Raw genomic sequence first — 115,343 nt, forward strand, 5'->3', positions numbered from 1 at the left:
TGACCTGATTCTATTTCTCCAACAACTTGAAGCTTAAAAGAAATTGAATAATCTTTTTGGGTACGCTTTACATACCCAGTGTTTTCTGATGGTTTCATTACACTAATGTTTTAGTGTATCGCTATTTCAGGACGGGACAATGTGTAAATAAAAAAAACCGTTGCAAATGCAACGGTTTTTTTTGTGTTAAAAAGAATTTCAAATTAATTATTAACTTGAATTTTCTTACTAAATGTTCTAAAGTTAGATTTAAACGTTAGTATGTATAATCCGTTAGAAAGATTAGAAACATCTACTTTAGTTTTACCTAATGTAGAATTATCAAAACTACCTTTTAATACATGTCTTCCGTTAAGGTCAATCATATTATAATTCATAACCTCTGCATCTAATAACAGTAATTCAACGTTTAAGTTATTTACAGCTGGATTAGGATATAATTTAATATCAACATTATTATCTGTGCTTGGTATTGCCTTGTATGTATCTACAGCCGCAACTTCTATAACATTGTCAACTTCTGGCTCATCATTAGAACTTGTCACCTGCGTTTTAATAGGCTGTGAAGATTTTTGGTCTGGTCCTCCCGGAATTACTTCCACAGCAACACCAACTTCCTCTAAAGAAGCACATATATTATTTGCTGCAATAGTGTTTTCTACATCTGTAGCAGTTGTTTGTCCTAATTGAATAGAATTTAAATCTAAAGTTTCATCATCAAACACTAACACATGCACTCTAAATATCCCTAACGAAGTAAAATCGAAAGAAGATCCTGTAGTAGTCCATTCTAAAATTTCTAATTCACCAGTTACATTGGCTTCAGATATTAAGTAAGCAATTTCGTATCCTGTTGGAATTGTTGAATCACCATTTAAAGTTATGTTAACAACAACAGGATCAACACCGTTATAAATTAATATCTGCTGATCTAAAGTTATAGAGCCTGAGGCAGCCAAACAAGGATCTACAGTGTCTGTTAACGTAAACGTAATTGTTTCTTGATCGCATAACGTATTATTACAATAGTTACCAGTATATAAAGAAGTTTTAACTTCAAAAGTGCCTGTGCCTAAATACCATGCTCCGTTTCCTGCAGGGAAAGTATATGGTATATAGTTTTCTATAATAGAATATTCTTCGTTAGTATCTAAATTTTCAACTTCAAATCTTACACTTTCAGATTGTCCATTAACAATTGCATCTATATAAAAGTTAGATGGAAGTGAGTTAATATCATAAGACCCACCATCTACAATAGTTGTTGGAGTATCTGATCCGTTAGAAAATTGCAATTCTGCGATATCGCCACAGTTTTGTTCGTAAATTGTAAAGGTGTAACAAATGTGATCACATTTTGTACCTGCACAATTATCGTATTTAAAGATTTCAGAATAAAACTGGAAAGTTCCTGTTCCTAAGTTCCACGCTGCGTTTCCGCTTGGGTAAGTATATGGTAATACATTTTCACCATTAGTATATACTTGCCCTGTGTTTAAGTTTTTTACTTTATTATATGCACTTTCTGTCATTCCAGAGACTAAAACATCTACATAGAAATTATATGGTAAAGTGGCAAGGTCATAACTACCACCATTAGTAATATTAACAGTGTTGGTTCCGTTAGAAAATGCAAGTCCGTCTATTTGACCACATGGAGGAGTATTTGTTAATGTAAAAGTTATATATTCTGTATCACAAGAATAACTTGCACAACTATTATATTTATATACTTTAGACTTAACTTGATAGGTTCCTGGACCATAATTCCAAGCACCATTACCTCCTGGAAATGTATAAGGCAAATAATTTTCTGTAATAGTAACATATTGACCTGTATTAACATTTTTAACCCTTATACTTGCGCTTTGAGTGTAACCACTAACAAGTACATTTACAAAGAAATTATTAGGTAAATCACCAATTGTGTATGTACCATTGTTGGTAATTGGTGTTGATGAATTTCCATTAGAAAATTCAAAGCCAGTAATATGTCCACAATAAGTATCTTCTGAAGATTCTGTTTCAATAGCAAAACCCTGCAACGAAAAGCATAATGCAAAGAGTATTAATAAGTTTCTCAACCTTAAGGCTTGAGGGGTTTGAATAGGTAGTTCTTTTTTCATGATTAATTAGTTTTTAATTAGTAATAACACCGAAAATTAAAAAAAACATTTGACTAGACTATAATATTTTAGCCGTATGACATGAATATCCTTTAAATGGTAAAAAAAACAAAATTCGCACTAGTGGTAAGAAAATTCTTTAAATTAATTAGACGCTTTTTTATACTAATAACACACTTAAATTAATCGGCTAATGTTTGCGTAAGAATTGGTTAATGCTTCCTCAGATTCCTTTTGGTTTAACCAAGCAACTTTGGTTATACCTTCAGCTTCTTGAGGATGTAATTTACCACTAAAATTAGTGGTCATTTTAAACCAATATGTAACTTTAATTTTTAACTTTTCGTTTCTTTTAAACAGGTGGTATGTAGTTTCCAAAGGCTCTACGATCTTTAATCCAAAAACCCCTGTCTCCTCTTCTACCTCTCTAAGAGCTGTCTCTTCAATAGACTCCTTTTTTTCTGCTTTACCTTTTGGTAAATCCCATTTATTATTACGGTAGATAAACAATATCTCTTCAACATTATTATACACCTTTCCTCCACCGGCTATAACATTGGGGAGTTTTTTTAGAAACTTTTTAAGCATTGTTTTTTCGTTGTGATGTATGAGCCTAACTGAATTGTATTTTTTTTTCTTCAATACACCAATAACCTGTTCTACATCTACATCTTTTAAAAGAAAATTTTTAAAGTCGGTTTCCTTTTCAACCTTGGTAGTTAAAATTATGGGTTTATCGTTTACAAAAATGTAATGCATATTAAAATAGGTATGGTAAAATAGTTAGCTGTGGTAAAAATATCATTTTTTATTTTAGATTTAATCACAAAAAATAATTTTAGATTAATAACAAAGCCTCTAAATTAAATTATTGTTTATTTTTGCAACTATGATTTTCGACAAACACATAGCCAGACAAACCGCCAAAGTATTACTTCAAATTAATGCTATTAAATTAAGTCCTAAAGAACCTTTTACATGGGCTTCTGGATGGAAATCTCCAATATATTGCGACAATCGTATTATACTCTCCTTTCCTCCAATTCGTAATTATATAAGAGAGGAAATGGCTAAGCATATAGAGCAACATTATGGAAAAATAGACGCCATTGCTGGTGTTGCCACTGGAGCCATTGGTATAGGCATGCTTGTGGCAGAATATATGGGGTTACCTTTTATTTATGTAAGACCCGAAGCTAAAGGACATGGTCGCCAAAACCAAATTGAAGGCTTTATAGAAAGCGGTCAAAATGTAGTTGTGGTGGAAGATCTTATAAGTACGGGAAAAAGCAGTTTAAATGCTGTTAAAGCATTAAAAGAAGCTAACGTAAATGTAAAGGGTATGGTTGCCATTTTTACCTATGGATTTGATATTGCAAAAGATAATTTTGAGAACCAGAATATACATTTGCAAACATTAAGTAATTACGAAAATCTACTTACTGAAGCTGCCGAAACAAACTACATTACTCAAGATCAATTAGAGACTTTATCTGCCTGGAACAAAAATCCGAGCCATTGGAACGCTTCTTGATACCAAACACCTTGTCGGTACGTTATGCGCCAACATTAACCTATTTAATAAATAATACAATTCTATAGATGAATTTAGAATCACAAAAAGTAGTACTTAATAAATCAGCTGAAGAAACTTTCAGTTTTTTAAGTGATGTTAAAAATTTTGAAAAATTAATGCCTGAAAACATTAGCAAATTTGAAATTCTTGACAACGATAAATTTCTATTTGCTTTAAAAGGCATGCCGGAAATTATATTAAAAAAGAAAGAAACCATACCAAACAGTAAAGTAGTTTTGGGAGCAGCAGGAGGCAAAATCGACTTTGCTTTAATTGCAAATATTGTGGAATTAGATAGTAAAAACACCGAAGTACAACTCCAATTTGATGGCGAATTTAATGCAATGATGGCAATGATGATAAAAGGTCCTATAAGCAAATTTATAGACACGCTTACTACAAACATGAAAACTGCGGTTTAATAAAGTAAAGTAATTTCGTTTAAAGAGAATTCTTCAAGAATGTTATCTTCTAATAAGACTAACAAATTACCATTTGTAGTAATTCCTCTAATAAAACCAGAAAACAAAAGACCTTCAGCATTTTTAAATGTTGAAGGTTTGTTTTTTCTAAAGAGTTTAGATTCATAATCGGCTTTTAAAGCTTCAAATGCACCAACTTCCATACGACTAAAATAAAATTTTAGATGTTTTAAAAAGGGTTGGAGAATACTGTCTAAATCAAAGGTTTTTCCGCAGATAAGCTTTAAGGAGCTGGCACTGTTTAGTAAACCGAATTCTGTTTGGTTTACATTTAGCCCTACTCCAATAATTGAAGAATTTAGTTTATTACGTTTCGTGACGTTTTCAATTAAAATACCGCCAAGCTTCTTGTCTGCTGACAAAATGTCGTTAGGCCACTTTACCTTTAATTGAGGTAAATTAAAAGACGTAAGAGTCTTATGTAGCGCCAAGGCTGTAACTATACTTAGATAAAACTGATTAGAAAACGTGAGCCCATTTAATCGCTTAAACACACTAAAAGTGAGGTTTTCGCCAGCATTAGATTGCCAAAGTTTACCCATTTGTCCTCGCCCTTGTGTTTGTTCTTTAGTAACAACAACAGTATAATCCTCAAGCGTATCTGCACTACTAATTTCTTTAAGAAAAGTATTTGTAGAATCGATGGCATCAAGTTTGATTATACGCATATAAATTGGTTATCTTCGTGCTTAAATTTTAAAAAATATCTTTATAGAAATTTTATGAGTATAAAGAACCAAAAAATAATAACTTTGCACAAATTAAATCTCATTAATGGTTAAAAAACAAGCAAATCCAGATGATCTAATAGCTACAATTATTAGTGGTATAGAAGATGTAAAAGGAGAAGAAATAAATATTCTGGACTTAAGAGACATTGAAAACACAGTTTGCGATTATTTTATTATCTGCGAAGGAAAATCAAGCACTCAAGTTAATGCTATTGTTGGAGCAGTACAGAAAAAAGTAAGTAAAGAACTAAAAGATAAGCCTTGGCATATTGAAGGAGAAGATAATGCAGAATGGGTTTTAATGGATTATGTAAACGTTGTTGTGCATGTGTTCCAAAAGCATATTCGCGAATATTACGATATCGAAAGTCTTTGGGGAGATGCTAAAACAACAATTATTGAATCTAAATTTTAAAAAAATTACATGGCAGAAAATAAAAAACCCGAAGCTCCAAAGAAACCAAAATTTAATCCCTACTGGATTTCTGGCGCGCTTTTAATTGCGTTAATCGCTTTTCAAGTTTTTGGCAGCAGTGGCGGCAACGACGATAAAAAAATAACACCTATTGAATTTTTTCAAATTCTTGAAGATGGAGAAGTAAACAGGTTCGATGTTATAAAAAATACGGGATATGTTAAAGTATACCTTACCGATGAAGCCAAAGAATTAGACAAGCACAAAAAATCTAAAAACACAGGCTTAAACTTTGGTACTGGCAAAATGCCAAATTATATTTTCCAGTATGGAGACTTAAGTAATTTTGAAGATAGATATACCCAAATTATTGCCGATAATAATTTAAGTACTACATATGATAATGATCGTGAAGAAAGTTTCTTTGGAGATTTATTACTTAGTCTGTTACCATTTGTGTTATTAATTGGTGTTTGGATATTTATTATGCGTCGTATGTCTGGTGGTGCTGGTGGAGGTGCTGGAGGACAGATTTTTAACATAGGAAAATCTAAAGCCAAACTATTCGACGAGAATACAAAGGTAAAAACATCATTTAAAGATGTTGCAGGTTTAGAAGGCGCAAAAGAAGAGGTGCAAGAAATTGTAGATTTTCTTAAAAACCCAGAAAAATACACCTCTTTAGGAGGTAAAATTCCAAAAGGAGCATTATTAGTTGGTCCTCCAGGTACAGGTAAAACATTACTCGCAAAAGCTGTTGCTGGCGAAGCTAAGGTGCCTTTTTTCTCCTTATCTGGATCAGATTTTGTAGAAATGTTTGTTGGTGTTGGAGCATCACGTGTTAGAGATTTATTTAAACAAGCCAAAGAGAAATCTCCTGCAATTATTTTTATTGACGAAATTGATGCCATTGGTAGAGCAAGAGGTAAAAATGCTATGTCTGGTAGTAACGATGAACGTGAGAATACGCTTAACCAGCTTCTAACCGAAATGGATGGTTTTGGCACTAATACCAACGTTATTGTTATAGCAGCAACTAACAGAGCAGACATATTAGATAAAGCCCTAATGCGTGCTGGTCGTTTTGATAGACAAATTTTTGTAGACCTGCCTAATTTAACAGAGCGTCGTGCTATTTTCGAAGTCCATTTAAGACCTCTAAAAAAAGCAGATAACTTAGATATTGAGTTTTTGGCAAAACAAACTCCAGGATTCTCTGGAGCAGATATTGCAAACATGTGTAATGAAGCCGCATTAATAGCCGCAAGAAAAGGGAAGAAAGCCGTTGAGAAACAGGATTTCTTAGATGCTGTAGATCGTATTATTGGCGGTTTAGAAAAAAGAAGTAACCTTTTCTCTGTCGAAGAAAAGAAAACCATTGCCTATCATGAAGCAGGACACGCAACAGTGAGTTGGTTCCTGGAACATGCAGATCCTTTGGTAAAAGTAACTATTGTACCTCGTGGACGATCGCTGGGAGCAGCCTGGTATTTACCTCAAGAAGCTTACATTACACGTACCAACAAATTTTTAGACGAAATTTGTGTAACTATGGGTGGACGTGCTGCCGAGAAGATAATTTTTAACGAAATTTCTACTGGAGCCTTAAGCGACTTAGAAAACGTAACTAAAAAGGCCAAGGCTATGGTTATGATTTATGGTTTAAATGAACGAGTTGGAAACATCACTTATTACGATCCCGCAGGTGAGAATGGCTTTGTAAAACCTTACAGTGAAAAAACTGCTGAAATGATTGATAATGAAATTAAAAACATTATCGAAACACAGTTTGAACGTGCCAAGGAAATTTTAGAATCTAAACGCGATGTGTTAGATATTTTAGCAAACAGACTTATTGAACGTGAAGTGATTTTTAAAGATGATCTTGAAGAGATCTTAGGAAAGCGCCCTTTTGATAATCATAAAGATGCTGATGAAGAAGAATAGGTAATTGCAATTACTAAAAAAATCTAAAAATCTCGAATTAACGCTATAGTTAGTTCGAGATTTTTTATATTTGAGAAATGCCTTATAGATTTCGGTTAATAGCTACACATGAATGAGCATCTTTAGAAACATTTTTCGTTCTAAATCCGACAAAGAGAAAAAGGAAATTAGCAACGATGACAGAGGTAAATACATGCCTCAAATAAAACTACCAATAGACGAAAGTTTTACTATAAACTTTAAAGCCAATGGTGGTAAGTTTTTGTATTGTGAAAATTTAGATGAAGTTTTTGAAAACATCAATAATATTTTAGAAGAAAATAATTGGAAAGACGAATCGGGATATTTTTACGATAAAAATTTGAAAGATAAATTTAAAACTTTAGATTTAAAACAAAGCAATTTAAAAGAGTCCACTTATTTTTTTACTACCTGCGAAAATTTAATAGCAGATGATGGTTCTTTACTTATTTCATCGCATCAAATAGCAGAGAAAAAGCTAAATGAGTTTCCTAATAATTTTATAGTATTTGCAACCACCAGTCAAATAGTTAAAAATATCGGTGAAGGATTACGCCAGATTAAACATAAAAATGCCCAAAAAATCCCAACGAACATAACCACCATAAAACACTTTAAAGACCTTGATGAAAAAGACTTTTTAACCTATGGTAGTGCTTCAAAAAACTTATATTTGCTGCTCTTAGAAGATTTATAATTAATGAAAGAAACAACTACTAGAGCGCTTTCTGGTTTACTTTACGTAACACTGCTTGTAGCATCGTTATTAAATCAACATGCATTAATTATTCTTTTTTATCTTTTTGGAATGGTTTGTATTGCAGAATTTAAAAAGCTCATTAACTTAAAAAGTTTTGCCCCATATATTGTATTTACTATTCTCTATTTTATTTTTGGTTATTGGCAGTTAGTGATGAAATCTTCAGTTGGGTTAGACGAGGCCACTCAAATCCTACAAGTCATCACTATTTTCGTACAATTGCTCTTAATAAAAGATTTATTCTCAGAGAAAGTTATTCCTCTTTTTAGTACGAAACGCTATATACTAACTACCTTTTATATATCAAGTTCCTTTGTTTTTCTAATTCTTATTGCAAGTCATGACGGAGAATTTGCTCCTAAAGTATTATTAGGCTCATTTATTATGGTTTGGGTTAACGATTCGTTTGCTTATCTGGTTGGTAAGAACTTTGGTAAACAAAAATTATTTTCAAGTATTTCGCCAAAGAAAACAGTGGAAGGTTTTCTTGGTGGCTTATTATTTTCATGTATTGCAAGTTACTTTATTGCTACTTATACAGAAACTTTAACTTTTAATAATTGGCTAATTTTAGCCGTTATTATTAGTGTAATTGGTACCATTGGCGATTTAATTGAATCTAAATTTAAGCGTCAGGCTAATGTTAAGGATAGTGGCGTGATTATGCCAGGTCATGGCGGTTTGTTAGACCGTTTGGATAGTATTATCTTTGCAGCTCCATTTATATATTTATTTTTAAGAATTTTACACTATGTTTCATAAAGAAGGTCATAAAATTATTGTTATAACGTTTATCGTTATCATTGCATCTTTTATTGTAGTGGATCGGTTTGTAGATTTTACATGGCTTAGGTATTTATTATTTGCAATTTTTGCTATTGTTTTATATTTAATTCTTCAGTTTTTTAGAAATCCTAAACGTAATTTATTTAGTAATGAGCATGCTGTGGTTTCCCCTGTAGATGGAAAAGTAGTGGTAATTGAAGAAGTTTTTGAACCTGAGTTTTTTAAAGAAAAACGCTTACAGGTTAGTGTCTTTATGTCTCCATTAAATGTGCATGTTACACGCTACCCTATTGCAGGAAAAATTGTTTACAGTAAATATCATCCTGGGAAATACTTAGTAGCTTGGCATCCTAAAGCAAGTGAGGAGAATGAACGCACAACAGTGGTTGTCGATAGTAAGAGTTACGGCAAAGTGTTGTATAGACAAATAGCTGGTGCATTAGCTAAACGTATTGTTAACTATGCTAAAGAAGGTGAAGATGTTTCCCAAGGTAGCGACTCTGGATTTATTAAATTTGGGTCGAGAGTAGATTTATATTTACCTTTAGATAGTAATATTAAAGTAAACTTAAACGATAAAGTAAGAGGTGGTGAAAGTATTATTGCCGAAATGTAAAATGACTTCTGAAGAAATAGATATTGCATTTAATGAAGCTGTAGAACGTATTAACGCTCATACAGAACCTTTTCCTGCTGATTTTTTATTACGCCTTTATGCGTATTACAAAAAAGCAACCAATAACTACGAGAGACCAAGTAGCCGCACTCCTATAATAAATGCCTTTAAAACGAATGCGCTGTTCCAAATTCAAGGTATCACAGAAGATGAAGCCAAAGAAACGTATATAGAGCTGGTTAAAAATTACTTCTTGTATAGAAAGTAATTCGTTAGTAAATTAAAATCTTTTTAGTTAAATTATTCAATTACAAAATCTAACACATCACCAGTTGCACCATTTGGAAAACTAATGCCCAACAACGCAGAAATTGTTGGTGCAATATCTGTTATTTTGGTTTTAGTAAGGGTGCTTCCTTTTTTAATACCCTTACCATAGAATAACAAGGGTACGTGCGTATCGAAATTTGAACCAGAACCATGTGTGGAACCTGTTTTACTATATGAAATAACAGCAGGATCTTTGACAATCAATACTTCTCCAGAATGCTTTTGGCTGTAACCTTTTTGTAACAAGGCCTCAATTCCAGTATTAAAATAGGATGATTGAATGGTATTAGCTGCGTAGGCTTTATCAATATGCTCGTAATTGATAATCTCATTAACAATTGCATTTTCAACATCAACAATATTAAGATTTAATTCATGTAAACGTTCCCGGTTTAAAAAAAGCTGATCGTTACTAATATTTTCAATAATATTAGATGCAGTAAATTCTTTTAATAAGAATGTATCTAAGCGTTTTCTAAAATCGTCGATATTAAAATAACCAGCTGGTATTTTTGCACTTTGCAAATATGCTGGTACTTCTACTGCTCCATGATCTGATGTTAAAAATACGGTGTATTCCCCAATGCCAACTTTAGCATCCAGAGCGTTGAATAATCGTTCTAAATCTTTATCTAATCTTATGTAGGTATCTTCAATTTCTTTAGAGTTTACTCCAAAATTATGTCCAACATAATCTGTACTCGAAAAACTAACCGTTAAAACATCTGTAATATTATCTTTTCCTAATGCTTCAGCATCTATGGCTGCAATAGCAAAATCGGCAACTATACTATTTCCATAAGGTGTTGCTTTTAAAATATCGAAACCAAAATTTTCATCTTTAAGTTTTGCTAAATCGTAAGGGAAAGTTGCTGTTTCTTTACCTTTAAAACCAGTTTCAAAAGTGTTTAAATCGGTGCCACTTTCAGTATAGGTAGCAATATCGTAAAGTGTATTCCACTCTTTTAAATAGCTTTCTGCCGTATTAGAATTATTGAATGCGTTTACCCAATCTGGCAGACTATTCATATAATAATTTGTAGTGATAAAATTGCCTTCATCTCGTCCTCTAAACCAATATGCCGCATTTGCACTGTGTCCTGCTGGTAAAATTGCGCCACGATCTTTTACAGAAATACCAATTGTTTTTCCTTTCATTTGGGTAAACAATCTATTTTCATCTCCAAAAGTGGTGGTTTTCATTCTATGTGGCGACATCCGTTCGGCCTCTGCATTACTTCCAACGGCCAAAGTGCTTGTATCACCAGCACAATATACTTGTTCTTTACTAAATTTATCGTACCAGTAATTTGCTATAATGCCATGTGTTTTTGGTGTTGTTCCTGTAAAAATTGAGGCATGGCCCGGACCAGTATAGGTTGGCACATAATTGTAATGATTATTTTTACAATTAAACCCATCATTTATTAGTCTTTTAAAACCATCATCACCATACTTATTGTAAAAACGTGTGAGATAATCGTAACGCATTTGGTCTACAACTATACCAACAACCAACTTTGGGTTAGCGCTTAAAGCCACCTCTTTAGTATTTAAAACTGACGAAGACTCATCATGCTGCGCTTTACAATTGAAAAGGAATAACATTAAAAATATACTTGATAGCAATCTCATTTTTTCTTATTTATATTTTCTTTTCAAAAATAATCTTTTTTAAACATCTTAATTTAAAATTATCGTTAAATACGTTGGAGATTTTATACTTTAGCTATTTAAATAATTGTATGCAGTATCTACATAATATTGGCACTTACTTTTTAATGATTATAGAGATGTTTCGTAAGCCTACGAAATGGTCTGTAATGCGGCATCTTATCTTAAAAGACATAGACGACCTAATAATTGGATCTTTAGGTATTGTCTGCTTTATTGGTTTCTTTGTTGGTGGTGTTGTAACGATTCAAACTGCTTTAAATATTGACAACCCATTAATTCCTAAAACTTTAGTTGGTTATGCCACAAGACAGTCTATAATACTGGAATTCGCACCAACCTTTATGTCTATAATTATGGCAGGTAAAGTAGGTTCATTTATAACCTCAAGCATTGGTACCATGCGTGTAACGGAACAAATTGATGCCTTAGAGGTAATGGGAATAAACTCGATTAACTATTTAGTATTTCCTAAATTAGTTGCTATGGCATTTTATCCTTTTGTAATTTCTATTGCAATGTTTTTAGGTATTATTGGTGGTTTAATAGCATGTATTTATGGTGGTTATTCTTCTGTAGACGATTTTATCACGGGAATGCAACAGGATTTTAATCCTTTCCACATGACTTATGCCTTTATTAAAACCTTTCTATTCGCATTCGTTTTAGCAACAGTTCCGTCGTTTCATGGCTACTACATGAAAGGTGGCGCACTGGAAGTTGGTGAGGCAAGTACAACCTCGTTTGTATGGACTAGTGTTATTATTATTCTTATAAACTATTTAGCAACCCAATTATTATTAAGCTAATGATAGAAGTTAAAAATTTACATAAGTCTTTTGGAGATGCACATATATTAAAGGGCATTAGCACCACTTTTGATAAAGGAAAAACCAACTTAATAATTGGACAAAGTGGTTCTGGTAAAACTGTTTTTTTAAAATGTTTATTAGGTTTGTTTAATTATGAAGAAGGCAGCATAGAATATGACGGTGAAATTTTTGCTAATTTAAGTGAAGATAAAAAGCGAGATATGCGCGCTAAAATAGGCATGGTTTTTCAAGGCAGTGCCTTATTCGATTCTCTAACTATTGAGGAAAACGTAATGTTTCCGTTACGTATGTTTACCAAGCTAAAAAGAGACGAAATGCGAGATCGTGCAGACCTTGTATTAAAACGGGTAAATCTGGCTGATGCACATAAAAAAATGCCGAGTGAAGCGTCTGGAGGTATGCAAAAACGTGTAGCAATTGCTCGAGCCATTGTTAACAATCCTAAATATCTATTTTGCGATGAACCTAACTCTGGTTTAGACCCTAAAACAGCCATAGTAATCGATAATTTAATTCAAGAAATTACCGAAGAGTACAATATTACTACAGTAATTAACTCTCACGATATGAACTCGGTAATGGAAATAGGCGAAAAAATTGTTTTTCTAAAAGATGGTTTAAAAGCGTGGGAAGGTAGTAAAGAGACTATTTTTAGAACAGATAACGAAGTAGTAACAGACTTTGTTTACTCTTCTAACTTATTCAAAAAAGTACGCGATACTATGTTAAAAGAGAACGGTTAATTTCTCTCTATATAAACGCTATCTACTTTTGTTTCGGTTTTTAACCAAGTGCTTAATTCTTGTTCTTTTTCTATAACTTCATCGTTACTTAAGCTCTTACTCCACTTTACACGTGCTACTGGCATGGTATCTATTCTTATAAAATCTTTCGATTCCAACATTTCAGCATAGCTAAAAAACTCTAAATCTTTAAACATAATCTTTGCATCTTTAGCCAGAGTTACAAAAGACACCGCACCTTTTATGTTTTTCTTTTTTTCTAATTCTAAATTAAGAGTATTAATGTTATTCTGAAGATCTTCTATTTCTAACTGAAGGCCTGTAATAATATTATCACGTCTATCTAAATCCTGATAAGCACGATCTAAAGATTCTGAAATTTTATCTATACTTCGCGATTTATTAGCATTAATAATTAATTCAAAATCCTTTATGTTTCCGTAATTGGTTCCTCTTTTTAATTCATTTTGAAGATCGGAAATTGTAGCATCTGCTATTTCTCCATTAAAAAACAAACTTATTTTTTTAGTTTCCACATCAAACTCTTCACGTTGAAGCCATAGGTTATCGTTAGCAATAATTTCGTTTTTAATAAAATTATCGTAATCCATTTCGTATTTACTTTGCTGTAAAACATCTACGAAGGTGTAAAATGCCGGAATCATAACTACTATAGCAATTAAAGACGCAAATCTTGCAATACGTTTACGCTTTGCCGAATTGGCATATTTAAGCATAGGAAAACGTAATATTTTTAAAACTAAAAATGTTGCTAAGGCTATAAAAATAGTATTTATGGTAAATAAATACATTGCACCTCTAAAATACACCCAATTTCCTTTTGCTAAACCATAGCCTGCAGTACATAAAGGCGGCATTAAGGCTGTTGCAATGGCGACACCAAAAATAACTGAAGCTATTGTTCCCTTTTTTGTACGGGCTATTATCAGTGCAAGACCACCAAAAAAAGCAATTAATACATCTCGAATATCCGGACTTACACGCCCTAAAAGTTCAGAAGTATCTTCGCTTAACGGAAAGAAATAGAAAAACAAAAATGCCGCTAATAAACTTAAAATAATCATTGTTGCCAAGTTTATTAACGAGCGCTTTAATGTATCTATATCGTTTATAGCAATAGCTAAACCTATGCCTAAAATTGGCCCCATTAATGGAGAAATTAACATGGCTCCAATAACAACTGCTGGAGAATTGGCATTTAAACCTACCGACGCCACAAAAATCGAGCAGATTAAAATCCATGCTGTTGCTCCTTTAAACGGAATATCGGCTTTAATGGCTTCAATAGTAGCATCACGATCTGTATCGTGCCTAAAATCTAACAAATCGTGAAAAAACTGCTTGACACTATCAAAAAAATTGATTGCCTCTTTTTTTACCGTTTCCTTAGACTGTTGTACAGCTTCGTCCTTCTTTGCAGCTTCCTCTTTTGCAGATTCTTCAGTGAAATTAAATTTATTTTCGTCACTCATAATCTATCCTAAATCATCTCCAAACCGATTTTTTACTTTTTGGAGTACTTGTTTAATGTCTTGTTCTTTTGTTTTTGGAAAGATAAGTAAAACTTCATCTTTATCCACAATAATATAATCCTGTAAACCATCTACCACGACAACTTTGTCTTTTTTGGTTCGTATCATATTACCAGAGGCGTCTTCGGTAAGTGTTCGCGCATTTACAACCGCGTTGTTATTGCTGTCTTTATCTAATTTATCGTATAGGCTTCCCCATGTACCAAGGTCGTTCCAATCAAAAGTGGCTGGAAGCACAAAAACATTTTTAGATTTTTCCATAAGGGCATAATCCACCGAAATATTTTCGGCTTTGCCATAATTTTCCTTAATAAAATTATCCTCTTCAGTGGTGTTGTAAGCGTCTATTCCGTTTACAAATAATTTAAATAACTCTGGCTGATTGTTCTTAAATGCTGCAATTACACTTTTTACACTCCACATAAAGATACCTGCATTCCATAAAAAATTACCTTGAGCAATAAAGATTTTGGCAGTGTCATAATCTGGTTTTTCACGAAATTGCTTAACCGCTTTTATAGAATTTGTTGTTGATTTATCGTATTCAATATACCCATAACCTGTATTTGGAAAAGTTGGCTGTATACCTAAAGTCATTAAAGCATCATTAGTTTCGCAAAAATTAAAGGCTTGTTTTACATTCTCTGTAAAAGCGGTTTCATCTTCTATCCAGTGATCGCTGGGAGCAACAATCATCACAGCATTGGGATTTTCTTTTTCTATTTTTAAAGCAGCATATAAAATACAAGGTGCGGTATTTCGCATTTCTGGTTCTAAAACGACTTGACGTTTAGTTACCTCTGGCAATTGCTCGAAAACCAAATCGCTGTAGCTCTCGTTGGTTAATATGAAAATATTTTCTTTCGGTATAACATTAGCCAAACGGTTAAATGTTTTCTGTATCAACGTATCTCCTGTTCCTAACATATCGTGAAATTGCTTAGGGAAGTCTTGCGTACTTACGGGCCAGAACCTAGATCCAACTCCACCTGCCATCAGTATGGCATAATAGTTTTTATTTTTCATTTCTTTCATTAATCGAGTATTACTATTTCAGCATTAGGATTAAACAAATATACTTTACCTGTGGCAATCTCAACACACTCATAACGTTTTACTCGTTTTTTTCCTTTTTTAAATACTTTTTTGTTTCTGAATTTAAAAGCTGTTCCTAAAGGCACTTCAAAAATATAGGTTTTGTTAGCATTTTCATCAAACTGCTTTAAAGCTCGTGCTAAATTAACATCTGTATCGCTACTCGCTTTTGGATTCTTAAAATGTTTTGCCAATAATGGCAGTAACTCCATTGGAAACACCTCTGGGTTTAAAAACGGCAGCATTAAATGCTGGAAGGTACGTTTCCACTCTAAACCATGTGGCTTGATAGCTTTACCATAAGAGTTGTAAGCTTCGAAATGCGCAATTTCGTGAATTAATGTAATTAGAAACTGGTATTTATTGAGGCTGTTATTAATGGTTATTTGGTGTTTTCCGTTAGGTAATTTCCTATAATCACCGTGTCTGGTTTTACGCTCTTTTTTTATTAAGACCGTAAGATTATCGTGCTCTAAAAGCTGAAGTACTTTAGGCAAAGACAAATTTGGAATATAGTTTTGAAGCATGTTTTGCATTACAGCAAAAATAAGAAAAGAGATTCGACTAAGTAGAATTTTTAATACACTTCATTTTACAATTTTATATTGCACGAATTTAAAATCTAATTAGAATAAAGATTCTTAATCTCGATCGATTTCAATTTCTTTAAATTCAAGAAAGCAGAGGTTCTTGACATTACCACATTTTTGCGCTAACTTCGTAAGAGATCTATTCAATTAAAATTTAAACCAACATAACATGTATAAAGAGACCTTTAAAAAAATTATGACAATTATAATTCTTTGTATGACTCTAATTGCGTGCAAAGATGCAACAAAACAACCTAATAAGGCAGAAACTACAGAAACCATCTATGCAAGTGACATCACGCCTTTTTTTGAACATTGGAATTTAATTTTAGGAGATGGTTCCAACGCCGGAATAGCAAAAAATTTTGAACATAAGGATTTCTTTTACACTGCCAATGATAGTCAAGATAATTGGGTGGTTTACAAAGCACCTAATGCAGGTGATACGCACGGCACATCGAATAATACAAGAACAGAATTGGCACAAACCAAAAAATGGTATCCTGAAACGGCTAACGACAAATTAACTGCCACACTTAAAGTTATGAACGTTTCTACTACTGGAGATGCACGCGTAGCAGCTTCGTATGCTGTGGTTGTAGGGCAAATTCACAGTGCAGATGGTCATGAAAATGAGCCGCTAAAAATATTCTATAAGAAATTTCCAGGCCATGCTAAAGGCTCTGTTTTTTGGCATTATGAAATAAATACTGCTGGTGATGATAATTCTGGACGATGGGATTACTCTACAGCGGTTTGGGGCAACGACTTTTCAGTGGTTGGTACAGATGAAAACACTTACCCAGAAGAACCTAAAGACGGTATTGCTATAGGCGAAGAGTTTAGTTATGAAATTGAAGTTAAGGATGGTATGATGTATTTAAAATTTACGAGTGATGGTCATGAAACGAAATCATTTACTAAAAACTTGGTACAATCTGAATATATAACAACCGCAGATATACCTGAGCAAACTAAAAAATTGTTTGTACCTATTGGTCAAGACGGAGTCGAGCGTAAAAATGCATATGCAGACGAAGGTCTTTTTTTTAAGCTAGGTTCTTACAACCAAACCAATGGCAAATCTCCAGACGTAAATAAAAACTGGTGTTCTGGAGCAGAAACTCATGGTGGTGACATTAAGAAACAATACGCAGATGGAAATTACGCTGAAGTTTGGTTTAAAAATGGCACTATCTCTGTTAGTGAAACCGCTGTTTCCAATAAAGGGTATTTTAATAAAAATGATTAAATTAAAACTACATTCTTTCTGGTACTCTAATTCCTAATAGACTAAACGCATTTTTAATAGTATGAGCAACGACTTTAGAGAGTTGTATTCTAAATGTTTTATCGGTTTCACTATCTGCTCCAAGGATAGAAACATTTTGGTAAAACGAATTAAACTCCTTTACCAGCTCGTAAGTATAATTCGCTATTAATGCAGGACTATAGTTTAATGCCGCATTTTCTATTACTTCTGGAAACAGCTGTAATTGTTTTAATACTGCTTTTTCTTTATCATGCAATTTGTAAGACGTTGCTATAGTATTTAAATTTTGAACCTTATCATTTACATTAGCTTTACGTAAAATAGATTGTATTCTCGCATAAGTGTATTGTATAAAAGGACCAGTATTTCCTTGAAAATCTATAGACTCTTTAGGGTCGAATAGAATTCTTTTTTTAGGATCTACTTTTAAAATATAATATTTTAAAGCACCCAATCCTATAGTTTTATAGAGTTCTGCTTTTTCTTCATCACTATAGCCATCCAATTTTCCTAAATCTTCAGAAATTTCCTGAGCAGTACTTGCCATGTCTTTAATTAAATCATCTGCATCCACAACGGTTCCTTCTCTACTTTTCATTTTTCCGCTTGGTAAATCGACCATACCATAACTTAAATGATAAAGATTTTTTGCCCAATCGAAGCCTAATTTTTTAAGGATTAAAAACAACACCTGGAAATGGTATTCCTGCTCATTACCAACAGTATACACCATACCATCAACATTAGGAAAATCTTTGGCACGTTGTATGGCTGTACCAATATCCTGTGTCATATAAACTGCTGTTCCATCACTACGTAGAACAATTTTTTCGTCTAAGCCATCTTCTGTTAAATCGCACCATACAGAGCCATCTTCTTTTTTAAAAAACACACCTTTATTTAACCCTTCATCTACAAATTCCTTTCCTAATAAATAGGTTTGGCTTTCGTAATAAAGCTTATCGAAATCCACACCAAGATCATTATAAGTCACATCGAAGCCATTATAAACCCATTGATTCATTTTCTCCCAAAGATCAACAACCTCGCTGTCACCCGCTTCCCATTTTTGAAGCATTTGTTGTGCTTCAATTAAAATAGGTGCTTGTTTTTTGGCATCTTCTTCTGTATAACCTTTTGCCTTTAATGCTTCAATTTCCTTTTTATATTCCTGATCAAATTTTACATAATAGTTACCAACTAATTTATCGCCTTTTAAGCCTGTAGATTCTGGAGTTTCTCCTTTTCCAAAACGTTGCCAAGCCAACATACTTTTACAAATATGAATGCCTCGATCGTTAATAATTTGTGTTTTGTACACTTTTTTGCCAGATGCTTTTATAATTTCGGCAACACTATAACCTAAGAGGTTATTTCTTATGTGTCCTAAATGCAAAGGTTTATTAGTATTTGGCGAAGAATATTCTACCATTACAGCTTTGTCTTCTGGTTTTGGCTTTGTTAAACCGAAGGTTGATTCATCTTTTATATCATTAAAAAAACCGATGTAATAATAATCAATAATCTCGATATTTAAAAAGCCCTTTACTACGTTATAAGCTTTTACTTCTTTAACATTTTCCATTAAAAATTCACCTATTGCCTCTCCTATTTGCACAGGATTTCCTTTTACAACGCGCAGCATTGGAAACACTACTACTGTAATATCTCCAGCAAACTCCTTACGGGTTGCTTGAAACTCTACAGTTTCTAAATTGGTGCTATAGATTGTACTTACGGCTTGTTTTACTGCATTGGTAAGTGTGGCTTGAAGACTCATTTATACTTGTAATTTTAGACCGACAAAGATAGTATTTATTGACTGATATTGATTTATATTCTATTTAATTATCTTTTATTTAAATAGTATTTTACCATTTTAATGTTTTAAAAAGCGCAATGTTATTTCTTTTTTTTGAAATTGTATTTCACCGAAAAATGATAACAAAAACCGAATAATATTGCATTGTTTTTCTTATTTATCGGTATATTGCACTGTTGAATTTTTTGTATTTTCACTTCAACTAATTTATTGACTTTAAAACCCGAAAATTAGCATAAGAGTTGGTTTTTTTCAATTTTTGATAAAGCTATTATCCAACTTAAATTAATCCCTAACTTACACATGTCTATACTAACTAACATTCGCTTTTACACTTTTATTAAAACCATTAGTTAATTTTTGTTGCTTAGTTATAAGTATTTATGAAAAGACTAATTGTTCTTATATGCCTATTATTTTCTCTTGCCTCATTTGCACAATCTGAAGAGCTGGAGAGCCTTCGTATTGAACTAACTTTTCAAAAACCAGATACTTCTAAAATTGTTACTTCGGTTAAAATTATAAAATTATTATATCACACCAATGATTACGATAATGCCTTAAAGTACATTAAAGGTGCCGAAAAACTTTCTGAAGAGTTAAATTACAGCAAAGGACTTGCAAATATTAGCTATTACAAAGCTTTAATTTATAATAAAAAAGACGATTATATTAATGCTTCTATTGAATTAAAGAAAGCAAAACAGTTATTCGAAACATTAAAAGATACCCTTGCAATTGCTAAAGCAAATAACCAATTAGGTATAATTGAGATAGAACGTGGTAATTATAAAGCTGGTTTAAAATATGCTCATGAAGGGATTAACACCTTAAAAAAAAGACAACAACATGAAGATTTAGGTATTGCATACGCCAGTTTGGCGAAAGCCTACCAGACAGTTGGCTCAACAGATAAAGCAATTGACTATAACTTAAAAAGCCTCGAAACTTATAGCATAACTAACAATGTAGAAGGATTAGTAGCTGGTTATATAGATGTGGCTAAGTTATATTTTAATAAAAAAGACTATAAAAAAGCTATTCGCTACTACGAGAATGCTATAAATCATTTAGAAGCCGATAATGAAGTACTAAAAGCGGTTATTTTTCCAAACTTAGGAGGCGCTTATATAAAGACTGAAGATTATAAAGTTGCTGCAGATTATTTAGTTGAAGGCATAAAACTTAACAGGAAATTAAATAATGAAGAGGGCATAATAAAATCGCTTAATAACCTTGGCGAATTAAATGTACTACGAAAACGCTATAAAACAGCAGAATCGCAATTATTAGAAGCTGGAAATTTAGGACGACAAAGCGACAACAAGCTTGAACTTTTAAAAAGTTATAGGCTAATGAAAACCATTGACTCGACTAAAGGAAAGTTTGAAAGTGCTTTTGCCTGGCAAAGAGAATACTTTAAAATTAAAACAAGTATTGAGGCAGAGCAGAACAATTCCAGCTTACAATCTTTTGAAGAAGATACAATAAGCGAAGCCATAGCTGAACCTGTTAATGCTTTCGAGAACAATCTGCCTACCATTAATGATCTTGAAAATAAGAAAAAACTAGACCGATTAAAACTTATTTTCTATGCCGTTTTGGCTGCCTTTGCTGTGGTATTAGTCTTTTTTGTGCTCTTTTATCTAAAACGCAACAGTCGCTTAAAATACACCAGAGAACTTGAAACAAAAAACCAAAAAATAGAATTACAAAACGAAGCGATTTTAGAACAAAGTAAGCATTTACAAAGTGTAAATGAAGTCAAGGACAAGCTTTTTTCTATTGTTTCCCACGATTTAAAAGACTCGCTTACCTCTACAAAAGGATTTATAGATTTATTAAAAGAAGGGCAACTATCTCAAGAAGAATTTCATAATTTATTACCAGAATTAAGTGAAAATGCCAATAACGCATCACTATTATTATTTAATTTATTGAATTGGTCTAAATCGCAAATGCAATCTTTAAAACCTAAACCATCGTTGTTTGATATTCAAGAAGTGTTTTACGAAAAATTAAAATTAGTAGAACAAAAAATTCAAAACAAAGGTATTACCCTTAAAGATAACACCTTGCGTGATTTTGTTTATGCAGACAGAAGTATGGTAGAAATAATACTTCAAAATCTTTTAGCAAATGCCGTCAAATTTTGTAAAAAAGGCGACACCATAACTATATCTAACACCATAAGTAATGGTAGTGCTATAATTAGTGTGGCAGATTCTGGCGTTGGCATAACGGTGGAGAATCAGCATAAGCTCTTTGGCAATAATACATTTACTACTATTGGTACCGAAAATGAAAAGGGAACTGGTTTAGGCTTAACTATTTGCAGAGAACTAGTAGAATTAAATAAGGGTAAAATTTGGGTAGATAGCGAAATAAATAAAGGTAGCACCTTTTTTGTGGAACTACCTAAAACCAGAGTGGAAGACCCTATAAATACATGAACTACACCTTTGGTAGAAACACCTCAGCCATCATACAGCGAGCGCTTCCGCCTCCACAAGTCTCGATAGTTTCAAGAGAACTTGACAAGATGTCGCAATGCTTTTCTATAAGTTTTATTTGAGCTGACGATAAAGAATCGTGAGCAGCTTTACTCATTACCAAATATAATTTATCTTCTTTACCTCTTACTTGCAGCATATTTCCAGCAAAACGATGCATTTGTGCTTCTGTGATTCTAATTATTTCTTTGTTATCATCCGTTAGATTCTTTATAACATTTTTACGTTCTCTTTTGTCATCTATACTGTCCAAACATATAACAGCAAATGTTTCTGCTAAACACATCATTACATTAGTATGATAAATTGGTAAACGCTTTCCGTCTACTGTTTGGTTTGCCGTAAATACAATAGGTGTGTATTCAAAATCTTCACAAAACTCAATAAACAATGTTTCATCTGCCCTTGCAGACAATGCGCAATAAGCTTTATCATTAACACGATCTAACACCAGACTCCCTGTACCTTCCAAAAAGACGCCTTCGTCTTCAGCAGCCGTATAATCTATAATGTTATTAATTTTAAAACCCTCGCTTTCTAAACGAATAAAAACCTCATCCCTGCGTTCTTTACGTCTGTTTTCGGCAAACATAGGGTACAAACCTACATTGCCATTTTCATGAAAACTCACCCAGTTATTAGGGAATATAGAGTCTGGAGTATCCAATAATTTATCGTCTTCTTCTACTATTACATTAATACCTACAGCTGTCAATTTTTCTACATAAGCATCAAATTCCTGTTGTGCTTTTGCATTAATTTCAGCATTTTTTAAATCTAAATCTTCCTGAAAATAATTATTAACTGCAGTTTGCTCGTTCATTCTAAAATGAACTGGACGAATCATTAAAATAGTATTAGTAGTTTGTTGCATATTACGAGTTTTGCGCAAAAGTACTTTAAATTTTAGATAACTCGTTAGATTATTTTACTTCCATTTAATATTACAACCTAAACTTGGTTTTTGCGTTTCAAGAGGTGCTTCATTTTTTAAAACCGCTTCAATAGCTGCTCTTATGTCCTTTCCAGTAACTTTTATTTTATTTCCAGGTCTTGAATCGTCTAACTGTCCATGGTATGTGGCTTTTAAATTAGCATCGAATACATAAAAATCTGGCGTACAAGCAGCATCGTAAGCTTTTGCTACGTCTTGAGTTTCATCGTACAAATAAGGAAAAGGATATTTTAAGTTTGTTGCAACCTGTTTCATTAATTCTGGTCTGTCCTGCGGATATTTTTCTACATCATTACTGCTAATAGCAATAAATCCAATGCCTTTTTCTTTGTATTGATTTGCAATATTTACAAGTTCCTTATTTACGTGTACTACAAAAGGACAATGATTACATATAAACATGATAACAGTACCCTTATCGCCTTTTAATTGATGTAAATTCATAGTTTTATTAGTAACTACATCTTGTAAAGAAAATTCTGGAGCAAGTGTTCCGTTTTCGAATGTATTAGATTCTGTTCGTGCCATATTTTTAAGTTTTAAGTTGCATTTAAAATTAATAGAAAAGTAAATAACTCGCAATTAATAGTATAGAATAATTAAGCAGTAATTGAGTAAGTAATTATTTACAAAAAATTAAATCAACAGCTTTTTATCGATATTTTTGGTAATTTATTTGACTAATTAAAAAATTATTGCTTTATTCGTATCGATTAATAGCAACCCTTAACATATTCCCTTAAATGAAGTATCCCTTAATACTCTTGTTTACCCTTTTCTCATTTTCAATTTTTGCTCAAAATAACGACAAAGCTTTATTAAAAGTAACACGTTATAAACTTCACCCAACTGAATTAAACATTCAAAACGATGTTGATGCAGAAAAAGTGAATTTGAAAATTTACTATTTAAAAGAAGGTAACATTACAGAAGATTATCGTTTTTTTAAACCTAAGAAAAATGAAATTCTTTTTTTCTACGGTATCGACAGTGAGTCTAAAACCACACAAATGTTTTTTAAATTACACGATAATTTAAAGAAAGCCTATAAAAAGAAAAACTTTGAGAAATTTATTAAGTTAATTGAAGTTTTAGAATACAATGTATTCCCTACAGAAGTAGACTTTTCTGGAATGGAAGCCTATGCTGCTTTAGAACGTATTTAGTAATTTTTATTTAGTTACTACTTCTGCGTACAAATCGAAATCGGCAGCTTCGGTAATTGTTACAGTAGCAAATTCTCCTGTTTTTAAGTAAGTTTTAGTAGCATCAATTAATACTTCATTATCGACGTCTGGAGAATCAAATTCGGTACGTCCTACAAAGTATTCGCCTTCTTTTCTATCGATAACCACTTTAAATTGCTCGCCAATTTTTTCTTGATTTAGTTCCCAAGAAATTTGAGACTGGATTTCCATAATCTCATTGGCACGTTCTTGCTTCACCTCTTCTGGTACATCGTCTACCAAATTAAAAGCATGCGTGTTCTCTTCATGAGAGTAAGTAAAACACCCTAAGCGCTCAAATCGCATTTCGCGAACCCATTCTCTTAATTCTTCAAAATTTTCCTGTGTCTCTCCAGGATAACCTACAATTAAGGTTGTACGAATGGTCATGCTTGGCACAGTCTTTCTAAATTCTTTTAGAAGTTTAGTAGTCTTTTCTTTGGTTGTGCCACGACGCATACTTTTTAAAATATCGTCGCTAATATGTTGTAATGGTATATCTAAGTAATTACAAATTTTAGGTTCACGATTCATGACATCCAGTACGTCCATAGGAAATCCTGTTGGAAAGGCGTAATGTAAGCGAATCCACTCAATACCTTCTACTTTTACTAAATTCTCAAGTAACTCTGCCAAGTTTCTTTTTTTGTATAAGTCTAATCCGTAATACGTTAAATCTTGTGCTATTAAAACCAATTCTTTGACTCCGTTTGCAGCTAATTTTTCTGCTTCGGTAACTAAATCTTCAATTGGTGTGCTCTTATGTTTGCCTCGCATTAGAGGAATTGCACAAAAACTACATGGTCTGTCGCAGCCTTCGGCAATTTTTAAATATGCGTAATTTTTTGGTGTGGTTGTTAAGCGTTCGCCTATTAGCTCATGTTTGTAATCTGCTCCTAATGCTTTTAGTAAACCTGGCAGCTCAGTGGTGCCAAAATATTGATCGACGTTTGGAATTTCTTTTTGTAAATCTGGTTTGTAGCGTTCAGACAGGCAGCCTGTTACAAATACTTTATCAACATTACCTTCTTCTTTTTTCTGCATGTATTCCAAAATGGTATTCACACTCTCTTCCTTGGCGTTATTAATAAAACCACAGGTATTAATCACTACAATATTACCTTCCTCTTCATGCACAACATCTTTGCCACTGGCTTTTAGTTGTCCCATTAACACTTCGCTGTCGTAAACATTTTTACTACAACCTAAGGTTATAACATTGATTTTGTTCTTTTTAAGTGACTTAGTACGCATATCTCAATTTTGGACTGCAAAGATACATAATGATTTGAGATTTACGTTTAATAGTATGCGATTAAACTTTTGACTAATTTTTAGGTCTTACAATAAACCGAAAGCCAATGAAAACTTTTATACCATTTACATTTATCTTTTTAATATTCTCTGTCTTAGGTTGTAGTGTTGCCGATAACAATACTCAAAACGAAGCCGTATTCAATGAAGACAACTACTTCCCACCATTAAATAGTGATGTTTGGGAAACAAAATCATTAACTAATTTGAATTGGAATGAAGCTGAGCTACAACCTTTAATCGACTTTTTAGAAGAGAAAAACTCTAAAAGCTTTTTGGTGCTACACAAAGGAAAAATTGTTTTAGAACACTACTTTAATAATCATGATGCATCTACCAATTGGTATTGGGCAAGTGCAGGAAAAACATTAACTACCGCTGTTTCTGGTATTGCTCAAGACGAAGGATTGATAGATATAAATGCTAAAGTTTCTACTTATTTAGGAACTGGCTGGACGAGCGCCTCTCCAGATAAAGAGAACTTAATAACCTGTAAAAATTTACTATCGATGACCTCTGGTCTAAATGACACCCTTGGAGACTCGGTTGCACCAGAAAATCTACAATATCTTGCAAATGCCGGAACACGTTGGGCATACCATAATGTCTATGTAAAGATGCAAGATGTTATTGCAGATGCAAGTAGCCAAAGCTGGACAGATTATTTTAATGTAAAGCTTAAAAATAAAATTGGAATGAATGGCACCTGGATACCTATTGGTGATTTAAGTGTATATTGGAGTAACACCAGAAGTATGGGGCGTTTTGGTTTAATGATTGCTTCGCATGGAAAATGGGAAGATTCTCAAATAGTATCTGAACAATTTTTAAATGAAGCTATAAACACCTCTCAAAATATAAATGAAGCTTACGGTTATTTGTGGTGGCTTAATGGAAAATCTTCATATCATTTGCCGCAAACTCAAATTAAATTTTCTGGCAAATTAATAACAAACGCGCCAAATGACATGTATTGTGCGTTAGGAAAAAATGATCAAAAAATTTACATTGTCCCAAGTAGAGATTTGGTAATTATTAGAATGGGAGAAGCTGCGAGTGAAGACAATTTTGGGCTTTCTACTTTCGATAATGACCTATGGGAGAAAATTAATTTACTAATTAATTAATCGCGTTTGTTGAACGGCACAATTATACCTGTTTCAAGATATTTTTTTAAGCCTTTTAGCAATAAAGCCCAACAGTAAGAGGTATTTCTAAAATGATGATTATTAACTTGCCAATTACTGTGAGTAAATTCCACCAAAGTACCATGTTCATGGTCTTTTAATTCAAAACCGAAAGTTGTCGGATTCCAATCCTCATTGGCGTTTGTTATTTTTAAATAGAAGGATTCGTTTGGATTAACTTGCGAAACTTTGCAATACCAATCGTATTTATCTGTAAAATTAAGATTGTATTCTGCCTCTAATTCTGGTTTCCCTGAAGATTTTAGCGTCCACCAGTTGTTAAGATATTTTGGCTGTGTAATAGCACTGAAAACTTTTTCTTTTGAGGTTTTTATAACTAAATCGTGGTAGATTGTGTAACTCATTTATCTAAGATACTAAATATAGTTTAAAAAGATTGCCACGTCATGCTTCCTCGCAATGACAAATTTTACTTAAAGAAGCTATCTACAAACTCATATTTATTAAAAACCTGCAAGTCTTCAATACCTTCGCCAACTCCAATATATTTAACTGGTATTTGAAACTGGTCGCTAATTCCAATAACCACACCTCCTTTTGCTGTGCCATCCAGTTTTGTTACAGCAAGTGAAGTTACTTCGGTTGCTGCTGTAAATTGTTTTGCCTGCTCGAATGCGTTTTGTCCTGTTGAGCCATCTAAAACTAATAAGACATCGTGTGGCGCATCGCCAATTACTTTTTGCATAACACGCTTCACTTTGGTTAACTCGTTCATTAAGTTTATTTTATTATGCAAACGTCCTGCGGTATCAATTATAATAACATCGGCATTTTGTGTCACTCCAGATTCTAATGCATCGAACGCCACACTCGCCGGATCACTTCCCATATCCTGGCGTACCATTGGCACATCTACTCTGTCTGCCCAAACTTGTAGTTGGTCTATTGCTGCTGCTCTAAACGTATCTGCAGCACCTAAAACTACTTTTAAGCCTTGCTTTTTAAATTGATAGGCTAATTTACCTATGGTCGTTGTTTTACCAACACCATTAACGCCAACAACCATAAGTACATAGGGCGTTTTTGTGCCGTTGGCCTGAGGCTCTAATTTTGGTATGGTATATTCTGTATCTTCACCAGAATTAGTTTCGCTTAATAAGCCTGCAATTTCTTCACGAAGTATTTTATTAAGCTCATCGGTTCCTAAATATTTATCTTTAGCTACGCGTGCTTCTATACGGTCTATAACTTTTAAAGTTGTATTTACACCAACGTCGCTGGATACTAATACTTCTTCAAGGTTATCTAAAACATCGTCATCTACTTTAGATTTTCCTGCAACGGCTTTACTTAATTTACCTAAAAAACTGGTGCTTGTTTTTTCCAGACCTTTATCTAAAGTTTCCTTTTTTTCTGAGGAGAATATTTTTTTAAAAAAACTCATTTTTGTTGTTTGTTGTTTTTTGTTTGGTTGCAAAGCTGAAGCCTTACGAAAATTATGCGTTAGGGATTGAACGGTTTGTTTGAGCTCCTCGCAGAGAGCGAGTAGTGAAAGCCCGACCTTTATGGTAACGCCCTAATGCTTATTTTACTATAACAATTGTTGCTCCTTTTTTTAAGAAACTGCTACATTGTCATTACTATGAAATGTAAATATAAAACAAAAGCCGCTTTCTAAATGAAAGCAGCTTTAAAATATTATATAAGTAGTCGTCTTATTTCTTGTTTAAGAAATCGTCTACTAATTCTGGTGCCATAATTGATTCCACAAACATGTAAGCTCCTGTTTTTGGAGATTTTTCCATACGGATTGCTTTAGACAATCTCTTAGATCCTGTTTGTAATGATGCTACTGATTTCTTTGCCATAATTCTAAAAAATTATCTAATTATTTAATTTCTTTGTGAACAGTCATTTTCTTTAAGATTGGATTAAATTTCTTTATCTCCATTCTATCTGGTGTGTTCTTTTTATTCTTAGTCGTAATATAACGAGAAGTTCCTGGTTGTCCAGACTCTTTGTGCTCTGTGCACTCTAATATTACTTGTACTCTGTTACCTCTTTTTGCCATTTTCTTATTACTTTATAGCGTGGCTATTATTTATAAAATCCTTTAGCTCTTGCATCTTTTAACATTGCCGCAATACCAATCTTATTGATTGTTTTTAAAGCAGAAGTAGAAACTTTTAAAGTTACCCACTTATCTTCTTCAGGAAGAAAAAAACGTTTTTTAATTAAGTTCGCGTTGAATTTACGTTTAGTTCTATTCATTGCGTGCGATACGTTGTTTCCAACCATTGCTTTCTTTCCTGTAAGTTCACAAACTCTTGACATTACTTATAACTTTAAAATTGTTATTAAAATTCGAGGTGCAAATATATGAAATGTTTTAGTATTGACAATCTGTTTTTTATCAATTTTTAAAAATTTCTTTTAGAAGCTGTTCTAAGGCCTTGTTTACTGCTTTGTTTATTACTCTTATCCTGTTATTACCAAGTTCAAGTTTTTGCGATATTACACCAGATTTTGTGGCTACAGCAATATAAACGGTTCCAACAGCAACCTCTGCATCTCCTTTTGTTGGTCCTGCATTACCTGTGGTTGCTATTGCATAATCTGTACCATATAAACTGCGACACTGTGCGGCCATTGCTTCTGCAACTGGCGCACTTACTACAGAATGTTTTTTAATTACCTCTGCCGAAACCCCTAAAATATCAATTTTTGTTTGTGTGGCATAAGGCACGATGCCGCCTTTAAAAAAACTGGAAGATCCAGCATGTTGAGTAAAGGTCTCGGCTAGTTTTCCTCCTGTACAACTTTCGGCGATGGATAAGGTTTCGTTTCGTTTTGTTAATTCTCTGGCTATTAACACTTCTATTTCACCATCATCTTCTAAACCAAAAAACACCTCTTTTATTAAGGGTAAAACAGTTTCTATTTGCGCGTATATTTGTTTATTTAAAGCTGTTTCATCGGTACCTTTTCCAGATAATCTTAATCTTACTTTACCTAAGTTTGGCAGATAAGCAAGTTTTATGTTTTTTGGCAAATTATCTTCCCATGCTTCAATTTTGGCTGCCAACATACTTTCTCCCATGCCATAGGTAAGTAATGTTTTATGAATAATAAAAGGGCGTTTATATTTTACTTTTAATTTTGGGAGGACTTCATTTTCTATTAAGGCTTTCATTTCGTAAGGCACGCCTGGCAAAGAAATAAACACTTTATTTTCTTTTTCAAGCCACATGCCTGGAGCACTACCAACTACATTCATTAATGCTTTTGCTTTCGATGGAATAAGCGCCTGATCTAAGTTGACCTGTTGCAGTGGTTGCTTGACATGATCTCGCCACAGTCTTTTAATATTTTTTGTTACTAAAGGATCCCGAACCAAGGTATCGTTAAAATATTCTGAAATTGTAATTTTTGTAATGTCGTCTTTGGTTGGGCCTAAACCTCCTGTGAGAATAATAATATCGGCATTTTTCTCGGCAGCTGCTAACGCTTGTAGAATATGCTGCTTATCGTCTTGAATTGAAGTAATTTGATAAACCGAGACTCCAATGGCATTAAGCGCCTTGCCTATAAAAGCCGAATTGGTGTCTATAACTTGCCCAATGAGAATCTCATCTCCAATGGTAATAATTTCGGCTTGCATTATTTACAAGTTAAAGTCTGATTTAATTTCGGAGGCTGCGTTCTCTACTGCTTCCAAAACATCTGCTAATTGTGCAGAGACATCCTCGTTAGACTTTTCATACTTTCCCCAATCTTGTACTTCAATTAACTTGTCTAATACACCAAGTTCGAAAACATCTATTGTTGGCTTCATTTTATGAGCTGTCTGGTATGTTTGGAGCATGTTTTTATTTTCGACTGCCTGTTTTAAGACTACAGCATCTGCAGGTACTTCTTCAAGAAAAGTTTCGGCCAGAGCTAATATAAAATCTTCATCGTTATCTGCGAGTTCTCGTAATCGGTGTAGTTTGTAGTGTTGTTCCATTTATTTAATTGTTATAGAAAATAACTGCTTATCTTCTATGTATCCTATTAATTTATCGTTTGCAACTACCTTGCCAACTCCTGCCGGAGTTCCGGTAAATATAATATCTCCTATCTTTAAAGTAAAATATTTAGACACATATTCGACGATTTCATCAATTTTCCATAACATTAGGCTTGTATTTCCTTGTTGCACCACTGTTTCATTCTTTTTTAAACTAAAATTTAAATTGTTTAAATCGATAAATTCTGTTTTGGGCAACCATTTTCCAACAACTGCAGCGCCATCAAAAGCTTTAGCTTTTTCCCAAGGCAATCCTTTTGCTTTTAATTGTGTTTGCAAATCGCGCGCTGTAAAGTCGATACCTAGTCCTATTTCATTATAATATTTGTGAGCAAATTTTTTATCTATATACTTTCCAACACGATTAATTTTCACCAAAACTTCTACTTCATGCTGCACATCGTTAGAAAATTCTGGAATAAAAAAAGGTTGTTTTTTTAGCAATATTGCTGTATCTGGTTTTAAAAACACCACAGGATCTGTGGGTTTTTCGTTTTCCAATTCTTTTATATGGTCTGTGTAGTTTCTTCCTATGCAGATTAGTTTCATCGAAAATTTCCAATTTTCATTTCCGCGAAAGCGGAAATCTCATTAATGTTATCTCAGTTAAAAAATGGATTCCTGCGTTCACAGGAATGACAAAGAAATTAAATTTTATTATTGAAGGCTCTTAGCTTAATCGCTGTCAATACCTTTTTTGTATATAAAGGAAAATCGGCGTTTAAAAGCCAGCCAAAATATCCAGGTTCTTTGTCTAAAACGTCTAATACCCTTTTATTTTTGTGCTTCCCAAATGAAAAGCACTCTTCTCCATCTTCATTAAAATTAATAAAACCGGCAAAATCTGCAAACCTTTTATGCGAACTAAATTCGGCTAAAAACTTGGCGTTGTTTTCTAAATCGTCGTAACGGTCTAACTGTGCTTTTAGCACTTCGTAAGTTGCCATAGTATCTGCTTCGGCACTATGCGCGTTTTCTAAATTTTTATCGCAGTAAAACTTATAAGCTGCGGCAAGTGTGCGTTTTTCCATTTTATGAAAAATTGTTTGCACATCTATTGCCACGCGACCTTTCATATCGAAATCTATATCTGCACGCAACATTTCTTCGGCTAATAAAGGGATATCGAAACGGTTAGAGTTAAAACCTGCTAAATCGCAATCTTTAATCATATTATTAATCTCTTTCGCCAATGCTTTAAAGGTTGGCTCGTTTGCTACACGTTCATTAGTTATACCATGTATAGCAGAAACCTCTTCGGGAATTGGCATTTCTGGGTTTACCAACCACGTTTTACTTTCCTTATTTCCATTTGGAAACACTTTTAATATTGAAATTTCTACGACTCTGTCTTTAGATATGTTGATTCCTGTAGTTTCTAAATCGAAAAAGCAAACTGGTTTCGTGAGATTTAATTGCATGTAATTTGTAATTTTGTACCAATACTATGGTACGATTTATGCAAATATAATTGTATTATGTTATTTTTACTTTGTTATCATTTTTTAAATATGAAGAAATACCTTACACTCCTTACTATTTTATTATTAACCTGTAACTGTTTTGCTCAAAACGAGCATAAATATGTTAAGCTTTCCGAAGAAAAGAAAGGCAAACGTTTAACGCTTTATGCTACAAATACCGATTCGCTTTCCTACGATATTTTTTTAAAAGTAGACACAAAAGATTTTAGACGCAGCAGCAACAGGCCTATTATTAGAAATATTGCTGCCAATAGTAAAATTAAGTTAATGACACTTATTCAATTGGCAGGCACCGAAGGCAATTACGAATCTGTTTTTGTGGTTAATGAAGTGGCTTATAGTTTAGAGCTTGATAAAGATTTTGAGGCATTAGATTTTAAACTCGATAGAGCCATTAAAGAAAAGAAAGTAACTATTTTTACCAAAGACGATTGTCTTATTTGCCCAGACACCAAGCGTATTTTAGATAATAACAAGATTAGATATACAGAGTATAATATTGATAAAGACAGTACCAATTATCTTAAAATTATTAAAGAATTTAAAACTAATAAACAAAGCCGCTTCGAAAATAGAATACCACTTTTAAAGGTAGATGGCGCAGTTTACAACAACATAAAAAGTGTTGAAGATTTTATTGGCGCTTTACGCGAAGCTTTTAATTAACCTTTAGTTTTTGAGCTTTTTTTAGATTAACTTAGTTAAAACACTATTAAAACTATTCCTGCTTCCACAAGTAACCAAAGGTTGTATTTTAGTATATGTTTTACCAACTTAAAGAAATCTAAAATTAGTGACATGAACAGTTTTAATCTAAAAGCTTTTTTAGCCTCGAATCTTGATGTAAACGAAAAAGAAATTGTTTCTATAGTAGAAAACTGCACTACAAAAACGGTTAAAAAAGACCAATATCTTCTACGTGAAAACGAACATTGTACACATACTTTTTTTGTTGAAAAAGGCTTATTACGACAATTTACCATAGACCAAAAAGGCAAAGAACATATTTTATCTTTTGCTCCAGAAAGTTGGTTTGTAACCGACAGGGAAAGCTCTTATTTCAACAAGCCTTCTATTTACTATATTCAAGCCTTAGAAGACAGCCAGGTTATTTTATTAGATGAAAACTTTGTAAAATTACTAATAGAGAAAATACCAAGCTTCTTAGACTTTAATAACCGATTGTTACACAATCACATCAGGCATTTACAGAAACGTATTAACCTGTTATTAAGCGCTGCGGCAGAAGACAGATATTTGCAGTTTATTAAAATGTATCCAGACATTTTGTTACGTGTGCCACAAACAATGGTTGCTTCGTATTTAGGTATTACACCAGAAAGCTTAAGTCGTGTTCGCAAAGAACTGGCTCAAAAAAACTTTAAACAATAGGCTTCTTATCATACATCAATGCACAAAATAATCTGCAAGTGTAAATTCGTTGTATAAAAATAAAGATATGAAAACAAAAGCAGTAGAATTAATAGCAAGCCCAAGAGCACCACATTTTGTTGGTGATGGTTTTAGAGTACATAATTTTATACCAAGTGGCTTTAGGTTAGACATGCAACGTATGGATCCTTTTATTTTGTTAGACTACAATTCAACATATAAATTTCCACCAAGTACCAAGCCAAAAGGTGTTGGTGTGCATCCGCACAGAGGTTTCGAAACCGTAACCATAGCTTACAAAGGTAAAGTAGCACACCACGATAGTAGTGGTGGTGGCGGAGTTATAGGCGAAGGCGATGTACAATGGATGACAGCTGCCAGTGGTGTGCTGCATAAAGAATACCATGAGGAAGAATGGAGTAAAACTGGTGGCGACTTTCAAATGGTGCAACTGTGGGTTAATTTACCCAAGAAAGATAAAATGAGTAAACCTAAATATCAAGCCATAAAGCATGATGCTATAAACCGCTATACGTTAGAAGATAACGCAGGCCATATTGAAGTTATTGCTGGCGAATACCAAGGCACAACAGGAGTTGCCTCTACCTTTACACCTATAAATATGTTTAATGCTAAATTAAACAAAGGTGGCAAAGCAACATTTAATTTCCCTGCCAATTTCAATACAGCACTTCTTGTATTAGAAGGAGATATTGTAATTAATAATACAGAAGAAGCACCAACAGACCATTTAGCGTTAATGGAAAACGATGGAGAAACCTTCACAATTAAGGCTACAGACAATGCCACTGTTTTAATTTTAAGTGGTGAGCCTATTAACGAACCCATTGCTGCACACGGTCCTTTTGTAATGAATACCAAAGAAGAACTAAAAGAAGCGTTTAATGATTTTAACAACGGGAAATTTGGTTATTTAGAAGATTAATTTTGAAGTAATAACCATTATAAACCTTAAAATGAATAACTTATGGAAACAAAAGCATATACCAATGGAGAGGTAACCATTTTATGGAAAGCTAAAAAGTGCATACATTCTGGAATTTGCGTAAAAACGTTACCCGAAGTTTATAACCCAAAAGAAAGACCATGGATAAAACCAGAAAATGCAACCTCACAGCAATTAACAGATCAAGTGTTAAAATGCCCTTCGGGAGCATTAAGTATTAAATAAGAGATTTTATGGCAACTATAAAACAAGAAGATAACGACAAAAAAGGACGCTTTGCAATTTATAAAAACGATGAATTTGCAGGCGAATTAACCTATACGTGGGCAGGAAAAAACAAATTTATAATAGACCATACTGGCGTTGAAGACCAATTTGGCGGTCAAGGTTTTGGTAAAAAACTGGTAATGAAATCTGCAGCATTTGCGAGAGAGAATAATTTAAAAATCATCCCGCTTTGTCCATTTGCAAAAAAGATTTTAGAAGCAGATGAAAGTTTTAACGATGTTCTTGCATAGAGTAAAATCTATTACCAAGGTATTTTAAAATATGTTATTAGTTGTTGGATTTAGACTTTGTGGAAATTTTAAGTTAACTTCGTTAGGCTTATATTAAACAAAATAATTCTCTATTATGAAAAATGTAATTCTTGCTGTTAAAGTATTAGTATTAACAATATTTGGGGTTTTAGGAGCACTATCAATATTAATGTTTCCTAATTTAATTGGACATAATGACCCTGAAGCGTCATTGATTGGCTATTTTTATTTGGGATTATTATTAATTTCAGTTTCAGTCTTTTATCTAATTTTAAAAAAAGAATTTAAACCTATTCGTAATTAAATTACTCCTTTCATAAAATTAGATGTAATAGTTTAGAACAATGTAAAACATTTTTTATTTTTTTTTTAGATGTTTTACTCTATTGAGTATTTGACTTTACAGTAGAAATAGTTGAACTTCATTTAACGAATGATATAAAAAATTAAAACGATTTTATATCAGAGAACATTGCCATTAATACTAACCGAACGACCGTAAATAACAGCTTTATCATCTTTTTTACTAAAAAAACGACGAAAGTGTCATATTTAGGAAACTTTTGTAACTAAAGTAGTAAAGGGAAGTATTAAAAATGGAAAAACAAAAAACCACATTTCTTTCTGCCTTAAAAGAAAATCAGGATAAATTATATAGAATTTGCTCAATTTATTCCGATAATAATGAAGATTCTAAAGACCTATTTCAGGAGGTTTTAGTTCACATTTGGAAGTCAATGAGCTCATTTAAAGGTAATTCATCTATTGACACCTGGATATTTAGGATAGCATTAAATGTTTGTCTTCGTTTTAAATCTAAACATACAAAGAACCAAAATCGATTTATAAGATTAGATAGTATGACTATTGCTAATATAGGTTCTGAAAAAGCTAATGAAGAAGACAATGAAAAACTAATAGCTTTAAGAAAGTGTATCAAAAAATTGAATGAAGGAAACAAAGCTATAGTAGCTCTATACTTGGAAGGGTTGGCATACCGAGAAATTTCAGATATACTTGGATTATCTGAAAATCATATAGCTGTAAAAATCAAGCGGATAAAATCAAAATTATTTAACTGTATAAAAGAAACATTATGATTGAAGATGAATTAATTAAAATCTGGCAATCGTCCAGTAATCAGGAGCGCATAAAATGGGAGAAATCTAAATTAATGATAGAATTGCAATCAAGTTTAAAACGTTTACACAGATGGTGGAACTATTTAGAACTTTCAGAGACACTTTTAGCTGTATTTGGAGTTTTGTTATCTACTCTTTTGTTTTTCAAGATTCCATTCATTCTAACAAAAATAGCATTAGCTTTAATGATTATTTGTGCTCTTTATTTAATAATCAAATATCGAGGTGTTAAAAAATATCAACCAAGTGATTTGGAAGAGAATTATCTAAATTATCTCAAAAAAAACCAGGAATATCTTCAAGTGCAAAAAAAATTCCTTAAAACATATTTGTATTGGGGAATTTTACCTGTTTATCCAATAATGTTATTATTTACTATCAGCATTTGGGAAAAGATTCCAGTATATCTAATTGTCTTTATAAATTTAGCTACAATCGGAATAGGTCTTTATGGATATTTATTAAATAAGATTAGAGTTAAAAAAGAAATTAACCCGAGAATTGATAGAGTTAATGAATTAATAATTACATTAGAACAATAGCCTATGATATTTAAATATAGACCCTCAAAAGTTTCAACAAATTTATTAGAGCAATTGTCAAAAATTTTGAGTTTTTCAACTTCAAAAACAAGAAGAGAAACAATTAAACAAAAAAGAAGTCAAAATCGGAATAAAAAGAACTAATGGCAACAACGTGTATAATTAATTGCTTTGGCAAGTGCTAATTTGGAAAATCCCCCAAGCTGGCGCTCGTCTGCGACGAGTGCAATAACATTAACAAACACTTATTCAAACTATCGCTCGTCTGCGACGAATGTAATAGAAAATCAACCTAAGAACCCTGCATCATCAATTTCCATAATTGTATGGTATTCTTGAAAATTTCTTGCGCTGGAATATTTCCAATCTATAGCGTTAACAACAAATCCGATTTGATTTTCTATAAAAAATAGTCGAACTTCGTTTAACGAATGTTGTAAAATATTGAAAACGATTTTATATCAGAGAACATTGTAGCCAATGGCGGAATTCCGTTACATTTAATAAATTCTAATGACAGAAATAAATAGAAATAGAACCATTAGACCTTCAAGTAGACTCGAAAAATCAAAGAGTTATAAAATTGACACGAAAACTGTCTCTCGTGACGATATTTTAGTAGTGAATATAGACCACGAATCAAAACCGTTTCATAAGACATTCAGGTTTACAGGTTTGGACCTTGCTCATAAAAATAGTATTAGTTTCAGAGTAAAGGATTATGGAACTCATATTGACATAAGTTGGAGTGGAGCAAACCCACACGGAATTAAAACAACTGAAAAAAAAATTCCTTCGACAACTACAAAAGAAGAGGAAAAAAGGACAATTAAAAGAAAAAAATCTAATTCGGTTTTAGAGCACACCAAAACTTCATTCGACCCAATTTCAAACTCTGACACAACTATTTTAATTTTGGGAACAATGCCAGGAGACAAATCTATTGAGCTTGGAGAATATTACGGACATTCGAGAAACAAGTTTTGGAATATCATTTCTACAATAACTGACAATGACCTACCCATAACCTACAATGATAAAAAAACACTCTTACTTAAAACACGAATTGGAATTTGGGACGTAGCGCATAAAGCAATTAGAAAAGGAAGTCTTGATAGCGCGATTGAAAGCGAGCAACCACATGAAATAAGTAATTTTATAAAGAGTAATAATAATTTAAAAGTTATTGGATTTAACGGAACTAAATCGCAAGCACTTTACGACAAATATTTTGAAAGAGAATTTGGAATTAAGTATATTTTGCTGCCGAGTTCAAGTCCAGCTAACACAAGAATTGACTTTGATAGTATTTGTAGAAAATGGAAACAAATATTAACCTAAAAGAACCATTGCCTACAACAATGTACAACCGCAATTACGGCGGGAAGCTTTAATTAGAAAGGTGATTTGATTTTCTATAAAAAATAGTCGAACTTCGTTTATTGGTTGATATAAAATAATGAAACGATTTTAGGCTAGAGAAGATAAAAAATATTCTATGAACACAAGCTACCCATTTCCACGTAGAAATCTTAATTACGAAAATAATGATTGTTTTTTTGTGAACTCAAAGACTAAAAAATTATCTGTTTTAGAAAGACAATATGAAAGGAAAATATCAACTTTTGCTACAAATATTAAACACCAATATTTGTCAATCGAAAGTTTATTGGTTGAGTCTTTTCAATTTGTAAATCCTGAAGTTAAAAACCTAAAAACCAATTCTGTGAAATTTGCCACAATTATTAGAGAATCATCAAATCTATATGAACAGTTAAGCAGAGTTATATATAACAAAGTTTTTGCTAACACCAAGAGCATTAATATTTACAACTATCTGAGTCTTTCAAAATTTTTGAAATTCCATGAAGTTAATTTTCACTGTCCAACACTAAAAGATATTGAGCAAAATAGTCCTTTGACTCTAAAACCATTTGTTGAATTGAATAAATGGGACAAAAATTCTAAAATCGAAACAAAACATATACCAGGTTGGTGGACCGCTTATAATAAAATAAAGCACTCTCCAAATGAAATGACAAATTTTGCAAATTTACAGAATGTAATTTCTTCAACTACTGCAGCATACATTATCATATCAAAACAATTTGGACCAGGAGTATTATCAGGTGATTTGTATAAACCTTCAAAAGGAACGAAAACAAATAATGTGAAAATTGAAAAAATCAATGTAGTTCAATCTCAACTATACATTGACACCGAGAATTTACTTGCATTTGAATATTAAATTCTTTGCTTAACTATATTTAGTTACAATAATAATTCTTTTTTCTAACCTGATACTCGACTGAGACAAGTGTAAAAATATGAACAAATATTTAACAAAAAAGCACAGTCTTAAAAACTGTGCTTTTTGCTTTTCTATATTTTTATAATTGAGAAACCTTTATGAGATTCCTGCTTTTGCAGGAATTTATATCTCACGATTAGGATCCCAAGCTTCTAAATAATCTTTTACTGCTTTTACAAATTGTCCGCCAAGCGCTCCATTTACCACGCGATGGTCGTAAGAGTGCGATAAGAACATTTTGTAGCGAATACCAATAAAATCGCCATCTGGTGTTTCTATAACTGCAGGTACTTTACGTATAGCACCTAAAGCTAATATTCCCACTTGTGGCTGATTAATAATTGGTGTTCCCATTATGCTTCCAAATGTCCCAACATTGGTTACTGTATAGGTTCCGCCTTGTATATCGTCTGGTTTTAACTTGTTATCTCTGGCGCGTCCTGCTAAATCGTTTACTTGCTTGGTCATACCCACAAGGTTTAGCTGGTCGGCATTTTTAATAACAGGCACAATTAAGTTTCCGTCTGGTAAAGCCGCAGCCATACCCAAGTTTACGTTTTTCTTTTTAACAATAGTATCGCCTTGAAGCGAGATATTCATCATTGGGAAATCGCGTAATGCTTTCGCCACCGCTTCCATAAAGATTGGTGTAAAGGTTAGGTTCTCGCCTTCACGTTTCATAAAACCATCTTTAACTTTCTTTCTCCAATTCCAGATTTTTGTTACATCGGCTTCAATAAAACTCTGTACATGTGCACTTTTTTGTACACTTTCTACCATGTGATGCGCAATTAATTTGCCCATTCTGGTCATCTCTATAATTTCATCACCTTCTGCAGATATAATTGGTGCTGCCTCTTTTTTAGTTTCGGCCTTTGCTGTTGGTTGTGCTTTTGTCGTTTCAACAGGAGCTCCTAAGCCAGCTGCTTTAGCAGGTTGCGACTCTCTATTTTCTAAATAGGCTTGCATATCGGCTTTTGTTACACGACCGTCCTTTCCTGTTCCTGGAACAGCATCTAACTCTGCTTGCGCAATGCCTTCGGCTTTAGCCATATTTTTTACCAATGGTGAGTAAAAACGGTCTCCATTAGAACTTATTGATGCTGCAGTGTCTTGTGCAGCGACTACAGTTTGTGCAACCTCAGCAACGGCAGGCGCTGTTTTTTCAATTACCACTTCCTGTGCTTTTGGCGCTTCGGCAGTTGCATTACCTTCACCTTCTACCTCAATAACAGCTATGGTTTGCCCTACTTGCACAACATCGTCTACATTAAATAGCACTTCTACTAAAACACCATCAACTTCACTTGGCACTTCGCTATCTACTTTATCTGTTGCAATCTCTAAAACGGCTTCGTCTTGCTCTATAGTATCGCCAACTTCTTTTAACCACGAAGTAATTGTTGCCTCAGCAACGCTTTCTCCCATTTTCGGTAATTTTAGTTCAAATCTTGCCATATTGATAAAAAATGTGTCTTTTTATATTTTCAGAATGCAAAATTAATAAAAAATAGTGTACATATATGACTATTCAATATTATTTTGAATTTGTAATACTTGTTAAATTGCCACTCAAAAATGATACACCATAAAATTCGTCAATTCGAGTGAATTTTACGATTAAAAATGAGTAAAATTTGTATCGAGAATAGAATTTTAACTTGATAGATGTTCTCGATACAATTTTTAGTTCCTCAAAATCACTCGAACTGACAATATACTTAAAAATGAATCACTTCGCCTCTACTTTTAGAGGAATGACTTCCGAGGATAAAATTAGCGTTTTTTGGAAGTATTTTAAACGATAAATTTTTATTTTTTTCTGAAGTGTCCATGTCGTTAATTATCTCCTTAAAACTTACGTGATTAGCATCGAATACTATTTGCGTATTTTTTTTGACTTGAGAAATATTTGAAACTAAAGTAATTGGTTTTTGAACTTGCTTTACCAAGTTTTCGTTGTTAGCATTAGCTACTAATGCAAATTGCTCTATAGCTATTTGTTTAGCTGAAGCTTTGCTTCCAAACCATTTTGCCGATTGAATACCTAAAAATACCAACGCATCGAAAACCAGATTACTTTTAAAATGCTTTTTGTAGAATATTTGCATGGCACCATAAAAGCGTTTGGCATAGGTTTTATCTTTTAAAGTACTTTCTCCTTTATAATGAATAACTGTTGTTTTGCCGTAATAGAAACTTTGAAAACCTGCTTTTTTAATTTTATAGCTTAAATCGATGTCTTCGCCATACATAAAATAGTCTTCGTCGAAACCGTTAACCTTATTATATACTTCTCGCTTTAAAAGCATAAAAGCGCCAACAAACACATCCACTTTACCAATGTCATTCTCCTGTAAATGGTTGGCGTAATAGTGTTTACTATTGCCCAAAGCTTTATTAATTGCAATTTTAGTAACTGGCACGTTGCGCTTACTTTCTGGCAAATAGTTTCCACTACCATCTATTAATTTACAGCCTGTTATTCCAGGATGTTTTTGTTTTTCGGCGAAAGCCAAAAGTGTTTTAAAAGTGTCTTCTGCAACTACTGTGTCTGGATTTAATATGCAAAGATAATTGCCTTTGGCTTGTTTAACGCCAATATTATTGCCTTTAGAAAATCCTGAATTTTCTTTGTTTTCAATTAGTTTTATGTTGGGAAATTTTTGCTTTACCATGGCACAACTCTCATCTTTCGAGTTATTATCGACCACAATAATTTCGGCATCCAGACCTTTAATGGCAGCTTCCACACTTTGCAAGCACAACTCTAAAAAGTAGCGCACATTATAATTAAGTATGATGACCGAAAGTTGCAAAAGCAATTATTGTTTTAGTGATGCTTCAAAAGGAACGCGATTTAAAATACTGCGTCCAAGGGTAATCTCGTCGGCATATTCCAACTCGTCGCCAACCGAAATTCCTCTGGCAATAGTAGAAGTTTTTACTTCTAAACCGTGTAATTGTTTAAAAATATAAAAATTGGTGGTATCTCCTTCCATAGTTGGGCTTAGTGCAAAAATGAGTTCTTTTATATTACCTTGTTTTACTTTTTCTACTAAACTTACAATGTTTAAATCGTGTGGACCAATACCTTCAATTGGATTAATTTTTCCGCCTAAAACATGATATAATCCTTTGTGAGATGCTGTATTTTCTATAGCCATGACATCGCGAATATCTTCAACCACACAAATAACATCATCCTGCCTCAATGGGTTTGCACAGATTTCACATAAATCGACATCGCTAATATTATGACACGATTTACAGAATTTTAAATCCTCGCGCATGTGCGTTAGTGCCTGAGACAAATTAAATGTTTGCTCCTTTGGTTGTTTTAGTAAATGTAGTGCCAAACGTAACGCAGTACGCTTACCAATACCTGGTAATTGCGCAATTTCGTTAACGGCATTTTCTAAGAGTTTTGAAGAGAATTCCATAAGAATGTAAAATTAACTTTTCGTCACGAATTTCACTAATTTTCATTAATGTTTGTTTGGTTACAATTATTTATTTTTGATGCTATATAAAGATTAATTATAAACCACCACGAGTTGTTGACATTAAAAACTTCTGAATAAAAACTATGTGTAGAAAACGGTCAACTGAAGACTTTTTACGTATTTTGGCGTTAGAAAATTGTTTCCATGACCGCTACTCAAATATTACTACTTATTGCAGCCTATTTTGGTGTGCTAATTTTAATCTCATATTTTACTGGAAAAGAAGATACTAATGCTGCTTTTTTTAAGGCAAACAAATCGGCTCCATGGTATTTAGTTGCTTTTGGGATGATAGGCGCCTCGCTTTCGGGAGTTACATTTATTTCGGTTCCTGGTGCTGTAGAGGGTAAACAGTTTGGCTATTTTCAAGTGGTATTAGGCTATTTTATTGGCTATTTAATAATTGCCTATGTTTTATTACCTTTATATTACAGATTGAATTTAACTTCAATTTATACCTATTTAAGAGATCGTTTTGGTAATATAAGTTACAAAACTGGATCCGTTGCTTTTTTAATTTCCCGTACGGTTGGTGCTGCTTTTAGATTGTTTTTAGTCGCTAAGGTTTTGCAGTTATTAGTATTCGATCAATTTAATATTCCATTTCCAATTACCGTTTTAATTACCATTGCGCTAATATGGCTCTATACCTTTAAAGGTGGTATTAAAACTATTATTTTTACAGATACGTTACAGACTTTGTTTATGCTTGTTTCGGTAGTGGTTACCATCTCGTTTTTAGCTTCGGCTTTAGATTTAAATAGTGTCTCTGAAATTTATTCGAATGTAACAAACAGTGACATGAGTAAAGTCTTCTTTTTTGGGGATGGTAATGATCCGCAATATTTTTGGAAAAGCTTCTTAGCAGGTATTTTTATTACGATTACCATGACTGGTTTAGATCAGGACATGATGCAAAAAAACCTGACGTGTAAAAACATAAAAGACGCACAAAAAAACATGGTATCGTTTGCTGTTGTACTCGTATTTGTTAATATCCTGTTTTTGGCTTTAGGCTTAATGCTCACGCAGTATGCCACACAAAATGGTATTACTGCCAAAAAAGACGACTTGTTTCCAACCATTGCCATGCTGCCTGAAATTGGAATTGCGACTTCCGCCTTTTTCCTTTTAGGGTTAATTGCTGCTGCTTACTCCAGTGCAGACTCTGCTTTAACCTCGTTAACTACCTCTTTTTGTATAGATATTATTGAACTGGATAAAAAACCACAAGGTGAACAAAAGAAAATACGTAAACGTATACACGTATTATTTAGTTTTATACTTGTTGCTGTAATTATTCTCTTCGACACCATTTTTACAGATGTCTCCGTTATTTGGGAATTATTTAAAGCCGCTGGTTACACTTATGGTCCTTTACTTGGTTTATTTGCGTTTGGGATTTTAACCAAAAAACATATTAAAGACAAGTATGTTTGGGTGATAGCTCTCGTAGCACCATTAATATCATATGTTATGAATATGTATTCTAAAGCGTTGTTTTTTGGCTACGAATTTGGGTTCGAAATTTTAATTGTAAACGGCTTACTAACGTTCTTAGGCTTGCTGTTAATTTCTAAGAAAAAACCGCTTAATATTGATTTGTAGATAGCAATACCAAGGTACACGCAATTTCTACTTCAATATTATTTTCCCTTAATATTCTGTAAAACTCTGGGTTTTCGGTACCAGGATTGAAGATAACACGTTTTGGTTTTAGCGATACTATATAATTATAATACTCCTTTTGTCTTGTAGGATTTAAATATAATGTAACGGTGTCGATATCCTTATACGGTTCTAATTCTGTATCAATAGTAACACCATATTCTTTGCCAGCACGCATACCAAAAGCCACTGTGGTGTGATTATAATTTGTTAATTTTCGTATAGCCATGTTAGAATATCTATCTGGTTTGGTTGATGCTCCTATTACTAATGTTTTTTTATTCATTTAATTGTTTTTAACTGTAACTAATGCAAATATAAGTCGTCTATATTATGTAAGCTTACAAAATTTAATAGCAAAACAATAGTTAATGGTTAGTGTTTGTAGTGCTATTAAAAAAGAAAACCCAAAACTTGATCAGTTTTGGGTTTTTGATTAAAACGTATGGTTTTTCCTATTAAATAAATTTTAACTATAGTTAAATAAATATTAAATACTGTAAATCAACACATTATATTAAACATAGTCTTTATATTTGCTGTAATTAGTTCTTTCATCAGATTTACTAAAAATCTATTATAGAGTTGATTAATAGCGATAAAATCCTGAAATTATGTTTCAGGATTTTTTTTATTTAGAAATACTCTAATTCGTTATGCATGCATTGTTAAAATGTGTTAAATACTGATTTTCAATGTAATAAATTCAAAAAACAATCGTCTATAAAGAAACACAACACTGTTAGCGAATATATTTATTTGAGTTAGTCTTCCATTAAAACGTTCGTAAACACGTTAAGTTTATATGATTAATAGCTGAAAATCCCAATGTTGACGCATTGGGATTTTTATATTGTAATACTCCAAAAAGTTAAAGTGTGTTAAAGTGAAATACTTAGCGCAATGAAATGAAACTATAAGCATCTTAAGATAACACAACTTATTAAAACGAACACTTAAATTTGAATTAGTCTTCCAGTTAAAGTTTCGTAAACACTTTAAGTTTATATGATTGATAGCTAAAAATCCCAATGCGTAGGCATTGGGATTTTTTTAATTTCTGCCAAGACAGAAACCTCTATTTATTTATGTGAAATATGTATTACTTTTTGACTGTGCCATTTAAAATAGTGTAGATTAACAAACTAAACATTAATTTAAATAGTAGTTAAAATACATAATTAAGATTCCTTTCTTCAAAGGAATTTATTACCACTTAATAATTACGCTTCCCCAAGTAAACCCACTACCAAAAGCAGCCAACACTACGTTATCGCCTTCTTTTATTTTGTCTTCTTCCCAAGCTTCGGTTAAAGCAATTGGTATTGAAGCGGCTGTGGTGTTCCCGTAACGCATAATATTATTGTAGACTTGGTCGTCGTTTAAACCAAACTTCTTTTGTATAAATTGCGCTATTCTTAAATTCGCCTGATGCGGAATTAGCATATCTATATCTTCTTTGCCTAATTTATTCTTCATTAAACCTTCCATAATAACTTCGCTAAAACGCACCACTGCATTTTTAAATACAAACTGTCCGTTCATGTGCGGAAAGTAGCTCTCATCATTTGGATCATTATCAGCCAAAATATCGTTTACCCAACGTTTTCCCATACCTGGCGCTACTAAAACCAATTCTTCGGCATGTTCGCCTTGCGAGTGTAAATGTGTTGATAAAATGCCTTTTTTAGTATCTTCCTCTCTAGTTAATATTGCCGCTCCTGCTCCATCTCCAAAAATAACGGTAACGCCTCTTCCTCTTGTGGTTTTATCTAAACCGTGAGAATGTAATTCGCTACCAATAACTAATATGTTTTTATACATACCTGTTTTTATAAAATTATCGGCAACCGATAAAGCATAAACGAAACCAGAACACTGGTTACGCACATCTAACGCACCTACTGTTTTTATACCTAATTCATGCTGCACCTGCACACCTGGACCAGGAAAATACATGTCTGGACTTAAGGTAGCAAAAACAATAAAATCAATATCGTCTTTATCTATTCCAGCACGTTCAATAGCCTGCTTTGCTGCCTTAACACCCATTGCTGAAGTTGTATCTCCAGAGCCAGGCACTGCCCAACGACGTTCTTTTATACCTGTACGCTCGGTAATCCATGCATCATTAGTATCCATCATTTTAGATAAATCATCATTGGTTACCACATTGTCTGGCACATATTTACCTAAACCTATTATCTTTGAATTGTACATAAAAAATTTTATATTTTTTATTCCCATAACACTGGGAATCTCTTTATTATTTCTCTCTGTAAAAGAGTGCCGCAATTTAAGTTTTTCAATTATACTAATTCTAAGAAACTCTTTTATTCATTATGCATGCATAATAGTCTGTTTTGTTGACACTTTGTCACATTTTTTTAATTGGTATTTTTTTTGACTATTAGATAAACAGAAATTAAAACATAATTTAAACAGTTTCCCATTGTTATGGGAACGAAAAAATAAATTTTTATCATGACAAAAGGAAATATTAATGTTTCGGTAGAAAACATTTTCCCACTAATTAAAAAGTTTTTATACAGTGATCACGAAATCTTTTTACGTGAGCTTATTAGTAACGCTACAGATGCCACACTAAAACTGAAGCATTTAACTAGTATAGGAGAAAGTAAAACGGAATATGGAAATCCAGTTATTGAAGTTAAAATTGATAAAGAAGGTAAAAAGCTTCATATTATCGATCAAGGATTAGGTATGACAGCCGAAGAGGTTGAAAAATACATTAACCAAATTGCTTTTTCTGGTGCTGAAGAATTTTTAGACAACTACAAAGATTCTGCTAAAGATTCTGGAATTATTGGCCATTTTGGACTTGGTTTCTATTCTGCATTTATGGTTGCCGAAAAAGTTGAAATCATTACCAAATCTCATAAGGATGGAACCACTGCAGCACATTGGACCTGCGATGGCTCTCCAGAATTTACTTTAGTACCTCACGATAAAACCGAAAGAGGAACAGAAATCATTTTGCATATTGCAGAAGATTCTACAGAGTTTCTAGAAGAAGCACGTATTGGTAACCTGTTATCTAAGTATAACAAGTTTATGCCTATTCCAATTAAATTTGGTACAAAGGAAGTTAACGATCCTGAGCACAAACCTGAAACAACAAAAGATGCTGAAGGTAAGGAAATAACAGAACCTCAGAAAAAAATAACTATAGATAATATCATTAATAACCCTAATCCTGCGTGGACAAAACAGCCAACGGAATTAGAAGACGAAAACTATAAAAGTTTTTACAGAGAATTATATCCTGCACAATTCGAGGAACCATTATTTCACATCCATTTAAATGTAGATTATCCTTTTAATTTAACAGGAATTCTATATTTCCCAAAGATGACTCAGGACATGAGCATGCAAAAGGATAAAATTCAACTCTACCAAAATCAGGTTTTTGTAACCGATAATGTAGAAGGAATTGTACCAGAATTTTTAACCATGTTACGTGGTGTTATCGATTCGCCAGACATTCCGTTAAACGTGTCGCGATCGTATTTACAAGCCGATGGCGCTGTTAAAAAAATCTCCTCTTACATTACACGTAAGGTTGCCGATAAATTAAAATCGTTGTTTAACAATAACCGTGAGGATTTTGAAGCAAAATGGAACGACATTAAAATTGTTATTGAATATGGTATGCTTTCTGAAGATAAATTCTTCGATAAAGCAGATGCTTTTGCATTATACCCAACGGTAGATAATAAATATTACACTTACGAAGAATTAGAGAATGCTATAAAAGCCAACCAAACCGATAAGGATGGTAAAATGGTAATTTTATATGCAAGTAATACAGACGAGCAACACACCTATATTGAAGCTGCAAAAGCTAAAGGTTATGAGGTGTTATTATTAGACTCTCCTATTGTTTCTCATTTAATGCAGAAATTAGAAAGCAAAAAAGAGAATATTACTTTTTCGCGTGTAGATGCAGATTCTATAGACAAACTAATTAAGAAAGATGATACGACAATTTCTAAATTAGATGAAGAGCAGACTAAAAAATTAGACGAGCTATTAAAAGAAGTTGTGCCTTCTGAAAAGTTTATGGTACAATTAGAACCACAAGATAGCGATGCTGCACCATTTATGATTACACAACCGGAGTTTATGCGTCGTATGAAAGAAATGCAACAAACTGGTGGTGGCGGTATGTTTGGAATGGGCAACATGCCAGAATTGTATAACCTCGTGGTGAATACAAATTCTGAATTGGTAGGCGAAATTTTAAGCACTAAAACCAAGAAAAAGCAAGAGCGTTTAATAAACCAAAGTTTAGATTTGGCACGTTTATCTCAAGGTTTATTAAAAGGAAAAGAATTGAGTGACTTTATAAAAAGAAGTTACGAAATGATAAAATAAATTCGAGAGGTCATTGCGAGTCGCTTTTGCAGCGACGTGGTAATCTCTTAAATTGAACAATAATGTTTTTTTCCTGCTGTTAACCAACAGGCAGCTTGGTAAAAATACTAAACCACCTTTCGAGGTGGTTTTTTGCATTTGGGTCTGTTTTTTTATTTAGAGTAACTTGGTTATTGAAAGGTGTAGAGTATTGGAATGACTTTAAAAACCACCTAATGAATTCTACATACCCTCAACTTCCAATCAATAAATAAACTAAATTACCAATCCCAACCACACCTGTTAAACAGCCTATAATAAAGTCCATTTTAGTCGCTATATAAGTGAGTTTGTGTTCAATTTTACTGGCAATTGTGGCGTACAACGCATATAATGCAAACGAACCGATAGTTGAGCCAATGGAGAAATACAGACTATTTAGCATAGAATATTCAAAATAATCCAAACCTATTAAAAAAGAAATAGAAGTGAAGTAAAATGGAATAGCAAACGTGTTTAGCAAAGCCATACTTAAGCCGTGCACATAGGCTTTAGACTTCTCTATTTCTACTTTCTTTTTTTGCTTTGTTCCAGTAAAATGTAATCTAAAAAAATTAAGAGATAACAGAAGAAGAATTACGGTACCTATTTTTTGAATTAAGGTTATATACTCTGAGTTTTCCATTAAAACACTTGACAAATAAGCGCCAATATTTGCTTGAAAAAACAATATTGTTGCAAAACCACCAATAAGATAAAAGGCAGATTTTCTACCACTTTTAAGGCTAAATTTAACGACAGTTAAATTCAAGAAACTAGGTACAATACTTCCAGAAGTTGCAATAATAAAGCCAAAAAATAAACAGGTAAAAAAAATCATAAATTATAAATAGCCGCAAATAAACAACTTAAATAGCTATTATATTACTTCGTTACATCTTTAATTTACTTCAATAACATTTTAATAAGCGCTTAGAAAATGTCTCAATAAATGCTATTAATTAATTTTTCTGTTACAAATAAAATATAATCAACAATGCAATTAATGTATCTTCGCACTACTAATAGCACAAATGGCTTCTACTCTACTTTCATCACCTTTACAAGGGTTTACAGATTTCAGGTTTCGTAATGCCTTTAAACATTATTTTGGTGGTATCGATACGTTCTATGCACCATATATAAGATTAAACGGGAAACTAAAAATTAAGCAATCCTACCAAAACGATTTACAGCCAGAAAACAATACAACCATAGAGGTCATCCCACAAGTCATGACTAACGATCCAGACGAATTTTTATTTGTTATTAAATACGTACAAAGTTTAGGCTATAAAGAGTTAAACTGGAATTTAGGCTGTCCTTATCCTATGGTTACAAAATCTGGAATGGGCTCGGGTTTAATATGCAATCCCACTCGAATTAACGAGGTGCTACACAAGGTACATAACGAGTCTGACATTGTGGTGTCCATGAAAATGCGAATGGGTTACGAACATGCTGGAGAAATTTTAGAGGCCTTTCCTGTTTTAGACCAATATCCACTAAAAAGTATCGCTATTCATGCCAGAATTGGTAAGCAATTATATAAAGGTCCTGTGGATTTAGAGGCTTTTGAAAAATGCATCAGTAGTACCAAACACAAATTGTATTATAATGGCGATATTACAAGTGTTTCAGCGTATAAAGCTATTGAAGAACGCTTTCCAACTATCGATCATTTTATGATTGGTCGTGGCTTGATTGCCGATCCTTTTTTGCCAAGTATGATTAAAAATAACACCACGGAATACCCCAAAAACCGTTGGGAGATTTTTTCAGAATTTCACGATACTATTTACAAGCAATACGACGATTACTTATCTGGACCAACACCAATAAAAATGAAAATGTTGGGTTTTTGGGAGTTTTTCTCGCAGTCCACATCAAATCCGCACAAAACATACAAGGCGATTAAAAAAGCTTCGAATCCTGTAAAATACAAACAAGCGGTTGCTCAGATTATTAATTTAGAATCAAAGAATTAATTCTTTTTTTAAATTTATTATTTAAGCTTGATTAACTTCAAAATTGATAAAATCTTATTAAATTAATAGATTAATTGATTACGCTCAATAAGTATGGATAAAAAAATTGGCTTAAAAGACGCCATTTCAATTGGTATTGGAGGCATGGTTGGTGGAGGTATTTTTGCTGTTCTTGGTCTTGCCGTATCACTTGCCAAAGGAGGTACACCTGTTGCTTTTCTTTTTGCAGGTATTATAGCTTTATTAACTGCATACTCTTATGCTAAATTATCTAAAGCATTTCCAGAAGATGGTGGCACTGTTAGTTTTATTCATCAACAGTTTGGAAATGGTATTTTTGCAGGTAGTATTAATAATTTACTGTGGTTAAGTTATATTGTTATGTTGGCTTTATATGCATCGGCTTTTGGTTCTTATGGTGCAGAAATAATTCCTTTAACTGGTGATAAAACTATAGATGTACGCATTTGCCAAACCGCAATTCTCATTTTGGCATTAACTATTAACTACCTAAGTATAAAACTGGTAAGTAAAATAGAATCTGTAGCAGTTGTTATAAAACTTACTATTTTAATAGGCTTTATAGGTATTGGGTTCTATGGTTTCTCTGTTAATCCAGAAAATATTAGCCAGTTACAACCAACAAACTGGGAAAGCCCGTTACTATTACTCTCTGGCGGTATGGTAATATTTGTTGCTTACGAGGGTTTCGAACTTATAGCAAACTCAATTTCTGATTTAAAAAACCGAGAGAAAAACACAGAAAAAGCCTATTTTGGGGCAGTAGGCTTCGTTATTGTGTTGTATATTTTAATCGCAATAGTCACTGTTGGGTCTCTTCCTTTTAAAGAAATTGCAAATGCCGAAGATTATGTTTTAGCCAAAGCTGCTGAACCCATTTTAGGATCAATAGGATTTAAAATTATTACCATAACAGCTTTAATTTCTACTTTTTCTGCTATAAACGCAACTGTTTTAGGAAGCGGAAGAGTTAACTACAATATTGCAGAGGACAATGAATTACCAAAATATTTTTGCCATAAATTTTGGGGAAAGCCAATAGGCCTTCTTATTACAGCTATTTTGTCTATAATTTTAGTAAACACTTTTAATTTACAAAGTATCTCTACAGCCGGAAGTGCAGGTTTCCTTTTAATTTTCTGTATCGTTAATTACATTGGTTTTAAAAAACATAACGAACTGCACTCTAAAAAATGGATTCACCTCACCGCAAGTATCTTGTGCTTTGTGGCTTTTATGACATTAATTATTCAGCAGTATTCAACAAATAAAACTGGTGTATTTATTGCACTTGGTATTATTCTATTCTGCTTTTTGTTAGAGTTTATCTATAAAAAAACCATGTTCAAAAAATCAAATAAACAGAAATAAAAAAAATACTATGCATGCATAGTATTTTAAGAAATTAATAATTACCTTATAGCCTTTCTAAATTAAACAATGAACGAAAAGCTAATTTCCAAGAAAAAACCAGCGTATCCTATTACAGATAGGCTATCAAAATACCTTACAGAACAAGGTAGAAATATAAAAATCCCTATTTTTTATGATGATCTCCTGCGTTTTCAAGGTGCTGTAGAAATTTTTGATGATAACGATAACGATACCCTTTGGGTGAGTTGCTATTATGCAGAACATGAGCGAGAAGAAATACAACTTAGTTTAAAACAAATGTATTCCATCTTACATTCCGATGGAAGCGACACTATACTACCCTATTTAAATATAGATAGTATCGATTTTTGCACCTTTGGTAATACCAAACCATTTCGTGTAAAAGTGAGAAATATATTAAACGACAATTATATTTTTCTCTATATAAAAAAAGCAGATGCTTCGCGTATTTACGGCTTAGAGTTAGAGCACCTATTATCGCCTAATCATATTAATTTTCTCGTACACAAAGACACGTTAATAGAAGAACATATTTCTGGAATTCCTGGCGACACATATATAAGTGAGCATCTTGAGTCTATTACAGAACAAGATAAAAGATCACTGGCAAAGGAGTTTGTAAAGTTTAACGAACGCTGTTTTGTTAGGTTATTGGCAGATATGCGCTCGTACAATTACGTTATAGTAATTACACACGATTTCGACCGTAAGCAATACCGTATTCGTGCAGTAGATTTCGACCAGCAGAGTTACGAGGGCAACCCAAAAGTGTATAAGCCTCAGTTTTTAAAAGAAAATAATTCGCTTGTACAAATGAGCATAGAGGTGTTGGCTAAAGAATCGATTGAGCAATATGAAAAAGAAGAACGCTCCCTATTAGCAAAACGCGCTACCAGTGAACATGAACGGTTAAACGATTTAATAAAGTGTATGAAAGAAGACACTATTTCATCTACTGCAAAAATTAAACAGCTAAAAACCGGACTTTTTAAACTCACTGGAGATGTTCAATTTAAACGTTCTAAAAATATGGGCGAATTACTTGAAGCTGCATTAGATTTTATTATTAGAAATTACCAAAACGAAAATCCATACATCATTAAATAATACCACTAAAAATGAAAATTAAAAAGGTTCTTGTTGCCAACAGAGGCGAAATAGCTATTCGCGTTTTACGTGCTTGTACAGAGTTAAATTTAACTACTGTTGCTATTTATACCTACGAAGACCGTTACTCGCAACACAGAAATAAAGCTGATGAATCCTACCAAATTGGGGAAGACAACCAACCATTAAAACCTTATTTAGATATTGAAGCCATAATAGATTTGGCGAAATCTAAAAACGTAGATGCCATACATCCTGGTTATGGTTTTTTATCTGAAAACTCAGAATTCGCGAGACAATGTGCTGCAAACAATATAATTTTTATTGGTCCAAAACCTGAAGTTATGGATGCATTAGGCGATAAAATTACAGCTAAAAAAGTTGCTGTAAAATGTAAGGTGCCTATTATTGAAAGTAACAAAAAGAAATTAACCTCACTTAAAGTGGCTTTATCTCAAGCTGCAACCATAGGTTATCCTTTAATGTTAAAAGCTGCTTCTGGTGGTGGTGGACGTGGCATGCGTATTATAAGAAAAGATGAGGATTTAGAATTTAATTTCGACTCGGCAAGAAACGAAGCGCTTAATGCTTTTGGAGACGACACCATGTTTTTAGAAAAATATGTAGAAGACCCAAAACACATTGAAGTACAAATTGTGGCAGATAATCATGGGAATATTCGGCATTTACACGAACGTGATTGCTCGGTACAACGTCGTCACCAAAAAGTAGTAGAAATTGCACCCTCACATAATGTTAGTGATACGGTAAAACAGAATTTATATAAGTATGCTGTAGCAATAGCTAAAGAAGTAAGCTACAACAATATTGGTACGGTAGAATTTTTAGTAGATAAAGAGGATAACATTTATTTTATAGAAGTAAACCCAAGAATACAAGTAGAACATACCGTTACAGAAATGGTAACTGGAATAGACTTGGTTAAAACCCAGATTTTTGTTGCTGGAAATTATACTTTAGACAGTAAGCAAATAAAAATATACGACCAAGAATCTATTGCTACTTATGGTTTTGCTTTACAATGCCGATTAACAACCGAAGATCCTGCCAATAATTTCACGCCAGATTACGGTAATGTAACCACCTACAGAAGCGCTTCAGGAATGGGCATTCGTCTGGACGCTGGCAGCATTTATCAAGGCTATCAGGTAAGTCCGTTTTTCGATTCTATGTTAGTAAAAGTGTCTTCTCACGGCAGAACATTAGATGGTGCAACGCGAAAAATGGTACGTGCTTTAAAAGAATTTAGAATTCGTGGTGTAAAAACAAACATTCATTTTTTACAAAATGTTATTCAGCATCCAACCTTTAAAGATGGGAAGGTAACTGTTAATTTTATTCAGAATACACCTTCGCTTTTTAAAATAAAACTACCTCAAGACAGAACGTCTAAAGTGGTTAATTTTTTAGCTGAAGTGATTGTTAACGGAAATTCTGACGTTAAAAATATTGAAGAAAATAAAGTCTTTAAAACGCCTAAAGTTCCTAAGTTTAGCTTATCTGAAAAACATCCAAAAGGCACAAAAGATAAGCTTACTGAATTAGGTCCAGAAAAATTTTGCGCTTGGTTAAAAGACGAGAAAAAAATTCATTTTACAGATACGACAATGCGCGATGCGCACCAATCGTTATTAGCAACACGAATGCGAACATTCGATATGCTTAAAGTGGCAGAAAGTTTCGCAAAAAACCACCCTAATACCTTTAGTATGGAAGTTTGGGGAGGCGCCACTTTCGATGTTTGCTTACGTTTTCTGCACGAAAGCCCGTGGACGCGCTTAAGAGAATTACGAAAAGCAGTGCCAAACATTTTATTCCAAATGCTACTACGTGGCTCAAATGGTGTTGGCTATAAAGCGTATCCTGACAATTTAATCGAAAAATTTGTTGAAAAATCTTGGGAAAATGGTGTCGATATTTTTAGAATTTTCGATTCTTTAAACTGGGTCAAAGCTATGGAACCAAGTATAAATTATGTACGTAACAAAACAGGCGGTATAGCAGAGGCAGCATTAAGTTACACAGGCGATATTTTAGATGTAAAGGAAACTAAATACAATATTAAATACTACACGCAACTGGCTAAAGACTTAGAAAATGCTGGTGCACACATGATTGCGATAAAAGACATGGCAGGTTTATTAAAACCATATGCAGCTACCGAATTGGTTTCGGCTTTAAAAGACACTGTAAACGTCCCTATTCATTTACATACACACGATACCTCATCGTTACAAACTGCTACTTATTTAAAAGCTATAGAAGCAGGTGTAGATGTTGTTGATGTAGCATTAAGCGGTCTTTCTGGTTTAACCTCACAGCCTAACTTTAATGCGGTTGTAGAAATGATGAAAGGCCAACCAAGAGAGCATGCTTTTAATATGCCAAAACTAAATCAGTTTTCAAATTTCTGGGAAGATACGCGCGAGTTGTATTACCCTTTTGAATCTGGTTTAAAAGCCGGAACTGCCGAAGTTTTTGAGCATGAAATTCCTGGCGGACAATATTCAAATTTGCGTCCGCAAGCCACAGCTTTAGGTTTAGGTGACAGATTCGACGAAGTTAAAAAAATGTATGCCGCAGTTAACACGCTTTTTGGCAACTTAGTAAAAGTAACTCCAAGTTCTAAAGTAGTTGGTGATATGGCTATTTTTATGGTAACTAATAATTTAACGACAGAAGATGTTATGGAACGTGGAGACGAAATCTCGTTTCCAGAATCGGTAATAAGTTTCTTTATGGGTGATTTAGGACAACCAGTTGGTGGTTTCCCAAAAAAACTTCAAAAGATTATACTAAAAAACAGAAAACCATATACTAACAGACCAAACGCACATTTAGAGCCAATAGATTTTGATGTGGAATACGAAGCTTTTAAGAAAAAATTTCAAAAAGGCTTTACACGTGCTATAGAAATGGAAGATTTTTTATCGTACACCTTATATCCAAAAGTGTTTGAGCAAGCACACGAAAATTATAAAAAATATGGAAACTTAGCCTTAGTACCAACTAAGAATTTTTTCTATGGCATGAAGCTACGTGAGGAAATTTTAATAGAATTAGAACCAGGAAAAACGGTTATTATTAAGTTATTATCTGTTGGAATCCCAAATGATGAAGGCATGAGAACCGTATTCTTTAAAGTAAATGGTGAAAACAGGTTTGTAGAAATTTTAGACCAATCTCTAAATATTAAGATAGAAACAAACACAAAAATAGATCCTGCTAATACTAACCAGATTGGAGCACCTTTACAAGGTTCATTATATAAAGTGTTGGTTAAAAAAGGGCAAGAAGTAAAAGAAAACGATCCTTTGTTTGTTATCGAAGCTATGAAAATGGAAACCACGGTAACCGCCTTTAAATCTGGAACTGTGAAAACAGTAAGCTTAAAAGAAGGCAGTATGGTTAAACAAGATGATTTAGTGGTGACTGTTGAGTAGGTTTTTGTATTTTTAAAAATAAGAATTATTAAGATGCATTTTCCTCATTCATTTTTGACAATTTTAGTGCAAATTGCTTTTTACCATTAATAAAAGATGTTGAATTATTTTTTTATCAAAGATGCAAGAAGTAATTTGAATAAAATACACTTGAATGAGTAGAACTGATAAAATATTATTTTTTGAAAAGGTTGTTGATTTGTACAATACTTTGGGGATTCCTATTGAGCAGAATAGTCAATTTTCAATAAATAATCTTTTAAATATTCATAAAGAAATTCCTTACAAGTCTCCTGTTTTTAGAACAAATTATTATTCATTCGTGTTTATTAAGAATGGAGAAGGTAATTATATAACAGACGAACAAAAATTTGAATATAAGTCTAACACTATCTATTTTACAAACCCAGGGCACATAAAAGCATTTGAATTTTATAGATTAGAAGAAGCCTTTTTAATTACTTTTAGTGAAGAATTTCTTAAAACAAATATCAATCAAAGCGTGTTTCTCGATTTTCCTTTTTTACTTTCCGAAACTGTTGCTCCTCAACAATTAAATAACAACCAATTTAGCGAAATTGAAACACTTTATTTACAAATACTTAAAGAGTATAACAATAAATCTCAATATAAAAATAAGATAATTAGCAATTTATTAATTGTTTTACTATTAAAAATAAAAGATTTGTTTTGGCAAGATTACCTACCTATGGAAGAAGGAAATAGTCAATCAAGAATTGTAAAAACATTTAAAGAAAATCTTGAATCTCATTATCAAAAATTAATGAGAAAAGAGAGTTCAGTTATTTTACAACCTCAAGACTACGCCAATACTCAACTATTAAATTCAAGTTATTTTAGTCAGGTAATTAAAAGCAAAACAGGCAAATCACCCACGCAGTGGATAGCAGAGAGAACTACATCTTTAGCTAAGTCGTTATTAATTAACAGTACCAAATCAATTAAAGAAATCACATATTCAATTGGATTTAGTGAAACGGCACATTTTAGTAATTTTTTTAAAAAACAATCAGGTTTTTCTCCATCTGCCTACCGAAAAAAACATAAAAACTAAAGAATTTACAACTAATACTAAATAACGTATAATTATTAAGACTATTCACTCGCTACTTTTATCCCATTATTAATTTAAACATAAATATAATGGCAAAAATAGATTTAACGAATAAAGTAGTATTAATAGCAGGTGGTGCGAAAAATTTGGGTGGATTAATTAGTCGTGAAGTTGCTAAACAAGGCTCAGATGTTGTGATACATTATCATAGTGACAGTTCAAAAGCTAGTGCAGAAGACACGGTTAAGGCTGTTGAGAGTTTAGGAAGAAAAGCGATTATGATCCAAAGCGATTTAACAAAAGCCGAAAATGTAACAGCACTTTTTCGAAAAGCAAAAGAAAAATTTGGTCGTATAGACATTGCGGTAAATACAGTAGGTATGGTCTTGAAAAAACCTTTTGTAGAAACAACAGAAAAAGAATTTGATGCCATGTCAGACATTAATAGTAAATCAGCTTACTTTTTTATTAAAGAAGCAGGCAATAACTTAGAAGACAATGGGAAAATAATGACTATTGCAACGTCTTTATTAGGAGCTTACACAGGTCTTTATGCTACTTATGCTGGAGGAAAAGCACCTGTTGAGCATTACACAAGAGCTGCATCGAAAGAATTTGGAAACAGAGGAATTTCTGTAAATTCAATAGCGCCTGGACCCATGGATACACCGTTTTTTTATGGACAAGAATCACCAGAAGCTGTTGAATATCATAAATCTGCTTCTGCACTTGGGGGCTTAACAAAAATTGAAAACATTGTACCAATTATCACATTTTTAGCTACTGACGGCTGGTGGATAACAGGACAAACCATTCTTGCAAATGGTGGTTATACAACAAAATAAGATGAAAAAAATTATTGGAATATTAGTTATATTTTTGAACTTGGTTGCCTGTGGGCAACCAAGTTCATCAAAATCAAATACAGAAAAAATGGACTTGACAGCAATAACAAATAAAAATGTAAAAGGAGCCATTGAAGCATTACAATCAGGTGATAAATCTTGGTATTCATATTTTACTGAAAATCCTGAAATGACAGATGATGGAAACACAAAAGATCTTCATAAATTTTTCAATAATGCTTTAGGTAAAGAAAAATTCCTCTCAATAGATAAGGTAGAAAATGAAGGGAAAAATATTACTGGCAATTTTAAAGCAGGAATGTGGGGAACTTTTAAAGTGTATTTTAATTTTCACGAAAACACAGATGGTAAATTCAGTAAATTAGATATTGGACAAACTTCAAAACTATAACAAACTAATAATTTATGTATACAAGAAAGGTTTTCAAAATTAAGGATTTAGTAAAGTGGACCCGTCGCGAGACCATTTTGTTTTTGGCTATAATAATAGTATTTGTATCATTATATTATTTCTTCGATTTAGAATGGTTAAAAATTCCTTGGACACCTTTGGCTTTAATTGGTACAGCAGTTGCTTTTGTAATTGGTTTTCAAAATAATTCTGCTTACGGCAGAATTTGGGAAGCAAGAAAAATTTGGGGTGGCATTACAAATACTTCAAGGACATTTGGCATGTTTGTTCAAGACATGGTAAACAACGAATATGCAACAGATAAAGTATCTAAAGAAGAATTGGAGCAAGAAATTAAAACTTTAACTTATAGACATATTGCGTGGATGACAGCCTTAAGGCATGCCATGCGAATTTCAAAATCTTGGGAAACTGTGGTTCAAGAAAAAGCCAATAAGGAATGGAGTGAAATAGTGAGTCCGCCAGAATGGAAATCAAACGTAGAAGACGATATGAAACCCTATCTTTCTAAAGTAGATTTAGACTATGTCATGAGCAAGAATAACAAGCAAACTGCCTTGCTTTATTTACAATCTCATCATCTTAAAAATTTAAAAGAAAAAGGTGTTATTTGGGAATTTTCCTTTTTAGAATTAGAAAATATTTTGCAAGAACTATTTACGCTACAAGGTCAGTCTGAACGCATTAAAAACTTCCCATATCCTCGTCAATTTGCAACTTTAAATCATTATTTTATGTGGATTTTTGTATTGTTATTACCATTGGCAATTGTGCCACAGTTTGCAGAGATTGGAAATGAAATGACAGCACAACACCCTACAATTGGTTCTTTTTTTATTTGGCTCTCTATCCCCTTTTATATTATCGTGGCTTGGGTTTTTCATACTATGGAAAAAATAGGTAGAACAGGAGAAAATCCTTTTGAAGGTTCTGCTAATGATGTCCCAATTTCAACGATGGCTCGTGGAATAGAAATCGATTTAAGGCAGAATTTAGGAGAATCATTAGAGAATATTCCTAAACAATTTCCTATGATTTATGATACACAAATGTAAACATTAGTTATCGAAGCTATAAAAGAAGAAAACACAGTAATCGCCTTGATATCTGGAACAGTAAAAACCGTAAGCCTAAAAGAAGGCAGTATGGTTAAGCAAGATGATTTGGTGGTTACTGTTGAGTAGGTTTTAAATAAACTTTTTATTAAAAGTAAAAAACCACCTATTTCAGGTGGTTTTTATAATTAGCATCAGACTATCATTTATGACAAATTGTGCTAATTAAAAAGCTATTTTGTAAATTGCCCAAGTGAACACCAACAATGCCATAGCATCTATAATTTTTAAAGAGTTTTCTTTCTCTAAAGAAGACAGAGAAATTATTGCAGCTGCTTTTCAGAAAAAAAGCTTTACAAAAGGCGATATAATTATTAAAGAAGGTGATTTGGTTGACGATTTATACTACATTTACGACGGTTGTCTAAGAACATTCCATAACGATGTTTACGGCAAAGAACATACCATACAATTTGGAATTAAAGATTGGTGGATAACAGATTATACTGCTTTCTTTTTATCCTCTGAAGCTTTAATGAATTTAGAAGTTCTTCAAGATTGTACTGTGTACGCCTTGTCCAAAGAGAACAGAGAACTTTTATATAATAAATTCCCTCAAATTGATAAGTATATTAGGGTTAAATTGGAACGCGCTTATGCGGCGTTTCAAAAAAGGATTTTAGCTAACTTATCGCAATCTGCTGCCACGCGTTATTTAGAATTTGTAAATACACATCCTGATATTGAAAAGATGGTTAAAAACTATCATATTGCCTCTTACCTCGGCATTACAACCGAAAGTTTAAGCCGGATTAGAAAAAATATCGCATAGATATTTTTATTACCATACATCAATTTTTTTTAGAAAGCATCTTAATACTTTTGTATTCCACTCAATTTATAATAGAATACCCCTAACGTATTTTTTAATAGGTTGATTATTTAGCTTTAAAAAGCGCAAGTTACAACTTGCGCTTTTTTTATTTTACTAAAATGAGATGCTTGATTGCGCTATAAGAAAAGTATTAATATCACAGCGTTTGCATTGTTAATTAGGGAAAGTTATCTTTTTAGGTTTTACAACGTAAATTTTGTGTTTAATTCTTCAACAATTATTTCAATCTTCTTATTCTTAGCTTTTCTATCTAAAATTATTGCAGGAGCTTGTCTCACCTCACAGTTTTTAATTAAACATCTCTCGCATGTAACACCTACATTTTGAGATGCAATATTTGTATCTTCTAAAAAATTAATTTTTCGCTTTAATTGCTTATTAATAAGTAAACCAACACTTATACTTCGGTAGTGATTATCTCTAAAAGGATCTTTAGTGGCCGAAGACAAAACAAGATACTTCATACCATCATCTTGATAATTTGAAATTTGCATATCAAACACATGATTTTTTTCACTCTTGCTAATGTCTTTTAGCATTTTTATAGATATCCAACGTCTACAATAATGCTCATTAGTTTCGTTTGCATGCGGTGAGTGCTGATGAGATAAATGCAATTCTTTTTTGAGATGAAATATATTGCTTTCAGCTTTATGAGTGAACCTTAGAAAAAATAAATTTTGAATATTAAAAGCTTTGGGCAAAATATTAGTTAAGCGTTGATAAAAAGATTCTGGAGAAGCATTAAAAGTGTCTATAGTTTTTAGAAAAAGCGTAGTGTCAAAAGTATCTTTTTCAAAAACAGCAGTTAGTTTCTCTACAATTTTTGTTTTAGAAATAATTAAGGCTCCAGCAAAATACGAAGCGTAAAAATTATTTAAAACCTGATCGAATGTATCAAATTTAATCCAAGGAAAAGTATATAAGCGTTCTTTTATATCTAAAAAATTATAGGCTAATTCTTTTGCATAAATAAATGTACGCTGCGACTCATCTATTTTATTTGTAAGCAATAAAGTCTTGGTTTTTGGCACAAATACAGAACGTAAGTTAACTAATGCTTCATATTTATTTAATTCCTCTTTTTCAATACTATACCCATATTCTTCTATCAATATATCTTCTAAATCTTTGGATGTAATGGTTTGATTTAAATCTATTTGATAAGCTTTAGCAAACTTTAATACACTCTGTTCTAAGTCTTCAAAATAATTATTATTGGCTTCTTGAAAAGAGCGTACAGAAGCAAGAAAAAAACTTTCTCTACTAAAACTATAATGCTGTGCAATTTCTATTATTGTACTAATAAACGCATTTACTTTCGCAGGCGCATTGGCTACAATGTCTATTAAGTTGCTTTCCTTAATACCAAATAGATCTAAAGGAATTTCTTTTAATATTTTAGATTGTAACAATTCCCCAATTGGTGCTAGGTTTTTATCTAATTTTAAAGACACCATCTGGTCATAAGGCACATCTAATTTTTCTGAAAGAATTGCTATTTTATCGGGTTTTGGATATTTTTTTCCATTCTCTATTTCATTTAAATACGATTTAGATAAACCAGAGAGCTTAGACAACCCAAATAGAGATAAATTCTTGTCAGTCCTTATCTGCTTTAGCTTTAAGCCAAAAATAAGTTTTATATAATCTTCTTCCATAATTGCAAATATAAGCATTTTTGCGAAAAAATATTTTTAGCGAAATAATACATTTAGCGAACGTTCGCTTGTTTTATAAAAATCTTTATTATAATATTGTAAAATAAATTTAGAACATAATGGAACACACACTTTTAAAATTACCAAAAATCGCTTTCTCTAAAGAAGTAAATAACTATTATCCAGAAATACTTACAGACGAAGCTTTAAATTTTATTACTGCTCTTCATGAGAAGTTTAATTCAGAACGTTTAGAATTATTAAACAAAAGAGAACTACAGCAAAACGTTTTTGATAACGGCAAACTTCCTGAATTTCCTTTAGAAACTAAACATATTAGAGAAACAGACTGGAAAGCAGGTAGTATACCAAAAGACCTTCAAGATAGACGAGTAGAAATTACAGGTCCTGTTAATAGAAAAATGATAATTAATGCCTTAAACTCTGGAGCAAAAACCTTTATGGCCGATTTAGAAGACAGTAATGCACCTACTTGGAAAAATGCCATCGAAGGACAACAAAATTTAATAGACGCCAATAAAAAAACAATTTCGCTACATGATGTTAAAAAAAATAAGTCGTATAAGCTAAACCCTAAAACATCAGTACTACTGGTAAGGCCAAGAGGTTTGCATTTAAATGAAAGGCATATTTTAATAAACAACGAAGAAGCATCTGGTAGCTTGGTCGATTTTGGTTTATATGTATTTCATAATACCAAAATAATGATGAAAAATAGTACTGCTCCTTATTTTTATCTTCCAAAATTAGAACATTATTTAGAAGCACGTTGGTGGAATGCTGTGTTTGAGTTTGCTCAAAATTATTTAAAAATCCCACAAGGCACCTTTAAAGCTACTGTTTTAATAGAAACTATAACAGCAAGTTTTCAGTTAGATGAAATTATATATGAACTTAAAGAACACATCGTAGGCTTAAATTGTGGTCGTTGGGATTATATATTCTCTTACATTAAAAAATTTAGAAATCATCCCAACTTTATTGTCCCTAACCGCGATCAAGTAACCATGACGACTCCTTTCATGGATGCATACTCTAAACTAGTAATACAGCGCTGTCACAAAAGAGGCATTTTAGCAATTGGCGGAATGGCTGCACAAATTCCTATTAAAAATAACGATAAAGCAAATGACATAGCATTAGAAAAAGTTAGAAAAGATAAAGAACGTGAGGCGAAAAATGGTCATGATGGCACATGGGTAGCTCATCCAGCTTTAGTTGAAATAGCACTAAAAGAATTTAATAAGTATATGCCAACACCGAACCAATTGCACATTACACGTGATGATATTAATATAACAGAAAAAGACTTAGTTGAAATCCCTAAAGGCACTGTAAGCGAGGCTGGTATAAGAAAAAACATTAACGTTGGTATTTTATATACCGAAGCTTGGCTAAGAGGTCATGGCGCTGTAGCTCTTTACAATTTAATGGAAGATGCCGCAACTGCAGAGATATCCAGAACTCAAGTTTGGCATTGGCTTAAAAATGAAGTTACACTTGAAGATAAACGCCTGTTCACAAAAGCATTGTTTGATAATATTTTTGATGACGAGGTTGAAAAAATCATAACAGAAGTTGGCCAAGATAATATTACAAAAACCAAATTTAAATTAGCAATAGCGCTGTTTAAAAAATTAGTAACTCAAGAAAAATTTGAAGAATTTTTAACGCTTCCAGCTTACCAATACCTTTAAAAAAAATGTCTCGCAACTACGGCAATAGTATACGAGACTAAACTATTAAAATCTAGAAAAAACCTTAATAATTAAACACAAAATTATGAAAAATTTAGCACAAAGTAATTATAGCTCTGCTTTAGAAACAGTAAAAAATCTCAAAGCAAAGTATGGAAAGACTTGGAATACAATAAATCCAGAAAACGCAGCGAGAATGGCGACTCAAAATCGCTTTAAAACTGGTTTAGATATCGCTAAATATACTGCTGCTATAATGAGAAAAGATATGGCCGATTATGATGCAGATACAACAAACTACACCCAATCTTTAGGTTGCTGGCATGGATTTGTGGCACAGCAAAAAATGATTGCAGTTAAAAAACATCACAAAACTACTAATAAAAGGTATCTATATCTTTCGGGTTGGATGGTCGCTGCATTACGTTCTGAATTTGGTCCATTACCAGACCAATCTATGCACGAAAAAACTGCCGTACCAAACTTAATATCAGAAATTTACGATTTTTTACGCCAAGCAGATGCCATAGAATTAAATGATTTATTTAAGAGATTAGAAAATGGAGAAGATGTACAGGATAAAATAGATAATTTTGAAACACATATAGTTCCTATAATTGCAGATATTGATGCCGGTTTTGGCAATGAAGAAGCAACATACTTATTAACAAAAAAAATGATTGAAGCAGGAGCTTGTGCCATTCAAATTGAAAACCAAGTATCTGATGCAAAACAATGTGGACATCAAGACGGTAAAGTTACAGTACCACACGAAGATTTTATTGCAAAACTAAATGCTATTAGGTATGCATTTTTAGAATTGGGTGTAGATGAAGGGATTATTGTAGCAAGAACAGATTCCGAAGGTGCTGGTTTAACACAAAAGCTGCCAGTTAGCCAAGAACCAGGAGATTTAGCGTCTCAATATTTAGCTTTCGTAGAGGCTGAAGAAATTAATATTCATGATGCTAAAGAGGATGATGTATTATTAAAGAGAGATGGTAAATTGGTACGTCCTGTACGTTTAGCAAACGGATTATATAAGTTTAAAAATGGATCAAATATAGATCGTGTAGTGTTAGATTGCATTACAAGTCTTCAAAATGGAGCAGACCTACTATGGATTGAAACACCAACTCCAAATGTAAAACAAATAGCAACAATGGTGAACAGGGTTAAGAAAGTGATACCTAATGCTAAATTGGTTTACAATAACTCACCTTCATTTAATTGGACTTTAAACTTCCGCAATCAGGCCTATGATGACATGCTCGCAGAAGGGGAAAATATGACTGCTTACGATAGAAATAATTTAATGGCTACAGAGTATGATGGTTCAGAATTATGTTATCGGGCAGATGTGAAAATTAAAACATTTCAAACAGATGCGGCAAGAGAAGCTGGTATTTTTCATCATTTAATCACACTACCAACCTATCATACCACAGCACTTCATATGAATGATTTAACACAGGGTTATTTTGGTGAAGATGGTATGTTGGCGTATGTAAAAGGAGTTCAAAGACAAGAAATTAGAAAAGGAGTTTCTTGTGTAAAACATCAAAGAATGGCTGGATCGGATCTTGGTGATGATCATAAATCGTTCTTTGCAGGAGACAAAGCATTGAAAGCGAGTGGAGAAAATAACACTTCCAAACAATTTGAAATAGATGTAGAAAAAACTAAAAATATTAAAGAGATAACCGTTCTTGCCTAAGCAAACTTAAAGGGATTTAATTATTAAAATATTAAATTCTCAAACAAAACACTGGAGATTAATAGCCTTTTTTTAACAGCGCAAGTTACAACTTGCGCTGTTTTTATTTTATAATATAAAGGACGAAAAATTCAACCATAAGTAGTTTAAAACAACATAAAAAATATTTTTTTGATTCCTGTAAAAGCAATTAAAAAATAACATACATTTACTTAAAATTTTAATAGCGTATTGCGCTCTAAATGAATAAATACATTGTTGTAAATCAACCAGAAAAGTGGCACTTTTTAATTGATAATATTACAGTAATTTCCTCACAAGATTATCTTACCAATCCTAAGTATTCTTTATTAAAAAATGCACGAATTTTTAATTTGTGTAAGGATTACTCGTACCAATCTAAAGGATATTACGTATCACTCTTGGCAGAAGCCAGAGGACATTTGCCAATTCCCACCACTAAGAATATTGTGGACCTTAAAGCTTTAAAACTTGTTCGTATCGTTTCAGATGAGTTTGATGATGTTATACAACAAAGCTTAAAGAACATTAAATCCCAAGACTTTACGTTAAGTATCTATTTTGGACAAAATGTTGCACAGAAATATAAGAACCTAAGCGCTTTATTTTACAAGCACTTTCAAGTACCTTTTTTAAGGGTTAATTTTAACCACACTACCAAGTGGAACATACAGAGTGTTAAGGCGATTTCAGAATCTGAAATTCCCTTAGAACACCTCTCAAGCGTGCATGAATTTGCTAATCAATATTTTGCAAAAAAACGGTACGACACAGCAAAGGTTACCAATTACGATTTTGATCTGGCTATACTGGTGAACCCAAACGATCCAGCGCCTCCAAGCAATGCTAAAGCTTTAAAAAAGTTTGTGGAAATTGCTGAAAAAATGAACATTTATGCCGAAATTATTGAGCCCAAAGACTTATCACGTCTCTCTTCTTTTGATGCTTTATTTTTAAGGCAGAGTACCGAAGTTAATAATGAAGCTTACACCTTTGCCAGAAAAGCGCAACAAGAAGGTATTGCTATTATCGATTATCCAGATGCCATTTTAAAATGCTGTAATAAGGTTTATATGGCAGAAGCTTTAAATAATGCCAATATTGCCACACCAACAACTGTAATTGTGCATAGCAACAACAGAAATATGGTTTTGGAACAGACAGGATTACCTTGTGTTTTAAAAGCACCTGATTCTACGTTTTCTTTTGGTGTAAAAAAAGCTAAAACAAAAGAGGAATACGATGAGTTAGTAACCGACATGCTTAAAGAATCTGACTTAATAATTGCTCAGGAGTTTTGTCCTTCAGATTACGATTGGCGCATAGGCATTATTGATAACAAACCATTTTACGCTTGCAGATATTATATGGCAAAAGGCCATTGGCAGATTTATAATTGGAAAGCAACCAATAAAAACGATCAAGATGGAGACGCCGATTGTTTACCCATTGAGGAAGTACCAAAAAACGTTATTGATATGGCATTAAAAACCGCTAAATTAATGGGATTAGGGCTTTATGGAATTGACATTAAAGTTGTAGAAAATAAACTAATGGTTATTGAAATTAACGACAACCCAAATATTGATTTTGGCGTGGAAGATGCCTATTATGGCGATTTGGTTTATACCGAAATTCTTTCAGCATTAAAAAAACGTTTAGATTAAATATGAAAAAACCCTATCACCTATTCGACGTTTACGGTATTGAGCTCGAGTACATGCTTGTTAATAATAATACTTTTAAAGTAGCGCCACAAGTAGATGAATTATTAACTAAAAAAGCTGGAAAATTAGTAGCAGATATAGACAATGGCGACATAGCGTGGAGCAACGAACTTGTAGCTCACGTTATAGAATTAAAAACCAATGGACCTACAACAAGCACGGATGATTTGGCAGAAAAATTTCATAAAAACATTATAGAAATTGATGCAATATTAAAGCCTTTAAACCTTGCACTTTTGGGTTCTGCTTCGCACCCACTAATGCATCCAGACACACACACGCAATTATGGAAACACAGCTACAGCGAAGTTTATGCGCTTTACAATACTATTTTCAATTGTAAAGGTCATGGCTGGAGCAATGTACAAAGCACTCACATTAATTTGCCGTTTTATGACGATGCAGAATTCGAAAAACTGCATGCTGCTATTCGTATAATTTTACCCTTATTACCAGGACTTTGTGCCAGCTCGCCAATTTTAGAGAGTAAAATTACAGGTTTTAAAGACACCAGGCTGGAGTTTTACAAAACCAACCAAAAGGAAATTCCAGAATTAACTGGTTTGGTAATACCAGAGCGTGTGTTCTCGAAATTAGATTACCATGCTACCGTGTTTGAGCCTATTAAGAAAGCAATAAAACCTTACGATAAAAATAATATTTTAGACCAGCATTTTTTAAACTCTCGTGGTGCTATTGCTCGTTTCGATAGAAGTGCTATTGAAATACGTTTGATGGATATTCAAGAATGCCCTAAAGCAGATATTGCTATTTGTGCTTTGGTTATTGAAGTGCTAAAGACATTGGTTAACAAAGAATTATGTTCATTAAAAGATCAGAAGTCATGGGTAAAAGAAGATTTATTTTTTATTTTAAATGATGCCATAAAATTTGCTGAACATAGTACAATTGACAATTTAGAATATTTAAAATTATTTCAAATAACAGCTCCTGCAACTGTGGGTGACATTTGGAATCACCTGTATGAAAAAGTTAAGCCAACACTACATATTAAACATCATCCAGTAATTGAATTTATTTTAGAAGAAGGCACTTTAGCAACACGTTTACTTAAAGCTATTGCAAATAATACTTCTCAAGCACATATTATTTCAGTTTATAGTAATATGCAACAGTCTTTACAAACTAACGAGCTATTTAAACCGTGAAACTTATATTAACCTGCGAACATGGAGGCAACGATATTCCTAAGGTGTACAAAAAACACTTCACCAATAATAAAATTTTAAAAACACACCGTGCTTACGATTTGGGTGCTCTGGATTTATTTCAACATTTAAAACCATTGTCTCATGCTTCGTATTTTAGCACAACAAGCAGGTTATTGGTAGAGTTAAATCGGTCGCTACATCACCCTCAATTGTTTTCAGAATTTACAAAAAAATTACCTGATAATAAAAAAGCTGAAATTATTGAAGCCTATTACAAACCTTACAGGACTTTAGTTGAAAACAGTATTAAAAAAGAGATTGCAAATGGTATTTCTGTGCTTCATATTTCAGTTCATAGCTTCACACCACAACTAAACGGAGATATTAGAAATTGTGCTATTGGTCTGCTCTTTGATTATTCAAAAGACGAAGAAAAGCAAATCTGCAAAAAAATAAAAGCGCAACTATTAAAAGAAAATTCTAACTTAAAAATTAGGTTTAACTATCCGTATCTGGGAAAAGCAGATGGATTTACCACCTACTTAAGAAAACAATTCCCTAAGCACTATTTGGGTATAGAAATAGAGGTCAATCAGAAATTTGCTTCAAAAAATAGTATGAAAACAGAAATTAAAGCATCAATATACCGAGCTTTAAATTCTATTTTATAGTTTTTATTTTTTATAATTTCCTAAATACACAGCTACTTCCCTATTCGGGAAAAATAACTAACTTGTACCAAGAAATTATTACAAGCAGTTATTATGATGAAGAGTCAAAACATAATTAAGTTATTTTCAATCCTGTTTTTAACAGCTATTTCTGGTTTTTCGCAAGATAAAACCATTCCTGTTTTCGAAAACGGAGAAGCACAGATAGTTGAAGGTTTTAGTAGTGCTGAAGATTGGATTAGACACGATCTATGGGTAGAAACCAGTTTCGATACAGACGAAGATGGCAAACCAGACCGTATACATGTTGCAGTAACGCGACCAAAACAAACAGATACTCAAGGTCTAAAATTACCCGTTATTTATGTTACCAGCCCTTATTTTGCTGGTGTAGCCGCAGACCTTCCTGGTGTGATGTGGGATGTACAGCATGAACTTGGCGAAATTGGAAAAGAGCGCGTGCATCCAGAAGTGAAACGCATAGGAAAACGTCCTATTATATCGAATTCTCATATTTTAAAATGGGTGCCACGTGGTTATATTGTAGTACATTCTTCTTCTCCCGGCACTGGTCTCTCGGATGGTGCTCCAACTATTGGTGGCCCTAATGAAGCTTTAGCACCAAAAGCAGTTATAGATTGGTTATGTGGCAGAGCAAAAGGGTTTACAGAAAGAGATGGTAATGAGCCTGTGGAAGCCTTTTGGTCTACCGGAAAAGTGGGCATGACAGGAACATCGTACAACGGAACGTTACCATTAGCCGCTGCAACAACAGGTGTTGAGGGCTTAGAGGCTATTATACCAATTGCACCAAATACATCGTCTTACCATTACTACCGTTCTAACGGTTTGGTGCGTTCGCCAGGAGGTTATTTGGGCGAGGACATAGATGTACTTTACGACTTTGTACACAGTGGTGCAGAAGAGAAACGTGAAGGCAATAATAAAAGGATAAGAGATACCGAAATGAAAAATGGTATGGACAGACAAACAGGAGATTTAAACGACTTCTGGAACAATCGGGATTACTTAAACCAAATGGCTCCAATGAAAGCGGCCTTGCTAATGTCTCATGGTTTTAACGATTGGAACGTTATGCCAGAACACAGCAATAGAATTTATCAGAAAGCTACAGCAATGGGATTATCTACACAATTATATTACCACCAGAATGGACATGGTGGACCACCACCATTAACAATGATGAATCGTTGGTTTACACGCTATTTGCATGGTATTGAAAATAATGTGGAAAACGATAAAAAGGTGTGGATTGTTAGAGAAAACGATAAACGGGACGAGCCAACTGCTTACGATGCGTATCCAAATCCGAAGGCAGAAAATGTAACATTGTATTTAAACCAAGGCGGAAATAATATTGGCGCTTTAACAACCACTCAAAGCAAAAAACAAAAAACCGAAACGTTAATTGACGATTTTAATATCTCTGGCAAAGCGCACGCTCAAGCTACAAGTTCTAAAAACCGCTTGTTATATGCCACACCAATATTAAAAGAAGCGCTTCATATTTCTGGTGAAAGCGAGGTTACTATAACCCTCTCGAGTAGTAAAGTTGCTGCAAACCTATCGGTTTGGCTGGTTTCACTTCCTTACGATGAGGACTCGAAAGTCATTACAGATAATATTATAACTCGTGGTTGGGCAGACCCTCAAAATTATAAATCGCTAACCGAAAGTGAGCCATTAAAAAAAGACAAGTTTTATAAAGTAACTTTTAAATTACAGCCAGACGACCAGATTATAAAAGCCGGACAGCAAATTGGACTAGTTATATTCTCAAGCGATAAAGAGTTTACACTACATCCTAAACCAGGGACAGAATTAACAATCGATTTAGACAAAACACATTTAATTTTACCAATTGTTGGAGGGTTAAATGCGTTAAACAACGCAACTAAATAGTCATAAAATGAGTGAACATATTACCATTAATGGTATCCAATTAGATAAACATAAGTTGCTTCATCTTATACATAACAATGATAAGATACAAGCCATAAAATATATAAAGGAAGAAACTAATCTGGGCTTAAAAAAGTCTAAAGATATTGTCGATTCGCTTAGCGACGACCCAAGTTTTTTTGATGGAATAGACAACACAATTGTAGAACCTAAGTTAAAAAAAAGGAATGCTATTGTAAAAAATAAAGACAGGGATTTTAAAGGCAGTCATGTTATAAAAAGCAAACCCTCTAGAGTAAAAAATATTGTTATTTTTATTTTATTAATTGTAGTTTTAATTTTATTATTCCTGCAATTTGGTATGTAACTATGAAGAACCACTACAATTCCATACGTTTTAAAGAATGGTTAGACAAACTCCAGCAAGAGAGCTGGCAATTAGAACTTATTATTTCGGGTTTTGCTATTTATGGGTTATCTCAAGCAATTGCGCCATTAGAAATTTACCATAATACGTTTCAAAACGAAGGACAAAGTTTATTAATGTTTGTTTTTACTGTCGCATTAATATCATGCTCAATTTTAATGTTTACACTCATTGTGCACGTCGTTTTAAGAGGTTTATGGATTGGTGCATTAGGATTACGTTATGTTTCGGGAGATATAGACTACAAAAAGTTAAAATACGCTCCTATATTCGATAAGCATCTAAGAAAACGCATTGGTTCTTTCGATAAGTACATTGCAAGACTTGAGAATTATTGTAGTATATTATTTGCTCTGTCATTTTTGCTTGTTTTTTATGTGGTATCTGTGTTTCTTTCTTTAGGATTAATAGCGTTAATAGCTTGGACATTTTTTATTTCCAATAGCGAAAATGGTAGTAATCCATTATTGTCTGTTACAGGCAGCATACTCATTATTATTGTGTTATTTGGAATTATTTTAAATTTAATAGACTTTTTAACCCAAGGGTTTTTAAAGAAAAAGAGATGGACAGCTGTCATGTATTTTCCATTTTATTGGCTTTTTAGTTTTATAACACTGTCCTTTTTATATAGACCTTTAGTCTATAATTTTTTAGACAATAAATTTGGCAGGCGTTTGAGTATTTTCCTTATTCCGTTATATGTGTTAATAATTTTTTTAACCACATTAAATTATGAAAGATCCAATTATCTAAGCATCGATGTAGATTCTTCAGTGAATTTTGCCGATAAATATAATTACGACGACTTAATTATTGAAAAAGGTGACTTTCTAAGCAAGGCTTCAATACCGTCTAAAATCATTGAAAAATCGTATTTAAAAATCTTTTTAGAATTTTCAGACCCTATAGAAGATGATGTTTTCGCCTTTAATTCATCTTTAAAACCAAATAAGGATACTCGTGGTATTTCTTCAGGTTTAGCTTTTTCTATAAGTATGAATGACACTGAAAAAACAATAAACATAGATAGCATTAAAACCGAATATTTAAAGACCTTAAAGAGCATACACACAATAAAAATTGATTCGGTTACGTACACAGATTTTGATTTTATTTTAACACTCAATAGGCTTGATCAATTAGGCTTTGAAACTGTTTTAGATATTAAAGACCTTAAAGAAGGTAAACATTTATTACAAATAGAACGCGCTCAAAAATATAGAAAAACAGATTCTACAATACAATACAAAGTTGCCAACATTCCTTTTTGGTATTACAAGCAATAATTTTAGTTAATAGGTAATTAAGATTTTAAAATCGCACTAATAATCCATAATTTGTGAATGGATGCGTTAGTAAAACTATTTTTTTATCTTATCTTAATAGTGTTAACTCATTAAAAGAGGCATTACACTCATTAAAATGGAGTGTTTACTAACTCCTCATTTTATAATAGTTAATAGATGTATAGGTTTGGAGTATAATAACTATAAAACTATATATCATGAAAAATGCATTTACGTTAAACATCAACACACCTTGTCAAGAAGATTTTAACTCATTTACTGCAACTGCCAACGGTGGTTTTTGTAATGCTTGCGACAAGGAAGTTATAGACTTTACAACTATGAAAAAAGAGGACATTAACAAATATTTTAGCACTAAAAACACACAAAACACTTGCGGAAGATTTAAGGCTGGGCAACTAGACACTCAGCAATTAAAACCTAAAACTTACGGCGTTTTAAGTGGTGTTGGTTTAGCCTGTTTAGCTTTATTTTCAATAAATCTGTCACAGGCTCAAGATACCAGAAATCAAACTACTAAAACAGAAATGAGTGTACCACTACAAGATAAATTTCTTGTACAAGGAAACGTTTCGGACGATTTAGATGCAATACCAGGAGTAAATGTTGTTTTAGAAGGTACCGACATTGGAACTGTAACAGACATTAATGGTAATTTTGTTTTTCCAGAAAAACTTAAAAAAGGAGACGTTTTAGTTTTTAGCTACGTTGGTATGGAATCGCAAAAACTAACCATTAAAGATAAAGAGTCAGCTTCAAACATAGCTTTAGAAATAAATATGAAATTAGATCCTGTTATTATTATGGGAAAAGTAGCAGTTAAAGAAGTGTACAAATCCAATAGAAAAAAATAAAATTTCTATGAAAAACCTACTTCCTCTATTTGCCTTTTTGTTATTCACCTCTGCTATTGCTCAAATCTCAGACTTTAAAACTATAGATTTTACCATTGCAGATAATGTAGCAAAACTAAATAAGGGTAGCGACTTAAAGAACCTTCCTGTATTGGCTCATAAATTAACATATAAACTTCCTACTAAAGTTGAAAAATTTAGAGCCATTTACACCTGGGTTTGTAATAATATTGAAGGCGATTATTTTCAAAATGAGAAAGTAAGTAAAAAACAAAGACAGTTTAAAAACGACAGTATTGCTTATGTTAATTGGAATAATAAGTATAAGAAAACCGCTTTCAGCACATTAATTAATCAAAAAAAAACAATGTGTACGGGTTATGCTTACTTAATTAAGGAATTGTGTTTTTTCGCCAATATCGAATGTGAAATTATAGATGGCTATGGACGTTCTGCTACTTCTAATGTAGAAGAGCTTGAAGCTACAAACCATTCCTGGAATGCCGTTAAATTAAATAACAAATGGTATTTGTGCGATGCAACATGGTCAAGTGGTTACACCACCGAAGAAAACATTTTTACCAACGATTATAATGATGGTTATTTTTTAACAGACCCTGATCTATTTTCTAAAAATCATCACCCAATTGATAGTAAATGGCTACTTAAAGATACTTTAAAAAATGTAGCATACCAAGCGCCTCCTCTGGTTTATGGCGAAACATTTAAACATAAAGTAATTCCTGTAACACCAGAGAAAATGGATTTTACGGTAAAAAGAAATGAGGAAATTAATTGGGTGTTTAAAGCCATAAAAGACAGTACTAAAAAAAAGGTGTCTTTAGTAGAAATTACGGGAGGCAATACGCATGTATTAAACATATATAATTTTAAAAATGAAAACGGTAACATATCATTTAATTATAAGTTTAAACGCAAAGGATACTACGATGTACATTTAAAAATTGATGAGGATATTGTGGCTACTTATACTATAGAGGTTTTAAAAGTGCCTGTCAAATAGAGGCTACAAGATTTATCTTTTTAATAAAATAAAATGGATGCTAAAAAAACTACCTTTGTAGCAAACTTATACTCATGTCATTTAAAGACCTAAAACTAAACAAACCTTTACTACGTGCAATTGCCGAAAAAGGTTACGATAACCCAACCCTAATTCAAGAACGCACCATTCCGTTAGTTTTAGACAAAAAAGATGTAATTGCTTCTGCCCAAACAGGAACTGGTAAAACTGCAGCGTTTGCGTTGCCTATTTTACAATTGTTATACGATAAGCAGGATGCAGCAAAGAATAAAAAGAAAGTGCGAGCGCTAATTGTAAGTCCAACACGAGAATTGGCAATTCAGATTCAGGAAAATTTTCAGGAATATTCTACCTATACCAACTTACGCTCTACAGTAGTTTTTGGTGGTGCTTCCATAGAACCACAAAAGGATATCTTACGAAAAGGTGTCGATATTTTAATTGCCACACCAGGAAGACTACTCGATTTACACAAACAAGATATTATAAATTTAGATTACGTTGAAACATTGGTTTTAGACGAAGCCGATTTAATGCTCGATATGGGCTTTATAGACGATGTTAAAAAAATTGAAAGACTCTGTCCTGCCGAAAAGCAAATTCTACTTTTTTCGGCAACTATGCCTTACAAAGTAGAGCAATTGGCAGAAACTATTTTAAATAAGCCCAAACGGGTTGAAGTTTCCCAGAATTCTTCAACCTCTAAAAACGTAAATCAGGCTTTGTATTACGTTCCAAAACCTAAAAAAATTGAGTTATGTTTACACTTACTGCGTAACACCATTAAAGGTAGAATTATTATATTTAGAAGAACAAAATATGGTGTAGATAAATTAGAAAAAACACTTCTTAAAAACAATTACAAAGCAGATAGTATTCATGGCGATAAAAGCCAGACCTTAAGACAGGAAGCTTTAAACAGATTCAAAAATAACGAAGTAAATATTTTAATCGCAACAGATGTTGCAGCACGTGGTATTGATATAGATAATGTAGATGCTGTTATTAATTTCGATATGCCTAACGTACCAGAAACCTACGTACACAGAATTGGTAGAACTGCAAGAGCAGGAAATACAGGTACAGCCTATTCTTTTTGTTCTGCAGACGAAAAAGAATATATAAAAACAATACAACAACTTATAAATTTACAGTTAGATATAGTAGAAGAACACCCTTATCCATTAGACCCAAAAGCAAAGCCTCCTGTGCACAAAAAGCAAGGTTCCAAGTATAAAAAAGGACGTAAAAGTGAAGCTTCTAAAAAGAAGAAAAAACGTTGGTATTAAATTTGTTATATTTAAAATATGATTAAACAAATAACATCTATTTTATTTTGTTTTGCTTCGCTATATAGTTTAGCCCAAAACACTACTATTTTGTCCGACACCCAAGAACCTGTCTCCTATGCTACCATCTCTTTTGGTAATGGTAACGGGCTTTTTGCAGACGACGATGGTAAATTTTATTTCACAAAAAAATTATATAAGGACATCGATTCGCTATTTATTTCAGCCATTGGTTATACAGATTTAAAACTTGCAACCCAAGATTTACCATCCACTATTGTTATGAAAGCAAGTATAAACACACTTGATGAAGTGTTTTTAACTAAGCCTCGCGGAAAATTTAAATTAGAAAAAATTAAACCCACACTTCACGACGATTATTATAAATGCTGGCTTCCAACTATTGAAAGTGAAATTGCCGTATTTTTTCCCAACACTTCTCCCGAAACCAAGCGTATCTCCAGTTTACAAATTCCTATTAAAGTGGAAGCTAAAGACTGGGAAAAACGAAAACGAAAAACCTCGGACAAGAGACCGTTTTCAACACTGTTTAAAGTTAATTTTTATAAAAACAACAACGGCTTACCTGGAGACGTTTTAACGTATGATAAGGTGGTATTTATAGCTAATGAAAAAAACGACAAAATTATAGACCTCGATGTTACTGCTCACGATGTTTATATGCCTAAAGATGGCTTATTTATATCACTTCAGGTACTTGGTTATACAGACGATAATGGAAAACTACTACCCAATAAGAAATACCAGGAGATTAAAACAAAACGTGGTATTGTAAAAGTTTCTACTACGTTTAGACCGCTTTTACCTTTTACAGATGAGATTTCCGAAAAAAGAACTTACGTAAAGCGCGTGTTTTTAGATGGTGGAAAATGGGTGCTTTTCGATAAAGAAAACATTAGCAACTCTAATTTGCTAAAAGTAGGCTTAAACAATTATGGTTTAGGCATACAAATGGAAGTGTATAAAGAAGATTAAATCTATACTGTTTCATTTTAAATAAAGTAGTTACTACTTCATTTAAAAAATAACAAAACACCTTGCGCATTCGTTTTTAATTATTATTTTTAATTCTACTATGACAGCAATAGAAATTGAAAATGAAAATGCAGCCATTGCAAAAGCCTACAAAGACCTTTTAAAAGTTAGTTACACATCTCTTTCTACAGAAGATAAAAAGCTAATTCGAAAAGCCTTTGAAGTAGCTGTAGATGCGCATAAAAAACAACGCCGAAAAAGTGGTGAAGCATATATATTTCACCCTATCGCTGTGGCACGTATTGTCGCATCAGAAATAGGATTAGATGCCACTTCTATTGCAGCCGCACTACTTCACGATGTTGTTGAAGACAATGAAGATTACGCCATTAAAGATATCGAGCGACTATTTGGCGAAACCATTGCCAGAATTGTTGATGGCTTAACCAAAATTTCTTCTTTAAGCAAGGAGAAAGATATGGACGTCTCGTTACAAGCAGAGAATTTTAGAAAAATGTTGCTTACCCTAAATGACGACGTACGGGTTATAATTATTAAAATAGCCGATAGACTTCATAACATGCAAACCATGGATTCTATGCGTGGAGATAAGCAGGTTAAAATTGCAAGCGAAACTCTTTATATCTATGCACCTTTGGCACATAGAATTGGGCTGTATAATATTAAAACCGAACTCGAAGATTTAAGTTTAAAATATACAGAGCCCGAAGTTTACAACGATATTTTACTTAAAATGAAAGAAAGTAAGCAAGATCAAGATGCTTACATAAGAGAGTTTAATAACGTTATAAAGACCTCTCTCGATAAAGAAAATTTAAATTATGAAATAAAAGGACGTCCAAAATCTATTTTTTCAATTAAAAGAAAAATGGAAAAACAAGGCGTGTCCTACGATGAAGTTTACGATAAATTTGCAGTAAGAATTATTTATAAATCTGATAAGGAAAATGAAAAATTCTTAGCTTGGAAAATATATTCGGTTGTAACCGATCACTTCAGACCAAATCCTACACGACTACGCGATTGGATTTCGTCTCCAAAATCCACGGGTTACGAAGCCTTGCACATTACAGTTATGGGACCTAAAGGACGCTGGGTAGAAGTACAAATTAGAAGTGAGCGAATGAACGAGATTGCCGAAAAAGGCTATGCCGCGCACTATAAATACAAAAACCACGACAACAAGGAAGATAATCTTGACATGTGGATAAACAGGCTGCAGGAAGCCCTTGAAAATCCATCAACCAATGCTGTAGATTTTGTAGAGGAATTTAAACTTAACCTCTACTCTAAGGAAATTTTTGTTTTTACGCCAAAAGGAGATTTAAAATCATTACCCAAAGGAGCAACACCTTTAGATTTTGCATTTAGTATTCATACAGAAGTTGGTATGAAAACACGTGGCGCAAAGGTTAATGGAAAGCTCGTACCGCTTAGTCATGAGCTTAATAGTGGAGATCAAGTAGATATTTTAACCAGCGATAACGTAAAACCAAATCCAAACTGGTTAGATTATGCCACTACTTCTCGTGCGCGAAGCAAAATTAAATCGTTACTGCGCGAAGACGAAAAAATTATTGCAGAGGAAGGCAAGGAAATTTTACGCAGAAAACTAAAGCAGCTTAAAATAACGCTCAACGAAAAATCGGTTAACGAAATGGTTAATCATTTTAAACTTAAAACAAGTTTAGATTTATTCTATCGTGTGGGTATTGGCAGCATTAGTAACGTTATGCTTAAAGAATATGCTGCTTCACGAAGCAATGCATTAGTAAGCTTCCTGAAAAATAAAATTACACGTAAAAACACAGTTTCTAAAGAAGAATTAGAAAAAGACGAGATTACCAGCAATTACGATATGCTGGTGTTTGGAAAAGAAGAGGAAACCTTAGATTACAAATTAGCAACATGTTGTAATCCTATTCCTGGTGATCCAGTATTTGGGTTTTTAACCATTAATGAAGGCATAAAAGTCCATAAAAAAAACTGCCCGAACGCGCTTAGTATGCAATCTAACTATGCCTACAGGATTATGCATGCCAAATGGATTGATTCTTCTAAGCAAGAATACCACGCCAATATTTTACTTTCAGGTCTTGATAATTTAGGTCTGGTTAATGATATTACAAAAATTATTTCAGAAAATATGAATGTAAACATGACGAGCATTAGCTTTCAAAGTGATCATGGCATTTTCTCGGGTAAAATTAACGTAAGTGTAAAAAACAAGACGTTACTAAAAAAAGTAATGGATAATCTGAAAAAAATTAATGGTATCGAGAAGGTTACACGTATGTAATTTTCTACTTGTTAATAAGTGATGAATAACACGACATCGAAACTCTTAAAATTATAGAATAACCTCAAAAAAATATGTAAATTTGCGACTTACATTATGAGCGCAAATACAGACACTAAAAATCAGGAGATTGTTAAGAACGTTTTTACAGCTTTCTTAGAAAGTAATGGTCATAGAAAAACACCAGAACGTTACGCTATACTTCAGGAAATTTACAATAACAAAGAGCATTTTGATATTGAATCTTTGTATTTAAAAATGAAAAACAAAAAATATCGTGTTAGTCGCGCAACACTTTATAATACCATAGAATTACTTTTAGATTGTGGTTTGGTTAGAAAACATCAATTTGGACAAAACCAGGCACACTACGAAAAATCGTATTTCGATAAACAGCACGATCATGTTATTTTAACAGATACTGGTGAGGTTATCGAATTTTGCGATCCACGAATTCAATCCATAAAAAAAACAATAGAAGAGGTTTTCGATATAAAAATCAATAATCATTCTCTCTATTTCTATGGTACTAAAAACACAACAAAAGACAACTAAAAACAACTAATTATAATGGCAGTAGATTTACTACTTGGTTTACAATGGGGAGACGAAGGCAAAGGGAAAATTGTCGATGTTCTAACTTCAAAATATAATATCATTGCACGTTTTCAAGGTGGTCCAAATGCAGGGCACACCCTAAAATTCGATGGTATTAAGCATGTTTTAAGAACGATTCCTTCTGGAATTTTTCATAAAAATTCTATGAATGTTATTGGCAATGGTGTAGTTGTCGATCCTGTCGTGTTTATTAAAGAATTAGAAGGATTAGACCAGTTTGATATAGATTATAAAGCAAAATTAATTGTATCGCGTAAAGCACATTTAATTTTACCTACGCATCGTTTATTAGATGCTGCAAGCGAGGCTTCCAAAGGAAAAGCTAAAATTGGCTCAACCTTAAAAGGTATAGGTCCAACATATATGGATAAAACGGGTAGAAATGGTATTCGTGTTGGTGATTTAGAAATGCCAGACTGGAAAGAAAAATACAGAGCATTAGCCAACAAACATGAAGCTATGATTGCTTTTTACAATGTAGATGTGCAATACGATTTAGATGAAATGGAAGTTGAGTTTTTCGAGTCTGTAGAACGATTAAAAGAATTACAATTTATTGATAGTGAAGCTTACTTACATAAGGCTTTAAAAGAGGGTAAAACCATTTTAGCCGAAGGCGCTCAAGGTTCGCTTTTAGATATCGATTTTGGTACGTATCCTTTTGTAACCTCCTCTAACACCACTGCTGCTGGTGCTTGTACAGGTTTAGGTATTGCACCAAACCAAATTAAAGAAGTCTTTGGTATTTTTAAAGCCTACACTACTCGTGTTGGCTCTGGTCCTTTTCCTACCGAGTTATTTGACGAGGTTGGTGAAGAAATGGCAAAAGTTGGTCAAGAATTTGGTGCTGTAACTGGGCGACCAAGACGATGTGGCTGGTTGGATTTAGTGGCGCTTAAATACACGTGTCGTGTTAATGGTGTTACACAATTAATGATGATGAAAAGCGACGTGCTTTCTGGTTTTAAAACCTTAAAAGTAGCTACCGCTTATAAATATAAAGGTGAAACGATTGAGCATTTACCGTTTAATATCGAGCCGGAAAATGTTGAGCCTATTTATACTGAGTTTAAGGGCTGGAAAGAAGATTTAACCAAAATGAATGAAGATGCGCAACTCCCTAAAGAGTTAAATGATTATATCGATTTTCTTGAAAAGGAATTAGAAATCCCTATTACTATTGTTTCGGTTGGTCCAGATAGAAAACAGACTATTTTTAGAGATTAGTTTCTAAATTTAGAACAAACTCAAAACCTGCCAAAGCAAAAGCTTCGGCAGGTTTTTTTAATATTAAAATTATCCTAATACATCATGCTAACTCATTATAATCGTTATTTTTGCTTACATACAAAGAATCTAAATGTTTAAAAACCTTTTTATAGTAGCATTCATCAGTCTATTAGCTTTCAATAGTCATGCACAACAACGCAAAAATATTGAAATTAAAGACTCTGGTGCTTTTGGTGAAATAGACGAAGAAAATTATCCTGGCGCCAGAATTTTAACGCGTAGTGATGCTGGACAGGTGCACGTCTATCATGATGGTATAGATATGTTTTGCGATCAAGCCGTTTTATACGGAAAAGAAAATTTTGTAGAGGCGTACGGCAACGTAAAAATGATACAAGGCGACACTATTACTATGGTAGCCAAATATGCCGAGTACAGCGGAAATACACAATTAGCCTACGCCAAAGGCGATGTGGTTTTAACCGAACCAAGTTCGGTTTTAACAACAGACAAGCTGTTTTTCGATCGTGCAAAGCAGGAAGCTTTTTATAACGAAGATGGCAAAGTGGTGAGAGATTCGTCTGGAACCATTACAAGTACTGTTGGTCGCTATTACATGTCCCAAAAAAAATACCGCTTCTTAAATACTGTAAAACTGGTAAATCCCGAATATGTATTAACCACCAATCAGTTAGATTTTTACTCAGAGACTGGGCATGCATATATGTATGGGCCTTCAAAAATAGTTGGAGAAACAAGTACGGTATTTTGCGAACGTGGTTTTTACAATACCAATAACGATACTGGCTATTTTACTAAAAACTCAAGAATAGATTACGATAATCGTGTGGTCGAAGGTGACAGTATGTATTTTGACAGAAATATAGATTTTGCGTCAGCTTCCAACAATATAAAAATTACCGACACTATCAACAGCAGTATTATTAAAGGCCATTATGCCGAAGTTTATAAATCTAAAGATTCGGCCTTTGTTACCAAACGTGCTTTGGCTATTTCGGTACAGGAAAAGGATTCTGTTTATATACATTCAGACACTTTAATGGTTACTGGAAAAGAAGATAACCGTATTACAAGGGCGTTTAGAAATGCTAAACTTTACAAATCTGATGTTAGTGGTAAGGCAGATTCTATTCATGTTAATCATCAAACCGGTTTAACACAGCTTATTAATTTATCTCGCTTGTCTAAAAAAGATGCTTTTGCCGTAAAGCGAAGACCTATTTTATGGCATGAAACAAACCAAATGACAGGTGATACCATCCATTTAAAATCGAATCCAGAAACCGAAAAATTAGATTCGCTAATCGTATTTAACAATGCCTTTATTATAAGTAAAGATACGTTAAGCACAGATTATTACAGCCAGATAAAAGGAAAGCGATTGGTTGGGTTGTTCGATGATGAAAACCAGTTAAAACAAGTTAATATATTTAAAAATTCAGAATCTATATTTATTATAAGAAATGAAGATGATGAATTTGTAGGTTTAGACAAAGCACGTTCGGCTAACATTGAAATGTTTTTTGATGATACTGGCATTTACTACTATAAGCGTTTAATACAATCTGAAGGTAAAACATATCCAGAAGACGATATCCCAAAAAATGCTGTAAAACTGAAAGATTTCGATTGGCGAGAAGACGAGAGACCACTTAGTGTTGAAGATTTATTTAAAGACGATCCACCTTTAAATTTACCCATTATAAAAGGTCTGGCACCTGCAGTTCCAGAGGAAGAGTTTTTTGATGAAAACTTGCTAAATCGTGTAGAAAAAGCCGATGAAGAAAGTAAACCTAAAGTAAGATTTGGTGATGCTCGTGACGACAAGCCTTTAAAAGCTTCCAGACAAATCCCTACTAAGCTGGAAAGAGAAAACACGAACAAAGCAAACCCTAACTTGCTTAAAAAGCAATTAAAAAAACAAGATTTACCAGCATTAGGAATACCTTTAAAGGAAAAGACAGAAGAAAATTAATGAGCAACGCGTTCTTTAAATATCAAGCGCAAACTTCGCCACATCCTTTGGCTATGGAAATTTCTCATGCTAAAGGCGCGTACATTTTCGACACTAAAAATAAAGCCTATCTAGATTTTGTGGCTGGTGTTTCGGCTTGTAGTTTAGGGCATTCTCATCCACGAGTAGTTAAGGCTATAAAAACGCAATTGGATAGCTACATGCATGTTATGGTTTATGGCGAATACATCCAGAAACCTGCTGTAGATTTGTGCGCATTATTAGCAAAACACCTACCAGATTCTTTAAAAAAAACATACTTGGTAAATTCTGGAACTGAAGCTATTGAAGGCGCATTAAAACTCGCCCGAAGAGCCACTGGCCGAAGCGAGATTATTGCAGCGCACAATGCCTACCATGGCAATACTATGGGCTCTTTAAGTTTAATGGATTTTGAAGAGCGTAAAGCACCTTTTAGACCATTACTTCCAGATATTAAGCACATTACTTTTAACCACGAGCCTCATTTAGAAAACATAACCTCAAAAACGGCCTGCGTTATATTAGAAACTATACAAGGCGGTGCAGGCTTTATAGAACCTGTAAACCAGTATCTTGAAAAGGTTAGAACGCGTTGTGATGCTGTTGGCGCTTTATTAATTTTAGACGAAATTCAGCCTGGTATGGGACGTACTGGCAAATTATTCGGTTTCGAACATTACAATTGCATTCCAGACATTCTGGTTACCGGAAAAGGTCTTGGTGGCGGACTGCCAATTGGTGCGTTTACAGCTTCAACCAAATTAATGGATAAATTACAAAACAGTCCTAAATTAGGTCATATTACTACCTTTGGTGGTAATCCTGTTATTGCAGCGGCAGCTTTTGCAACACTACAGGAAATAGTAGAAAGTGACTTAATGTCACAAACTTTAGAAAAAGAACAGTTAATTAGAGAACACTTAAAGCATCCACTAATTCAAGAAATTAGAGGAAAAGGCTTAATGTTAACTGCCATATTACCTTCCGCAGAAATAGTCAACCAATTGATTTTAAGCGCTCAAGATCATGGACTTATATTATTTTGGCTGTTATTCGAGCCTAAAGCTATTCGTATTACACCTCCTCTTACCATTACAAACCAAGAATTAGTAAAAGGCTGTGGCATTATTGTTGAAGTATTAAATAAAATACAGAGTAAACTATAATCTGCAAACAGCTAAAAATCAGTATTTAAACTATAAAAAATAAGTATTTAGTTTGTAGTTGTTCATTACTTTGTTAAAAACATTTGCTTGTAATATGCTAATAAAAGCGCTTTGAACGTTACATTTATTACAACGCAATGCTAAATATGTGCCTATGGATTTTAGCCAAGAAGAAAATAATAACATATCGCTAACAAAATTTGAGTCGATGCTAAAAACAAACAATGTTTTGTTTTTCGACTCTAATGAATTTGAAAATATCATTCACCATTACCTAAATCAAGGTAAGGTTGCCCTTGCTAAAAAAGCTATAAAATTAGGTTTAGAACAACATCCAAGCTCTACAAATTTAAAACTCTTTAAGGTTGAAATATTCGTTTTTGAAAACGAATTGGATAAAGCAAATACGTTGTTGAATGAACTGTATGTGCTCGAACCTTCGAACGAAGAAATTTATATTCAAAAAGCAAATATTTTATCGAAAGAAGATAAACACGATGAAGCTATTGATGTTTTAAAAAGTGCGTTGAGTTTTGCTGAAGAAACTTCAGATTTATACTCATTAATTGGTATGGAATATCTTTTTTTAGACCAATTTGATATGGCAAGAGACAATTTTATGAATTGCCTTGAAGAAAATCCTGAAGACTATGGATCACTTTATAATATTATTTACTGCTTCGATTTTTTAGATCAAAATAATGAAGCCATTGCATTTCTTAACACCTATTTAGATAAAAACCCGTATTGCGAAGTGGCCTGGCATCAATTAGGACGTGAGTATTACGAATTAAAGGATTATGACAAAGCGTTGAGTGCTTTCGATTTTGCCATAATCTCTGATGACACTTTTATAGGAGCTTATCTTGAAAAAGGTAAAGTACTCGAAAAACTTAAGCACTATAATGAAGCTATAGAAAACTATAGTATTACGTTAACTTTAGAAGACCCAACATCTTTTGCATTATTACGTATAGGCAGTTGTCACGAAAAATTAGGGAACAAGGATTTAGCGGTCCAATATTATTACAAAACAGTACACGAAGATCCGCTTTTAGATAAAGGGTGGATAGCCATTACAAAGTTTTATTGTAAGCAAAAAAACTATCAAAAAGCTTTATACTACATAAATAAAGCTATAAATATTGATAGCGAAAATGTATTGTATTGGAAATATTATGCAAAAATCAATCATAGACTAAACTTCTTAGAAGAAGCAGAACGTGGACACAAGCGTGCTTTAGAACTAGGAAATTACGAGCTTGAAACCTGGTTGGTTCGTGGTGATATATTAGCAGAATTAGGAGAACCAGAGGCTGCTACATTTAATTTAATACAAGCAGCAGAGTTTTATCCGGAAAATGCCGAAATAGAATTTAGGTTGGCTGGCTTGTATTTTCAATTATTAGAAACCGAAAAAGCAACCTATCACCTTAAAAACGCCATGCGCTTTGATGCCGAACACATTATTATTTTAGAAGAGTTATTTCCAGATGTATACAACGCTCTTGCGTTAAAAAAGGAATTAAAAAAGAAACAATAGCATTTATAAAACTTTAATTATTTGCATACCTTTGGTTCAACACCAAATTAAACTATGCACAGAAAACTTCAAGACTATTTTATAATTGCTTTAAAAGGCGTTGCCATGGGAGCAGCAGATGCCGTTCCTGGAGTTTCAGGAGGAACCATTGCCTTTATTTCTGGTATATACGAAGAGTTAATAACTACTATTAGTAACATTAATGTATCCTTATTTAAAACACTTAAAACCGAAGGATTTAAGTCCTTTTGGAGACAAGCGAATGGTAATTTTTTACTGGCTTTATTAACAGGTATTATAATTAGTTTTGTGTCGTTTATGCGCTTAGCAAAATACCTGATAGAAGAACACCCTGTTTTAATATGGTCCTTCTTTTTTGGCCTTATAGTGGTTAGTATCTATTTTGTGGGGAAACAAGTGAAAAAATGGAGCGCCATTAGCGTTGTTGCGTTAATTATTGGGGCCGCAACAGCTTTTTATATTTCAAGTTTACCATCATTAGCTGGTAACGCTAATCCGTTTTATCTATTTATTGCTGGAGCTATTGCTATTTGCGCCATGATTTTACCTGGCATTTCAGGCTCATTTATATTGGTTATTTTAGGTGCTTATAAAACCTTAAGCGATGCTTTTCATGATTTCGATATTAAGCGTATTGCTATTTTTGCTGCAGGAGCCTTAGTTGGTCTATTAAGTTTTAGTCGTCTATTAAAATGGTTATTTAAAAATTACCACAATACAACATTAGCTTTGTTAACTGGTTTTATTTTTGGCTCTCTAAATAAAGTTTGGCCATGGAAACAAACACTAACAGTAATGGAAGATACCGCTGGAGAGGTGATTGCCTTTTCAAGTGTGTCGCAATTAGGAACACTTGCTGTATTTCAGAAAAAAATAAACAATTTCGAAAGCTTTAAAACGGTTACAGACCAAAGTATTTCGCCTTTTACGTATGCGGAAATTAATAATGTTAACCATCAATTAGCACTTGCAATAGGTTTAATGATTGCTGGATTCTTAACCATATTTGTTTTAGAAAAAATAGGTTCAAAAAGAGCATAATGCAAAGTACAAGAACATTCATGGATAAAATTTTCTTAATCTTAAAAGGGTTAGGAATGGGAGCTGCAAATAAAGTTCCTGGTGTTTCTGGTGGTGTTGTCGCTTTTGTTGCTGGTTTTTACGAAGAGTTTATCCACTCGCTTAAACGGGTTAATACTATTGCATTCAAATTATTTTTTAACGGAAGGTTTAAATCCTTCTTTCATTATATAAACGGGAGGTTTTTGAGCTTGCTTTTTTTAGGAATGGTTATTAGTTATTTTAGCGTTTCTAAACTATTAGATTACTTTCTTAAGCATTACGAGTTATACGTTTGGAGTATATTTTTTGGTATGATTCTAGGCTCTATTTATTACATTGCCAAAGATTTTGAAGATTGGAAATTTACCACTTTGTTAGCGCTATGTATTGGTGCAGCCATTGGTATAAGCATTAGTTTTCTTGATCCTGCAACGCAAAACGACAACCTTTGGTTTGTTTTTATTTGTGGTATTATTAGTGTTTCTGGTATGACATTACCAGGATTTTCAGGGTCTTTTATTTTAATATTACTAGGCAACTACGTGTTGCTTTTAGTAGATTCTGTGAATGCGCTTTACGATACGTTTTACGAGGTTTTAAAAGGAGATTTCAGCTTTACCCAAAACTTAGAACGCATTAGAATGCTTAAGGTTTTAGGTGTATTCACCTTAGGCTCTGTAGTAGGTTTAATTACCTTTTCTCATCTATTAAGCTATATTTTAAAGCATTACAAAAGCGTTACAACAGCTTCAATTATTGGTTTTATTGTAGGCTCTCTTGGTGTTGTCTGGCCTTGGAAAGAGACCATTTATAAAACAGATGATTCTGGCATATTTTTATTCGATTCTGGTGGCAAATACATTGTAGAAAATTACAGTCGTTACATCCCAGAATTTAATGTAGAAACCATAATTGCTTTAATTTATATAATTATTGGCATCACAGTTGTTTTAGCTTTAGAATGGTATGGCAGAAAAACCCGAAAGATACATGCGTAGATTTGGCTTAATAGGAAAAAATATAGACTACTCTTTTTCGCGCACTTACTTTAAAAAAAAGTTTGAAACTGAGAATAGAAAGCAGGTGACTTACGAGAATTTCGATATCGCTACTATTGAAATATTCGAAACACAATTAAAAAATGAACCACATATAAAAGGCTTTAATGTTACTATTCCTTATAAAGAAAGTATCATCCCTTATTTAGACAAGCTGAATAAAAAAGCAAAGGTTATTGGCGCAGTAAATACCATTAAAATTAGCAGGAACGGAAAATACATTGGCTATAATACAGATTATTATGGCTTTAAAAAGTCTATTAAACCCTTGCTAAAACCACAGCATAAAAAAGCATTAATTTTAGGCACTGGCGGAGCTAGTAAAGCAATAGCTTTCGCTTTAAAATCGTTGGACATAGACTATGCGTTTGTCTCACGAAATAACACGAAAAATGTAACCTATACGTATAGCGAACTAACACACAAAGTAATTGAATCTCACCATATTATCGTTAATTGCACGCCTTTAGGAACCTTTCCAAATATTGAAGAATGTCCAAATATTCCATACAACGCACTATCTAAAAATCATGTGTTATTCGACTTAATATATAATCCATCTGAAACGACATTTTTAAAACGAGGCAAACAAAAAAATGCTACTGTAATTAACGGGTTTAAGATGTTAGAATTACAGGCTGAAAAGTCCTGGGAAATATGGAATAAATAAAAACAGAATTATTTAATGTAAAATTAGCCTGAATCCTTTTAAAAAAGGCAAGTTTTACTATCTTTAAAGTCTAAATTTTTACCAAAAACAAAACATTTTATAAAATGTCAGAGCAAGATAACCTGCCAAAAGCAGACGGAAACGAGGAAAAAAAATCTCAAGAAAACACTTCAGTAGAGCCTAACGAAGCGCAACAAAAAGAAGCCGAAGCAGAATCTCAAGACACTGTTAAAGAACCTGTTGAGGATGATGTGATTAATGAAATTGATGACTCTAATGCCGAAGATGCAGAGTCTGAAGGCACAAGCGACAGGCACTCCATAGAAGAGAAAGAATACCAAGACATGTCTTTAGATGCTTTGGTAATGGAACTTGAAAAATTGGTAAAAAATGAAAAGGTTCAAGCTATTAAAAAGCATGTTGAGTCCATTAAAAATGAATTTAATGAGAAATTTAACGCGCTTGTAGAAGAAAAGAAACAGGAATTTTTAGATCAAGGAGGTAATGAAATCGATTTTCATTACACTACACCTCTTAAACGTAGTTTTAATGATATTTATAAAGAATATCGCTCTAAAATTTCGTCGCATTATAAAAGTTTAGAAAAAAGCTTAAAAGATAATTTATCGACAAGACTTCAAATTATAGAAGACATCAAAGCGCTTACAGACCTTGATGAAACGATGAATAACAAATACAAGCAATTTAAAGAATTACAAGACCAATGGAAAAACGCTGGTGCTATACCACGAGATAAATACAATAATGCCTGGAATAGTTATCACTTTAATGTAGAGCGTTTTTACGATTTATTACATTTAGACAGAGATTTACGAGATAAGGATTTTGAACATAATTTAGAAAAGAAGATAAAAATTATAGAGCGTGCCGAAGAACTGGCTAAAGATGATAACATTAATCGGGCTTTTAGAGAACTGCAGGCTTTACATAAAATGTGGAAAGAAGAATTAGGACCTGTTGCTCAAGAACACAGAGAACCTATCTGGGAACGCTTTAAGGAAGCTACTAAAGTTATAAACGACAAACGACAAGATTACTATAAGCATTTAGATGAGCTTTACGAGAAGAATTTAGTATTTAAAAATGGAATTATAGACATCATTATAGAAAAAACTAATGATGGTGGTAATACACATAAAGCATGGCAGACTAAAATTAAGGAAGTTGAAATGCTACGTCAGGAATTTTTTAAAGCGGGTAAAGTACCTATTAGGGTTAACGAGGCTACTTGGGCAAAGTTTAAAACTGCAGTAAGAGAATTCAATCATAAAAAAAACGCTTATTACAAGAGTCTCAAGAAAGATCAATATGACAATTTAGATAAAAAGTTAGAGCTAATTAAAATTGCCGAAGCAAATAAAGACAGTGAAGATTTTGAAGCTACAACGCAGCTCATGAAGAAAATTCAGAGCGACTGGAAACGTATTGGCCATGTACCAAGAAAAGATAGCGATAAAATATGGAAACAGTTTAAAGCGGCTTGTAATCACTATTTCGATCGTATTCATGCCAAACGTAACGAAGCAAGTGCCGAAGAAGAAAAGGCGTATACGGAAAAAGAGAAATTCTTAAAAACAGTTACAGAGACCAAACTCACTGGTGATCAAAAAGCAGATTTAGCAACCATTAAAGATTATATTGCTAAATGGAAAACTATAGGTCGCGTTCCAGGAAACAAACGCAAAATTGAAAACGATTTTAATATGGCGCTCGATACCTTATTTGGCACCTTAGACATGAATAAGAAAGAAGTAGAAATGCTGAAATTTGAAAATAAACTTCAGGATTTATCTTCTGCCGATAACCAAAGGGCACTTGAAAATGAATATAATTTTATTAGAAAGAAAATCTCTGAAATTAAAGCTGAAGTCAATCAACTTCAAAATAATTTAGCCTTCTTTAAACATCCGGATGAGAAAAACCCACTAGTAAAGTCTGTTCACGATAACATAAAAAAACATACCGAAGCTTTAAAAATATGGAAAGGCAAGCTTAAACAAATTAAAGTGATGGAAAATGCCAAAGAAAAGGCAGAAGCAGAGGCTAAAGCTGCCAAAGAAGGAGAACAAGACACTCCTGCAAATGCAACAGAATAGTTTAGAAATCTAAATGCATAAAAAATCCTCGGTTTTAGAACCGAGGATTTTTTTTTATTTAATAATCAAGCTGACTATCTAATATAGTTCGATTTCAACTTTGCTAAGAAAAAACGAAATGGTGTATAAAACCAAATCCTGTTCGATTAAACATCAAACAGGATTTTGGCTCCTAACTAAACTAACCAATTATTTCTATTTCGCTTACTAGAAATAATTTTATATAAAATGACCTTTAAAAAGTTTACGCTATTAACCAATTTTCCTATGAAGAAACAAGGTCATTTGTTATTATATACGCAGACATTACAATTTTGGACTACGAAGCCTAAAAAAAAACATCTTTTTTTTATAATTAATTCATAAAATACTGATTTACAGTATTTTATCTATTTAATTTTTTTTGCTTCATCCCAAAAAACATCCATCTCTCTTAAAGTCATTTCTTTTAAATCTTTGTTCAGGCTTTTAGCTTTGGCCTCCAAGTACTGGAATCGTTTAGAGAATTTTTTATTAGTTCTTTCTAAAGCATTTTCTGGATTTATATCTAAAAAGCGTGCATAATTTACCATAGAGAACAATACATCTCCAAATTCGTCTTCCATAGCAGTTTTATTGTTATTAGCTACTTCGATTTTAAATTCGTTAAGCTCCTCCTCTACTTTTTCCCATACTTGTTCTGGTTTTTCCCAATCGAAACCCACACCAGCAACTTTATCCTGTATTCGGTTGGCTTTAACTAAAGCTGGCAAACTATTAGGTACTCCCTCTAAAACACTGGTCTTTCCTTCTTTAAGTTTTAGTTTTTCCCAATTGCGTTTTACTTCAGCCTCATCTTTTACCTTAACATCGCCATAAATATGTGGATGCCTGTGTATTAGTTTATCGCAAATAGCATTACAAACGTCGGCAATATCAAAACTATTGGTTTCGCTTCCTATTTTAGCATAGAATACCAAGTGTAGCAACAAATCGCCTACCTCTTTTTTTACCTCATCTAAATCATTATCTAAGATAGCATCACCAAGTTCGTAAGTTTCTTCTATGGTTAGGTGCCTTAAACTTTCCATGGTTTGTTTTTTATCCCATGGACATTGCTCACGCAACTCGTCCATGATGGTTAATAAACGGTCGAAGGCTTTAATTTGATTGGCTCTGGAATTCATTTTTTAAAAGTTTATGTAAAGATAATTTAAAACAAAAAAACCCAGCTACAAGGCTGGATTTTATTTATGAAATGATAGACTTTATTAAATTAGTTCCTGCCTTGCTCGTTTGGATATAATACTTGTACCACATCACTTTGAACAACCTCTTTAGTATCAACATCTATTGCAGATAGCTTTCCTGTAAAAGCTGCGCCTGTATCTACATTCCAAACATTTATAGCATTAATAGGTGTATTAGAATGATAGCGTATAGTTGGTGTATGGCCAATGTAGATTTCTTGATAGTGTTTTAGTCGATTTGGATATATTTCTGAATTTTCTTCTATACGTTTATCCATAGTTATAGCCATTTCCCAGAGCGTACGGTCGAAATAGAAGTTCTGTTTAAACGTTTCTTTTTCTACACCATGCATTGAAGTAAAACCAGCATGAATAAACAGGCGATTTTCCGCATCTATGTAATAGGGTTTCATTTGAAGAAAAAAGGTTAAATGGTCTTTTTTGTCAAATTCTGAAAAGTCTTTGTAACTTTCTATAGTCCCTTTGCCGCCATGCATTAACCACACCTGTTCTGCTTCCTTGGTTCGCAACCAATCTTCACACCAAATATCATGGTTTCCTTTTATAAATATACACTGGTGAGTTTTTGAAAAATCTATTAAAAATTGAATGACTTGTGCAGATTCACTCCAGCCATCTACATAATCGCCTAAGAAAATTAAGGTATCTTCTTTAGTTACTTTCAACCTCTCTAAAAGCTGAATTAAGGCTTTTAATCCGCCATGAATGTCTCCTATTGCGAGTGTTCTTTTCATTTTCATTAGTTTGTTTTACAATTATTATAAATAAGCACTTATTAGGGATTGATAAATTACACAATATCTTTTAGAACAAAAAAATCCAGCTTAAAGGCTGGATTTAAATCTATAATTTAATGAAGAAATTTTATTCTTCTTCATCAGATTTTTTCTTGTTTTCAAAATCTAATAAATTATTTTTTTGAAGCATATTATACCATTGCAATACTTTTTTAATATCACTTGCATAAACTCTGTCTTCGTCGTAATCTGGTAATACTTCAAAGAAATACTCTTCTAATTTATCTTTAGAGTCTTTATGGCTTATACTTGTTGGCCCACCGTTTTCTTTAGTTTTAATTTTATTGAAAACTTCACGTAAAGGCACTTCTTCGGTTAAAGTATATATAGCAATTTCGCTTAATATACTTACGTTTTGCTGAATACCTACAGATATTTTACGGTTATCTACTAACGATTTAGCTATAAAACCACCTCTGGTTTGCGTTACTAACTCGTATAATCCTGGTTTGCCTGTAATCGCTAATATTTTATCTAATGCCATAAGTTTTATTTAAAGGAGCGCAAATATCTTGCACTCGATTTTGTTTTGCAAGTTTTTAACGCTTCTTTTTAAGATTAGGAAATTTCATTCTGTAATCCACATTAATTTTCCCTTTAGAGATGTTTATTAATTTACTTTTTATTAAACGTTTTTTTAAAGCCGATAATTTGTCTGTAAATAAAATGCCTTCAATATGGTCGTATTCATGCTGGAACACCCTTGCTGCCAAGCCATCTAATTCCATAGTGTGTTTTTTAAAATCGACATCTAAATATTCGATTTTAATATTTGGTTTTCTAAAAACATCTTCGCGCACATCTGGAATACTTAAACAGCCCTCGTTAAATGCCCATTCATCTCCACTTTCTTCTAATATTGTGGGATTAATAAAGGTATGCTTAAAGTTATTTAAATAAGCACGCTCCTCGTCTGTAAGCACATCGTCGTCTGCAAATGGAGACGCATCTACTATAAACATGCGTATTGGTAATCCTATTTGTGGTGCAGCTAAACCAACACCATAAGCACCATGCATTGTTTCCTGCATGTTTGCTATTAAATCCTTTAAATTTGGATAATTTTTTGAAATTTCTTTCGCTTTAACTTTTAAAACTGGATCGCCATAAGCGACTATTGGTAATACCATATTATTATTTATTGTAAAGGTAACTTTGTAATATTATTGTAGCACTAATTTCATCTATTAGGGCTTTGTTTTTTCTTTGTTTTTTCTTCAATCCACTATCAATCATGGTTTGCATTGCCATTTTAGAGGTAAAACGCTCATCGACTCTTTTAATTGGTATCTCTGGAAAAAAAGTACGTAATTTACTAATAAAAGGTGTTATTAGAGCTTCGCTTTCACTCGCTTCATTATTCATTTGTTTAGGTTCTCCAACCAAAAATAATTCTACATTCTCTTTTTGTACGTACGCTTTTAAATAATTTAAAAGCTCTTTAGTAGCAACGGTCGTTAATCCAGAGGCGATAATTTGCATATCGTCTGTAACAGCTAATCCTGTCCTTACCTTCCCATAATCTATTGCTAAAATTTGAGCCATACCATTTCCCTAAATCTCCTCTTTTAATTATTTTTTTTTGCAAATTTAGGTATTATATAGTAGATACATAAATATTATGCCAAATTATAAATTGACACTATATTTGCTACAAGGATGGTAGCATCATCCTTTTTTGCTACTTAAGGCACTAAAGATAAAACGAAAAACCTGATCTTTAGACGACTGCCTTTGCCGGCGAATAATTATAATAGGAATTCACTTTTAAAGAAGAAACAAGATTAATAGATGAAAGATTTACAACTAATTATAGAAAAAGCTTGGGATAACCGAGATTTATTATCCCAAGACAACACGCAAGCTGCTATAAGAAAAGTAGTAGCATTACTTGACGAAGGTACTTTACGCGTTGCGGAACCTGTTAGCGATGGCTGGCAAGTAAACGAATGGGTTAAAAAAGCTGTGGTTTTATACTTTCCTATTCAAAAAATGGAAACGCTGGAGGTTGGTATTTTCGAATATCATGATAAAATACCATTAAAAACAGGCTACAAAGAAAAAGGAATTCGTGTTGTACCGCACGCTGTAGCCAGACATGGTGCTTACATTTCATCTGGCACTATTTTAATGCCAAGTTATGTAAATATTGGCGCATACGTAGATGAAGGAACTATGGTCGATACCTGGGCAACAGTTGGAAGTTGTGCTCAAATTGGAAAAAATGTGCATTTATCTGGTGGTGTAGGTATTGGTGGCGTATTAGAGCCTTTACAAGCCGCTCCTGTAATTATTGAAGATGGTGCTTTTATTGGCTCGCGTTGCATAGTTGTTGAAGGTGTAAAAGTTGAAAAAGAAGCTGTTTTGGGTGCGAATGTGGTATTAACAATGAGCACAAAAATAATAGACGTTACAGGAGATGAACCTGTAGAAACAAAAGGTGTTGTGCCTGCACGATCTGTTGTGATTCCTGGAAGTTATACTAAAAAATTCCCTGCAGGAGAATTTCAAGTGCCTTGTGCTTTGATAATTGGAAAAAGAAAGGAAAGTACCAATAAAAAAACATCTTTAAATGATGCCTTGCGCGAATATAATGTTGCGGTTTAAATAGTTTCGTTTTACGCTTTACGTTATGGCTTTCTTGCTATTGGGAAATGTAACCCAAAACTAAGGATTATCTTTTCTTCTTTAAATATTTACGCTTTAAATATTTTTTACGATTGATTTTGCGCTTAAAATCTTGTGAGGATTGTAGTAACAGATTATAAACGTCATCAAAAGGATGGTTGCTTAATTGAGCATATTCGGTAGCTACAATTCGTATCATTTTTTTAGACAACCATAAACGCTTTAAATTTTCCATACGGGTTTGTAAATCCATAGTTTCAAACTTCATACGGTTTAAGTCTATAAGGTAAAAATCGTATTTTGGACCGTTTTCTACAATTAAGGTATTACCTGGAGAATGATCTAAAAAGTTTATGTTATTCTCGTGCAAATTGTAAGTAAACTGCGTGAACTGTTTTAAAATTTCAGTGCGATTATTTAGTAATGGATTATGTATAAGCTTTCTAAAATCGTAATCGTAATCTACATGCCTGCTTATATAATAACTCGATTTTAAACCTGTTGCATCTACATTTTCTACATAACCTATTGGAAAAGGCGTTAAAATACTACAGGCTAAAAGTTTTTGTGCGTACTCAAAAGAGCGCTTTGCCTTGCTTTTTCTTATATATTTATACACAAAACTGTTAAACAGTTTTGGTGTTTTAAAAAACTTAACATTTAATATCTCTGTACCAATATTGAAACTTTTAATTACATTTCTATCGCCTTTAGTAACATACTCGCCTTTGGTATTAAAATGAGTAATACATTCTAAAATTTCTACTTTTAAATGTTCAAATTTAGGATGTAAATATATTCTTTGCATGGCGTATGGTTATTTCTCAAAGATATATGAAAGTAAATTTTAATAAAAGCCGAAAAAACAATAATTTGCATTCACACTTAAATAAAGTGACTTAGCCTTTTACAATTTACCAATTAGCGCTCATGAAACCAGATAAGCATACATGAAAAAAATCTTAGTTATACAGAATAAACGTATTGGAGATGTGCTTATAGCATCGGTTATTGCTCAAAACATGAAAACTATTTACCCTAATAGTTTAATAGATTATCTTGTGTACGATTATACTGTAGGCGTCATTGAGAACAATCCTAATATAGATAATATTATTGCTGTTAATGATGCAGAGCTTAAGAAATTTGGCAATCTTACTTCGCTTATATATAAACTTCGTAATAATAAATACGATATTATTTTCGATCCCTACGCTAAATTACAAAGCCGCTTAATTTGTTTATCTTCTAACGCGCCTATTAGAATTGGTTTTAAAAAACGCGAAAAAAATCCGCCATTACCATTTTATTCACATAATATTCCGTTTTTAAAAGAAAAAACAAAAAATTGTGGTAAAGCTATTGAAGACCGTATAAACATGGTGACTTCCGTTTTTAACATTAAAACTGAAGCCATTGATTACGAACCTAAGATTTTTTTAACCGAAAAGGAAAAACAGTACAACAAGCTTAGCGGTTATAACAAACCATTTGTTATGCTTGGTGTATTAGGTAGCACGCCTCAAAAATCGATGCCTTACGCGTATATTGTAGAACTTATTAATTTTATTACCAAAACATACAACGTTAATATTCTTTTTAACTATGCACCACATCAAAAAGCAGATGCGCTTGAAATTTACGAGCAATGTGCGGATAAAGACAGTATTGTTATAGATATTTACGAAGACAGCATTCGTGGTTTTATAAAACTTATGAATAAATGCACGCTGTTAGTTGGTAATGAGGGTGGCACCATCCATATAAGTAAAGCATTAAACAAACCTACTTTTACTATATTCTCGCCTTACGTTTTAAAGGAACATTGGGCTAGTTTTGAAGATGGAAAAATGCATACTTCTATTCATTTATTAGAAGAAAAGCCCGATTTGTTTTCTACAGAAAGAGAAGAAAGACGTAAAATTGAAGAAGACCCATCTTACATGTACAAACAATTAACACCAGAATTAATACTTCCTAAATTGGGAATATTTCTTAATAATCATTTACAAAAATAACTAATGAATATAGTAGATAAATTTCATAATTGGAGACGTAAACAGCGCTGGAATAAGCAATACAAAAAAGGACGTTGGGAAAATTTAAAAGGAGAAAAAGAACGTGTTAGGTACGAAAAACTGGTGGAATTTGCAGAAAAATATGGAAACACCAACCCTAATATTCTTGATTTAGGCTGTGGTGAAGGTGTATTATTAGACTATTTTAATGTTGATAAAATCGCTGCCTTCGATGGGATGGATTTTTCGTCGGTGTCTATAAAGAAAGCTAATATAAAACCAAGAGAAAAAGCAACGTTTGTGTGCGAAGACCTGCATTACTTTAAACCTAAGAATCATTATGATATAATTGTACTTAACGAGGCGTTCTACTACATTCACGAAACCAAAAAAGGAGATGTTATCGATACTATAAGAAAACATCTAAAACCAAACGGCATCGTTTTAGTTTCTATTTACAGAGAAGGATTAGGTTGCTGGGAATATTTTAAAAATGAAACCTTTAAAGAATTAGACTTTACCACTGTCACTACCAACGAAGAAAAAACCTACTGGAAAATAGGCGTTTACCAATTGGCTTAATCTTTTGTATCTGTATGGTTTAACTTTTCAATACCATACGGTGTTTTAATTACCTTGTTGTACTTGGTATTGCGTCTAATAGCTAAGTTTCTATCTAAAGATTCTTTTGTTTTATAACCTCTTGGATGCTCTAAATGCAGGCAAATGGCTTTGTAACGAATTTGTTTAGACTTAATACCTAAATTTACTAAACGCTCACCCAATTCACGATCTGGTCCACCATATTGCATACGCTCATCGTAACCATTAATTGCTATCAGGTCGCTTTTCCAAGCCGAAGAATTACAATTATTAAATGTGGCACCTGTTGGTGTAACCACATCTAAAAAATTAGCAAGCTTGTCGCCAACACTTAATTTAAGCTGCTGTTTTTTACCCAACACACCTTGTTTTTTAAGCCATTTTGGTTTAAAACAATTTTGGTCTTCAATATCGTTTAAAGCAATGGCATCGCTTGTTGGCTTGTCTAATTTGCAATAACCTCCTGATAGAAAAAATCCTTTTTCGGCATATTTTGCATGTGTGGAAATAAAATCTGGTCTGGCAATACAGTCACCATCCGTCATTAAAATATAATCGTACTCCGTTTGTACAATACATTTATTTAACAACTCCTGTCTTCTGTAGCCTTTATCTTCATGCCAGATGTGGCGAAGGTTTACGGGATAGTCTGCCGCAAATTTTTCAATTAATTCCTTTGTGGTTTCTTTAGAGCCATCATCGGCCACGATAACTTCGTAATTATCATAATCCTGGTGCTTATAGCTTTCCAGAACTTTGCTTAAATAGTCTTCAGAATTATATGTACTTACAATAACAGATATTGGTAAACCACTCATTGAAAAAAATTTTCATTTTTGTACTAAGACTACTGTCTACATAAAGCACAAAAATATTATTTTGCATTACAAAGGTAAACATAATTCATAACATCATCGATTTTTTAGTAAGTTTGCACTAAGCCATTATTATGACAAAACTCTCTGTAATTATACCTACTTATAACGAAGCATTGTATCTTGAAAAAGCATTGCGTTCTGTTCGGTTTGCAGACGAAATTATTGTTGTCGATTCTATGAGTACAGATAGCACTGTAGCCATTGCAGAACAATACCATTGTAAAGTACTCTCGCGTAAATTCGATAATTTTTCTAACCAAAAAAATCATGCTTTAAAGTATGCTACAGGCCAATGGGTTTTGTTTATAGATGCAGATGAGCGCATTCCTAACCCATTGCAGCAAGAAATATTAGAAGCTATAGAGTCTGGAGAGCACGCTGGCTACAAGCTTAATTTTCCTCATTTTTATATGAATAGGTTTTTGTATCACCACAGCGATAACGTTACCCGACTGGTTATTAGAGAAAAGTGCCATTTTGAAGGTTCTGTACATGAGAAACTAATTGTTGATGGTTCCATTGGAAAACTCAATAATCCTGTGTTACATTTTACCTATAAAGGCTTACAGCATTATATTAGTAAAAAAGACAATTACGCTTGGTTTCAGGCAGAACAACTATTGAAAAAGGGCAAAAAAGCAACCTACTTCCATTTGGCTTTTAAGCCGTTTTACCGCTTTTTTAACAGCTATGTTTTACGTGGTGGATTTTTGGATGGTATTCCTGGTTTAACCGTTGCTACCATTAATGCTTATGGCGTGTTTTCGCGGTATGTAAAGTTGATGTTGTTACAACGTGGGATTAGGTAAACATCTATATGAATCTGTTATATTTTTAAAACCAACGCTTCCCTTTCTTTAACTTTCTTTCAAAACTTTTTAAAGTATCTTCTCCTTTAATATCTAAGCGTTGTATTTTGTAATTGTTTTTAAATGGGAACGTATTTACGCGATTACCAATACGCAAACCGTAAGCTATTTTATTGTCGTTTAAAACTTTAAAAAATGCTAATTGCTCTTCCTTCTTTTTTGGATAATTACCATAAGGATAAGCGATTGTGTTATGGACTTCAAGTTTATTTTCAACAATGAAGGCTTTGCATTTATTAAAATCCTCTTCAATGGTTGCCGTAGAAAGTTCGCTATATCGTCTATGCTCAAAAGAATGCAAACCAAGTTCTACAACATCAGGATTTAAAGCCTTAAGTTGTGCAACAGACATAATAGGTTCTTCGCCTTCGTCCCACGCATTAACGCCTCCAACATATTGAAACGGAATGTAAAAGCAACCTTTTAGTCCATAGTCCTGTAATAATGGATAGGTAAATTCTAACTGATTGACATAAACATCATCAAAAGTTATTATCACTGCTTTATCAGGAAAATCTGCAGGCGTTTTAAATTGCTGTAAGTCGTTAAAATGTAAACTCGTGTAGCCATTATCTCTTAAATAACGAAATTGCGCTTCGAGATTATCTTTAGAAATAGTTAAACCGCTGCTCTCACTATTTTTAGCAGAAACACTGTGGTACATTAAAATAGGAAGCTTTGGCATTTCGGTTTAATTATAAAAAAAATGTTTGTAAAATGTTTACATTTGACACAAATATAATAAGTGTTACACTACCTATGAAACAAATTGCTGTTGCAATATTAATAGTTGTATTCTTTTTTTCTTGTTCTGGCTCTCGGAAAACTATTACAAATTCGAAATATTTTGATGGTTCCGGAAATGAAATCAATGAAAGTAAGTTCAATAATAAGAGAAAAAAAAACAAAAAATATATAGCAACCTACTCAGATTCTCTTGGTCATAAAAGAATTATATTAAGAAAAAAAACTGGCAAAATTGAAAACAGAAATTATTTAGATTCTATTCTACAAAAACAAACAAGCATTAAAATAGACAGAAATAAATCTATTATAATTGTTTTTTATCCCGGTGAAGATCCATGCAACTCAAGTGGTTCTGCAACAAAAACAAGTCTTACTTTATGGTATAACGAATTAGAAAATGAGTTATATGAAATTGCTAAAGTAAAACCAATTTATATTTATAAAAGTTACGAAGGTCTTGAGAGATATGATGGAATTATAACCTGGCATGAAGACCCAAGTAAAGTAATAGAGAAATCTTTTTTTAAATATCACTATCCTTGTAGTAGCTTTGTTATTGTCTCTAAGACTGGAGAATACATTAGCTATTTTGGAGAGTTTGGTAAAGATTATGTTTGGGAAGCTGCGGAAATTTTAGAAAAAACAAATAACCAATAATGATAAGCGCATTAGCAATAACCTATAACGAAGAACAACATATAGAAAGCTACATAGAGAGCTTGTCTTTTGCCAATGAAATTATTATTGTAGATTCTTTTAGCACAGATAATACTGTCGCTTTAGCCAAAAAGTATGATGTAAAAATAATACAACGGGAATTTAAAAATTTTTCAGACCAGAAAAATTTTGCCATTTCTAAAGCCAAAAACGAGTGGATTGTGTTTTTCGATTTGGATGAAAAAATCCCACCAGAATTAGCCAAAGAAATAGTTGACTCCGTTAATTCTAAACACCCATTAAAAGCTTATAAAGTTAAACGTAACTTTAATTTTATGGGAAAACGTATAAAATATAGTGGTTTTCAAACTGATGTTGCCGTTCGTTTATTCGATAAAAACTACTGTAAATACAATGGAAAAGCCGTTCATGAATCTATAGAAACCAACGAAAAAGTAGGAACATTAAAACATGCTGTGGATCATCAAACCTATAAATCGTTCGATAATTATAACGCAAAACTAAGTAAGTATAGTAAATTACAAGCCGAGGAATTATATAAAAAAAACGTACGCCCAAATTTGTATCATTTTCTTTTTAGACCTTGGTACCGCTTTATGCATCAATATTTTTTACGCTTAGGATTTTTAGATGGTAAAGAAGGATTTATAATAAGTTACGTTCATGCGTTTTCGGTTTACAAACGCTACATTCAATTGTGGGCTATGTACAGAAATATCAATTAAATGCAACAGGTTTTTTTAGAATCTCATAATATTAAAAACCCTTTTAATGGTTTTGGTCAATTTAATTACCATTTAATTAAAGGTCTTTATAATGCCGAGATTTCCGATTTTAAAATGACCCTGCATGCAAAGGACACCTCTCCCTTACAAAAAGAATTTGGCGCTTATTTCAACTATAAAAAGTATCGCGCTTTATCGCGAAAACCCTTGTTCCGTATTCGTAAAAAATACGATGTTTGGCATTGCCTGAATCAAAATATAAAGGTAGAACCTTACCATAACATTCCATATGTATTAACGGTTCATGATGTTAATTTTATAGATGAAGTTTCCCGCGATATTAATCATAAAACCAACCAGCGGTTTATTGAAAAATTACAGCGAAGTAGCGCTATTACCTATATTTCGGAATATGCAAAGGCATCAACACATCAATATTTTGATGTGCCAGACGTACCGGAATATGTAATACACAATGGTAATCCGGTTCAGGATATTTTAGACCTGTCGCAGTTCTCCTTTAATTTGGTCACTAACAGACCTTTCTTATTTTTTATTGGTGGATTGACAAAACGTAAAAACGTACACACTTTGGTAGAAATGCTTGAACATTTACCAGATTACGATTTGGTATTTGCTGGAGACGATACAGATAATTATGCTAAAACAACACTTGCAGAGGCTATATCTAAAACAAAAACTAAAAATCGTGTTTTTAACATCGGTAAAATTAGTGCTGCCGAAAAACAATTTTATCTGCAAAATTGTACTGCTTTTGTTTTCCCTTCATTATTAGAAGGATTTGGCATTCCACCTATTGAAGCTATGCGTTTTGGGAAACCCGTATTTTTATCTAATTTAACTTCGCTTCCAGAAATTGGAGGTAAGCATGCCTTTTATTGGGATCATTTCGAACCAACATATATGGCAGACGTTTTTAACAGAGGCATGCATACTTTTGAAACTAATAAAACAAACTACGAAAAGGCTTATATAGATCGTGCTAAAAGCTTTAATTGGAATCGTGCAGCTTTACAATACGCAGCTATTTACAGGAGTTTACTCTAAATTAAACACCTGCGAAACCCATTGATTTAAACGGTATTTATTTAAAATGATATCATCAACCGCTTCGTAAGGCGAGTTAACAAAATCCTCAGGAATTTCTATGTTGTTTTCGTCTAAAACCAAAATGTTGTTAGGGTTATAAAAATCGTAATTAACAACATCTGCATTGGTAGTAATTAATTTTTTATTGTGACCTAATGCTTCAAAAACACGAAACGATAACCCTACCTGCTCCTTTCTTTGAATTTCAATAATTATTTTGGCTTTCTTTATTTTTTCAGCAACCTCATCTACCGGAATTTGTTTATTAATTATAGTGAGGTAGTCTGAGTTTAGCTCGTCTGGACCTAAAACCAAAATCTCTTTTTCCCATTGTTTCTCATGTATGTATTTTGCTAATTTCTCCATAGCCTCATACCTGTAATCGTAAGTAGAAATATTAAAAAAGATGTTTTCTGTTTTGGTATGGTTGCTTTCGTCAAAAATATAATTGGTTAAAAATTCTAAACCGTATTTTTTAACGTCTAATCGATCGTAGCTATATACTTTATCAAATAGTGGAATAATATCTACTTTCTTAGGAAAACGTCGTGTACTATCGTAATAAAACGCCTGCAAAGATGTGGTTTGCGTTTTTAAAAATTGTAAAGTTGATTCTTTTAGCAAATCTGGTCTAATAATAAAGATAACATCTTGCTTACCTAAGGTTTTCACCTGCTCTAAAATATGTGTATTTACAAATTCCTTCTTTAAGTTTTTATTTAAAAAAACCTTACTTAAAAAATTAGAAATTTTATGTGCAAAATTTCGATATTTAAACGAATATCTATCTATTAAAATGATGTTGGAAACAACGCCATTCCGTTTCTGTAAATTTTCATTAATTTTTTTTAAGTAGCCTAAGCTTGGAGGACCAATAATTAAAATTTTCTTCTCTTGCATGCGTATTACTGTCTAAGATTTTAAATCGAATACTCGCTTTACCCAATTTTCTAATCGGTATTTTTTTAAAATACTCTCATCTATTGGCACGTACGGCGAATTTACAAATTCCTCTGGTACGATTGGGTTGTCTGCATCCACCACTAAAATATTTTGTGGATTGTAAAAATCGTAATTTACAATATCTGTATTATTGGTTATTAATTTTTTCTGTAGTCCTAAAGATTCGAAAATTCTAAACGATAATCCTATTTGTTGCTTTCTTTGAAACTCTACAATAATTTTAGCATTTTTAATAAGTTCTACCACCTCATCTACATAAATAATTTCATCAATAACATCTATAATGCCTCGGTTGGCCTTTTCTAAAGCGGGATGAAAGGATATAAACTTAAAACTCCAATCGTTATTTTTTAAATATTTACCAAAAGCTTCTAATTGTCCAAATCTGTAATCATCATCATTACCAGAAATATTAAAAAACAAATATTCCGGATTTTTATTAACTGTGCTTGATTCAAAAATATAATTGGTTATAAACTCAAAATCATACTTGGCTACATCTATTTTATCGAAACTGTAAATTTTATCGAAGTAGTGAATAATCTCCTGCTTACGTTCTACACGCTGTGCACTATCCCAATAATAAGCTACAAATTTATCTGTTTTTTTTCTTAACTTTTTTAAAAAACTATTGCTTACAAAGTCTGGGCGAATCATAAAAATTTCATCTTGTCGTCCGTAAGCTTTAACTTCAGATTCAATAAAAAAATAAGTCTTTTTTAAATTAACACCTGTAAAGAGTTTAGAAAAGAAATTTTGAATTTTTTGATAAACATTTTTATAACCAAGAAATTCTAAATAGACTATATTAACTTCAACTTCATCATGCTTTTTTAGTTCTTGATATAAATATTCTACGTAACCAAAAGCTCTTGGACTTATAATTAGTATTTTCCTCTTACCCATATTAAAATAACGCTGTTTTACTTAAAACCGTTGCAAAAGTATGTTATTTTTAAAGACTATTATAAAAGTTTAGCAAACAAGTTAAAAAGTATATAGCGATTATTTACATTTGTAATTATGAAAGATATTTCGGTAGTTATCATTAATTATAACACTTCAAAGTATACCTTAGAGTGTATAAATGCTGTAATTAAAAATACCAGTGAAGAATTAAGTTATGATATTATTGTTGTTGATAATAACTCCGAAACAGACGATTACAACCACCTGAAAAACAATTTCCCTAAAAAAGATTCTATTACATTACAACGAAGCATTATTAACACTGGCTTTGGTGGTGGCAATATGTTTGGAGCTCAGTTTACTCAATCTAAGTATATTTTATTTTTAAATAATGACGCTATGCTTAAAAACGATTGTTTAAGCATCTTGTTTCAGTATATGGAAAACCACCCAGATGTTGGTGTATCTACAGCACAGAATTACAATGAACATGATGAACATGTTGCTTCTTTCGACCATAATAAAGGCATTAGAAAGCTACTTTTAGGCAGAAGTTTTTTAGAGAAAAATTATCCTAATAAATATCCTAAACGTAAAGTAGAATACAAAAAACCGGTTAATGTGGATTTTATTAATGGCGCTTTTATGTTTTTTAAAACCGAGGCTTTTGCAAATGTAGGCGGTTTTGACACCAATATATTTCTTTACTTTGAAGAAATGGACATTTGCTACAGATTGGAGAAATTAGGCTTAAAAAGTGTATTGGTTCCAGATGCAAAAATTTTACATTATCAAGGAGCAAGCACTGGTATGTCTAAAACAATAAGTAAAGAAGGTTTAATATCTTATATGTATGTTGTTAACAAAAACTACCCTTACGCAAAGTATTTGTTTATTAAGTTATATTACTGTTTTACATTTCTAATAAAACCAAAAAAATGGTTTTTGCTACCTATTGTTTTAAAAGGAACATCTATAACTAATAGTCTTAAGCAACAACAGAAAATAAAATTTTAAACGACCATGAAGCTAAAAAAATTAAAAAGATTTATCGAGCTAAAAAATAATTTTAGTTTTTTTGATGCTTTAAAACTCTATAATGGTTTAAAAAAAGAGCACGAAACCATCTATTCTACAAGAAAAAAAAGAACCTTTTATTTTAGGAAGAACACAAAAGATTTTGAGACTTTCGAAGAGGTCTTTATTTCAAAAATATACGATATAGCGCTTACCTTTACACCAAAAACAATTATAGATGCAGGAGCAAATACTGGTTTCGCTTCATTATTTTTTAAATATCGCTATCCAGACGCAGATATTGTGGCTGTAGAAATCGATAATGGAAATGTTGAGATGATACAAAAAAACATGAAAGGCTATACTAACTTCGAGATTTTAAGAAAAGGAGTTTATAATAAAAATGCTTTTTTTAAAATTGAAAATCCTTATAACGCAACCAATAGCTATGTAGTAAAAGAAGTTACTAAAGACCAGGATTATGATATTGAAGCCGTAACAATAGACCACATAATAGATTATAAAAATTGGGACACAGTAGATATATTAAAAATTGACATTGAAGGTGCAGAACTTGAATTATTTAAATCTAATTACGAAAAATGGCTTCCTAAAGTTAAAGTTATATATGTTGAAACACATGACAGAATGAAACCAAAATGCGCTTACACCGTTATAAATGCCATTAACAAGCTGGACGATTTTATTCTATACACCTGCACAGAAGGCACTTTAATTTTTTTCAACAAAGCCTTAATGAAACTACCATAATATAATGCGAGACGAAATAGAAAAAACATTCGAAATCCTAAAAAAAGGAGGCATTATTCTTTACCCTACAGATACTGTTTGGGGTATTGGTTGCGATGCAACTAATGCCGAAGCTGTAAAGAAAATTTATAAGCTAAAACAAAGAGCCGAATCTAAAACAATGATTTGCTTAGTCAACAATTTTGGAATGCTTGCCAAACATGTCGATAATGTCCCAAATGTCGCTTACAATATATTAGAACTTGCTGTTACACCTACCACAGTAATTTATGATAATCCTGCTGGAATTGCAGAGAATTTAATTGCGGAAGACAATACACTCGCCATTCGTGTTATTAAACATGAATTCTGCGAAAAACTAATACGCAAACTTGGCAAACCCATTGTTTCCACCTCTGCAAATCTGGCAGGAAAAACGGTTCCTAAATCCTTTAAAGAAATCGATGAAGCCATTTTAAAAGGTGTGGATTATGTCGTAAATTTGCAACATGAAAAAATTAGCGAAAAACCATCATCTATTATCAAATTAAGTAACGATGGGAAGATTAAAATTATTCGTTAACTAATTAAATTCCAAAACGGAAACATTGGAATTTGGAATTTGGTATTAATTCATGAATTACAAACAAGCATTACAACATAAAATCTTTGCAATAATCTCTAAATCGGCTGCAGAGCTAAAGCTCGACAGTTATGTTATAGGAGGTTTTGTGCGTGATTATTTATTAAATCGTGGCGACGCAAAAGATATAGATATTGTTGCCATTGGTAGCGGTATTGCATTGGCCAAGCAAGTAGCAAAAAACTTACCCAATAAACCCAAAGTTCAGGTTTTTAAAACCTATGGTACTGCCATGCTTAAGTACAACGATCTCGAGGTTGAATTTGTTGGCGCCCGAAAAGAATCTTATAACGAGAATAGCAGGAATCCTGTAGTAGAAAATGGGAGTTTGCAAGACGACCAAAACCGTCGTGATTTTAGTATAAATGCCTTAGCATTAGATTTGTCTCAAGCCAATTTTGGCGAGTTATTAGACCCTTTTAATGGTGTTAAAGATTTAAAAAATAAAATCATTCGCACACCTTTAGATCCAGATATTACCTATAGCGACGATCCGCTTCGAATGATGCGTGCCATAAGATTCGCTACTCAATTAGGCTTTACTATTGAAAAAGAATCGCTCGATGCCATTACCAAAAACAATGAGCGTATAAAAATAATTACCAACGAGCGCATTGTTGTAGAACTCAATAAAATATTAGAAAGTAAAACACCTTCTGTCGGGTTTTTACTTTTAGACAAAACAGGTTTATTACAGCACATCCTTCCTGAGCTAACGGCTTTAAAAGGAATAGATGAAATAGAAGGACAAAGGCACAAAGATAATTTTTACCACACTTTAGAAGTGGTAGATAATATTGCTAAAAACACAGACGATGTATGGTTGCGTTGGGCTGCACTACTTCACGATATTGGTAAAGCACCAACCAAAAAGTTTAGCAAAAAAGTAGGCTGGACATTTCATGCGCACGAATTTGAGGGCTCTAAAATGGTCTATCATTTATTTAAGCGACTAAAAATGCCATTAAATGAAAAGATGAAGTTTGTACAAAAATTGGTGTTTATGAGTTCCCGACCAATTGTGCTTGCACAAGACATCGTTACCGATTCTGCAGTACGCCGTTTAGTGTTCGATGCTGGCGAGTATGTAGAAGATTTAATGACACTTTGTGAAGCAGATATTACGACAAAGAATCCTAAAAAATTTAGTAAATATCATAATAACTTTAAAATAGTTAGAGAGAAAATTATTGAAGTTGAAGAAAAGGACAGTATACGTAATTTTCAGCCGCCAGTTTCTGGAGAAGAAATTATGAAAACTTTCAATTTAAAACCTTCACGAGAAATTGGGATTATTAAGGAAGCTATTAAAGAGGCTATTTTAGAAGGTGAAATACCAAACGAACACGAAGCCGCTTTTAACTTAATGCTCGAAAAAGGAAAAGCCTTAGGTTTAAAAACATCCAATTAAAAATGCTGACTATTGTTAGAACAGACTCAAGAAATCAAGATTTTATAAATTTAGTAAAATCCTTAGATAGCTATTTAAAAACTACAGATGGTGATGAGCATGCTTTTTACAATAAATTTAATAATATCGATGTTTTAAAACACACAATTGTAGCTTACAAAAACCATGAAGCTGTTGCTTGTGGTGCGTTTAAACCTTTTAATACTAGTTCAATAGAAATTAAACGCATGTTTACAAAAAAAGCATATAGAGGACAAGGTATTGCTGAAGCAGTATTAAACGCTTTAGAATCTTGGGCTCGGGAATTAGGCTATAGTCATTCGGTTCTAGAAACTGGAAAACGACAGGTAGAGGCTGTTGCTTTCTATAAAAAATGTGAGTATGAAATTATTAAAAATTACGGACAATACATAGCAATGGAAAATAGTTTATGTTTTAAAAAGAAATTGATTTAAAATATTACCGTTTTCACGGAAAGCAGATATGAAAAAACACTTTAGAACGTTAGCAAAAGTCGCCTTGGTCTTGGTTTACCTTGTTATAATTGCAGGTGCAGTCGTTCGCATGACGGGTTCAGGAATGGGTTGTCCAGATTGGCCAAAATGTTTTGGGTATTATATCCCGCCTACTCAAGCTTCAGAATTAGAGTTTAAAGCAAATCACAACTATAAAAAAGGGATTGTAATTATTAAAGACGAAACGCTGTTAGTTGCCGAAAGAGATTTTATTTCTTCAGAAAAAATAAACCGAAATAACTGGGAAACTTACACCAAACATGATTATGCCAAATACAATCCGTTGCATACTTGGGTAGAATATATTAACAGACTTTGTGGAGCGTTGGCTGGTATTCCCATTTTAATTTTTACTGTTATTTCCTTTTGGTTGTGGCGAAAAAACAAATGGATTACCATACTATCAATCCTAACGGTGTTGAGTATGGGTTTTCAGGCCTGGCTTGGCAAAACCGTTGTAGATTCTAATTTAGCTCCTTACAAAATTACCATTCACATGGTAATGGCTCTAGTTATAGTTGCTTTTATCTTATACCTTATTTACGCCTCGAAAACAACGTTTAAAAAACAAATACAAGATTCAAAATTTAAAAATGTTTTGCTTTTTGCTATTATTTTAACACTAATCCAAATTGTTTTAGGAACTCAAGTACGCCAGCATGTAGACGAGCAAATTAAAGCCATTGGTTACGCTAAAGCGTTATGGATGCAAAATCCAACGTTTATGTTTTACGTACATCGAACATTTTCATTTATAGTATTTTTTACAAATGCCTGGTTATATGTTAGAAACAGAGGTTTAAAACTAGGATACAATAAAATGAATTTAGTAATAATTTGTATTGTTTTCGAAGTGATTTCTGGCATTGCCATGTACTATTTCGACTTTCCGTTTTTATCCCAACCATTGCATTTAGTAATTGCCACTATTTTATTCGGAATTCAATTTTATGTATATTTAGAAAACAGACGCAAAAGTATATTTATTTCTAAAGAAATATAGAAGACAATTGTACCTTTGCAAACCAAAATTATATTATGATTTATAGATTTAGAGTCATTTTAGACAACGATACAAAAGACGATGTGTTTCGCGATCTCGAAATTAGAGAAACAGACACAATGGAAGATTTGCATAATATTATTACGCAATCTTTTGGTTTTGATGGTACAGAAATGGCGTCCTTTTATTTAAGTGACGATGAGTGGAATCAAGGTGAAGAGATTTCTTTATTTGATATGAGTGAAGGCCCGAATCAAGTGAGGTTAATGAACGAAACTTCTTTGTCTGATACCATCCATGAGGCACAAACCAAACTTATTTACGTTTACGATTTTTTGAGTATGTGGACTTTTTTCGTTGAATTAGCTGAAATTGCCGAAGAGAACGAAGGTGTAGACTACCCAAATTTAATGTTTGTGCAAGGTCAAGTACCAGATAATGCTCCAGAAAAAGTTTTCGAAGCCGAAGATGATGATACTTTTAACGAGTTTGACGATGACTACGATATTGATGATTACGACAATTTAGATTTCGATGAAAATTGGAACTAACTTCTAAATATTTAAAACAACTTTAAAACCATTCTTAACCAGAATGGTTTTTTTATTTAAAAAGATTGTAACAAAAGTTTATTAGTTTCGTCTTATTTTTAAACCAATTGATGCTTTCCTGAATTTTGGGAGCTTTAGTGTCTAACAAAAAATCAAATTATCTTGGAAACCATCCTTCAGATTAATAATCTTACAAAAAAATATGGCTATTTAACAGCTGTTAAAGATTTATCTTTCACCATTAAAAAAGGGAATGTTTATGGCATTTTAGGCCCAAATGGCAGCGGAAAATCTACAACTTTAGGGATTACTCTTAATGTTGTTAATAAAACCAGTGGCGAATTTAATTGGTTTGATGGCACTGTTTCTACACACAACGCATTAAAAAAGGTTGGTGCCATTATCGAGCGTCCAAATTTTTACCCATACATGTCTGCTTACAAAAACCTTAAACTGGTATGTAAAATTAAGGGTATAGATTATTCTAAAATAGAAGAAAAACTGGAGGTTGTCGGGCTTTTAGATAGAAAGGATAGTAAATTTAGCACCTATTCTTTAGGGATGAAGCAACGTTTGGCTATTGCATCTGCTCTACTTAACGACCCAGAAATTTTAATTTTAGACGAACCCACAAACGGTTTAGATCCTCAAGGTATTCATCAAATTAGAGCGATTATAAAACAAATTGCAAGTCAAGGTACTACCATACTTTTAGCCTCTCATTTACTGGATGAAGTAGAAAAGGTTTGCACACATGTTGTGGTGTTAAGAAAGGGCGAAAAATTATATTCGGGACGTGTTGATGAAATGATTTCCAGTAATGGTTTCTTTGAACTAAAGAGTGATGATGAAACCAAACTTATTCAGTTTTTAAAAAATCATGCCTCTATTGAGAAAATTATTTCTAAAGAAGGTTTAATTACCGCCTTTTTAAATGCACCGCTTTCAGCTTCGGCATTTAATAAGCAACTGGTGGAAAATGGTATTTATATTTCTCATTTGGTCATGCGAAAAGAAAGTTTAGAAGAACAATTCCTTCAGCTAACAGACAATAAATAATTAATACATTATGCTGAAGGCTTTTCAGCTTAAAACATATATCTGATTTTATTATTCAGAAAAAACCATTCAATCATGTTAAGACTTTTAAATATAGAACTTATAAAACTGTGGAATAACAGAGCAAGTAAGGTATTAATTTTAGCTTATTTCTTGCTACTTACCTCTATTGCGTTAATAGCCGCGATAAAATTCGACATTGGTCCAATAAACTTTCATCTTGCCGAGCAAGGCATTTTTAATTTTCCTTACATCTGGCATTTTAATACTTTTGTGGCTGGCCTATTAAAATTCTTTTTACTTATAGTCATTGTATCTATGGTTGCTAATGAGTACAGTAACAAAACCATAAAGCAGAATTTAATAGATGGTTTAAGTAAAAAAGAGTTTATACTTTCTAAAGTGTATACGGTATTGGCTTTTGCTTTAGTGTCTACCCTATTTGTATTCATAATTTCGCTAATATTAGGATTAATTTTTTCCAGTTATAACGAGCCGAGTATTATTTTTTCGGACTTAGAATATTTATTAGCATTTTTTGTAAAACTCTTTGGGTTCTTTTGCTTAGGACTTTTTGCAGGCATGCTAATAAAACGTTCTGCATTCGCCATTGGTGCTATTGTGGTCTACTTTTTTATTGAATTTTTTAGCTATTTAATTTTTAAGGGCATCTATAGAGAAACCGATACGGTAGATACAATTTATAATTTTTTACCGTTTAAATCACTTTGGAATTTAATAGACGAACCTGGCTCAAGACTTGGTGCTGTTAAAGAGATTGCGAGCCAAGTTGGAGAGGACTTAAGCTACGACTATGCAGTACATTGGTACGAAATCGCTATTGTTTTAGGGTGGTCTGCCTTGTTTATATTCTTATCGTACAGACTACTTTTAAAGCGTGATTTGTAGATAACCACTTAACAAACTGTCTTTATTTTAACACAATGGATATTGGTAAGTAGCGGCAATTACTATATATTTGATAGCTATTGCTTATTTTAAATGAAAAAGATTGTTTTATTATTACTCACACTTTTAAGTTGTGTTATTTCTAACGCTCAAAAAGAAGCGTCTAATTGGTACTTTGGTGATAATGCTGGTGTAAATTTTAATTTAGACACAGATATTGTAACACCACTAAATAATGGCCAGTTAGCGACTGACGAAGGATGTACGAGTATCTCGGATGCTAATGGCAACTTATTGTTTTACACAGATGGAAGAACAGTGTATAACGCTAACCATAACATTATGCCCAATGGCACTGGATTAAGAGGCGATCCTTCCAGTACGCAGTCTGCCATTATTATACCTAAACCTAACGATCCAGACATTTATTATATTTTTACTGTAGATACACCATCCTTAGACAATGTTGACTTAGGATTTAATTACTATGAAGTAAACCTAACTTTAAATGGTGGTTTAGGAGATGTTGTAAATAATGCTGGCACCCAATTATTATCTAATACTTCCGAAAAACTGAGTGCTGTTTTAAAAGACTGTCAAACTCAGGCTGTTTGGGTAATTACTTTTGGAGATAGTAATGGTGGCGAAAACAACAATACGTTTTATGCTTACGAAGTTACAGATGCTGGTGTAAACACAACTCCAGTAACTTCGCCTTTAGGCTTCAGCATAACGGAGAGCAGAGGGTATTTAAAGTTCTCTCCCGATGGCAGCAAACTAGTAAGTGCCAATGTTGGACAAGGCTTATTGCTTCATGATTTTGACACTAATACAGGGATCGTTAGTAACTACCAATTTATTAATATAAATTTTGATTCTCCAAATGGAGCACAACAACAATCTTATGGCGTAGAATTTTCACCTAACAATAATCTATTATATGTATCAACTTTTTTTTCTAATAATGGAGATATAAACAACCCTAACAATCAATATGGAGGTTTATTACAATTCAATTTAAATAACGGAAACATAAGTGGTTCTCAAGTAATTTTAGACGAAAGACAAACCTATAGAGGCGGTTTACAATTAGGTCCTGATGGTAAATTATATCGTGCCATGAGCAATACTTATAACGATGGCTCTCCTTTTTTATCTGTTGTTAATAATCCTAATCAAGTAGGTGTTGGTTGTAATTACCAACACAATGCTATTGCCTTAACCTCTGATTCAAGACAAGGGTTACCGCCTTTTATTACTTCTTTTTTTAGTGAAGATATTGATATCATTCAAAACGGAACGAATACCACAAACCTCCCACTATGTATTGGAGAAACCTACACTCTCATGGCAGATGATGTTCCTGGAGCCATTTACACCTGGACCATGGATGGTAATCCGCTTGCTGAGGACGATTTTGATTTGGTTGTTAGCGCGCCTGGTCTTTACAGAGTAGAGATTGAAGTTACTGGTAATACCTGTGGTTTGCTAGAAGGAGAGGCTGTTGTAACTTATTACGATGTACCTGTAGCCAACCAACCTTCTAACATGGAGGCATGCGATGTAAATAACGATGGTATTGTAGATTTTGATTTAGCGTCACAAACTGCATCAATAATAGACAGCCAGGACCCTGCCGTTTTTTCTGTTTCGTATTTTACTACTATGTTAGATGCTACATCCAATACCAATAGCATAAATGGAGTTTACCAAAGCACCAGTAGTTCGCAAACTATTTATGCAAGAATATATAATATAAATAACCACAACTGTTTCGATGTAACAAGTTTTGATGTTATTTCTTTTAATACGCCTGTAATTGCTTCGGCTAACGATTTAGAGATTTGTGATAATGATGCCAATCCTATGGATGGACAGACAGCTTTTGTTTTATCAGATTTTAACGTAGCTATTCTTGGCTCTCAAAACCCGGCTCAATTTGCGGTCTCTTATTACGGTAACCAGGTAGATGCCGATGCTGCAACCAACAGTTACCCTAATAATTACACAAACCAAAACCCAGTAACAGAAACTATTTTTGTTAGAGTTGAAAACAATAATAATACAAGTTGCTATTCTACAGAAAGTTTTAACTTAGTTATCAATCCTATTCC

At 32.8% G+C, this 115,343-nt stretch carries 112 protein-coding genes (1 of these 112 running past the window's edge); 75 read left to right on the forward strand and 37 right to left on the reverse strand.

All coding sequences use genetic code 11. The annotated features are described in order from the left end of the window. Window positions 1-203: 203 nt before the first annotated feature. Both ACVC43_RS08480 and ACVC43_RS08485 read right to left on the reverse strand, forming a co-directional pair. Window positions 204-2,126: a T9SS type A sorting domain-containing protein gene (locus ACVC43_RS08480; RefSeq protein WP_452224077.1), complete on the reverse strand. Its 1,923-nt coding sequence runs from the start codon at window positions 2,124-2,126 to the stop codon at window positions 204-206. Window positions 2,127-2,303: 177 nt separating this feature from the next. Continuing rightward, window positions 2,304-2,885 (reverse strand): NUDIX hydrolase, encoded by a 582-nt coding sequence (locus ACVC43_RS08485; protein WP_452224078.1) that lies wholly within the window; start codon window positions 2,883-2,885, stop codon window positions 2,304-2,306. 130 nt (window positions 2,886-3,015) lie between these two features. On the opposite strand from ACVC43_RS08485, the gene pyrE reads away from it, so the two are divergent. Together pyrE and ACVC43_RS08495 are read left to right on the forward strand one after the other, a co-directional pair. Beyond that, window positions 3,016-3,660, forward strand: a complete 645-nt coding sequence (gene pyrE, locus ACVC43_RS08490) for an orotate phosphoribosyltransferase (RefSeq protein WP_452224079.1) — start codon at window positions 3,016-3,018, stop codon at window positions 3,658-3,660. A 68-nt stretch (window positions 3,661-3,728) separates the two neighbouring features. Beyond that, window positions 3,729-4,124: an SRPBCC family protein gene (locus tag ACVC43_RS08495; RefSeq protein ID WP_452224080.1), complete on the forward strand. Its 396-nt coding sequence runs from the start codon at window positions 3,729-3,731 to the stop codon at window positions 4,122-4,124. Here the strand turns inward: ACVC43_RS08495 and ACVC43_RS08500 are convergent. Next, complete coding sequence (locus tag ACVC43_RS08500) at window positions 4,121-4,852, reverse strand: biotin--[acetyl-CoA-carboxylase] ligase (protein WP_452224081.1); 732 nt, start codon at window positions 4,850-4,852, stop codon at window positions 4,121-4,123. The genes ACVC43_RS08495 and ACVC43_RS08500 overlap by 4 nt on opposite strands. Window positions 4,853-4,958: 106 nt before the next feature. Between ACVC43_RS08500 and rsfS the strand changes: the two genes are divergently transcribed. The 6 genes from rsfS to ACVC43_RS08530 all read left to right on the forward strand — a co-directional run bounded on the left by rsfS (window position 4,959) and on the right by ACVC43_RS08530 (window position 9,728). Beyond that, entirely contained in the window at window positions 4,959-5,330 is a 372-nt protein-coding gene (gene rsfS, locus ACVC43_RS08505; protein WP_452224082.1) for a ribosome silencing factor, read from the forward strand. A 9-nt stretch (window positions 5,331-5,339) separates the two neighbouring features. Further along, on the forward strand, window positions 5,340-7,277 hold the full coding sequence (gene ftsH, locus ACVC43_RS08510; protein WP_452224083.1) for an ATP-dependent zinc metalloprotease FtsH: 1,938 nt from the start codon (window positions 5,340-5,342) through the stop codon (window positions 7,275-7,277). A gap of 112 nt (window positions 7,278-7,389) precedes the next feature. Continuing rightward, window positions 7,390-7,995, forward strand: coding sequence for an LUD domain-containing protein (locus ACVC43_RS08515; RefSeq protein ID WP_452224084.1), 606 nt, complete (start codon window positions 7,390-7,392; stop codon window positions 7,993-7,995). Between the two features lie 3 nt (window positions 7,996-7,998). After that, window positions 7,999-8,820 (forward strand): phosphatidate cytidylyltransferase, encoded by an 822-nt coding sequence (locus tag ACVC43_RS08520; protein ID WP_452224085.1) that lies wholly within the window; start codon window positions 7,999-8,001, stop codon window positions 8,818-8,820. Beyond that, entirely contained in the window at window positions 8,810-9,460 is a 651-nt protein-coding gene (locus tag ACVC43_RS08525; protein WP_452224086.1) for a phosphatidylserine decarboxylase family protein, read from the forward strand. Before ACVC43_RS08520 ends, ACVC43_RS08525 begins: the two co-directional genes overlap by 11 nt. Window position 9,461: 1 nt before the next feature. After that, the gene (locus tag ACVC43_RS08530) at window positions 9,462-9,728 is read left to right on the forward strand and encodes an acyl-CoA-binding protein (protein ID WP_452224087.1); all 267 of its coding nucleotides are present in this window, start codon (window positions 9,462-9,464) and stop codon (window positions 9,726-9,728) included. 32 nt (window positions 9,729-9,760) lie between these two features. On the opposite strand, the gene pafA is transcribed toward ACVC43_RS08530, so the two are convergent. Next, complete coding sequence (gene pafA / locus ACVC43_RS08535; RefSeq protein ID WP_452224088.1) at window positions 9,761-11,425, reverse strand: alkaline phosphatase PafA; 1,665 nt, start codon at window positions 11,423-11,425, stop codon at window positions 9,761-9,763. Between the two features lie 110 nt (window positions 11,426-11,535). On the opposite strand from pafA, the gene ACVC43_RS08540 reads away from it, so the two are divergent. Both ACVC43_RS08540 and ACVC43_RS08545 read left to right on the forward strand, forming a co-directional pair. Beyond that, window positions 11,536-12,273, forward strand: coding sequence for an MlaE family ABC transporter permease (locus tag ACVC43_RS08540; protein WP_452224089.1), 738 nt, complete (start codon window positions 11,536-11,538; stop codon window positions 12,271-12,273). Next, the gene (locus ACVC43_RS08545; RefSeq protein ID WP_452224090.1) at window positions 12,273-13,040 is read left to right on the forward strand and encodes an ABC transporter ATP-binding protein; all 768 of its coding nucleotides are present in this window, start codon (window positions 12,273-12,275) and stop codon (window positions 13,038-13,040) included. The genes ACVC43_RS08540 and ACVC43_RS08545 overlap by 1 nt, the downstream gene beginning before the upstream one ends. Here ACVC43_RS08545 and ACVC43_RS08550 read toward each other — a convergent pair. The 3 genes from ACVC43_RS08550 to ACVC43_RS08560 are packed head-to-tail and all read right to left on the reverse strand — an operon-like array spanning window position 13,037 to window position 16,224. Then, window positions 13,037-14,533: a DUF389 domain-containing protein gene (locus tag ACVC43_RS08550; protein ID WP_452224091.1), complete on the reverse strand. Its 1,497-nt coding sequence runs from the start codon at window positions 14,531-14,533 to the stop codon at window positions 13,037-13,039. The two genes, ACVC43_RS08545 and ACVC43_RS08550, sit on opposite strands and share 4 nt — an antisense overlap. A 3-nt stretch (window positions 14,534-14,536) precedes the next feature. Beyond that, window positions 14,537-15,619, reverse strand: a complete 1,083-nt coding sequence (locus ACVC43_RS08555; protein WP_452224092.1) for a mannose-1-phosphate guanylyltransferase — start codon at window positions 15,617-15,619, stop codon at window positions 14,537-14,539. Window positions 15,620-15,627: 8 nt separating this feature from the next. Next, entirely contained in the window at window positions 15,628-16,224 is a 597-nt protein-coding gene (locus tag ACVC43_RS08560) for a SprT-like domain-containing protein (protein ID WP_452224093.1), read from the reverse strand. Window positions 16,225-16,474: 250 nt separating this feature from the next. Here ACVC43_RS08560 and ACVC43_RS08565 point away from each other — a divergent pair, with 250 nt between their 5' ends. Next, a complete protein-coding gene (locus ACVC43_RS08565; RefSeq protein ID WP_452224094.1) occupies window positions 16,475-17,530 on the forward strand; it encodes a polysaccharide lyase family 7 protein in 1,056 nt (351 codons plus the stop codon). A gap of 7 nt (window positions 17,531-17,537) precedes the next feature. Here the strand turns inward: ACVC43_RS08565 and argS are convergent, their stop codons facing one another. Further along, window positions 17,538-19,331 (reverse strand): arginine--tRNA ligase, encoded by a 1,794-nt coding sequence (gene argS, locus ACVC43_RS08570; RefSeq protein WP_452224095.1) that lies wholly within the window; start codon window positions 19,329-19,331, stop codon window positions 17,538-17,540. Between the two features lie 425 nt (window positions 19,332-19,756). Here argS and ACVC43_RS08575 point away from each other — a divergent pair, with 425 nt between their 5' ends. Next, on the forward strand, window positions 19,757-21,826 hold the full coding sequence (locus ACVC43_RS08575) for a tetratricopeptide repeat-containing sensor histidine kinase (RefSeq protein ID WP_452224096.1): 2,070 nt from the start codon (window positions 19,757-19,759) through the stop codon (window positions 21,824-21,826). A 1-nt stretch (window position 21,827) separates the two neighbouring features. On the opposite strand, the gene ctlX is transcribed toward ACVC43_RS08575, so the two are convergent. Together ctlX and ACVC43_RS08585 are read right to left on the reverse strand one after the other, a co-directional pair. Continuing rightward, window positions 21,828-22,760 (reverse strand): citrulline utilization hydrolase CtlX, encoded by a 933-nt coding sequence (gene ctlX, locus ACVC43_RS08580; RefSeq protein ID WP_452224097.1) that lies wholly within the window; start codon window positions 22,758-22,760, stop codon window positions 21,828-21,830. Window positions 22,761-22,814: 54 nt separating this feature from the next. After that, window positions 22,815-23,369 (reverse strand): thioredoxin family protein, encoded by a 555-nt coding sequence (locus ACVC43_RS08585; RefSeq protein WP_452224098.1) that lies wholly within the window; start codon window positions 23,367-23,369, stop codon window positions 22,815-22,817. A gap of 215 nt (window positions 23,370-23,584) precedes the next feature. Between ACVC43_RS08585 and ACVC43_RS08590 the strand changes: the two genes are divergently transcribed. After that, window positions 23,585-24,007, forward strand: a complete 423-nt coding sequence (locus ACVC43_RS08590; protein ID WP_452224099.1) for a hypothetical protein — start codon at window positions 23,585-23,587, stop codon at window positions 24,005-24,007. Between the two features lie 6 nt (window positions 24,008-24,013). Here the strand turns inward: ACVC43_RS08590 and rimO are convergent, their stop codons facing one another. Then, window positions 24,014-25,321 (reverse strand): 30S ribosomal protein S12 methylthiotransferase RimO, encoded by a 1,308-nt coding sequence (rimO, locus tag ACVC43_RS08595; RefSeq protein ID WP_452224100.1) that lies wholly within the window; start codon window positions 25,319-25,321, stop codon window positions 24,014-24,016. 107 nt (window positions 25,322-25,428) lie between these two features. Here rimO and ACVC43_RS08600 point away from each other — a divergent pair, with 107 nt between their 5' ends. Further along, window positions 25,429-26,508, forward strand: a complete 1,080-nt coding sequence (locus ACVC43_RS08600) for a serine hydrolase domain-containing protein (RefSeq protein ID WP_452224101.1) — start codon at window positions 25,429-25,431, stop codon at window positions 26,506-26,508. On the opposite strand, the gene ACVC43_RS08605 is transcribed toward ACVC43_RS08600, so the two are convergent. The 9 genes from ACVC43_RS08605 to ACVC43_RS08645 form a co-directional block, all read right to left on the reverse strand. Further along, a complete protein-coding gene (locus tag ACVC43_RS08605; RefSeq protein WP_452224102.1) occupies window positions 26,505-26,933 on the reverse strand; it encodes an SRPBCC family protein in 429 nt (142 codons plus the stop codon). The genes ACVC43_RS08600 and ACVC43_RS08605 overlap by 4 nt on opposite strands. A gap of 65 nt (window positions 26,934-26,998) precedes the next feature. Further along, a complete protein-coding gene (ftsY, locus tag ACVC43_RS08610) occupies window positions 26,999-27,973 on the reverse strand; it encodes a signal recognition particle-docking protein FtsY (RefSeq protein WP_452224103.1) in 975 nt (324 codons plus the stop codon). Window positions 27,974-28,244: 271 nt separating this feature from the next. Then, on the reverse strand, window positions 28,245-28,397 hold the full coding sequence (locus tag ACVC43_RS08615; protein WP_452224104.1) for a DUF4295 domain-containing protein: 153 nt from the start codon (window positions 28,395-28,397) through the stop codon (window positions 28,245-28,247). Between the two features lie 20 nt (window positions 28,398-28,417). After that, window positions 28,418-28,600, reverse strand: a complete 183-nt coding sequence (rpmG, locus tag ACVC43_RS08620; protein WP_055435478.1) for a 50S ribosomal protein L33 — start codon at window positions 28,598-28,600, stop codon at window positions 28,418-28,420. A 26-nt stretch (window positions 28,601-28,626) separates the two neighbouring features. After that, a complete protein-coding gene (gene rpmB / locus ACVC43_RS08625) occupies window positions 28,627-28,863 on the reverse strand; it encodes a 50S ribosomal protein L28 (RefSeq protein ID WP_452224105.1) in 237 nt (78 codons plus the stop codon). 79 nt (window positions 28,864-28,942) lie between these two features. After that, window positions 28,943-30,190 carry a competence/damage-inducible protein A gene (locus tag ACVC43_RS08630; protein WP_452224106.1) on the reverse strand — a complete coding sequence of 416 codons (1,248 nt, stop codon included), beginning with the start codon at window positions 30,188-30,190 and terminating at the stop codon, window positions 28,943-28,945. 3 nt (window positions 30,191-30,193) lie between these two features. Then, the gene (locus ACVC43_RS08635) at window positions 30,194-30,535 is read right to left on the reverse strand and encodes an Hpt domain-containing protein (RefSeq protein WP_452224107.1); all 342 of its coding nucleotides are present in this window, start codon (window positions 30,533-30,535) and stop codon (window positions 30,194-30,196) included. Continuing rightward, complete coding sequence (locus tag ACVC43_RS08640) at window positions 30,536-31,147, reverse strand: fumarylacetoacetate hydrolase family protein (protein WP_452224108.1); 612 nt, start codon at window positions 31,145-31,147, stop codon at window positions 30,536-30,538. Between the two features lie 98 nt (window positions 31,148-31,245). After that, window positions 31,246-32,019, reverse strand: coding sequence for an exonuclease domain-containing protein (locus tag ACVC43_RS08645; RefSeq protein WP_452224109.1), 774 nt, complete (start codon window positions 32,017-32,019; stop codon window positions 31,246-31,248). A gap of 90 nt (window positions 32,020-32,109) precedes the next feature. Here ACVC43_RS08645 and ACVC43_RS08650 point away from each other — a divergent pair, with 90 nt between their 5' ends. The 10 genes from ACVC43_RS08650 to ACVC43_RS08695 all read left to right on the forward strand — a co-directional run bounded on the left by ACVC43_RS08650 (window position 32,110) and on the right by ACVC43_RS08695 (window position 38,912). Next, window positions 32,110-32,748: a glutaredoxin family protein gene (locus tag ACVC43_RS08650; RefSeq protein WP_452224110.1), complete on the forward strand. Its 639-nt coding sequence runs from the start codon at window positions 32,110-32,112 to the stop codon at window positions 32,746-32,748. Between the two features lie 132 nt (window positions 32,749-32,880). Next, on the forward strand, window positions 32,881-33,474 hold the full coding sequence (locus tag ACVC43_RS08655; RefSeq protein WP_452224111.1) for a Crp/Fnr family transcriptional regulator: 594 nt from the start codon (window positions 32,881-32,883) through the stop codon (window positions 33,472-33,474). 67 nt (window positions 33,475-33,541) lie between these two features. Then, window positions 33,542-34,420, forward strand: coding sequence for a pirin family protein (locus ACVC43_RS08660; RefSeq protein ID WP_452224112.1), 879 nt, complete (start codon window positions 33,542-33,544; stop codon window positions 34,418-34,420). Window positions 34,421-34,462: 42 nt separating this feature from the next. Then, window positions 34,463-34,666 carry a (4Fe-4S)-binding protein gene (locus ACVC43_RS08665; protein ID WP_452224113.1) on the forward strand — a complete coding sequence of 68 codons (204 nt, stop codon included), beginning with the start codon at window positions 34,463-34,465 and terminating at the stop codon, window positions 34,664-34,666. Window positions 34,667-34,674: 8 nt separating this feature from the next. Beyond that, complete coding sequence (locus tag ACVC43_RS08670; protein ID WP_452224114.1) at window positions 34,675-34,959, forward strand: GNAT family N-acetyltransferase; 285 nt, start codon at window positions 34,675-34,677, stop codon at window positions 34,957-34,959. A 115-nt stretch (window positions 34,960-35,074) separates the two neighbouring features. Next, window positions 35,075-35,284 carry a hypothetical protein gene (locus ACVC43_RS08675; RefSeq protein WP_452224115.1) on the forward strand — a complete coding sequence of 70 codons (210 nt, stop codon included), beginning with the start codon at window positions 35,075-35,077 and terminating at the stop codon, window positions 35,282-35,284. Window positions 35,285-35,576: 292 nt separating this feature from the next. After that, window positions 35,577-36,080 (forward strand): RNA polymerase sigma factor, encoded by a 504-nt coding sequence (locus ACVC43_RS08680; protein ID WP_452224116.1) that lies wholly within the window; start codon window positions 35,577-35,579, stop codon window positions 36,078-36,080. Then, entirely contained in the window at window positions 36,077-36,664 is a 588-nt protein-coding gene (locus tag ACVC43_RS08685; protein ID WP_452224117.1) for a hypothetical protein, read from the forward strand. The genes ACVC43_RS08680 and ACVC43_RS08685 overlap by 4 nt, the downstream gene beginning before the upstream one ends. Before the next feature lie 513 nt (window positions 36,665-37,177). Continuing rightward, window positions 37,178-38,005: a DNA-deoxyinosine glycosylase gene (locus ACVC43_RS08690; protein WP_452224118.1), complete on the forward strand. Its 828-nt coding sequence runs from the start codon at window positions 37,178-37,180 to the stop codon at window positions 38,003-38,005. 157 nt (window positions 38,006-38,162) lie between these two features. Next, window positions 38,163-38,912, forward strand: a complete 750-nt coding sequence (locus tag ACVC43_RS08695; RefSeq protein ID WP_452224119.1) for a hypothetical protein — start codon at window positions 38,163-38,165, stop codon at window positions 38,910-38,912. Window positions 38,913-39,098: 186 nt separating this feature from the next. Here the strand turns inward: ACVC43_RS08695 and ACVC43_RS08700 are convergent, their stop codons facing one another. The 3 genes from ACVC43_RS08700 to recR all read right to left on the reverse strand — a co-directional run bounded on the left by ACVC43_RS08700 (window position 39,099) and on the right by recR (window position 42,418). After that, window positions 39,099-40,433 carry a dihydrolipoamide acetyltransferase family protein gene (locus tag ACVC43_RS08700; RefSeq protein ID WP_452224120.1) on the reverse strand — a complete coding sequence of 445 codons (1,335 nt, stop codon included), beginning with the start codon at window positions 40,431-40,433 and terminating at the stop codon, window positions 39,099-39,101. Between the two features lie 263 nt (window positions 40,434-40,696). Then, window positions 40,697-41,794 (reverse strand): glycosyltransferase family 2 protein, encoded by a 1,098-nt coding sequence (locus tag ACVC43_RS08705; protein ID WP_452224121.1) that lies wholly within the window; start codon window positions 41,792-41,794, stop codon window positions 40,697-40,699. A gap of 6 nt (window positions 41,795-41,800) precedes the next feature. Then, a complete protein-coding gene (gene recR / locus ACVC43_RS08710; RefSeq protein WP_452224122.1) occupies window positions 41,801-42,418 on the reverse strand; it encodes a recombination mediator RecR in 618 nt (205 codons plus the stop codon). A gap of 207 nt (window positions 42,419-42,625) precedes the next feature. Between recR and ACVC43_RS08715 the strand changes: the two genes are divergently transcribed. Then, a complete protein-coding gene (locus ACVC43_RS08715; protein WP_452224123.1) occupies window positions 42,626-44,089 on the forward strand; it encodes a sodium:solute symporter in 1,464 nt (487 codons plus the stop codon). Here the strand turns inward: ACVC43_RS08715 and ACVC43_RS08720 are convergent. Both ACVC43_RS08720 and ACVC43_RS08725 read right to left on the reverse strand, forming a co-directional pair. Continuing rightward, window positions 44,073-44,435, reverse strand: a complete 363-nt coding sequence (locus ACVC43_RS08720; RefSeq protein ID WP_452224124.1) for a CoA-binding protein — start codon at window positions 44,433-44,435, stop codon at window positions 44,073-44,075. The genes ACVC43_RS08715 and ACVC43_RS08720 overlap by 17 nt on opposite strands. Before the next feature lie 923 nt (window positions 44,436-45,358). After that, window positions 45,359-46,369, reverse strand: coding sequence for a 3-oxoacyl-ACP synthase III family protein (locus tag ACVC43_RS08725; protein WP_452224125.1), 1,011 nt, complete (start codon window positions 46,367-46,369; stop codon window positions 45,359-45,361). Window positions 46,370-46,633: 264 nt separating this feature from the next. On the opposite strand from ACVC43_RS08725, the gene htpG reads away from it, so the two are divergent. Further along, window positions 46,634-48,547, forward strand: coding sequence for a molecular chaperone HtpG (htpG, locus tag ACVC43_RS08730; RefSeq protein WP_452224126.1), 1,914 nt, complete (start codon window positions 46,634-46,636; stop codon window positions 48,545-48,547). Window positions 48,548-48,779: 232 nt separating this feature from the next. Here the strand turns inward: htpG and ACVC43_RS08735 are convergent, their stop codons facing one another. Next, entirely contained in the window at window positions 48,780-49,406 is a 627-nt protein-coding gene (locus ACVC43_RS08735) for a LysE family transporter (RefSeq protein WP_452224127.1), read from the reverse strand. A 193-nt stretch (window positions 49,407-49,599) separates the two neighbouring features. Here ACVC43_RS08735 and ACVC43_RS08740 point away from each other — a divergent pair, with 193 nt between their 5' ends. From ACVC43_RS08740 to ACVC43_RS08785, 10 genes are all read left to right on the forward strand, one after another. Then, window positions 49,600-50,553, forward strand: a complete 954-nt coding sequence (locus ACVC43_RS08740; RefSeq protein WP_452224128.1) for a tRNA dihydrouridine synthase — start codon at window positions 49,600-49,602, stop codon at window positions 50,551-50,553. Between the two features lie 93 nt (window positions 50,554-50,646). Beyond that, on the forward strand, window positions 50,647-51,945 hold the full coding sequence (locus ACVC43_RS08745) for an APC family permease (protein ID WP_452224129.1): 1,299 nt from the start codon (window positions 50,647-50,649) through the stop codon (window positions 51,943-51,945). Between the two features lie 69 nt (window positions 51,946-52,014). Continuing rightward, entirely contained in the window at window positions 52,015-53,076 is a 1,062-nt protein-coding gene (locus tag ACVC43_RS08750; RefSeq protein ID WP_452224130.1) for a hypothetical protein, read from the forward strand. 11 nt (window positions 53,077-53,087) lie between these two features. Next, entirely contained in the window at window positions 53,088-56,540 is a 3,453-nt protein-coding gene (locus ACVC43_RS08755; RefSeq protein WP_452224131.1) for a pyruvate carboxylase, read from the forward strand. Between the two features lie 154 nt (window positions 56,541-56,694). Continuing rightward, window positions 56,695-57,615, forward strand: a complete 921-nt coding sequence (locus ACVC43_RS08760; protein ID WP_452224132.1) for a helix-turn-helix domain-containing protein — start codon at window positions 56,695-56,697, stop codon at window positions 57,613-57,615. A gap of 89 nt (window positions 57,616-57,704) precedes the next feature. Then, window positions 57,705-58,460: an SDR family oxidoreductase gene (locus tag ACVC43_RS08765; protein WP_452224133.1), complete on the forward strand. Its 756-nt coding sequence runs from the start codon at window positions 57,705-57,707 to the stop codon at window positions 58,458-58,460. A gap of 1 nt (window position 58,461) precedes the next feature. After that, window positions 58,462-58,872, forward strand: coding sequence for a hypothetical protein (locus tag ACVC43_RS08770; protein WP_452224134.1), 411 nt, complete (start codon window positions 58,462-58,464; stop codon window positions 58,870-58,872). A 14-nt stretch (window positions 58,873-58,886) separates the two neighbouring features. Next, window positions 58,887-59,948: a bestrophin family protein gene (locus ACVC43_RS08775; protein WP_452224135.1), complete on the forward strand. Its 1,062-nt coding sequence runs from the start codon at window positions 58,887-58,889 to the stop codon at window positions 59,946-59,948. 9 nt (window positions 59,949-59,957) lie between these two features. Next, window positions 59,958-60,077, forward strand: a complete 120-nt coding sequence (locus ACVC43_RS08780) for a hypothetical protein (protein WP_452224187.1) — start codon at window positions 59,958-59,960, stop codon at window positions 60,075-60,077. Window positions 60,078-60,201: 124 nt separating this feature from the next. Beyond that, window positions 60,202-60,780 (forward strand): Crp/Fnr family transcriptional regulator, encoded by a 579-nt coding sequence (locus tag ACVC43_RS08785; RefSeq protein ID WP_452224136.1) that lies wholly within the window; start codon window positions 60,202-60,204, stop codon window positions 60,778-60,780. 245 nt (window positions 60,781-61,025) lie between these two features. Here ACVC43_RS08785 and ACVC43_RS08790 read toward each other — a convergent pair whose 3' ends face one another. Next, window positions 61,026-62,504, reverse strand: a complete 1,479-nt coding sequence (locus tag ACVC43_RS08790) for a helix-turn-helix domain-containing protein (RefSeq protein ID WP_452224188.1) — start codon at window positions 62,502-62,504, stop codon at window positions 61,026-61,028. Window positions 62,505-62,623: 119 nt separating this feature from the next. On the opposite strand from ACVC43_RS08790, the gene aceB reads away from it, so the two are divergent. The 22 genes from aceB (at window position 62,624) to ACVC43_RS08900 (ending at window position 91,196) form a co-directional block, all read left to right on the forward strand. Further along, window positions 62,624-64,222 carry a malate synthase A gene (gene aceB, locus ACVC43_RS08795; protein ID WP_452224137.1) on the forward strand — a complete coding sequence of 533 codons (1,599 nt, stop codon included), beginning with the start codon at window positions 62,624-62,626 and terminating at the stop codon, window positions 64,220-64,222. 85 nt (window positions 64,223-64,307) lie between these two features. Continuing rightward, complete coding sequence (locus ACVC43_RS08800; RefSeq protein WP_452224138.1) at window positions 64,308-65,939, forward strand: isocitrate lyase; 1,632 nt, start codon at window positions 64,308-64,310, stop codon at window positions 65,937-65,939. A 242-nt stretch (window positions 65,940-66,181) separates the two neighbouring features. Further along, the gene (locus ACVC43_RS08805; RefSeq protein WP_452224139.1) at window positions 66,182-67,627 is read left to right on the forward strand and encodes a RimK family protein; all 1,446 of its coding nucleotides are present in this window, start codon (window positions 66,182-66,184) and stop codon (window positions 67,625-67,627) included. A gap of 2 nt (window positions 67,628-67,629) precedes the next feature. Continuing rightward, complete coding sequence (locus tag ACVC43_RS08810) at window positions 67,630-68,856, forward strand: carboxylate-amine ligase (RefSeq protein ID WP_452224140.1); 1,227 nt, start codon at window positions 67,630-67,632, stop codon at window positions 68,854-68,856. After that, entirely contained in the window at window positions 68,853-69,530 is a 678-nt protein-coding gene (locus ACVC43_RS08815; protein WP_452224141.1) for an N-formylglutamate amidohydrolase, read from the forward strand. Before ACVC43_RS08810 ends, ACVC43_RS08815 begins: the two co-directional genes overlap by 4 nt. Window positions 69,531-69,623: 93 nt before the next feature. Further along, window positions 69,624-71,453 (forward strand): Xaa-Pro dipeptidyl-peptidase, encoded by a 1,830-nt coding sequence (locus ACVC43_RS08820; protein ID WP_452224142.1) that lies wholly within the window; start codon window positions 69,624-69,626, stop codon window positions 71,451-71,453. A 7-nt stretch (window positions 71,454-71,460) separates the two neighbouring features. Further along, window positions 71,461-71,820: a ribosomal protein L7/L12 gene (locus ACVC43_RS08825; RefSeq protein ID WP_452224143.1), complete on the forward strand. Its 360-nt coding sequence runs from the start codon at window positions 71,461-71,463 to the stop codon at window positions 71,818-71,820. Window positions 71,821-71,822: 2 nt separating this feature from the next. Continuing rightward, window positions 71,823-73,169: a hypothetical protein gene (locus tag ACVC43_RS08830; RefSeq protein ID WP_452224144.1), complete on the forward strand. Its 1,347-nt coding sequence runs from the start codon at window positions 71,823-71,825 to the stop codon at window positions 73,167-73,169. 218 nt (window positions 73,170-73,387) lie between these two features. Further along, on the forward strand, window positions 73,388-74,044 hold the full coding sequence (locus ACVC43_RS08835) for a carboxypeptidase-like regulatory domain-containing protein (RefSeq protein WP_452224145.1): 657 nt from the start codon (window positions 73,388-73,390) through the stop codon (window positions 74,042-74,044). 7 nt (window positions 74,045-74,051) lie between these two features. Continuing rightward, entirely contained in the window at window positions 74,052-75,068 is a 1,017-nt protein-coding gene (locus ACVC43_RS08840) for a transglutaminase domain-containing protein (protein ID WP_452224146.1), read from the forward strand. Between the two features lie 74 nt (window positions 75,069-75,142). Then, window positions 75,143-76,378: a DEAD/DEAH box helicase gene (locus ACVC43_RS08845; RefSeq protein WP_452224147.1), complete on the forward strand. Its 1,236-nt coding sequence runs from the start codon at window positions 75,143-75,145 to the stop codon at window positions 76,376-76,378. 18 nt (window positions 76,379-76,396) lie between these two features. After that, window positions 76,397-77,374: a hypothetical protein gene (locus tag ACVC43_RS08850; protein WP_452224148.1), complete on the forward strand. Its 978-nt coding sequence runs from the start codon at window positions 76,397-76,399 to the stop codon at window positions 77,372-77,374. A gap of 100 nt (window positions 77,375-77,474) precedes the next feature. Continuing rightward, the gene (locus ACVC43_RS08855) at window positions 77,475-79,694 is read left to right on the forward strand and encodes a RelA/SpoT family protein (protein ID WP_452224149.1); all 2,220 of its coding nucleotides are present in this window, start codon (window positions 77,475-77,477) and stop codon (window positions 79,692-79,694) included. 96 nt (window positions 79,695-79,790) lie between these two features. Further along, window positions 79,791-80,249, forward strand: coding sequence for a Fur family transcriptional regulator (locus tag ACVC43_RS08860; RefSeq protein ID WP_452224150.1), 459 nt, complete (start codon window positions 79,791-79,793; stop codon window positions 80,247-80,249). A gap of 15 nt (window positions 80,250-80,264) precedes the next feature. Next, window positions 80,265-81,539 carry an adenylosuccinate synthase gene (locus tag ACVC43_RS08865; RefSeq protein WP_452224151.1) on the forward strand — a complete coding sequence of 425 codons (1,275 nt, stop codon included), beginning with the start codon at window positions 80,265-80,267 and terminating at the stop codon, window positions 81,537-81,539. Window positions 81,540-81,672: 133 nt separating this feature from the next. Beyond that, window positions 81,673-83,538 (forward strand): OstA-like protein, encoded by a 1,866-nt coding sequence (locus tag ACVC43_RS08870; protein ID WP_452224152.1) that lies wholly within the window; start codon window positions 81,673-81,675, stop codon window positions 83,536-83,538. Continuing rightward, window positions 83,538-84,725 carry an aspartate aminotransferase family protein gene (locus ACVC43_RS08875; protein ID WP_452224153.1) on the forward strand — a complete coding sequence of 396 codons (1,188 nt, stop codon included), beginning with the start codon at window positions 83,538-83,540 and terminating at the stop codon, window positions 84,723-84,725. Before ACVC43_RS08870 ends, ACVC43_RS08875 begins: the two co-directional genes overlap by 1 nt. Before the next feature lie 154 nt (window positions 84,726-84,879). Beyond that, the gene (locus ACVC43_RS08880; protein WP_452224154.1) at window positions 84,880-86,268 is read left to right on the forward strand and encodes a tetratricopeptide repeat protein; all 1,389 of its coding nucleotides are present in this window, start codon (window positions 84,880-84,882) and stop codon (window positions 86,266-86,268) included. 54 nt (window positions 86,269-86,322) lie between these two features. Then, window positions 86,323-87,330, forward strand: a complete 1,008-nt coding sequence (locus ACVC43_RS08885; RefSeq protein ID WP_452224155.1) for a DUF368 domain-containing protein — start codon at window positions 86,323-86,325, stop codon at window positions 87,328-87,330. Continuing rightward, complete coding sequence (locus ACVC43_RS08890; protein ID WP_452224156.1) at window positions 87,330-88,349, forward strand: DUF368 domain-containing protein; 1,020 nt, start codon at window positions 87,330-87,332, stop codon at window positions 88,347-88,349. The genes ACVC43_RS08885 and ACVC43_RS08890 overlap by 1 nt, the downstream gene beginning before the upstream one ends. Further along, window positions 88,342-89,079, forward strand: coding sequence for a shikimate dehydrogenase family protein (locus ACVC43_RS08895; RefSeq protein ID WP_452224189.1), 738 nt, complete (start codon window positions 88,342-88,344; stop codon window positions 89,077-89,079). The genes ACVC43_RS08890 and ACVC43_RS08895 overlap by 8 nt, the downstream gene beginning before the upstream one ends. A 104-nt stretch (window positions 89,080-89,183) precedes the next feature. Beyond that, window positions 89,184-91,196 carry a DUF349 domain-containing protein gene (locus ACVC43_RS08900; protein ID WP_452224157.1) on the forward strand — a complete coding sequence of 671 codons (2,013 nt, stop codon included), beginning with the start codon at window positions 89,184-89,186 and terminating at the stop codon, window positions 91,194-91,196. Between the two features lie 389 nt (window positions 91,197-91,585). Here the strand turns inward: ACVC43_RS08900 and mazG are convergent, their stop codons facing one another. From mazG to ruvX, 5 genes are all read right to left on the reverse strand, one after another. Further along, a complete protein-coding gene (gene mazG, locus ACVC43_RS08905; protein WP_452224158.1) occupies window positions 91,586-92,362 on the reverse strand; it encodes a nucleoside triphosphate pyrophosphohydrolase in 777 nt (258 codons plus the stop codon). Between the two features lie 89 nt (window positions 92,363-92,451). After that, complete coding sequence (locus tag ACVC43_RS08910) at window positions 92,452-93,180, reverse strand: metallophosphoesterase family protein (protein WP_452224159.1); 729 nt, start codon at window positions 93,178-93,180, stop codon at window positions 92,452-92,454. A 130-nt stretch (window positions 93,181-93,310) separates the two neighbouring features. Continuing rightward, complete coding sequence (locus ACVC43_RS08915) at window positions 93,311-93,727, reverse strand: DUF5606 family protein (protein ID WP_452224160.1); 417 nt, start codon at window positions 93,725-93,727, stop codon at window positions 93,311-93,313. Window positions 93,728-93,782: 55 nt separating this feature from the next. Then, window positions 93,783-94,373, reverse strand: coding sequence for a peptide deformylase (def, locus tag ACVC43_RS08920; protein ID WP_452224161.1), 591 nt, complete (start codon window positions 94,371-94,373; stop codon window positions 93,783-93,785). A gap of 4 nt (window positions 94,374-94,377) precedes the next feature. Then, entirely contained in the window at window positions 94,378-94,788 is a 411-nt protein-coding gene (ruvX, locus tag ACVC43_RS08925) for a Holliday junction resolvase RuvX (protein ID WP_452224162.1), read from the reverse strand. 246 nt (window positions 94,789-95,034) lie between these two features. On the opposite strand from ruvX, the gene ACVC43_RS08930 reads away from it, so the two are divergent. Next, entirely contained in the window at window positions 95,035-95,850 is an 816-nt protein-coding gene (locus tag ACVC43_RS08930) for a 2,3,4,5-tetrahydropyridine-2,6-dicarboxylate N-succinyltransferase (RefSeq protein ID WP_452224163.1), read from the forward strand. Between the two features lie 67 nt (window positions 95,851-95,917). Here ACVC43_RS08930 and ACVC43_RS08935 read toward each other — a convergent pair whose 3' ends face one another. Continuing rightward, on the reverse strand, window positions 95,918-96,679 hold the full coding sequence (locus tag ACVC43_RS08935) for a lipopolysaccharide kinase InaA family protein (protein ID WP_452224164.1): 762 nt from the start codon (window positions 96,677-96,679) through the stop codon (window positions 95,918-95,920). 142 nt (window positions 96,680-96,821) lie between these two features. On the opposite strand from ACVC43_RS08935, the gene ACVC43_RS08940 reads away from it, so the two are divergent. Beyond that, complete coding sequence (locus ACVC43_RS08940; RefSeq protein ID WP_452224165.1) at window positions 96,822-97,889, forward strand: glycosyltransferase family 9 protein; 1,068 nt, start codon at window positions 96,822-96,824, stop codon at window positions 97,887-97,889. A gap of 3 nt (window positions 97,890-97,892) precedes the next feature. Continuing rightward, a complete protein-coding gene (locus tag ACVC43_RS08945; RefSeq protein WP_452224166.1) occupies window positions 97,893-98,471 on the forward strand; it encodes a class I SAM-dependent methyltransferase in 579 nt (192 codons plus the stop codon). Here the strand turns inward: ACVC43_RS08945 and ACVC43_RS08950 are convergent. Further along, window positions 98,468-99,310: a glycosyltransferase family 2 protein gene (locus ACVC43_RS08950; protein ID WP_452224167.1), complete on the reverse strand. Its 843-nt coding sequence runs from the start codon at window positions 99,308-99,310 to the stop codon at window positions 98,468-98,470. The two genes, ACVC43_RS08945 and ACVC43_RS08950, sit on opposite strands and share 4 nt — an antisense overlap. Window positions 99,311-99,441: 131 nt before the next feature. Between ACVC43_RS08950 and ACVC43_RS08955 the strand changes: the two genes are divergently transcribed. After that, a complete protein-coding gene (locus tag ACVC43_RS08955; protein ID WP_452224168.1) occupies window positions 99,442-100,179 on the forward strand; it encodes a glycosyltransferase family 2 protein in 738 nt (245 codons plus the stop codon). Window positions 100,180-100,204: 25 nt separating this feature from the next. Here the strand turns inward: ACVC43_RS08955 and ACVC43_RS08960 are convergent, their stop codons facing one another. Continuing rightward, a complete protein-coding gene (locus tag ACVC43_RS08960; RefSeq protein WP_452224169.1) occupies window positions 100,205-100,924 on the reverse strand; it encodes a polysaccharide deacetylase family protein in 720 nt (239 codons plus the stop codon). A 74-nt stretch (window positions 100,925-100,998) separates the two neighbouring features. On the opposite strand from ACVC43_RS08960, the gene ACVC43_RS08965 reads away from it, so the two are divergent. From ACVC43_RS08965 to ACVC43_RS08975, 3 genes are read left to right on the forward strand one after another with little or no spacing between them, the layout of a single operon-like run. Next, window positions 100,999-101,643 carry a hypothetical protein gene (locus tag ACVC43_RS08965; RefSeq protein ID WP_452224170.1) on the forward strand — a complete coding sequence of 215 codons (645 nt, stop codon included), beginning with the start codon at window positions 100,999-101,001 and terminating at the stop codon, window positions 101,641-101,643. Continuing rightward, window positions 101,643-102,389 (forward strand): glycosyltransferase family 2 protein, encoded by a 747-nt coding sequence (locus ACVC43_RS08970; RefSeq protein WP_452224171.1) that lies wholly within the window; start codon window positions 101,643-101,645, stop codon window positions 102,387-102,389. The genes ACVC43_RS08965 and ACVC43_RS08970 overlap by 1 nt, the downstream gene beginning before the upstream one ends. Beyond that, a complete protein-coding gene (locus ACVC43_RS08975; protein ID WP_452224172.1) occupies window positions 102,390-103,457 on the forward strand; it encodes a glycosyltransferase family 4 protein in 1,068 nt (355 codons plus the stop codon). On the opposite strand, the gene ACVC43_RS08980 is transcribed toward ACVC43_RS08975, so the two are convergent. After that, window positions 103,449-104,399, reverse strand: coding sequence for a hypothetical protein (locus ACVC43_RS08980; RefSeq protein WP_452224173.1), 951 nt, complete (start codon window positions 104,397-104,399; stop codon window positions 103,449-103,451). The two genes, ACVC43_RS08975 and ACVC43_RS08980, sit on opposite strands and share 9 nt — an antisense overlap. 12 nt (window positions 104,400-104,411) lie before the next feature. Further along, window positions 104,412-105,368 carry a hypothetical protein gene (locus ACVC43_RS08985; RefSeq protein WP_452224174.1) on the reverse strand — a complete coding sequence of 319 codons (957 nt, stop codon included), beginning with the start codon at window positions 105,366-105,368 and terminating at the stop codon, window positions 104,412-104,414. A 117-nt stretch (window positions 105,369-105,485) separates the two neighbouring features. Here ACVC43_RS08985 and ACVC43_RS08990 point away from each other — a divergent pair, with 117 nt between their 5' ends. The 10 genes from ACVC43_RS08990 to ACVC43_RS09035 form a co-directional block, all read left to right on the forward strand. Continuing rightward, window positions 105,486-106,388 (forward strand): glycosyltransferase family 2 protein, encoded by a 903-nt coding sequence (locus ACVC43_RS08990; protein ID WP_452224175.1) that lies wholly within the window; start codon window positions 105,486-105,488, stop codon window positions 106,386-106,388. 6 nt (window positions 106,389-106,394) lie between these two features. Continuing rightward, a complete protein-coding gene (locus ACVC43_RS08995) occupies window positions 106,395-107,159 on the forward strand; it encodes an FkbM family methyltransferase (protein WP_452224176.1) in 765 nt (254 codons plus the stop codon). A gap of 4 nt (window positions 107,160-107,163) precedes the next feature. Beyond that, entirely contained in the window at window positions 107,164-107,721 is a 558-nt protein-coding gene (locus ACVC43_RS09000) for an L-threonylcarbamoyladenylate synthase (protein WP_452224177.1), read from the forward strand. 52 nt (window positions 107,722-107,773) lie between these two features. After that, window positions 107,774-109,192, forward strand: coding sequence for a CCA tRNA nucleotidyltransferase (locus ACVC43_RS09005; protein ID WP_452224178.1), 1,419 nt, complete (start codon window positions 107,774-107,776; stop codon window positions 109,190-109,192). 2 nt (window positions 109,193-109,194) lie between these two features. Further along, a complete protein-coding gene (locus ACVC43_RS09010; RefSeq protein ID WP_452224179.1) occupies window positions 109,195-109,647 on the forward strand; it encodes a GNAT family N-acetyltransferase in 453 nt (150 codons plus the stop codon). A 28-nt stretch (window positions 109,648-109,675) separates the two neighbouring features. After that, the gene (locus tag ACVC43_RS09015; protein WP_452224180.1) at window positions 109,676-110,710 is read left to right on the forward strand and encodes a COX15/CtaA family protein; all 1,035 of its coding nucleotides are present in this window, start codon (window positions 109,676-109,678) and stop codon (window positions 110,708-110,710) included. Between the two features lie 35 nt (window positions 110,711-110,745). Beyond that, window positions 110,746-111,261 (forward strand): IS1096 element passenger TnpR family protein, encoded by a 516-nt coding sequence (locus tag ACVC43_RS09020; RefSeq protein ID WP_452224181.1) that lies wholly within the window; start codon window positions 110,746-110,748, stop codon window positions 111,259-111,261. A gap of 162 nt (window positions 111,262-111,423) precedes the next feature. After that, on the forward strand, window positions 111,424-112,320 hold the full coding sequence (locus ACVC43_RS09025) for an ABC transporter ATP-binding protein (RefSeq protein ID WP_452224182.1): 897 nt from the start codon (window positions 111,424-111,426) through the stop codon (window positions 112,318-112,320). A gap of 75 nt (window positions 112,321-112,395) precedes the next feature. Continuing rightward, window positions 112,396-113,229, forward strand: coding sequence for an ABC transporter permease (locus ACVC43_RS09030; RefSeq protein WP_452224183.1), 834 nt, complete (start codon window positions 112,396-112,398; stop codon window positions 113,227-113,229). 93 nt (window positions 113,230-113,322) lie between these two features. Further along, window positions 113,323-115,343, forward strand: partial view of a T9SS type B sorting domain-containing protein gene (locus ACVC43_RS09035; protein WP_452224184.1) — the 5' portion only. Its footprint extends 1,294 nt past the window's final position; the window shows 2,021 of its 3,315 coding nt (coding positions 1-2,021); its start codon is at window positions 113,323-113,325; its stop codon lies beyond the right edge, outside the window.

The organism is Lacinutrix chionoecetis (assembly GCF_053604665.1).

Bases quoted from the DNA above. Each gene is read 5' to 3' on its own strand.
- ACVC43_RS08860 (WP_452224150.1), top strand. From the start codon at position 79,791: ATGAGCGCAAATACAGACACTAAAAATCAGGAGATTGTTAAGAACGTT.
- ACVC43_RS08950 (WP_452224167.1), bottom strand. From the start codon at position 99,310: ATGAGTGGTTTACCAATATCTGTTATTGTAAGTACATATAATTCTGAA.
- ACVC43_RS08560 (WP_452224093.1), bottom strand. From the start codon at position 16,224: ATGCAAAACATGCTTCAAAACTATATTCCAAATTTGTCTTTGCCTAAA.
- ACVC43_RS08775 (WP_452224135.1), top strand. From the start codon at position 58,887: ATGTATACAAGAAAGGTTTTCAAAATTAAGGATTTAGTAAAGTGGACC.
- ACVC43_RS08845 (WP_452224147.1), top strand. From the start codon at position 75,143: ATGTCATTTAAAGACCTAAAACTAAACAAACCTTTACTACGTGCAATT.
- ACVC43_RS08695 (WP_452224119.1), top strand. From the start codon at position 38,163: ATGAACACAAGCTACCCATTTCCACGTAGAAATCTTAATTACGAAAAT.
- ACVC43_RS08500 (WP_452224081.1), bottom strand. From the start codon at position 4,852: ATGCGTATAATCAAACTTGATGCCATCGATTCTACAAATACTTTTCTT.
- ACVC43_RS08565 (WP_452224094.1), top strand. From the start codon at position 16,475: ATGACAATTATAATTCTTTGTATGACTCTAATTGCGTGCAAAGATGCA.
- ACVC43_RS09000 (WP_452224177.1), top strand. From the start codon at position 107,164: ATGCGAGACGAAATAGAAAAAACATTCGAAATCCTAAAAAAAGGAGGC.
- argS (WP_452224095.1), bottom strand. From the start codon at position 19,331: ATGAGTCTTCAAGCCACACTTACCAATGCAGTAAAACAAGCCGTAAGT.
- ACVC43_RS08630 (WP_452224106.1), bottom strand. From the start codon at position 30,190: ATGCAAGCCGAAATTATTACCATTGGAGATGAGATTCTCATTGGGCAA.
- ACVC43_RS08720 (WP_452224124.1), bottom strand. From the start codon at position 44,435: ATGAATAAAAAAACATTAGTAATAGGAGCATCAACCAAACCAGATAGA.
- ACVC43_RS08995 (WP_452224176.1), top strand. From the start codon at position 106,395: ATGAAGCTAAAAAAATTAAAAAGATTTATCGAGCTAAAAAATAATTTT.
- ACVC43_RS09005 (WP_452224178.1), top strand. From the start codon at position 107,774: ATGAATTACAAACAAGCATTACAACATAAAATCTTTGCAATAATCTCT.
- ACVC43_RS08685 (WP_452224117.1), top strand. From the start codon at position 36,077: ATGATTGAAGATGAATTAATTAAAATCTGGCAATCGTCCAGTAATCAG.
- ruvX (WP_452224162.1), bottom strand. From the start codon at position 94,788: ATGGCTCAAATTTTAGCAATAGATTATGGGAAGGTAAGGACAGGATTA.
- ACVC43_RS08805 (WP_452224139.1), top strand. From the start codon at position 66,182: ATGAATAAATACATTGTTGTAAATCAACCAGAAAAGTGGCACTTTTTA.
- rpmB (WP_452224105.1), bottom strand. From the start codon at position 28,863: ATGTCAAGAGTTTGTGAACTTACAGGAAAGAAAGCAATGGTTGGAAAC.
- ACVC43_RS08875 (WP_452224153.1), top strand. From the start codon at position 83,538: ATGAGCAACGCGTTCTTTAAATATCAAGCGCAAACTTCGCCACATCCT.
- ACVC43_RS08615 (WP_452224104.1), bottom strand. From the start codon at position 28,397: ATGGCAAAGAAATCAGTAGCATCATTACAAACAGGATCTAAGAGATTG.
- ACVC43_RS08555 (WP_452224092.1), bottom strand. From the start codon at position 15,619: ATGAAAAATAAAAACTATTATGCCATACTGATGGCAGGTGGAGTTGGA.
- ACVC43_RS08715 (WP_452224123.1), top strand. From the start codon at position 42,626: ATGACCGCTACTCAAATATTACTACTTATTGCAGCCTATTTTGGTGTG.
- ACVC43_RS08855 (WP_452224149.1), top strand. From the start codon at position 77,475: ATGACAGCAATAGAAATTGAAAATGAAAATGCAGCCATTGCAAAAGCC.
- ACVC43_RS09015 (WP_452224180.1), top strand. From the start codon at position 109,676: ATGAAAAAACACTTTAGAACGTTAGCAAAAGTCGCCTTGGTCTTGGTT.
- ACVC43_RS08740 (WP_452224128.1), top strand. From the start codon at position 49,600: ATGGCTTCTACTCTACTTTCATCACCTTTACAAGGGTTTACAGATTTC.
- ACVC43_RS08760 (WP_452224132.1), top strand. From the start codon at position 56,695: ATGAGTAGAACTGATAAAATATTATTTTTTGAAAAGGTTGTTGATTTG.
- ACVC43_RS08550 (WP_452224091.1), bottom strand. From the start codon at position 14,533: ATGAGTGACGAAAATAAATTTAATTTCACTGAAGAATCTGCAAAAGAG.
- ACVC43_RS08485 (WP_452224078.1), bottom strand. From the start codon at position 2,885: ATGCATTACATTTTTGTAAACGATAAACCCATAATTTTAACTACCAAG.
- ACVC43_RS08900 (WP_452224157.1), top strand. From the start codon at position 89,184: ATGTCAGAGCAAGATAACCTGCCAAAAGCAGACGGAAACGAGGAAAAA.
- ACVC43_RS08990 (WP_452224175.1), top strand. From the start codon at position 105,486: ATGAAAGATATTTCGGTAGTTATCATTAATTATAACACTTCAAAGTAT.
- ACVC43_RS08965 (WP_452224170.1), top strand. From the start codon at position 100,999: ATGAAACAAATTGCTGTTGCAATATTAATAGTTGTATTCTTTTTTTCT.
- rsfS (WP_452224082.1), top strand. From the start codon at position 4,959: ATGGTTAAAAAACAAGCAAATCCAGATGATCTAATAGCTACAATTATT.
- rpmG (WP_055435478.1), bottom strand. From the start codon at position 28,600: ATGGCAAAAAGAGGTAACAGAGTACAAGTAATATTAGAGTGCACAGAG.
- ACVC43_RS08520 (WP_452224085.1), top strand. From the start codon at position 7,999: ATGAAAGAAACAACTACTAGAGCGCTTTCTGGTTTACTTTACGTAACA.
- ACVC43_RS08585 (WP_452224098.1), bottom strand. From the start codon at position 23,369: ATGGCACGAACAGAATCTAATACATTCGAAAACGGAACACTTGCTCCA.
- ACVC43_RS08735 (WP_452224127.1), bottom strand. From the start codon at position 49,406: ATGATTTTTTTTACCTGTTTATTTTTTGGCTTTATTATTGCAACTTCT.
- ACVC43_RS08890 (WP_452224156.1), top strand. From the start codon at position 87,330: ATGCAAAGTACAAGAACATTCATGGATAAAATTTTCTTAATCTTAAAA.
- ACVC43_RS08765 (WP_452224133.1), top strand. From the start codon at position 57,705: ATGGCAAAAATAGATTTAACGAATAAAGTAGTATTAATAGCAGGTGGT.
- ACVC43_RS08980 (WP_452224173.1), bottom strand. From the start codon at position 104,399: ATGCAAGAGAAGAAAATTTTAATTATTGGTCCTCCAAGCTTAGGCTAC.
- rimO (WP_452224100.1), bottom strand. From the start codon at position 25,321: ATGCGTACTAAGTCACTTAAAAAGAACAAAATCAATGTTATAACCTTA.
- ACVC43_RS09030 (WP_452224183.1), top strand. From the start codon at position 112,396: ATGTTAAGACTTTTAAATATAGAACTTATAAAACTGTGGAATAACAGA.
- ACVC43_RS08885 (WP_452224155.1), top strand. From the start codon at position 86,323: ATGCACAGAAAACTTCAAGACTATTTTATAATTGCTTTAAAAGGCGTT.
- ACVC43_RS08725 (WP_452224125.1), bottom strand. From the start codon at position 46,369: ATGTACAATTCAAAGATAATAGGTTTAGGTAAATATGTGCCAGACAAT.
- ACVC43_RS08700 (WP_452224120.1), bottom strand. From the start codon at position 40,433: ATGGCAAGATTTGAACTAAAATTACCGAAAATGGGAGAAAGCGTTGCT.
- ACVC43_RS08770 (WP_452224134.1), top strand. From the start codon at position 58,462: ATGAAAAAAATTATTGGAATATTAGTTATATTTTTGAACTTGGTTGCC.
- ACVC43_RS08955 (WP_452224168.1), top strand. From the start codon at position 99,442: ATGACAAAACTCTCTGTAATTATACCTACTTATAACGAAGCATTGTAT.
- ftsY (WP_452224103.1), bottom strand. From the start codon at position 27,973: ATGAGTTTTTTTAAAAAAATATTCTCCTCAGAAAAAAAGGAAACTTTA.
- ACVC43_RS08590 (WP_452224099.1), top strand. From the start codon at position 23,585: ATGAAGTATCCCTTAATACTCTTGTTTACCCTTTTCTCATTTTCAATT.
- ACVC43_RS08970 (WP_452224171.1), top strand. From the start codon at position 101,643: ATGATAAGCGCATTAGCAATAACCTATAACGAAGAACAACATATAGAA.
- ACVC43_RS08605 (WP_452224102.1), bottom strand. From the start codon at position 26,933: ATGAGTTACACAATCTACCACGATTTAGTTATAAAAACCTCAAAAGAA.
- ACVC43_RS08540 (WP_452224089.1), top strand. From the start codon at position 11,536: ATGCAGTATCTACATAATATTGGCACTTACTTTTTAATGATTATAGAG.
- ACVC43_RS08825 (WP_452224143.1), top strand. From the start codon at position 71,461: ATGAGTGAACATATTACCATTAATGGTATCCAATTAGATAAACATAAG.
- ACVC43_RS08820 (WP_452224142.1), top strand. From the start codon at position 69,624: ATGATGAAGAGTCAAAACATAATTAAGTTATTTTCAATCCTGTTTTTA.
- ACVC43_RS08975 (WP_452224172.1), top strand. From the start codon at position 102,390: ATGCAACAGGTTTTTTTAGAATCTCATAATATTAAAAACCCTTTTAAT.
- ACVC43_RS08495 (WP_452224080.1), top strand. From the start codon at position 3,729: ATGAATTTAGAATCACAAAAAGTAGTACTTAATAAATCAGCTGAAGAA.
- ctlX (WP_452224097.1), bottom strand. From the start codon at position 22,760: ATGCAACAAACTACTAATACTATTTTAATGATTCGTCCAGTTCATTTT.
- ACVC43_RS08810 (WP_452224140.1), top strand. From the start codon at position 67,630: ATGAAAAAACCCTATCACCTATTCGACGTTTACGGTATTGAGCTCGAG.
- ACVC43_RS08945 (WP_452224166.1), top strand. From the start codon at position 97,893: ATGAATATAGTAGATAAATTTCATAATTGGAGACGTAAACAGCGCTGG.
- ACVC43_RS08985 (WP_452224174.1), bottom strand. From the start codon at position 105,368: ATGGGTAAGAGGAAAATACTAATTATAAGTCCAAGAGCTTTTGGTTAC.
- ACVC43_RS08480 (WP_452224077.1), bottom strand. From the start codon at position 2,126: ATGAAAAAAGAACTACCTATTCAAACCCCTCAAGCCTTAAGGTTGAGA.
- ftsH (WP_452224083.1), top strand. From the start codon at position 5,340: ATGGCAGAAAATAAAAAACCCGAAGCTCCAAAGAAACCAAAATTTAAT.
- pafA (WP_452224088.1), bottom strand. From the start codon at position 11,425: ATGAGATTGCTATCAAGTATATTTTTAATGTTATTCCTTTTCAATTGT.
- ACVC43_RS08830 (WP_452224144.1), top strand. From the start codon at position 71,823: ATGAAGAACCACTACAATTCCATACGTTTTAAAGAATGGTTAGACAAA.
- recR (WP_452224122.1), bottom strand. From the start codon at position 42,418: ATGGAATTCTCTTCAAAACTCTTAGAAAATGCCGTTAACGAAATTGCG.
- ACVC43_RS08640 (WP_452224108.1), bottom strand. From the start codon at position 31,147: ATGAAACTAATCTGCATAGGAAGAAACTACACAGACCATATAAAAGAA.
- ACVC43_RS08665 (WP_452224113.1), top strand. From the start codon at position 34,463: ATGGAAACAAAAGCATATACCAATGGAGAGGTAACCATTTTATGGAAA.
- ACVC43_RS08935 (WP_452224164.1), bottom strand. From the start codon at position 96,679: ATGCAAAGAATATATTTACATCCTAAATTTGAACATTTAAAAGTAGAA.
- ACVC43_RS08670 (WP_452224114.1), top strand. From the start codon at position 34,675: ATGGCAACTATAAAACAAGAAGATAACGACAAAAAAGGACGCTTTGCA.
- ACVC43_RS08840 (WP_452224146.1), top strand. From the start codon at position 74,052: ATGAAAAACCTACTTCCTCTATTTGCCTTTTTGTTATTCACCTCTGCT.
- htpG (WP_452224126.1), top strand. From the start codon at position 46,634: ATGACAAAAGGAAATATTAATGTTTCGGTAGAAAACATTTTCCCACTA.
- aceB (WP_452224137.1), top strand. From the start codon at position 62,624: ATGGAACACACACTTTTAAAATTACCAAAAATCGCTTTCTCTAAAGAA.
- ACVC43_RS08895 (WP_452224189.1), top strand. From the start codon at position 88,342: ATGCGTAGATTTGGCTTAATAGGAAAAAATATAGACTACTCTTTTTCG.
- ACVC43_RS08690 (WP_452224118.1), top strand. From the start codon at position 37,178: ATGACAGAAATAAATAGAAATAGAACCATTAGACCTTCAAGTAGACTC.
- ACVC43_RS08660 (WP_452224112.1), top strand. From the start codon at position 33,542: ATGAAAACAAAAGCAGTAGAATTAATAGCAAGCCCAAGAGCACCACAT.
- ACVC43_RS08525 (WP_452224086.1), top strand. From the start codon at position 8,810: ATGTTTCATAAAGAAGGTCATAAAATTATTGTTATAACGTTTATCGTT.
- ACVC43_RS08675 (WP_452224115.1), top strand. From the start codon at position 35,075: ATGAAAAATGTAATTCTTGCTGTTAAAGTATTAGTATTAACAATATTT.
- ACVC43_RS08650 (WP_452224110.1), top strand. From the start codon at position 32,110: ATGAAGAAATACCTTACACTCCTTACTATTTTATTATTAACCTGTAAC.
- ACVC43_RS08960 (WP_452224169.1), bottom strand. From the start codon at position 100,924: ATGCCAAAGCTTCCTATTTTAATGTACCACAGTGTTTCTGCTAAAAAT.
- ACVC43_RS08930 (WP_452224163.1), top strand. From the start codon at position 95,035: ATGAAAGATTTACAACTAATTATAGAAAAAGCTTGGGATAACCGAGAT.
- ACVC43_RS08545 (WP_452224090.1), top strand. From the start codon at position 12,273: ATGATAGAAGTTAAAAATTTACATAAGTCTTTTGGAGATGCACATATA.
- ACVC43_RS08750 (WP_452224130.1), top strand. From the start codon at position 52,015: ATGAACGAAAAGCTAATTTCCAAGAAAAAACCAGCGTATCCTATTACA.
- ACVC43_RS08940 (WP_452224165.1), top strand. From the start codon at position 96,822: ATGAAAAAAATCTTAGTTATACAGAATAAACGTATTGGAGATGTGCTT.
- ACVC43_RS08635 (WP_452224107.1), bottom strand. From the start codon at position 30,535: ATGGAACAACACTACAAACTACACCGATTACGAGAACTCGCAGATAAC.
- ACVC43_RS08645 (WP_452224109.1), bottom strand. From the start codon at position 32,019: ATGCAATTAAATCTCACGAAACCAGTTTGCTTTTTCGATTTAGAAACT.
- ACVC43_RS08530 (WP_452224087.1), top strand. From the start codon at position 9,462: ATGACTTCTGAAGAAATAGATATTGCATTTAATGAAGCTGTAGAACGT.
- ACVC43_RS08600 (WP_452224101.1), top strand. From the start codon at position 25,429: ATGAAAACTTTTATACCATTTACATTTATCTTTTTAATATTCTCTGTC.
- ACVC43_RS08515 (WP_452224084.1), top strand. From the start codon at position 7,390: ATGAGCATCTTTAGAAACATTTTTCGTTCTAAATCCGACAAAGAGAAA.
- ACVC43_RS08915 (WP_452224160.1), bottom strand. From the start codon at position 93,727: ATGGCATTAGATAAAATATTAGCGATTACAGGCAAACCAGGATTATAC.
- ACVC43_RS08790 (WP_452224188.1), bottom strand. From the start codon at position 62,504: ATGGAAGAAGATTATATAAAACTTATTTTTGGCTTAAAGCTAAAGCAG.
- ACVC43_RS08680 (WP_452224116.1), top strand. From the start codon at position 35,577: ATGGAAAAACAAAAAACCACATTTCTTTCTGCCTTAAAAGAAAATCAG.
- ACVC43_RS08755 (WP_452224131.1), top strand. From the start codon at position 53,088: ATGAAAATTAAAAAGGTTCTTGTTGCCAACAGAGGCGAAATAGCTATT.
- ACVC43_RS08850 (WP_452224148.1), top strand. From the start codon at position 76,397: ATGATTAAACAAATAACATCTATTTTATTTTGTTTTGCTTCGCTATAT.
- ACVC43_RS09020 (WP_452224181.1), top strand. From the start codon at position 110,746: ATGATTTATAGATTTAGAGTCATTTTAGACAACGATACAAAAGACGAT.
- ACVC43_RS08800 (WP_452224138.1), top strand. From the start codon at position 64,308: ATGAAAAATTTAGCACAAAGTAATTATAGCTCTGCTTTAGAAACAGTA.
- ACVC43_RS08870 (WP_452224152.1), top strand. From the start codon at position 81,673: ATGTTTAAAAACCTTTTTATAGTAGCATTCATCAGTCTATTAGCTTTC.
- ACVC43_RS08880 (WP_452224154.1), top strand. From the start codon at position 84,880: ATGGATTTTAGCCAAGAAGAAAATAATAACATATCGCTAACAAAATTT.
- ACVC43_RS08910 (WP_452224159.1), bottom strand. From the start codon at position 93,180: ATGAAAAGAACACTCGCAATAGGAGACATTCATGGCGGATTAAAAGCC.
- ACVC43_RS08865 (WP_452224151.1), top strand. From the start codon at position 80,265: ATGGCAGTAGATTTACTACTTGGTTTACAATGGGGAGACGAAGGCAAA.
- ACVC43_RS08835 (WP_452224145.1), top strand. From the start codon at position 73,388: ATGAAAAATGCATTTACGTTAAACATCAACACACCTTGTCAAGAAGAT.
- ACVC43_RS08745 (WP_452224129.1), top strand. From the start codon at position 50,647: ATGGATAAAAAAATTGGCTTAAAAGACGCCATTTCAATTGGTATTGGA.
- mazG (WP_452224158.1), bottom strand. From the start codon at position 92,362: ATGAATTCCAGAGCCAATCAAATTAAAGCCTTCGACCGTTTATTAACC.
- ACVC43_RS08575 (WP_452224096.1), top strand. From the start codon at position 19,757: ATGAAAAGACTAATTGTTCTTATATGCCTATTATTTTCTCTTGCCTCA.
- ACVC43_RS08655 (WP_452224111.1), top strand. From the start codon at position 32,881: ATGAACAGTTTTAATCTAAAAGCTTTTTTAGCCTCGAATCTTGATGTA.
- ACVC43_RS09010 (WP_452224179.1), top strand. From the start codon at position 109,195: ATGCTGACTATTGTTAGAACAGACTCAAGAAATCAAGATTTTATAAAT.
- pyrE (WP_452224079.1), top strand. From the start codon at position 3,016: ATGATTTTCGACAAACACATAGCCAGACAAACCGCCAAAGTATTACTT.
- def (WP_452224161.1), bottom strand. From the start codon at position 94,373: ATGGTATTACCAATAGTCGCTTATGGCGATCCAGTTTTAAAAGTTAAA.